At 54.6% G+C, this 86,475-nt stretch carries 68 protein-coding genes, 1 tRNA gene and 1 CRISPR repeat array; of the genes, 42 read left to right on the forward strand and 27 right to left on the reverse strand.

Features of this window, described 5'->3' with window-relative positions:
- Window positions 1-107: 107 nt before the first annotated feature.
- A complete protein-coding gene (locus RBB63_RS18085; protein WP_309386405.1) occupies window positions 108-1,508 on the forward strand; it encodes a metal ABC transporter permease in 1,401 nt (466 codons plus the stop codon).
- Window positions 1,505-2,452, forward strand: a complete 948-nt coding sequence (locus tag RBB63_RS18090; RefSeq protein WP_309386406.1) for a metal ABC transporter permease — start codon at window positions 1,505-1,507, stop codon at window positions 2,450-2,452. Before RBB63_RS18085 ends, RBB63_RS18090 begins: the two co-directional genes overlap by 4 nt.
- A gap of 25 nt (window positions 2,453-2,477) precedes the next feature.
- Here RBB63_RS18090 and RBB63_RS18095 read toward each other — a convergent pair whose 3' ends face one another.
- Complete coding sequence (locus RBB63_RS18095) at window positions 2,478-3,314, reverse strand: hypothetical protein (RefSeq protein WP_309386408.1); 837 nt, start codon at window positions 3,312-3,314, stop codon at window positions 2,478-2,480.
- A gap of 203 nt (window positions 3,315-3,517) precedes the next feature.
- On the opposite strand from RBB63_RS18095, the gene nadD reads away from it, so the two are divergent.
- The 3 genes from nadD to RBB63_RS18110 all read left to right on the forward strand — a co-directional run bounded on the left by nadD (window position 3,518) and on the right by RBB63_RS18110 (window position 4,677).
- Window positions 3,518-4,129, forward strand: a complete 612-nt coding sequence (nadD, locus tag RBB63_RS18100; RefSeq protein ID WP_309386410.1) for a nicotinate-nucleotide adenylyltransferase — start codon at window positions 3,518-3,520, stop codon at window positions 4,127-4,129.
- Window positions 4,116-4,502, forward strand: coding sequence for a ribosome silencing factor (gene rsfS, locus RBB63_RS18105; RefSeq protein ID WP_309386412.1), 387 nt, complete (start codon window positions 4,116-4,118; stop codon window positions 4,500-4,502). The genes nadD and rsfS overlap by 14 nt, the downstream gene beginning before the upstream one ends.
- Before the next feature lie 99 nt (window positions 4,503-4,601).
- Window positions 4,602-4,677 (forward strand) — tRNA-Ala (locus tag RBB63_RS18110).
- Window positions 4,678-4,750: 73 nt separating this feature from the next.
- Here RBB63_RS18110 and RBB63_RS18115 read toward each other — a convergent pair.
- From RBB63_RS18115 to RBB63_RS18160, 10 genes are all read right to left on the reverse strand, one after another.
- Window positions 4,751-6,082, reverse strand: coding sequence for a sulfatase family protein (locus RBB63_RS18115; protein WP_309386413.1), 1,332 nt, complete (start codon window positions 6,080-6,082; stop codon window positions 4,751-4,753).
- A gap of 20 nt (window positions 6,083-6,102) precedes the next feature.
- Window positions 6,103-6,753, reverse strand: a complete 651-nt coding sequence (locus RBB63_RS18120) for a type II secretion system protein (protein WP_309386414.1) — start codon at window positions 6,751-6,753, stop codon at window positions 6,103-6,105.
- A 13-nt stretch (window positions 6,754-6,766) separates the two neighbouring features.
- A complete protein-coding gene (locus RBB63_RS18125; protein ID WP_309386415.1) occupies window positions 6,767-7,309 on the reverse strand; it encodes a hypothetical protein in 543 nt (180 codons plus the stop codon).
- A gap of 1 nt (window position 7,310) precedes the next feature.
- A complete protein-coding gene (locus RBB63_RS18130; RefSeq protein WP_309386416.1) occupies window positions 7,311-8,801 on the reverse strand; it encodes a hypothetical protein in 1,491 nt (496 codons plus the stop codon).
- Between the two features lie 46 nt (window positions 8,802-8,847).
- Window positions 8,848-9,654 (reverse strand): hypothetical protein, encoded by an 807-nt coding sequence (locus RBB63_RS18135; RefSeq protein ID WP_309386418.1) that lies wholly within the window; start codon window positions 9,652-9,654, stop codon window positions 8,848-8,850.
- 43 nt (window positions 9,655-9,697) lie between these two features.
- Window positions 9,698-10,813 (reverse strand): substrate-binding domain-containing protein, encoded by a 1,116-nt coding sequence (locus tag RBB63_RS18140; protein WP_309386419.1) that lies wholly within the window; start codon window positions 10,811-10,813, stop codon window positions 9,698-9,700.
- 283 nt (window positions 10,814-11,096) lie between these two features.
- Window positions 11,097-12,248, reverse strand: coding sequence for a DUF3322 domain-containing protein (locus RBB63_RS18145; protein WP_309386421.1), 1,152 nt, complete (start codon window positions 12,246-12,248; stop codon window positions 11,097-11,099).
- Window positions 12,245-15,592, reverse strand: a complete 3,348-nt coding sequence (locus RBB63_RS18150) for an ATP-binding protein (RefSeq protein ID WP_309386422.1) — start codon at window positions 15,590-15,592, stop codon at window positions 12,245-12,247. Before RBB63_RS18150 ends, RBB63_RS18145 begins: the two co-directional genes overlap by 4 nt.
- The gene (locus RBB63_RS18155; RefSeq protein ID WP_309386423.1) at window positions 15,589-16,332 is read right to left on the reverse strand and encodes a DUF4194 domain-containing protein; all 744 of its coding nucleotides are present in this window, start codon (window positions 16,330-16,332) and stop codon (window positions 15,589-15,591) included. The genes RBB63_RS18150 and RBB63_RS18155 overlap by 4 nt, the downstream gene beginning before the upstream one ends.
- Window positions 16,329-17,837 (reverse strand): DUF3375 domain-containing protein, encoded by a 1,509-nt coding sequence (locus RBB63_RS18160; RefSeq protein ID WP_309386425.1) that lies wholly within the window; start codon window positions 17,835-17,837, stop codon window positions 16,329-16,331. Before RBB63_RS18160 ends, RBB63_RS18155 begins: the two co-directional genes overlap by 4 nt.
- A gap of 297 nt (window positions 17,838-18,134) precedes the next feature.
- Here RBB63_RS18160 and RBB63_RS18165 point away from each other — a divergent pair, with 297 nt between their 5' ends.
- The 7 genes from RBB63_RS18165 (at window position 18,135) to RBB63_RS18195 (ending at window position 28,546) form a co-directional block, all read left to right on the forward strand.
- The gene (locus tag RBB63_RS18165; RefSeq protein WP_309386427.1) at window positions 18,135-19,232 is read left to right on the forward strand and encodes a helix-turn-helix transcriptional regulator; all 1,098 of its coding nucleotides are present in this window, start codon (window positions 18,135-18,137) and stop codon (window positions 19,230-19,232) included.
- Between the two features lie 515 nt (window positions 19,233-19,747).
- Window positions 19,748-20,593: an HU family DNA-binding protein gene (locus RBB63_RS18170; RefSeq protein ID WP_309386429.1), complete on the forward strand. Its 846-nt coding sequence runs from the start codon at window positions 19,748-19,750 to the stop codon at window positions 20,591-20,593.
- Between the two features lie 575 nt (window positions 20,594-21,168).
- On the forward strand, window positions 21,169-24,324 hold the full coding sequence (gene cas9, locus RBB63_RS18175; protein WP_309386430.1) for a type II CRISPR RNA-guided endonuclease Cas9: 3,156 nt from the start codon (window positions 21,169-21,171) through the stop codon (window positions 24,322-24,324).
- Window positions 24,325-24,327: 3 nt separating this feature from the next.
- Window positions 24,328-25,230, forward strand: coding sequence for a type II CRISPR-associated endonuclease Cas1 (gene cas1 / locus RBB63_RS18180; protein WP_309386431.1), 903 nt, complete (start codon window positions 24,328-24,330; stop codon window positions 25,228-25,230).
- Between the two features lie 23 nt (window positions 25,231-25,253).
- Window positions 25,254-25,559, forward strand: coding sequence for a CRISPR-associated endonuclease Cas2 (gene cas2, locus RBB63_RS18185; protein WP_309386432.1), 306 nt, complete (start codon window positions 25,254-25,256; stop codon window positions 25,557-25,559).
- A 47-nt stretch (window positions 25,560-25,606) separates the two neighbouring features.
- A CRISPR array of direct repeats spans window positions 25,607-27,154; the repeat unit is 36 nt; unit sequence ATGGTAATTGATCACTGCCTGCTGTCAATCCGCAGC.
- Window positions 27,155-27,244: 90 nt separating this feature from the next.
- On the forward strand, window positions 27,245-27,898 hold the full coding sequence (locus RBB63_RS18190; protein WP_309386434.1) for a hypothetical protein: 654 nt from the start codon (window positions 27,245-27,247) through the stop codon (window positions 27,896-27,898).
- 15 nt (window positions 27,899-27,913) lie between these two features.
- Window positions 27,914-28,546, forward strand: coding sequence for a hypothetical protein (locus tag RBB63_RS18195; protein WP_309386435.1), 633 nt, complete (start codon window positions 27,914-27,916; stop codon window positions 28,544-28,546).
- Between the two features lie 32 nt (window positions 28,547-28,578).
- Here the strand turns inward: RBB63_RS18195 and RBB63_RS18200 are convergent, their stop codons facing one another.
- The 3 genes from RBB63_RS18200 to RBB63_RS18210 all read right to left on the reverse strand — a co-directional run bounded on the left by RBB63_RS18200 (window position 28,579) and on the right by RBB63_RS18210 (window position 32,058).
- Window positions 28,579-29,577, reverse strand: a complete 999-nt coding sequence (locus tag RBB63_RS18200; RefSeq protein ID WP_309386437.1) for a tetratricopeptide repeat protein — start codon at window positions 29,575-29,577, stop codon at window positions 28,579-28,581.
- A gap of 94 nt (window positions 29,578-29,671) precedes the next feature.
- Window positions 29,672-30,490, reverse strand: coding sequence for a c-type cytochrome domain-containing protein (locus RBB63_RS18205; RefSeq protein WP_309386438.1), 819 nt, complete (start codon window positions 30,488-30,490; stop codon window positions 29,672-29,674).
- A 116-nt stretch (window positions 30,491-30,606) separates the two neighbouring features.
- A complete protein-coding gene (locus RBB63_RS18210) occupies window positions 30,607-32,058 on the reverse strand; it encodes a thioredoxin domain-containing protein (RefSeq protein WP_309386439.1) in 1,452 nt (483 codons plus the stop codon).
- 288 nt (window positions 32,059-32,346) lie between these two features.
- On the opposite strand from RBB63_RS18210, the gene RBB63_RS18215 reads away from it, so the two are divergent.
- The 16 genes from RBB63_RS18215 (at window position 32,347) to RBB63_RS18290 (ending at window position 49,997) form a co-directional block, all read left to right on the forward strand.
- Window positions 32,347-33,264 carry a prepilin-type N-terminal cleavage/methylation domain-containing protein gene (locus RBB63_RS18215; RefSeq protein ID WP_309386441.1) on the forward strand — a complete coding sequence of 306 codons (918 nt, stop codon included), beginning with the start codon at window positions 32,347-32,349 and terminating at the stop codon, window positions 33,262-33,264.
- A gap of 140 nt (window positions 33,265-33,404) precedes the next feature.
- Entirely contained in the window at window positions 33,405-33,722 is a 318-nt protein-coding gene (locus tag RBB63_RS18220) for a hypothetical protein (RefSeq protein WP_309386442.1), read from the forward strand.
- A complete protein-coding gene (locus RBB63_RS18225) occupies window positions 33,710-34,468 on the forward strand; it encodes a prepilin-type N-terminal cleavage/methylation domain-containing protein (RefSeq protein ID WP_309386443.1) in 759 nt (252 codons plus the stop codon). The genes RBB63_RS18220 and RBB63_RS18225 overlap by 13 nt, the downstream gene beginning before the upstream one ends.
- Before the next feature lie 58 nt (window positions 34,469-34,526).
- Entirely contained in the window at window positions 34,527-35,045 is a 519-nt protein-coding gene (locus tag RBB63_RS18230) for a hypothetical protein (protein ID WP_309386444.1), read from the forward strand.
- Window positions 35,042-36,115 (forward strand): prepilin-type N-terminal cleavage/methylation domain-containing protein, encoded by a 1,074-nt coding sequence (locus tag RBB63_RS18235; protein ID WP_309386445.1) that lies wholly within the window; start codon window positions 35,042-35,044, stop codon window positions 36,113-36,115. The genes RBB63_RS18230 and RBB63_RS18235 overlap by 4 nt, the downstream gene beginning before the upstream one ends.
- A gap of 21 nt (window positions 36,116-36,136) precedes the next feature.
- Entirely contained in the window at window positions 36,137-37,852 is a 1,716-nt protein-coding gene (locus tag RBB63_RS18240) for an OmpH family outer membrane protein (protein ID WP_309386446.1), read from the forward strand.
- Window positions 37,842-38,483: a hypothetical protein gene (locus RBB63_RS18245; RefSeq protein ID WP_309386447.1), complete on the forward strand. Its 642-nt coding sequence runs from the start codon at window positions 37,842-37,844 to the stop codon at window positions 38,481-38,483. Before RBB63_RS18240 ends, RBB63_RS18245 begins: the two co-directional genes overlap by 11 nt.
- An 11-nt stretch (window positions 38,484-38,494) precedes the next feature.
- Window positions 38,495-39,589: a type IV pilus twitching motility protein PilT gene (locus tag RBB63_RS18250; protein WP_309386448.1), complete on the forward strand. Its 1,095-nt coding sequence runs from the start codon at window positions 38,495-38,497 to the stop codon at window positions 39,587-39,589.
- The gene (locus RBB63_RS18255) at window positions 39,580-41,229 is read left to right on the forward strand and encodes a GspE/PulE family protein (RefSeq protein WP_309386449.1); all 1,650 of its coding nucleotides are present in this window, start codon (window positions 39,580-39,582) and stop codon (window positions 41,227-41,229) included. The genes RBB63_RS18250 and RBB63_RS18255 overlap by 10 nt, the downstream gene beginning before the upstream one ends.
- A 1-nt stretch (window position 41,230) precedes the next feature.
- Window positions 41,231-42,469: a type II secretion system F family protein gene (locus RBB63_RS18260; RefSeq protein WP_309386451.1), complete on the forward strand. Its 1,239-nt coding sequence runs from the start codon at window positions 41,231-41,233 to the stop codon at window positions 42,467-42,469.
- Window positions 42,470-42,472: 3 nt separating this feature from the next.
- On the forward strand, window positions 42,473-43,003 hold the full coding sequence (locus RBB63_RS18265) for a hypothetical protein (protein ID WP_309386452.1): 531 nt from the start codon (window positions 42,473-42,475) through the stop codon (window positions 43,001-43,003).
- Window positions 43,004-43,007: 4 nt separating this feature from the next.
- On the forward strand, window positions 43,008-44,810 hold the full coding sequence (locus tag RBB63_RS18270; protein ID WP_309386453.1) for a type II secretion system protein GspD: 1,803 nt from the start codon (window positions 43,008-43,010) through the stop codon (window positions 44,808-44,810).
- Between the two features lie 24 nt (window positions 44,811-44,834).
- Entirely contained in the window at window positions 44,835-45,767 is a 933-nt protein-coding gene (locus RBB63_RS18275; RefSeq protein ID WP_309386454.1) for an AAA family ATPase, read from the forward strand.
- Between the two features lie 7 nt (window positions 45,768-45,774).
- Entirely contained in the window at window positions 45,775-46,713 is a 939-nt protein-coding gene (locus tag RBB63_RS18280) for a DUF58 domain-containing protein (protein WP_309386455.1), read from the forward strand.
- Complete coding sequence (locus RBB63_RS18285) at window positions 46,710-48,791, forward strand: transglutaminase TgpA family protein (protein WP_309386456.1); 2,082 nt, start codon at window positions 46,710-46,712, stop codon at window positions 48,789-48,791. Before RBB63_RS18280 ends, RBB63_RS18285 begins: the two co-directional genes overlap by 4 nt.
- Window positions 48,792-48,800: 9 nt before the next feature.
- Window positions 48,801-49,997, forward strand: a complete 1,197-nt coding sequence (locus RBB63_RS18290; RefSeq protein ID WP_309386457.1) for an FTR1 family iron permease — start codon at window positions 48,801-48,803, stop codon at window positions 49,995-49,997.
- A 3-nt stretch (window positions 49,998-50,000) separates the two neighbouring features.
- Here the strand turns inward: RBB63_RS18290 and RBB63_RS18295 are convergent, their stop codons facing one another.
- From RBB63_RS18295 to RBB63_RS18340, 10 genes are all read right to left on the reverse strand, one after another.
- A complete protein-coding gene (locus RBB63_RS18295; RefSeq protein WP_309386459.1) occupies window positions 50,001-51,248 on the reverse strand; it encodes an MFS transporter in 1,248 nt (415 codons plus the stop codon).
- Window positions 51,249-51,344: 96 nt separating this feature from the next.
- On the reverse strand, window positions 51,345-51,722 hold the full coding sequence (locus RBB63_RS18300) for a VOC family protein (RefSeq protein WP_309386460.1): 378 nt from the start codon (window positions 51,720-51,722) through the stop codon (window positions 51,345-51,347).
- Between the two features lie 51 nt (window positions 51,723-51,773).
- Complete coding sequence (locus tag RBB63_RS18305; RefSeq protein ID WP_309386461.1) at window positions 51,774-53,291, reverse strand: di-heme oxidoreductase family protein; 1,518 nt, start codon at window positions 53,289-53,291, stop codon at window positions 51,774-51,776.
- A gap of 168 nt (window positions 53,292-53,459) precedes the next feature.
- Window positions 53,460-54,635: a Rid family hydrolase gene (locus RBB63_RS18310; RefSeq protein WP_309386462.1), complete on the reverse strand. Its 1,176-nt coding sequence runs from the start codon at window positions 54,633-54,635 to the stop codon at window positions 53,460-53,462.
- 16 nt (window positions 54,636-54,651) lie between these two features.
- On the reverse strand, window positions 54,652-56,253 hold the full coding sequence (locus RBB63_RS18315) for a di-heme oxidoredictase family protein (protein WP_309386463.1): 1,602 nt from the start codon (window positions 56,251-56,253) through the stop codon (window positions 54,652-54,654).
- A gap of 27 nt (window positions 56,254-56,280) precedes the next feature.
- Window positions 56,281-57,456, reverse strand: a complete 1,176-nt coding sequence (locus RBB63_RS18320) for an imelysin family protein (protein ID WP_309386464.1) — start codon at window positions 57,454-57,456, stop codon at window positions 56,281-56,283.
- 56 nt (window positions 57,457-57,512) lie between these two features.
- A complete protein-coding gene (locus RBB63_RS18325) occupies window positions 57,513-58,556 on the reverse strand; it encodes an imelysin family protein (RefSeq protein ID WP_309386465.1) in 1,044 nt (347 codons plus the stop codon).
- 230 nt (window positions 58,557-58,786) lie between these two features.
- Window positions 58,787-60,181 (reverse strand): sulfatase, encoded by a 1,395-nt coding sequence (locus RBB63_RS18330; protein WP_309386466.1) that lies wholly within the window; start codon window positions 60,179-60,181, stop codon window positions 58,787-58,789.
- The gene (locus RBB63_RS18335; protein WP_309386467.1) at window positions 60,178-61,692 is read right to left on the reverse strand and encodes a sulfatase family protein; all 1,515 of its coding nucleotides are present in this window, start codon (window positions 61,690-61,692) and stop codon (window positions 60,178-60,180) included. The genes RBB63_RS18330 and RBB63_RS18335 overlap by 4 nt, the downstream gene beginning before the upstream one ends.
- 156 nt (window positions 61,693-61,848) lie before the next feature.
- Entirely contained in the window at window positions 61,849-62,709 is an 861-nt protein-coding gene (locus RBB63_RS18340; protein ID WP_309386468.1) for a hypothetical protein, read from the reverse strand.
- A gap of 205 nt (window positions 62,710-62,914) precedes the next feature.
- On the opposite strand from RBB63_RS18340, the gene RBB63_RS18345 reads away from it, so the two are divergent.
- The 11 genes from RBB63_RS18345 (at window position 62,915) to RBB63_RS18395 (ending at window position 76,325) form a co-directional block, all read left to right on the forward strand.
- Window positions 62,915-63,976: a LacI family DNA-binding transcriptional regulator gene (locus RBB63_RS18345; protein ID WP_309386469.1), complete on the forward strand. Its 1,062-nt coding sequence runs from the start codon at window positions 62,915-62,917 to the stop codon at window positions 63,974-63,976.
- Between the two features lie 126 nt (window positions 63,977-64,102).
- On the forward strand, window positions 64,103-65,560 hold the full coding sequence (locus tag RBB63_RS18350; RefSeq protein WP_309386471.1) for a sulfatase: 1,458 nt from the start codon (window positions 64,103-64,105) through the stop codon (window positions 65,558-65,560).
- Between the two features lie 21 nt (window positions 65,561-65,581).
- Window positions 65,582-67,690 (forward strand): heparinase II/III domain-containing protein, encoded by a 2,109-nt coding sequence (locus RBB63_RS18355; protein ID WP_309386472.1) that lies wholly within the window; start codon window positions 65,582-65,584, stop codon window positions 67,688-67,690.
- 9 nt (window positions 67,691-67,699) lie between these two features.
- Window positions 67,700-68,392, forward strand: a complete 693-nt coding sequence (locus tag RBB63_RS18360) for a type II secretion system protein (RefSeq protein ID WP_309386473.1) — start codon at window positions 67,700-67,702, stop codon at window positions 68,390-68,392.
- A gap of 71 nt (window positions 68,393-68,463) precedes the next feature.
- Window positions 68,464-70,182 carry a sodium:solute symporter family protein gene (locus RBB63_RS18365; protein ID WP_309386474.1) on the forward strand — a complete coding sequence of 573 codons (1,719 nt, stop codon included), beginning with the start codon at window positions 68,464-68,466 and terminating at the stop codon, window positions 70,180-70,182.
- Window positions 70,183-70,221: 39 nt separating this feature from the next.
- Window positions 70,222-71,052, forward strand: coding sequence for a sialate O-acetylesterase (locus RBB63_RS18370; RefSeq protein WP_309386475.1), 831 nt, complete (start codon window positions 70,222-70,224; stop codon window positions 71,050-71,052).
- Between the two features lie 129 nt (window positions 71,053-71,181).
- Window positions 71,182-71,565, forward strand: a complete 384-nt coding sequence (locus tag RBB63_RS18375; protein WP_309386476.1) for a hypothetical protein — start codon at window positions 71,182-71,184, stop codon at window positions 71,563-71,565.
- A 132-nt stretch (window positions 71,566-71,697) separates the two neighbouring features.
- The gene (locus tag RBB63_RS18380; protein ID WP_309386477.1) at window positions 71,698-72,378 is read left to right on the forward strand and encodes a type II secretion system protein; all 681 of its coding nucleotides are present in this window, start codon (window positions 71,698-71,700) and stop codon (window positions 72,376-72,378) included.
- Window positions 72,379-72,381: 3 nt separating this feature from the next.
- On the forward strand, window positions 72,382-73,068 hold the full coding sequence (locus tag RBB63_RS18385) for a hypothetical protein (protein ID WP_309386479.1): 687 nt from the start codon (window positions 72,382-72,384) through the stop codon (window positions 73,066-73,068).
- The gene (locus tag RBB63_RS18390) at window positions 73,065-75,617 is read left to right on the forward strand and encodes a beta-propeller fold lactonase family protein (RefSeq protein ID WP_309386481.1); all 2,553 of its coding nucleotides are present in this window, start codon (window positions 73,065-73,067) and stop codon (window positions 75,615-75,617) included. The genes RBB63_RS18385 and RBB63_RS18390 overlap by 4 nt, the downstream gene beginning before the upstream one ends.
- Before the next feature lie 12 nt (window positions 75,618-75,629).
- A complete protein-coding gene (locus RBB63_RS18395) occupies window positions 75,630-76,325 on the forward strand; it encodes a PEP-CTERM sorting domain-containing protein (RefSeq protein ID WP_309386482.1) in 696 nt (231 codons plus the stop codon).
- Window position 76,326: 1 nt separating this feature from the next.
- Here the strand turns inward: RBB63_RS18395 and RBB63_RS18400 are convergent, their stop codons facing one another.
- Window positions 76,327-78,858 (reverse strand): cytochrome c peroxidase, encoded by a 2,532-nt coding sequence (locus tag RBB63_RS18400; RefSeq protein WP_309386484.1) that lies wholly within the window; start codon window positions 78,856-78,858, stop codon window positions 76,327-76,329.
- 292 nt (window positions 78,859-79,150) lie between these two features.
- Complete coding sequence (locus RBB63_RS18405) at window positions 79,151-80,026, reverse strand: AraC family transcriptional regulator (RefSeq protein ID WP_309386485.1); 876 nt, start codon at window positions 80,024-80,026, stop codon at window positions 79,151-79,153.
- A gap of 88 nt (window positions 80,027-80,114) precedes the next feature.
- Here RBB63_RS18405 and RBB63_RS18410 point away from each other — a divergent pair, with 88 nt between their 5' ends.
- The 3 genes from RBB63_RS18410 (at window position 80,115) to RBB63_RS18420 (ending at window position 82,805) form a co-directional block, all read left to right on the forward strand.
- Entirely contained in the window at window positions 80,115-81,161 is a 1,047-nt protein-coding gene (locus RBB63_RS18410; RefSeq protein ID WP_309386486.1) for a Gfo/Idh/MocA family protein, read from the forward strand.
- A 13-nt stretch (window positions 81,162-81,174) separates the two neighbouring features.
- Window positions 81,175-81,963, forward strand: a complete 789-nt coding sequence (locus RBB63_RS18415) for a ThuA domain-containing protein (RefSeq protein ID WP_309386487.1) — start codon at window positions 81,175-81,177, stop codon at window positions 81,961-81,963.
- A 143-nt stretch (window positions 81,964-82,106) separates the two neighbouring features.
- On the forward strand, window positions 82,107-82,805 hold the full coding sequence (locus tag RBB63_RS18420) for a GntR family transcriptional regulator (protein ID WP_309386488.1): 699 nt from the start codon (window positions 82,107-82,109) through the stop codon (window positions 82,803-82,805).
- Window positions 82,806-82,881: 76 nt separating this feature from the next.
- Here RBB63_RS18420 and RBB63_RS18425 read toward each other — a convergent pair whose 3' ends face one another.
- Window positions 82,882-86,196: a hypothetical protein gene (locus RBB63_RS18425; RefSeq protein ID WP_425503916.1), complete on the reverse strand. Its 3,315-nt coding sequence runs from the start codon at window positions 86,194-86,196 to the stop codon at window positions 82,882-82,884.
- Window positions 86,197-86,475 lie beyond the last annotated feature (279 nt).

Here is an 86,475-nt window from a genome sequence, read left to right on the forward strand (position 1 = left end):
TTGGAAGTTCGCGGCGTTGGCATTTCAATCACGGGCTTCCAGCCCGCTCAATCAAAGCCGCCTTGCGCTGCATCCAACCTCTACCCCACCTGACTCGGCCAATCTAGATGAAAAGTGCTCTAGCCGAACTGAAAGGACTCCACGACACCGGTATTGACTGGCCGTCGCTGGACGTCGTTTGGCGCGTGCTCACGATGCAGGATTACAATACGCGCATCGTCATCCTCAGCACGCTCATCCTCGGCTTGGCCTCCGGGCTAGTCGGTTGTTTTCTCCTGCTGCGCAAACGCTCGCTGATGGGCGACGCGCTTTCGCACGCCTGCCTGCCAGGGATCGGCATCGCGTTTATCATCATGACTGCGCTCGGCATGGAGGGCAAAAGCCTGCCTGGCCTCCTCGCAGGGGCCACGGTGACGGGGGTCCTGGGCGTCGTGCTCGTGCTGATTATCCGCAACACGTCGCGCATCAAGGACGACGCCGCGATGGGCATTATCTTGAGTGTCTTTTTCGGCCTGGGAACGGTCGTGCTGACGATGATCCAAGACGTGCCCGGGGCCAGCGCCGCCGGTCTGGAATCTTTTATCTACGGCAAAACAGCGTCCATGGGGCAACAGGATGCCTGGCTCCTCGGCGGCGTCGCGGCCATCGCGCTGCTCTGCTCCTTGCTCCTGCTCAAGGAGCTGACGCTGCTCTGCTTCGACGAAGGTTTTGGCCGCAGCCAAGGTTGGCCGATCAATGGGCTGGACGTCATTTTGCTGGCGCTGGTGACGCTGGTTACCGTTGTCGGGCTCCAGGCCGTAGGCCTCATTTTGATCATCGCCTTCCTGATCACACCCGCCGCCGCCGCGCGCTTTTGGACCAATGACCTGCGCACCATGCTCATCCTGTCCGCCGTGATTGGCGGCGTAAGCGGCTGGTGTGGCGCGACCTTCAGCGCCTTGCTGCCACGGCTGCCCGCTGGCGCCGTAATCGTCCTTGTCGCGGCGATGATCTTCCTCGTCAGCATGTTCTTTGGCAGCGCGCGGGGAGTCGTCCGTCGCTGGGTTTCCATGTTCCGCCTGAAGCGCAAAATCGGTCGGCAGCACCTGTTGCGCGCAGTTTACGAGATCCAGGAATCGCAGTGCCTGCAGGAGAGCAAAGAGCCGCTCAACGTTGCAATCCCCTTCGAGCAATTGCTCGCGCACCGAACCTGGTCCGCCAACGACCTGCGCAAGCTCATGCGGCAAGCCCAGCACGAGGACCACCTTGACCAGTTTGACGGGCAAAACGTGCGCCTGTCAGAATCCGGATTTGGAGAAGCGACGCGCATTACCCGCAACCACCGACTGTGGGAAATTTTCCTGATTACCCATGCCGACATCGCCGCCAGTCATGTGGACCGCGACGCCGATTCCGTGGAGCACATTTTGAGTCCGGATATGGTTCGTGAGCTGGAGGAAAAGCTCGATCTGCTCGGCATTCCCGAGAGCCCGCACCACATTGCCCAACCGGAAGGAGGCCAGGCATGAACTGGTTCATCGACGACACGTGGATAGTCATCATTGGCGCGCTGACGGCGGTGGCCTGCGCCCTGCCCGGCTGTTTCCTTGTCCTCCGCAGCATGAGCATGATGGGCGACGCGATCAGCCACGCCGTCCTGCCCGGACTGGCCATTGCCTTCCTGGTCACTGGGGCGCGGGCAAGCTTTACCATGTTCCTGGGCGCAGCCGTGGTAGGCGTACTGACGGCGGTGTTCACACAGTGGATCAGCAACCTGGGCAAGGTCGACCGCGGCGCCTCCATGGGCATCGTTTTCACCACGCTTTTCGCCCTCGGCCTAATGCTCATTGTGCAGGCCGCCGACCGGGTGGACCTCGACGCCGGTTGCGTGCTTTACGGCAGCATTGAGCTTGCCCCGTGGGACGTCGCCAAGGAGTTCATGATCGGCGAAACGCTGGTCGAAGTCCCTCGCGCGGCGATAGTGCTGGGCATCGTGACGCTGATCAATCTGGCCGTGGCAGTCTGCTTTTTCAAGGAGCTGCGAATCAGCGCCTTCGACCCCGAGCTTGCGACCACACAGGGCATCAATGCGCAGTTCATGCACTACCTGCTGATGACGCAGGTCGCGGTGACGACGGTGGCGGCGTTTGAAGTGGTCGGCAGCATCATCGTGATCGCCATGCTGGTGACCCCGGCGGCGACCGCGCACCTGCTCACCGACCGCTTATCCTGGATGCTCGTGATCAGCTCGATCATTGGCGTAATCGCTGCCGTGCTCGGGCACGTACTGGCCATCGTGATCCCTCCGCTGATTGGCTTCGAGAGCACCACGACGTCCGGCATGATGGCCGTGACGACCGGCATGCTATTCATCGCCGCCTGGCTCTTTGCACCGCGCTACGGCTGGATCACGCGCCTGCTCACCCGCAAGGAAGTTCAGTCCCCCTTCTCCGGCCCCCTCCCCTCCGACTAAGCAGCGCACTGCTGCAATCGGCGCGCTACTCGAATGCAGCATTGGCTTCAGCCCAGATTATGACCGGGGCGTCGGGCTCAAAATCACTGCCAATCCGAAACGTCCGGTATTCGTAATCTTCGCCTGAGACGCCGTCGTAATCACTCAACGGCGGCATGCCAATGCTTAGCGGCACGCTGATCTCCCCCAAAATCGACGTCAAATCGCCCGACGTGCCGCGCCCGCCATGACCAATCAAACTGAAGTTAAAGTTCACATCCCCAAGACCATTGAAAATGTTGTTGTTAGCCAATGCCTGAGCGTCAATGTGGCCGCTCTGATTAAAGCGACCGGCATTGCTTGAGTCATTAATCGACAAGTCAGCCAAGTTAACTTCATCGCCAAAGAGGCCCGTCGTCCCCATCCGCGAACCCACGGCAACTGCTGCTGATTGAGCGCCGCCAATCCTGATGCCCGCAGTTTCGAAATTGCCAAATAATCCCGGGGCAGCCAAGTCCTCTGCCAAGTAGGTCGGCAGGCCAAAGGCCGTGAGGGTGTCCCAACCCGCCACGATGCCGCGGTCGCCACTGAGCGCATTTTCTTTCCGGATTTTACCCTGAATGGCGAAATCCACCTCCGTCGGCACGTAGAGATGGTGCGGCGAATCGTAAAAAAGTTTAGTGTCTACGGTGATGGAATCTCCACTGGCGGAGCCGCCGTAATCTGCGTTGATTGGCGGGGTGTCGATGACCACATCGTCAGCGGCAAGATCCGCAGTCATGTTGGCGGCGGCAGAGGGATCGATGGTGTCGCGCGCGCCGATAACGGCAGGAGATGCGAGCACAAACCAGCAAGCCCCACATAAGGAGAGGTGACTGTTCATGAATGATAACTAGTGTTGTAGGAATTGGCGTACGCCAACCAGCCCCACGCATGGCGGCGCATGGGATTAGAGATGGCGACTTTGAGCGATAGACCTGATCGGCCCTGAGTCAACTTCAAGTTTGGCCGCTCCACTGCTCTCTGGGTGAATAAACCGATTAAGACATTGTTGCGTTGGTCGTCGTTTTTCCTCTCAGTAGCCGCATGCGCATCGGTCTCTTTGGCGGCAGTTTTGATCCCATCCACCATGGGCACCTGCTGCATGCCCAAGACGCCATGGAGCAAGCAGACCTAGACTTGCTGGCGTTTATTCCCGCAGCTCAAGCGCCACTCAAGTCCTCCGGCGCGCCAGGCGCCAACGCCGAAGATCGCGTAAAAATGATCGAGCTCGCAATCGACAGCCAACCCGGCTTTTCGGTTTTACGTGACGAAATCGACCGTTGCGGCGTCAGCTACACCGTCGACACCGTGCGGCGGCTAAAGGAGCGTTGGCCCAACGATGAGCTGTTTTGGATACTCGGCGCTGACCAAGTGGCGCAGCTCGACCAGTGGCGCGAGATAGACGAACTGCTCAAACTAGCAAAATTTCTCTGCCTGAAACGCCCTGGTTACCAACCAGAGGCGCCCAGCAGCATTCCCGACTCAGCGCTAAAATGGATTAGCGCCCGGCAGTTGGAGCTCAGCTCCAGTGAAATTCGTGAACGGGCCGCCCACGAACGCCCCCTCCGCTTTTTCTTGCCGCGGGGAGTCGTGGATTATATTAACAAGAATCAACTCTATCGAGATTTCAGACAAATATTATATGCCGACCACTGATACGACGACGCAAAAGCCAAGACCAAGCGCCCTGCTCGCGCTCTGCTGTGATGCCTTGGATGACAAGAAAGCCATCGACATGAAGATCCTCGATGTGCGCGGCATCTCCACGGTCACCGACTACCTGGTGCTTGCCACTGGCAACTCGCAACCCCACCTCAAGGCGCTGCGCAGCACCGTCGAGCGCGCGCTCAAGGACGCCAAAGCCCACATCGTGGGCGCCGAAACCGGTGACGACAGCGGCTGGCAGGTCGTGGACGCTTTCGACTTCATGGTGCATCTGTTCACGCCCGAAATGCGCGACAACTACCGCCTGGAGCAGCTTTGGAAGGACGCTAAGACCGTCGAGCTTGCCGAGCTGAAATCCGAGTAACGGCAAACGTTGCCCATACCTGATTTTTTCTCAGCTAAAATCGACACTTTTGCCCTTGACGATTATTCCATGGGCGTCATTTTTATGCGCTTTGCTTAAGGGGCCGTAGCTCAGTTGGAAGAGCGCTTGCATGGCATGCAAGAGGTCGTCGGTTCGATCCCGATCGGCTCCACCAAAAGCTTACTCAATTTCAGTTGTTGAGTAAATGTAGCCATCCCCTTGATCAATTCAGTATTCATTGCTCTCGGTCAATCGATCGGCTCGTAGGGGCCATCAGAAGGCGAAATTGAGGTAATTGAATTAACCAATGCGCATTCGGGCCTAGGGACGAAGCCCTGCAACAAGGGGTCCGATGTCGCGAGCATCCAATCCTCAAGCTTACGAGAAAGCCCCTGCAAAACGGATTCGTATTCTGGATGCGCAGCGCGATTAGTCGATTCCTGAGGGTCTTCTAATAAATCGTAGAGTTCCACTTCGGGCAAGGCCTCCTGCCCCCAACCCGCATCCATCAGGACGCTTTTGGAGGGTGAGTCGTCACAATTAGCCAAAACCCGTCGGCACACATCGAAGCGCCGGATCAGTTTAAATCGCTGAGTCCTAATACAACGCATCGGCTCATAAGCAGCGTGAAAAGTGACTTCCGAAAACAGCTCGTCCCGGATCGCATGCCGACTTCGTTCAAACAAAGGACGCATACTGACACCCTGCAGATGCGGCGGCGGCGCTAAGCCCAGCAAGTCGCAAATAGTCGGATAGACATCCAGATGTGAAACCAGCGCATCAGACACTGTGCCCGAGGCAGGATTGTCAGGGTAGGACAACATCAGCGTCACCCCGATGCCATCATCCTTCAAATTACATTTCATATTTGGGAATGCGATGCCATGGTCGGTAGTGACTATAATTAGACTATTCTGAAAATGCCCTGTTTCTTGTATAGTTTGAAGCACCAGCCCAATACATTCGTCAGCCAAAGAAAGTGAATGCTGATAATCAGCAAAGTCCTTGCGCACTTCTGTAGTATCGGGAAGACATTGAGGCAACTCGATTGCATCAAGTGAGACTGAAGCAGTGTCTGCGGTTTCGAATTTGCGGTGAGGGTAGAACAAGCCAAAGGATAGAAAGAACGGTTGCTCGTGCTCGCGCTTCAAGAAATCGCAAGCTGCAGCCGCCCAATGCCTGTCAGAGTCCGCATTACCTTTTTCTGAAAAATCACGGACGACATACTCATAGGGCATCTGTTCCCAGGCAGAATTAAATTCATGCTGTATACCACATAACGCAGTCACAAACCCGAGTTCCTTTAAGTAAGCTGCCAAATGATACTGAGGGTTGCGCAACTTAAAGCCCCGGTGAGCCAAACCAAGCATACCAGATTCATGCGGCGTAGCACCCGTCAAAAGGCCAGCTCGACTAGGAGAACAAGTCGGCCCGCAACAATAAGCTTGGCGAAACAAGGTGGCATGCTTCGAAAATTGGTCTAAATTCGGTGTCGATAGTTTATGCCCATAGCAGCCGATGTAACGGCCCATATCATGGGTGTGAATATAGATAACATTTTTTATTTTTCGTGATGCCATATAGTATCCAATACCACCGATTAGGGCTCAACAGGCTTCACTCCATCCTGCTCTTTGAAATTACCCCACCGGGGATCGTTTAATTCCATATCATCAATCTCAAGACGTTCGACATGCCCGTCAACAAAAGCAAAATTACGAACGCCTTCTGGATGCATCACAAATGCGGAAGTCATGGTATCTCGCCCTCCAACAGCACCTCCATTAACCAAATAATCCTGCTTAGACCAATGCCATTCGATAAGCATGAAAGTAGTAGTTGGAGAAAGAAACCCCAACTTACTCGCAGCTAGATTCCGGTCATTCGCAGGGATCATGGAAGGAGATGGATAGACATAGCTCCTGGGGCGTTCCGCTGTAGCTGCGTACTCATCAGCGGGACAGGCCAGAACCTCAGGATCATCGATATAACCTGTGTTGACAAGAACCCGTGACCACACCCCATAACCAGGAGTAGAATGCGCTGGAAACTGATAATTGTGATCATTCGAATAAAGCGTCATACTGAGGGCAACCTGCCTCATATTTGCAGCACAGGACACCAGCGTCGCACTGTTGCGGACATTTCCAATAACGGCGATCAAGATTCCGGATAATAATACGACGATCGAAATGGCCGCCAATAACTCGATCAGCGAAAACCCTTTCCGTATAATAATTGATCGCCTCATCACTCAGTTCCCTTCAGTCATTAATGATGATCTCAGAAATAGAAATGGCTCCAGTGCTGGCATACTCTTCAGATGGCGCATTCAAACAAATACGAATCGTTTTGATAGGGTAATGCACTTTCCCATCTTTAGCCCCACCCCAAGATTTGGACTTATCAATGCTACTCAAATCCACACGAAAGGGCTGTGGCACATTGGGCGTGACATAGGGCATTGCGCACTGAAAAGTTTGACCACTACTATCGATAAAACGCACAGCCAGACGCAGCGGTCGGTCCGCTTCTGCCTTAAACCGAAGCTCCTTGTCATCGGGTGAAAGATCGACACGAGAATCAACGGAAACGTATTTTCCGCCTTCCGAAAAATCATAGCTCAACGCCAATCCCCTTTGAGATGAATCAACACTTCCCTCAGCGCCAGGAAACTCAGGCCCTGCATTGAATTTCCATGTGTAATGCGGCGATAGAAGATCCTCAGCTTTCAATGGCGCCCCCAAAGAGACGCAAATTGCGACACACAGACCAAGCCACTTCAAACGAATTAAGTTCTTAAGCATATCAAATTCCTTCTATATTTTTTAAGGTTAAAAGCAACGGGTAGTCGGGGATCGCCATCTGCTCTAAAACATATGCGTCCGTAGATGTTTTCTTGCCCTTTAATGTATAGATCTCACCAGTCCATAGATCGTTTACTTCGATTTCTTGCATTGGCTGATCATAAATAATTTCTACGTCAGCTCTGCGAAAACATTGATCTCCGCCAACACGTTCAGCAGACCAAATAGCAAGAACGGATTCACCATCACCATTGATAAACTGATAGACGGGAATGGAACCCGGGGCCGCTATCCGTGTGCCATCCCAAACGATAGGCCAAGAATCGATACGATTTCCCAACGGATACACGTTTACTTCCGCACTGTTTTTAGTTGTATACTCAGCCATTGCCTGAGCAGTTCTTTTAACAGCGCCAAAGGCTGGCTTTTCCGATAAGTCGTAGCGAATGAGCCCGAAGTGGTGTTGTGCGTTATCAGGATTTACTCCGTCATCCTTGAAAGCATATTGAATGAAAACTTCAACATTTAGCCCCAAGGCCTCAACAATCTTTCGCTGAAGGTATTTTCCCTGAGCTTCCTCCGTAAATCCTGCATGAATGGTTTTACGATCCAACCCTGAATATGTCGTGAAGCCAGTCTCCGTAATCCAAATTTCCTCAGGCCCTCCGTTGCTCTCGATACTTTTACGATAGAGATCAACTACCGAGCGAAAAGTCCCTTGCTCATCGGCAACAGCAATGCCATCACGCCGCAATATTCCTTCGCCCGCCGCATAGAGCACCTGCTCCGGAATAACGCGCCGGCTGTAAGGGTGATCCGCCAGACCATCCACTTTATCACTGATCCCCAGCATCAGCATTCGATGATTAGCTGGCGCCTCTGCGCCCAAACCAACGATTTTCAATTTGGGTGCAACATTCTCAACTTCCTCAGCTGCTTGATTTAATAATTCCACATAAGCCTTAATCCAACCCGTCGTGGCGCTCTCGGGGTCATTTCCATTCCAAGTCCCACCGAAGGTCTTGCCCATCCCTTTGAAGTTAAACGGCTCATTCATTACTTCCAACGCCTCGATCTTTCCGCTCAATTCCACAGCAAGCCAAGCAGCCGCTTTGGCATATGCTTCAGGATCATAAGGATTTTCGTAGATGCGATTTCCTCGCGTATTGAAGAGTAACAACACTTTTAGACCGTGTGCATTGGCCGCCTCAATCCATTCAATATCTTTCTCGGGGATCTGATATACCCCCTGCTCTTTCTCAAACTCTTCCCACTTAATTTCGTCGCGTATCCAGGAAAGCCCAGAATCCGCCATCAGAGGCATAACAGTTTCAACTACCCAACCTTTAGATGCCTGATGAAAATGGGCACAGGAGCCAAGCCGAGGATGGCGAATAACTGGCTCCACCGGCTCATTGGCGCAAACCACGCCAATAGACAGCCACACCAGAAGTGCCATAAAAGAAGACAAAAATGCTTTGCGACGAGACATAAATACGTTTCGCTAAGAGAGGAAGTGATGAAATGGGCCGTAAAAGCTAGCGCGTTTTCCGTGCCCGCATAACGACGAGAAGCACAGCACCAATTCCTAACAGCAAGGCATAGGTCGAGAGTTCCGGAATGGCGGAGTAGCCGTAGATCTCAACCTCAGTAATTTTACCGCCTCGATTATCCGCTGAAGTCGGATCCAGATCAGCATAAGTCGAATAAACTCCCGCTCTAATATTCAAGTATTGAGCAGTCACATCCGTATCACTGAAGGCAATTGTCCCCGTGCTATTCGCCGTAGCTTTGGCCGGATCTCCATACAGGATGAGGTCGGTATCACTGGTCGGCATCGAAGAAGACGTGTATACAGATGTCGGATAATTATTTGATCCAGTTGCCCAGCGGTAAGTAGATGCATCATTGTAATGAATGATTACTTCAGTAATGACGTAGGCATCACCCAAATCAAAAAGAATGTCATAATAGCCAAAGCCATTGTCACCATTAACGCCACCGGCAAGCTCGGTAACACCTTGAAAACCCGCAACATACTCGGCACTTGGATCCGTAATATTGTTTGATAGTTCTCCGGTCTCAAAAGAGATAGAGCTGGCATTACTCGTTGAAAAGCTCTGGTTCCAAGTCAAAGAACCATCTTTCGAACCCGAGTAGCTCGCGGGATAAAATGCAACAGTAAACTCGTCGAGCGCCGCCCCTTCCTGGCCACGAGCAAAGTAGGTATAACTTCCATCTGTATTGCCATAAACAAGATTGCTCGGGGTTTGAGCTACAAGGCCAACGACACTGAAAAGCGTCACAGTTATCGTTAAGAACAGGTGTTTTAGGGTATGTTTCATTTCTTATATTTATAGGGGTGATAGTTAATGCGTTTCAAAAACCTTAGGGTTTTGACGATCTCCGAGCTGGGCCAGTGCTTTCGCGAATCACTAAACTAGGCTGAATCACGGCTTGCCCGGAGTCGGCCCTGGGGAGGTCGTCCCATAATTTCTCTAGAGCTCTCAATGCCACTGCCTTCCAATCAACCTTCAAAGCCGTCAAAGAAGGGTATAAATACTCGGATCCAGAAATATCAGCAAAAGAGAAGACAGAGAACGCCTCTGGCACTTGCAGTTTATGCTTTGCCGCGAAGCGCAGGACCGCCCAGGCGCCGATGCCGGAAATCGGCACGACCACTGTCGGTCTCGGCGTCATTTTCATGACTTCGTCCATCGCATCGTAGGCAGCCTTTGTAGAGTCCGACCACAGCCGACTACCACAGGACAAGAATCGACAAGCAGATGATAAACCACGCTTTTCCACTTCGTCGCGCAAAGCCTTCAGCCGGACTTTAATGGTGCCCAAAGTATCCGGTTCATTTATGATAAAGACAATGCGCTCGTGCCCCAAGCCAGTCAAATAGTCTAATGCAATACGCACCCCAGCCGTGATATCAACACCAACACTTTTGCCCATGAATTCGGATGGGAACGAGAAAGTCGATACTGTCTTAAAGTGACGCTGTCCAAGCTCATCAGACAAAATCTCCGCCGCTTCCAGAGACTGTCCCCATAGAACCATGCGCTCAAGATTAGGATCCGCATTCAACGACCGCGCCATGCTTCGAATCGATTCACCCTCACGGATGTAATGCATACGCAAATCACAATCGAACTCTTCACAAGCCTCAGCGAATGCATTAATTTGCTGCATGAAAATCGGAGAGCGCCAATAGGGCGCGACCAACCCAACTAAACGTGTCACCGGAAACTTCTGCACGAAAGTACCCTGACCAACCCGACGGCGTAAGACCCGCCGATTGACCAGTTCATGCATTGCCCGGCGTACTGTCGGCTGGGAAACTTTCAGCAAATTGATCAGCTCCCGCTCCGTAAAGAATCGCTCGTCATGCTCGAAATGAGAATCAATCACGCCCTTCAGCCACAACTCCACCTGCTCGTACAGGGGAACCTCCAAAGTCGAAACTTGAATGAACGGGGTATCAATTGCTTTTGCCATATTGCTTATAAGCAAAATGCTTACAAGCAATCCAAGGTCAAGCGAAAATTTGCGATTAGAGTTAGCATAAAGTTGCCAGGTCCAGCACTTGCCTACCCAACACCTGATGATTGATCTAACACAACGCACCTGGCCTCTATGCCACAGCCACTCTATCCTATCGGGAAAATGGCATTTAGAATTCAGCAGAATACATACTCCAACAACAAGCGCCCCATGCAGGCTATCCGCACTCAACAACCCGTTCCAACCCGATCGGCTCCCCCCAGTTCAATAATGCTGGTTAAAGCTCAAACTGAATCCACGCGTATAGCGCATCCGCCACGATTTCGACAGTGAGAAACTCCTGTTCCAGGCGGCCACTCGCACAGGTCGATAAATATTCAAAGAGCGCGGCCTCACGATCCGTCAGCGTGTGCGCATCTGGCAACCGTGCTTTGACCGACTCTTGAACGGCTCGATCCGCATACTGATCAAACACCGCGCGAGTCATCAACAGCGCTTCAATATGGGCCTGATGGCCACGGGCTAGACTGAGCATCGCAAGGCCCCAGGTGTCCAAGTCGCCCCAGTAAGCAATAGACTTATCCGAAAAAGCTGACGCGGACAACCAGCTCAAGCTCAAACCCGCCCCGAGTATTGCCAGTGTATTGGGCAACTTCGGCAGCAGGTAGAGACAGCGTTCATTCTCCACGATCAAGATCCGTTTCCCCGGCAGCGTTTCGCACTGAGCCAGTTCCGATGCACGCACCCGCAATTGCTCAAAAGGCAATAGACTGCCGTCGAGATCCGCCAACAGCAACCATTGCTCCCCTTCCGGCATCGCGCCAAGAAAAGACTCCAAGCCCATCCGCCCTACTTCGCCTTCAAAGCGAACATCCAACAACGCAATCAACAGCGCGCGATTACGCTCAAAAAACTTAGTGTCGTTGCCAGCGGCAGACAGCGTCCTGAGCGGTGCGCCATTGGCGCAACCGGGAGTCAGTTTATCGGCGATAGCAGCCGAGAGCACTGCATCTTCCAGCGCCTTCTCCCGCCAAAAGGAACGCTGACGAATCCATAAACGATGATAGCGCGCATTCGTTTCGGCGCACAGTTTTTTCAGCGCGGCATACTCTTTGGAAACTCCTTCAGCGTCAGCAGCCGCCACCCATTCCGAAGGGCTTTTCAAACGCCAAGCCCGCGGAATATCCACCGTCTCCGCCGCGTCACGATAACGCTCACTGCGCCACTCGACTTCTCCCACCGACACCTTTGTCCACACTTGAATGTGTTCGCGAACCGAGTCCAGTTCATCGCGTATCTCCGACGCCGTCGGCCGGCCAATGGACAGCTCCACCGGCCACGCTTCGCGCTGAGTCAAACGCTGCTCACGCAGGTCCGCGTTTTCCCATTGCCGGGCCAACTTCGCGGCGAGTTCTTCAGGCGATTTCACGGCGCGGCAGGTTCGTTGTTCAACGTCGGCTCATCACCATTGCGGTGCTCAACGCGCGATTCCAACTCCCGCCAACTGATCGACGCCAGCGTCGCCCGTGCATCTTTACGATGGACGTAAACCACCGACCGTGTGTGCTGACGCAAAAGACGCATCTCTTTATTCGGTGTCACAAAAATCGGATGCAGCTTAAACTCCCGCAGCGCGTTGACAATGCGGTTCGCCACCGCGCGCGAGCTTTTCGAGAAAGCTTCATCCAGCACAATCGTGCTGTGCAGCGGGAACCGTCCCCCTTCCGGACTCAACGCATAACACAACGAGGCCGTCAAAATGTAGCTCGCGATGATTTCTTTTTCGCCACCAGAGCCACCCTGCGAGCCCTTAAAGCGCTCCACAACGGCGTCGGTTTCACGATCGATTTCCAAGCCGTGAAACTCCAGCCGGAAGCGTGGATCGAGCAAAGCCCGTGCGCCGACTGTGTGCTTCTTGTCCACGGCATCCCGGAGCAACTGAACGATGTGCTGCAAGGCCTTGAAATGCCCTTCATGATCATCCTGGCGCAGCGCCGCTGCACGCAGTTGCTTGTGCGCACGCTCAAACCCACGAAGATTATCGTGCACCACATTCTGCGTAGTCAGTCGCAGGTAACGCCCTTGTTTGAAATCCACGCTTTCCAAACTTTCATTCAAATCGTCAATGCGTTCCTTGATTCGCGTAACCTCTTCATTCACCGCCGCCAGCAGTTGAGTGACCCCTTGGTCCGAGGACTTTGTCAGGTATTTCAGGAAACGCTTGCGCTTGTCGGGCAATGCCTCATCGGTGAGCACACGCAAACGCTCCAAGTAGGCCGGAATGTCCGCCAGCTCGGTTCCCGCTTCAGCCAAGGCGCCGGTATCCTGTAGCTTGGCGTGTTCCATCGCCCGGACCAAATTAGTTTGCCGATTGGTTTGGTTGTCCTGCCCCTGTTGAATCGCTTTCGCCAGTTCGGCGGCACGCCGACGCTCTTCCTCCGCGAGGCCCTCAGCTTTCAACTGCGCATCAACCGTCAAGTGCTCTTCGGCAAAACGCTGATCTTCAAAAGACAGTCCATCGCCCGCACTTTTATTGCAGGCTTCGATGCGTTGCTGCGCACTTTTCAGCAAGCCTTCAGCCGTCACCGCAGCGCCAAGACACGCCTTGGCTTTTGCCTCCAGTTTTTCCTTTCTCTTTTTCGCTGCTTCGTAAACTTGCAGCGCCTTGCCAGCGTCGGACTCCGGGTCGGTCAGCTCCTGGAGCTTACTTTCGTTGCGTAGAATCTCCGCCTCCTGCGACGGATAATCGATCGCTTCAAAATCCAACTTGCGCAAGCCCTCCACCAGGCGCGTTTGTTCCTCCAAACGCCCATGATGCGCACGCGCGGCTTGGAACGCCTTAGCTGCTGCGTCATGTTTCGCGCTAGCTTCTTCCAGTTGTTTGGTTAAGTCGGCTAGCCGGTCGCGATTACTGAAGCCCGTGCACCAATCCTGCTCTAACCGCCGCTGATCTTTCTTCTCAAACAACCCTCGCTTGCCGGACATCAGCCCTTCCCTCGTAAGCCCATGCGGAGTCTGCCCCAGCGCATCCGTTGAATCGACGCAGTGCAAATCATACGAGGCCAGAAATCCCTTCATCGCCTCACGCAGGGGATGCTGCTTAAACTCAAGCTTGCGCAAATAGCCATCGGCAAAAAAATCCGCATTCGGCGCCTGCTCCGGGTCCGCTTCCAACAGGCGAATATGCAGCCCATGCTGATGCGCATTCACCCAACGTAGCGCCGCCCGCAAGCAAGCTTTCGGCACGAGTAAACGCAGCCGATTGCCACCCAGCGCACGCTCGATCGCGCCGCGCCAGGATTGCTCGCTTTCCAAGACTTGCACCAATTCGCCCACAAAGGGCAAGGCTTCCGGGCTCAGCTCCAGCTCACTTGCCAACAAATCACGAATGCGCTGAAAGGCGCCAGGAATATTCGAAGTCGGCCGATCCTTGGCGGTGTTGTACTCCGCTCTCAGATCCTTGGCGTCGGCTTCGATCTGGGATACCGCCGCCCCGCGCCGATATGCCAATTCGCCCGCCGTTTCCTTATCCTGCATCAAGCGTTCCAACACCGCTTCGGCTCGCCGCTGGGTCTCGGCAAATGTCTCTGCATCAATCTCAAGCGGCAACTCAAACAGCCGGCAAGTCGCTTGATACTCTGACGCCTGATCCCGGCGCCGCGCCGCTTCCTTCCGGTTGGCCTCAATCAATTTGCGCAGAGATTCCACATCTCCGCCACCGGCATGGACGTATTTTTCGTAAAGTGTTTCGACTTCGCTGCCAGCGTGTCTCACCTGCTCTTCGGCTTCGCGCAAAGCCTTTTCCCGCGCACGAAAATCCGCCTCCAGCTCCACTGCGCGCGTTTGCCACCGTCGCTTGCCCTCCAGCGCAAACCACACGGGCAGCAAGCTCGCTAGCCGACGCTTGCGCTCCAGTTCAATACGATGCTGCTCGTAGGCGTCGAACTGCTTTTCCACCGGCCAAAGCGATTGCTGCTGACGCTGAGCGGTCTCCAACTCTGCGTGGATTTCGGCAAGGTTATCGAACTCACTCGCAACCTCCGCCGCGCGGTCAAACTGCGCATGGTCATCCAACACCAGGTTCCGAAAAATGTCGTCAATGCTGTTGAGCTGCTTCAGCCCCGCCGCACGGTTTAACAGGGCAAACGCGTTGTCGGCCACCTCGAAGAAGCTCCGCACCCGGGCAAGGTAAGCGCGTTTGCCCCCTGTGGACGCGTCGAAGATTTGCGCTTCGTTATCATCGCGCAGTTGCTGCTTGAGCAGACGCAACCCACCCTGACTGTGAATCGCCAACCACTGCTCCAGCGAATGGCGCGGGTCTCGCGAAAAGATCCAGGCGCGCTTTAAATCACTGGGCGAAAAGCTCCCCCCATCGATCCACATAATCGCCCCCAGCCGCAGCTCGTCCTGCCCGTCGCTGTAGGTCGCACAAATCCCGGTAGTTGTCTTGCCCTTGCGCGAAATGTGCGCCGAGTCTCCGCTGTCGTTCCCCGAGCCCACGACGCCGCGCACGTAGGAGATCAGGCTGCGGTCGCTTTCGTGGCCGCCAGTCGAAGCCAGGTTGTATTTGGGCTGCTCGGCGATCAACGTCACGAAACCATCGACCAGCGTCGTCTTGCCACTCCCGGTCATCCCGATAATCGCCGTGCCTTGCGCATCAATGTCCGCCGCGTGCATTCCCGAAAACGGCCCCCAGTTAAACACCTCCAAGCGCTGCAATTGGAACGCCGCACGCTCCAAGTTAAACAACATATCTTCACCGCTCGATCTCATGCGCCCTCCTCGGTTTCGGATTCCTCACCAGTGTCAGCGCGCTTTGCTTTCTCCGCCAGATCACGGAAATGAGCCAGCAGGATTGCCAAGTGTTCGGGGTTCGCCAGGTGCACAATGATCGGTCGTATCGTCACCTGATTTTCTTTATCGGGCTCGCTCACCACCCCGTGCGCCGCGAGCTGAGTGATGACGCGGCGCAAGCGCTCGGCGTCGGATTTGTCACTGCCCGAGTCCCCCAGGTACACATCGAACTGCGCCTGCAACTCTTCCAGGTCGATGCGCGCATCCGAGGCGCCGATGCCATGCGTCTGCTCGTAAGCGACAAAGTTTTGCCGCAGGATCGCCACCAACAGGGATTGATCAGTCGTCAGTCGTTGACGCCGTACGAGTGGATGTTGCCACGGATCATCGCGATCGGCTTCCTCAACCGTCGGCACGGCCAGAAACGCAATCCCGCGCACGTCATCCAACTCCATCACCAGGTCGAACGGTTCCAGAATGCGCTGAAGCTCAGTTGGATTCTGCCGCAGTTCGCGGTAGATATTCGGCTTCGCGGCCTGCTCCACCAAACCATATTTCAGCAGTTCCTGAGCGGCGACCTTGATCGGTCCGCTCGTGCCCGGCGCCGCGGCTTCCTCAGTCGTGGACTCAGTTGCGCCCGGCGATTCATCCTCAGCAAGGGGAGCCGAATCATCCGCCTCTGGCGGCGTCCGCAATTGTTCGTCAAAGTAGTCACTCATGCCAAATGCTCCGGGTCAATGGTTGCCACTGCGTCAGGATCAAGCGCAATCACCGGCGCCACGAAGGCCGACTCCACATTTGCTTTGTCCCGCAAAGTAAACGCCTCCGAATCCGGCCCGACCACACACTCCGCCTCCCGCGCCAGAGACAACCAATAGATCAGCGTCTCCACATCATACTCCGGCGGTAACGCCTGGGCCAATTCCCCGAGTCGGTGCGCATGCCCGCTTTCACGCAGGCGCTCAAGTGTTTTCCCATATAGCGCCAGCGTGTCCAGCTCGTCGTCACACGCGATGAAGTCCGCCTCCAGATCGTTCAGGCTCCCTTGTTGCTGTTCCAGGTTCAGCGCATCCTCCTGTGCTTCCGCAATGTCCTTGTAGCAGAGGCGCCCAGGCAGCGGCAGGCTTGGCAGAGACGGCGCCACTGGAGGCAGCGGCGAAGGCGTCCGCCGGATCGATTGCTGCCGCCAGTCTATGTCCAAAGCGGTTTCCTGAATTTGCTGTAGCAATTGGCCGACCCGGTGATTCTCCGCCGCCAAGCCCGACTTGATAAAGCCCTTCACGTCCCGCTCTCCCTGTGAACGCGCACGCAAGACGCTCTCCGACTCAGTGATCAGCCGCGACACCAACAGCCGCAAGTCCTGCGCTTGTCGGCGATCCAGCGCCTGCGCGGACGCCTCGTTGCCCAGGATTTCCCGCAAGCGCGCGCGCATCACCTCCAAATCTGTCCCGTGCTGAACCTGCCGGTAGAAGCCGTCAAACACACGTCCCTCCGGCGTTTCCAGCAGGGCGTCATCGGTAGACAACAGCTTCTGCACCACTTCGCCACGATTCTGTTCATCGCCAATGATCGCCTGCCGCAACGCGCGATCCGCTTCGCGATACGAATCGCCCACGCGCTGGAAGTCTGCCCGCAAGCTCATTGCCAAACTATAGAGTTCGCGAATCTCCTCAGTCGCCCGATCGCCGTCGAGCACTTCAAACTCGCCCTCCTCCACGCGCGCCAATTCAGCTTCCAGCGCGGCAATCTTACCCCGAATAAAAGCCGCGCGGCTTTCGCGATCGGGGTTCAAGTTCGCTTGCAAGGTTTCAATTTTCTGCTGGACCGTGGCCAGGCGCGAAGCCGTTGTCGTCATCACCCGCCCCGTGATGCTTTCCAAAAAACCAAAGGCCGCCTGCAAGGAGTCCGTAGCCAGAATGGCGCCGCCACGCTCCACGAGCAAACCGCGCTTGATCCACTCCCGCAGCTCCTTGCGGGCCAACGCACGAAAGTCGGCGGTGTCGATTTCAAACGCCGGGTCGTTCGCATGCGTCGCGAGGATCCGGGCGAGTTGCTCACGCGCGTCTTCCTGCGGAATTTCCGCCACGCCGCGCTCAAACAACGGCTTCAAGCTGGCAAGCATCAACGGACCACGCCGCGCCGACAACAACAGCCACGCGGCATTGTTCTGGCGCGCCAAAATCAAGCTGTGGGCAAGCACCGGGTCCAACTCCATATCGTCCATACAAAGCATCCGTTTTCGGTTTATAAAGATATATCGAAAATCTATCTTAACACCAGGGGTCGGACATACAGGGACTATCCCTCCTAATAAAAAACGAACCATGTCCTCGTGGTAGGTCCAATGCCGTTTCAACCACGAAGCGCACGAAGCAACGATTCAGGGCTTCCCTGCTTTCTGTTCAAATGCGCTTCCCGTTCTTCCCGATCTTCCTGTTAAAAAGCATTCCCAGCACAAATCCTTCAATTTAGCATTGTTCCCTTAGGTTTCATCGGAAATCATCGCCCCGTGACCACTGCGATGCCCACCACTCGACCACCGCTGGAACGTGTCATCCGCATTCACGAACAGTTGGCTCGTGGCGCATATCCCAATTGCCGCTCACTCGCAGAATTAATCGAGACGTCGGTTAAAACCATTGGCCGCGACATCGATTTCATGCGCGACCGCCTGAGCCTCCCCATCGAATACGACGCCGCCCGCCACGGGTATTATTATAGCCAGCCGGTCGAGCAATTTCCATTGCTGAGTGTTTCCGAAGGCGAACTGCTCGCGCTGTTCGTTGCCCGCCAGGCCTTGCCGCAGCTCAAGGGCACGCCGTTCGCCGCGTCGTTGGAAGCCGCCATCCATAAACTCAGTTGCCAGATCACCGCACAAACCGACGTCTCGCTTGGCAACCTGCAACAATGCCTCAGCGTCCGTGTGACCGGTGTCAGCTCCACCGACATCGCCGCCTTCCAATCCATTTCGCAGGCGACGCTACAATCGCGCGAACTGACCTTCGACTACCTCAAGCTCAACGCCACTCAGCCCGAGCGCCGCCGCGTGCAGCCGCTCCATTTGGCCAGCGTCAACCAGGGGTGGTATCTCTTCGCGCACGACCTCGGGCGCGGTGAGCTGCGCACCTTCGTGTTGAACCGTATTCAAGGGAAGCCCAAGACGGGCAAACGCTTTCGCCGCCCAAAGGATTTCTCCATTTCCAAGTTGCTCGCCGACAGCTTTGGCATCTTCCACGGAACCGGCAACCACCAGATCCATCTGCGCTTCGATGCCTTTGCCGCGCGCATCGTCCGCGAACGCCAATGGCACGAATCCCAAATCCTGCAAGACCGCGAAGACGGCTCTCTCGAACTCCGCTTGCAGCTCGACTCGCTGGAGGAAGTTGAGCGATGGATTCTCTCCTGGGGCGACCACGTCGAAGTCCTCGCGCCCAAGAAACTCGCAGACAAGATTCGCCGCACCGCGCTCGCCATCGCCCGCGGCAAGAGCGACCAGCCATCTGCGGAACCAACGTGGCTCAACGAGCTCCATGCCGACGCCAATGCCGCCGCCCGTGACGACCTCAGCGCCCTCCTTCACCCCGAGCACCCCGGCCAGCTCCGCCTGGATTTCGCGTGATTCGCTGACAGACGCGATATTTTCGCACAAAGGTGTAAAGCTCGCCAAGACCAGCAAGACGAAGGGGATTTTCTCACAGAGACGCAGAGCACACGGAGACTTCTGCAACGAAGGTTGGTTAAATATATTTCTTTTCGAGTGTCCCGTCAGCGAAGTTCGTTTCATTATTTCATCTGCTGGGAAGGTGGAGCCTGGTGTCCCCACCAGGCTTTTCTGCCTCACCGCAAGCAGGATGGAACAGCCTGGTAGGGACAACGGGCTCCATCATTTTTGTGCAAAGAACTAAGCTAACGGCACTCTTATTGCTGCTCACTAAGCGCCACGCTGGTCTCTGTATCGCTGCGCTCCGCGCCTCCGTGAGAAACAAAGATCATCTCGCTGGCTCCCCGCTCTTCGCGATCTTCCTGTTAAATAACATTGCCTCACGGTATCCGTGAAAATCCGCGTTCATCCGCGGCTAAAAAATCCTCCACCCTACCCCACACATGTCCGACCCCCGGTGTTATACTACAGCCATGCTTCACTATTACCTGGTTCCCTTTGCCGCCGCCCAAGCTCATCAACCCAACGCCACCGCCTACATCGCGCGCCCCGTTCGCAACGCCACGGTGGATGAGCACGCGCTCGCTCAACGCATCGCCCAGCGTTGCACCTTGACCGAAACCGACGTCCTCACTGCGCTCAACGCCCTGCGCGAAGAAACCCTCCGCGCCCTGGCCAACGGCGACCGCGTCAACCTCAATGGCATGGTCGAGTTTTATCCGAAGCTGCGCGGAACCTTCGCCCGCTACGACGAGCCCCGCGACCCGAGTCGGCACACGCTCATTGGCGGGGCTCGCCCCGCTCAAGCCTTCACCGATGCGTTGTCGCAGCGTGCGCAATCCTGGAAACGGGTGGATAACCCGCACGCCGCACCTGCGCTCCACCGCGTTACCGACGAATCGACGCAAGCCATCAATGCAACCCTGACGCCCGGTGAGTTCGTCAACCTCTCGGGCGACCGCCTGAAGTTCAACCCGACTCACCCCGACGAAGGCGTGTTCCTCATCGCGATCAAGTCACCTGCTTCAATTCCCAATACCGTGAGCAAGGTCCCGGCCGTTGCCGCTCCGGCTCCTGAACACCATTCATCCGACCACCGCCCCACCGACAACCGCGCCTCCGAAATTCGCCTGTCCAAGGTCTGTGGCATTCGCCCCAAGGAAATCTTCGCCATCGTCCCCACCGACTTGCCAGCGGGCGCCTACCACCTCGAAGTGCGCACCCGCACCCGCCGCGCCCAACGACTTGCCGTGGGACGTTTGGACCATCTCCTCACCGTCGCCCCGCGCGCCACCGAAGTCAGCGACACCGCCGCCTAACGGCAACCGGGAGCCGTCGACTCCCCGCCTCGCCTAAGCCGACTCCCGCCCCCTGCATCGCCGACTCCCTCACCGGGTGTCGGCGATTCCTTTGCCCATGCACGGCCATGACATGGCCGCTGTCACGGTTAAACACCGGCGCTGCTTCGGTTAGGCATCGCCCGAGCGATGGCGTTTTCTGTGGGCAAACAAACGACAGCGTTTAAATCGCTCCACCACCAAAAGGCACAAAGGAGCGCAAAAAGGTAGATGCCTCGATCGTTCATGACTTGTGTTCCTTGCGCCTTTTTACGGCCGTCTCCCTTGCATCAACCATCCCAACCACAGCGCCCGAAACTTTTGCTCAGAAGGACTCAGCCTCCCCCCTCAAATGTCCGCCCCTCCATGCTAATATAGCAGCCAATCAATACCTACCAGCCGCCACTTCACGCTACTCGATTCATAAAAAAAGCGGGGTGCTCCGTAGAGCATTGCCCGCCAAATCTGATTGTTGCTGCGAAAAGAACAACAAGCAGTGATCAATTACCAAAGCAATTAATCTTGATCAGCTACATATTGTCAATAACAATTTTGAAATGAGCAAGATTGGTTATATTCTGGGCTTGGATATCGGCGTTGCTTCCATTGGCTGGGGAGCTGTTTCTGTGGAAGAAAAATGGGTCGAGTGTGGATCACGCATTTTCCCAGCAGGCCTGGATAATTTTGACACCGGCAAGGAAGTTCACCCGAATATTTCCCGGCGTATGGCGCGTAGCGCCCGCCGCAGCCGCCATCGTAAATGTAAGCGTAAGCAGATCGTATTTGAGGCCTTGCAGACACTTGGCTGGGCGCCGGAAACAGGAGACACTAACAGCCTCCGAGCGTGGCAGGCGCTCAATGTTTACGAACTTCGCAGTCGAGGACTTATCGAGCAGCTCTCACTGCCCAAGCTTGGCCGCATAGTCTATCACCTCAACCAGCGCCGGGGCTTCCTCTCGCTCCGAAAAACTGAGGAAGCAGGTGATAAAGAAGCACAGGGCATGCTCGCGGAAATGTCCGAACTTCAGGAGGCGATCGACGCTTCCGGCTACCAAACAGTCGGAAACTATCTTTACCACCTGTATCGTGAACATGCGAATGCCGTCCGCTTGCGCAAGCGCCATGTGCGCCGCCAGATGCTCCACCACGAATTTACCATGATCTGGGAGCAGCAGCGCCAGTATTACCCGGATATCCTGACGGATGCGCTACGCTATGGCAGCATCGGCAAACGACCGGAACCATACAAGGTCACAAAACCCAAGCCCCGCATGCCTGGAGTAAGCCTGCTTGAGCAATTCGGCCTGGAGAACCTGACCTTCTTTCAACGCAGTGTCTTTTGGAAAAAGGAAAGCATTGGACGTTGCGAACTGGAACCCGAAGAGTACCGCGCCCCGGCAGCCGACAGACGCTTTCAGGAATTCCGCATTCTACAAGAAGTCAACAACCTTCGCCTCAGCGATACCTCCAATCCACTGGAACCGGTAGAACGTAAACTCACTGAGGAAGAACGCCAGGCCGCCATCGCTCACTTAAACAGCAGCAAGGACGGCAAGTTCGACAATCTGAAGAAGAAAATCGCCAAGGTTCCCGGCTTCCCCAATCCCCCCTTTGCCCACTTCAACCTCGAAGCGGGGGGACGCGGTAAAATCGCGTATCACCAGACCGACGACAAACTCTCGGGAAAGAAGGCTTACGGGAAAGACTGGCGAAAACTGGACCACTCCACCCGTAATCAAATTGTTGAGGCGATGACCAGCGCCGCCACCGACGACGAGATGGCCAAAGCATTGCAAGACATTGGCTGTCTGGACGCCGAAACAATCGAGCGCCTGTTGCACATCAGCTTGCCATCGGGTTACGGTCACCTCAGCGTCAAGGCGCTGGAAAATCTGCTGCCCCACATGCGTCAGGGCATGCTCTATATGGCAAACCATGCCGAGGACTCCGCCATGCACGCTGCCGGATACTTACGCAGGGACCAGCAAGCCAATACTGCCCTGAACGAACTGCCAGCGATGCAGGCGGCAACGTTTGAGGACATTGAGACAGCGGCCAGGCATGCCGCTGAAAAGCTGGACAACGTGACTAGCCCAATCGTCCGCCGCGCACTTGTCGAGCTGCGCAAAGTCGTCAACGCGCTAATCAAAAAGCATGGCAGGCCCACCCAAATTCATATCGAAATGGCCCGCTCGCTCAAGATGGGCCCCCAGCAGCGCAAAGAGCACAATAAGCGGAACCGCGATCTAGAGAGGCTACGCGACGAAGCCAGGGATGCACTCACCAAGCTGGGCGTAAAGCCGACCCGGGACGCCATCGATCTTTACCGTATCTGGCAGGAGCAAAACGAAGAATGTATTTACAGCGGGAAGCACATCGGCATCCATCAGTTACTGAATGCCGAGGTGGATATCGACCACATCTACCCCTATTCACGCAGTCTGGACGACTCCTACATGAACAAGGTCATCTGCCTACAAGGCATGAATCGTGACAAAGGCAATCGCACTCCCTACGAATGGCTCGCTGCCTCCAATCCCAATGCCTACGAGCAATTGGTGCAACGCGCCGAACGGCTCCCCTTCCCCAAACGCAAACGCATCTTCTCCAAGGAAATACCAGAGGGCTTTGCCAATCGTGACTTGAACGAAACGGCTTGGATGGCGCGCGCCGCTCGCGCCTACCTCACTTGTCTGTTTGAAAATCCGGCGGACGTGGTCGCCATCAAAGGCATCCACACATCCATCCTGCGTGACCAGTGGCAACTGCACGGCCTGCTGCGCACGGATGAGGTGAACCTGAAGAATCGCGAAGACTATCGCCACCACGCGCTGGATGCTGTCGTCATCGCCTTGTGCAATCCGGCAACGGTCCAGAAACTGGCGCGCACGGAAACGCAGTTCACCCCCAACTGGGAAGCGCCAGCCAAAGGTCAACGCCGCTTCCATGTCCACATGAAGGCGCCACAAATCGAAGAGCCTTGGGAAAATTTCCGAGGCGATGTCGCAGCAGCCCTCAACAGGATTTGGGTTTCGCACCGACCACAGCGCAAAGTGTCCGGTCCGCTGCATGAAGAGACCTACTATGGCATGGCTGACCAAGGAACCTTAGTGATCCGAAAAGAACTGAGTTCCCTCAAGCCCAAGCAAATCGACAAAATACGCGACGTAACAATTCGCGAGATCGTGGCGCGCCATGTGGCCCATGGCGGCTCAATGGAAGATGAGATTTACATGCCTTCCGGCACCCCGATACGCAAGGTTCGCTTACTGGTAAGCAACGAATCGGCGGTTACTATTCGTGAGGGTAAGTCCGGTAAAACCGTGGTCATTCCAGGGAGCACACACCATGTGGCGATCTACGCATTGCCCAACGGGAAACACCACTTCGAAGCGGTTTCGATGTTGGAGGCCAGCAATCGTCTCAAAGCTAAGCAACCGGTGTATCTGGATCATTCGACGGCCATTACTCCCGGCGCCAAATTACTCATGCACTTGTGCAAAGGCGACAGCATCTTGGTAACCGATGGTGATGAAGAGCGCCTTTACACGTACAATACGATGGCCAGCACCAGCGGGCAGATGTGGTTCAAGGATCATCGCGACGCCAGCAAAGGAACAGGCCCCTCCTGCAGGCCCGGCTCTTTCGCGAAAAACTTCCCGAATGCCCGCAAAGTCGTGGTGTTGCCACATGGAGAAATTCGCAACGCTTAAAGCATGGTCAAACACACCTTGGAGTTTACGGAACGATGCACCCACCTGAACCTCAGACATGGGCAACTGGTGGTCTGTCTGCGGGATGAGGAGCGCACCTTTGCCTGTGAGGATATCGGTGTGGTCGTCTTGCAGGAAGCCGCGACGTCAGTATCTACAGCCGCGCTGAATGCATTACTGGAATCCGGGGCCGCAGTCGTCATCTGCAACAAGCGTTTTCTGCCTACCGGCATGCTCCTGCCACTCGCCACCCACACGGAGCTGGTGCCCCGCATGCAGGCTCAACTTCGGGCAGACCGTCCAGCCCTCAAACAAGCCTGGCGGCAGACTGTGATCGCCAAAATCAAGGCGCAAGCTGCCCTACTGGATAACCCGCAACGCAAACGTCTTGAGGAAATGCAGCAGCGCGTGCGCTCGGGCGACTCGGACAACTACGAAGCACAGGCCGCCTGCGTCTACTGGCCAAGCTATTTTCCCCAACAATACCACCAGGGCGATAAGCGCGACGCCGAGGGCGAGACCCTCTTCAACGCCTGTCTCAATTATGGCTACAGCATCATTCGGGCCGCGGTTGCGCGGGCGATTGTCACGGCAGGCATGGTTCCCGCCTTAGGGATGGAACATCATCGGCGCAATAATCCATACTGCTTGGCCGATGACCTGATGGAGCCACTGCGGCCTCTCGTTGACCAACAGGTAAAGACTATACTTGCAACTGAGTGTGATACGAATGCCACACTGAAGCGCCATCACCGCAATCAACTACTCAAACTGCTCACCAGCCCCTACCGGATGAACGGACGAACCGGCCCATTACTCGCAGTCCTTCCAGAATATATAAACGGCTACTTTCGCTTCATCACCAAGGAGGCCAAAACCATCAACTTCCCCATTCGGAGCACGTAATGTGGATATCGGGATATCGCTGCATGTGGATAGTCGTTCTCTTTGATCTACCAGTTACGACTGAGAAGACGCGCAAGGCTTACGCACGGTTCCGCAAGTCTCTCGTAGAAGATGGGTTCGGCATGATGCAGTATTCGGTTTATTATCGCCATTGCCCCAGTCGGGAAAACATGGCGGTCCATCTTCAGCGCATCCGGAAACTGGTCCCTCCCGACGGTGAAGTGCGCATCCTTCAATTTACTGATAAACAGTTCTCTATGATGGAAGTTTATCGCGGAAAACGCTACCAACCATCCGAAGAACCCCCTGCTCAACTAGAAATGTTTTAACCAAAAGCCGCCTAACCTGCTTGTTTATAGTAGGTTAGGCGGCAGATATGGTAATTGATCACTGCCTACTGTCAATCCGCAGCCTCATCTTCGTAGTCCTTAACGTCATACCAATGGTAATTGATCACTGCCTACTGTCAATCCGCAGCATACTCAAGACTGTAGCCCTGACCGCTGTTATGGTAATTGATCACTGCCTACTGTCAATCCGCAGCACACGATTCGAGGTGTCGCTTGATGGTCAGATGGTAATTGATCACTGCCTACTGTCAATCCGCAGCCGTTACCGTCGCCTTTGTCTGGTGACCTTTATGGTAATTGATCACTGCCTACTGTCAATCCGCAGCAGCAACCTGAATACATTCGAAGCAGCGCCCATGGTAATTGATCACTGCCTGCTGTCAATCCGCAGCTGGATGGATCTCGTATGCGATTTGCAGACCATGGTAATTGATCACTGCCTGCTGTCAATCCGCAGCAATCGACGCCATGGAAAGAAGCAAAAGCTCATGGTAATTGATCACTGCCTGCTGTCAATCCGCAGCCTGAATCAGCAGGGGCGCGGTGTCGGTGTTATGGTAATTGATCACTGCCTGCTGTCAATCCGCAGCACTGCGAGAACCATAGCCGATGGACATTAATGGTAATTGATCACTGCCTGCTGTCAATCCGCAGCATGGGCACAACCGGGCAATTCGGCAGGCCAATGGTAATTGATCACTGCCTGCTGTCAATCCGCAGCAGTGGCAGCGATGTGCAAGTGCAGCGCAGTATGGTAATTGATCACTGCCTGCTGTCAATCCGCAGCTGCGGCTGCGTGGGATAGGCATCGGATTGGATGGTAATTGATCACTGCCTGCTGTCAATCCGCAGCTGGCTCCGGCTCGTGCCCGCGCCCGCATAGATGGTAATTGATCACTGCCTGCTGTCAATCCGCAGCTCTTGTGGTTCGCGTAACCGGTTGTCCATTATGGTAATTGATCACTGCCTGCTGTCAATCCGCAGCTACGCTACCGACGATGACGACGATATCGTATGGTAATTGATCACTGCCTGCTGTCAATCCGCAGCCACCAGAGCGAGCTGGCCAAGGGCCAGCGAATGGTAATTGATCACTGCCTGCTGTCAATCCGCAGCCATATACGCTTCGAGGATTGCTTCATTGCATGGTAATTGATCACTGCCTGCTGTCAATCCGCAGCGAAATCCGGAACGCATTGAGCGCCGACAATATGGTAATTGATCACTGCCTGCTGTCAATCCGCAGCAAAGCGTCGACCGCAGTCTGCGCGGTTTTATGGTAATTGATCACTGCCTGCTGTCAATCCGCAGCTAAAGTCCCAGGGCTTTCGCCTCCGACTGACATGGTAATTGATCAGTGCCTGCTGTCAATCCGCAGCTGAGCGCAATTTTGAATGATTTGGGGCGTGCATGGTAATTGATCACTGCCTGCTGTCAATCCGCAGCTTAGACGAGGTTGTGACTGATGAATGGGATGGTATTGATCACTGCCTGCTGTCAATCCGCAGCTTGACCCCTGAGCAGGAACGCTCCGTCGCATGGTAATTGATCACTGCCTGCTGTCAATCCGCAGCTGCTTATTGGGCGAAGAGAGCTGAAGAATTCTCAGAAACCTACACAATTCCACACTTCCCACAGCGACTATTTTCCTCAAAATTGCGAGCATGATTGAAATCACTTATTCAGATAAACTGAAGCCGCTGCTAAAGCTTGGCGCACCAACGCGAGGGCCCCAATGGTTGGACTATGCGAAGCAGTTTGGGCTGACGACTGCAGACGAAGCCGAGCTGCTGCGGATGGCGCAGGATAAGGACTTGAATCAGCTCAAATCAAAAAACCGGGCGGTCTTTGCGCCACTGCATGCTATCCGAGCATTGAAGCAAGTTGGCACCGAGGCGATCGTTACGCCATTGATCCAAATATTGGAAGCATATGAGGATGACGACTGGGTTTCGGTCGATATTCCGCGCACCTTAGCAAAGCTCGGAAAATCAGTGATTCCAGAGATTGAACAATACCTGCGAAACGTTTCCAATAGCGAATCCGCCCGCTTTTCATTAGCGAGTTTTTACACCGCGTGTGACGAGCAGCACCCTCACCTGCGCTCCACGCTGACTAATAGCGCACATTCGCTGATCTCCGACTTTGACCGTTTTGAGCCAGAATTTAATGCATTCATCATCTGTGAATTAATGCGCCTCCATGCCATTTCCTCCCTACCCGCCATTCGCCTAGCTTGCTTGAGCAAGCAAGTCGAAGAGATAATTTGCGGTGACTATGCAGACATCAAGGCCCATATCGAAAGCGCAGAGATATAGCTCATTCAATTTGCCATGCCCGACAACGAGAACCAACTACCCGAGCACGACGACGACCCGCGCATAGAGCAGGCGCTCCGCCTAGGAGAATTGCGGGCGCAGGTTGATGCCGCGACCGATGGCGAGTTCATCGAAGTCATTGGGGAGGATGTGTCGATGGATGCGCAGGAGCAGTTTTGGCAGCATGTGCTCGCGTATGAGTCAGCGCCGGAGGGCACCTTGTTCGTGCAATTGAAGGAACGCTGCGGCTTGCGCCCCACCAAGCCGACGGAGCTCGAATCTGACGCCGCCGTGCATGAGGCGCTGTGGGAACTGATCCGCGCACTGGCAGAGCTGCGGGTGTTTTTATATGACACCAACCACCTGAGCGACCGCGATCTCTATCAGTTGCTTTATGACGAAACGCTACCCGAGGAACGGACCATCATGCCACCGGAGTCGGGCTGGAATTGCCGCATTGGCATCAGCGAATACCCAACCCCCGAATTCCCCGAGCCCAGCGACACCTATCTGGCTTACTTCGCAAAAGATGAAGAACGACAACGGTGGCTCGACGATTTTCCCGAAACACCGTTGCCACCCAAGCGAATGCCGATCTGCCACCGCGACCACTTGCTGCCCATTCCGCCGGAAGAACAGACCAACTAGAGCACAGCGTTAGCCAGGACCGTATTGATCGATTAACTGCTTTTGCCGCGAACGCGCTTGAGCCAACTGACAGCCTCTTGGTTGCCCAACCAGAGCGCTTGCGTGTGTTGGGCAAGGATTTCCGCCTCTTGCAGGCTGCCCGGTGAATACATGCCAGGCATCTCATCCGGCAACTGGTAGGCGCCTGTGAAAAACTCCGCGCAGTGGGGGTTGTTTTTCAGCGCTTTCTTGAGGGCGGCATCAGCCTTCTTGCCCGCACCATGACGCAGGAAGAGCTCCAAGGCGTTTCCATAGAGCCAGGCCGCCATGTCCTGCGGGTAGCGGTCGAGTAAGGCGCGCGCCGCGTCCAGGTCCTCCACCATCAGGTAGGCGGCGCCCAGAGAATCGCGCACTCCCTGGTTGTCATTGGGATTCAGCTCCAACATTTCCTCCCAAGTATCAATGGCTGCCGACAGATTGCCTTCAGTGAAATAAAATTCCCCCAACGCAGCCAAGCCGCGCATGAAGGGACGCGTCTCCATGAACCCCCAGAACTCACCGCGAAAGTCATCAAAGTCATCTCCAATAATGACACGACCTGCGTTGATGGCGCGCATCACATAGCACTCGTATTCCGCAGCCGAGAGATCCAGCGAGTGCGCCAGAATCAGCCAAGCGTCAGCACATTCCGGGTGCGTATCAAGCGCCTCACGCGCCAGCTTGATGCGCTTCTTTAGAGTTGGCGCATCCTGGGCGTCGTAAACCAGCTCATTGGCGTCGTAAAGCCGGTCTTCATCGTCGATGCCGCCAGGCATAGCGCTCCAATCGATAGCGCCCAAAGCTTCGGGGCCACCCGCCAAATCAACTGCGTCCATCAGTTCGCTCAAGGCGGATTTCATCTCCGCCAATGCAGCGTGGTCGCCACCCAATTTTTCGAGCATCATCTGCTCCATCGGATTCACGACACTCTGGGCAGTCTTGGCGGATTTCTTAGCCGCTTTCTTCGTGGCTTTTTTGGCCTGCTTGCGTGGTTGGCTGGATTTCTTCGGCATGCACTCAACAAGGCAAATACGGCCCTGCAATGCAATGACAAGTACGCAGCAAAAAGCAGCCACGGCAATTATATAGGCGTTAACCTGATACTATTTACTCTTTTCCATCATCGTGCGCTGCGCGTAGGGCGCCGCCCAGCAGCCAACGCTGTATAACTGCCACTTCTTCGGTAGTTAATTGAGGTTTGTCCTTAGGCGGCATGTGATCACTGTCGGACATCGGCAGAAGGACGCTGGTCAAGATGGTGCTGGCATCGGGATCGCCCGGGACAATGCAAGGGCCAGACTCCCCTCCCCGCAAAAGCGCCTCATAGCTATCCATGATCAATCCACCTTTGAAGTAAGCTCGCTTGTGGCATGAGTTGCATTTCGCCGCAAAGAGGGCGGCAATCGTCGGCTCATAATAAACCGGACTGCCGACAGACGGGATCTCGATCACGGTCACCGCATTTGAATTGGCCAACCATGGCAAATGCTCGGTTAGATAGTCTTCGCCGTGCGTAATGGAGCCGCCCTGATGGCCGGTCCAAACCAGCAGCCCACAAGCAACGACCAATGTTACGCGATAAAACCAGGACCAAACTTTTTGCAAGTGGTAGGCAGGCAGGCAACGCAGGGTCAGCGCAAAGACCGTTAAGGCCGCAGTCGCGATGCCCCAGCGCAAATGACTGCTAATCAGCGGCCCGGCGGACGCTTCGCTATCGGCCAACAGAATACCGAAGACGGTGGACGCCACGGTGACCAAGGCGGCAAACAGCATGGCCAATCCAGTGGGATAGTTCAGCTTCCCACGGCTGAGGACAGTCACCAGCTCCATTAGGAGAACCAGGAATAAGATCCCAATGGGCAGGTGGATAATTGCCGGATGCAGACGCCCGAGAAAGAACGCCCACTCCACAGACGTATCTTTCAACAGTAGCAGAATCAGTGGACTGCAGGCGACCAGCGGAAGTAAAAGGAAGAGCTTGGAACGCCGACCATGATTAGCGTTTCCGCAGCTTCCTGACACTATCCCTTGGCGGTCCACATTCAATCCCCAGATGATGACTCAATGCCATGCGCTCTATCCGCCTCGGCCAAGGCCTGGTCAATGAGTTCGGTAAACTCGTCAATCGACGGAGCGCCGCTGCGCATTTTTCCGTTAATGATGAATGTTGGCGTAGCGCTGATGCCTGCTGCACGCGCTTCATCGATATCCTGCTCCAGAGCAGCAACCTGAGCCGGATCAGCGACGAAACGCCGTAGTTGCTCCCCATCCATGCCCAAAGATTCTGCCAAAGCGACGGCTTGCTCGAAGTCTAGCTGCTCAGCGGAAAATAGCTTGTCCTGAAACGCCCAAAACTGCCCCTGAATTTCCGCAAAGCGTGCGGCGAGGGCCAGCTCTCTAGCGCCTGGATGACGCTTAAGCGGGTAGTCCTTGAAGACCCAGCGTATTTGGCCCGCGTATTTATTTTTAATTGCCTGAACATTGCCGTGCGACTTTCGGCAGGACGGGCACAGGTAATCGGAGAGCTCCACGACCGTCACCGGAGCATCCGTTGGGCCAATACTCGGCGCGTCGTCAATGCGCACCTGAGTCGACGGCAAGGGCGGCGGCTTCAAATAGATTTCCACCGGGTATCTTTCGCGCAGCACCTTAAAATAGTCGAGAACCAGTGGCGCAGTGTCCCGCTCATGCAGCGCCTCGCGGATATGCGCCTTCACCTCGTCCTCAGTTCCGGCCCAATCGCCCAGACTGCGATAAAGTCCAGTTTCGTAATAATGATCCACGACATGAGGCGCAAGCGGCGGGATTTTACTACGTATCTGTTGAAGCAAAGCATCGACGGAAATACCGCGTTTCTCGGCATCCACCTCAAGCAAACGGTCGTTGATTCGATTCTGCAGCAGCGCGTTCTTGAGCTCGTAGATTTTCTGCTCTTGGCGGTGCAAAGGCGCGCTCAAAGGACGCTCAATATCCTCGGCCCAGATGGCATTTCCATCCACCAAAGCGAGAATATCAGTCTCATTAGTTAACTTTTCCGACCGTCCGTCGGTAATCAAAAACCCCGCCAAAGTGAACGTCATCAGGCTAACGGCCGCAGTTTCCCAAAGTCGATTTCTGTCGAATTCCAGCAGCCAAATGAAGCACACCACGAGGAAATTCAGGGCGCAGAAAACGCAGATAAATTCGTTTTCGACCATGATGCGTAAGAGGGCTAATTCAAAACCCAACCCAGCAACCGCCCCCCAGAACACCCAGCCGCGACGGTGTAGACAAAGCATCCCCATGACGCCATAGTACAACATGCCCCAGGGAGCAAGCGGCAGGCCGAAAAGCCTGTATTGATGCGTGTTGTGGCAGCCATCACCCAGCATCCCACAGAACTCGGCGATAGCGGGAATCTTTGCTTCCAACGCAGATAGTGAGGCCACGACGATGCCTACCAGGATCAAGGCGATGATAAACGGCTGGCGCTTCTGGAGACTTGGTAATTCCACGGTTTAAAAAGTATTGGCGGTCAGTTGTCAGACTCGGTTCGCGTTGGCACAGAGATTTATTCCAGTGCGGCCGCTATTCAATTTGGTTAACCATAGCACCACAATACTTAATATATGATTAATAAATCATTAGCATGACTAATCCACAGGATGAGCTTCTAGAAAATGAAACTCAATATCAAATAAGCCATTGACGCATCTTCTTGAGACTGGTTTTCATGACAAAAGTCCATCACCGCTCCACTACGTTGGTAATGGATTCGACTGAAAATCATTAAAATTAAAACCATGAAGGTAAAATCACTCAATACTCGCAAGCACGCAGCAGGTTTCACCCTGCTCGAACTGCTGGTTGTCGTAGCCATCCTCGCTGCGGTCGCTGGCACGGCTTCTATCGCCTTGAAAGACACGGATGCCCGCGCATCCGCCGCAGCCCACGTCGCGATGATGGACGAACTGAATAAGGGAGTTCACACTTATCGTGTGCTTACACGAAATTCCTTTCCAAACCAATTCGACTCCCTCATGGAGTTGGGAACAGACACCACTGACGCCGTTCGCGCAGGCTCTACTGCTACAAGTGGCGACGAGCTGCTCGGGTGGGATGCAGGCGACGCAGACGCCGCCTTCGCACTAAACGCCGATGCAGTCGGTGTGTTGGGTGATGCCGGCATTACTGACTTAATGTATATTGATACTGCAGGTGATCCTGCCGATGACGGCGATTGCTCTGATGTTAATGATCTTATTGCTTCGCGTGGCAACGCAGTGGTTTCGAATAACATCTTCATGACCCCTGACGCCAACGGCTGCGGCAGTATCGAAGCTTTAGTCGATGGTTCAGTCGTAACGGTATGGACAGGTGGCAATGAGCGCCTGACTGGTCAGGAAGACCCAGCTGGTGACGGCTCTGCATACAATGCTGACGGCAATCCAGTTTACCTGATGGTAGGTGTTGGTCCGTCGAGCACTCTGTTCAACACAGGCGAACTCGGTGGCATGACAACTGTGCCCGTCTATCGTCATGTTGGACCGACTCAATATGGTCGCTTCATTGCAATCTTCGAAATCGGCACTTGGGATTCCGCCGAAGCCGATGGCTACGAGGTCATCGACCAAATCGAGTTCATCACTGTCGTCGACGGCGCACTCGACACCAAGGAAGAAGAACTTGGCGAGTGGGACGGCACCCGCAACACCATCTAATCTTATCAGCCTGAGTAGACCGGCGTGGGGGCAACCCCGCCCGGTCGCTTCCAGGAGCTGACAGGCTCGAACCACGACAGGCAATGTCCTCAACGGGTTCGGGCCTTAGTCGGCTTTAGCCCCCTCAACTTCTTCGATTCATGAGAAACAAATACGCGAAAATATCATTAACGATAAATGGCTTATTAGTGATTTCATTGTTAAGCCTCGCTGGTTGCAGTCGCCCGAATGTCGATGAAATGAAATCGGGCTTGGTCAAAACCGGCATGCCTGCGGATCAAGCGGATTGCTTCGCCAATGAAATGAAAAAATCCGTCGACGCGGATCCCTACAACTACATGGCGGCGCTGATGAACGCCGGGGCCGACGAAAAAACTGCAATCAACAAAGCGCGGCGAAAATACGGCGCTGAATTTAAAGCGCCCTTGGAGAAAGCGAGAGATATATGCACCGAGTAAACCAACACAACAGCCGCGAAGCATTGGCCCCTCGCGGCTTTACGCTGCTTGAGCTCCTCGTCGTGGTGTCCGTTCTGGCGGCAGTGGCGTTCATTGCAACGGGCGCCTATCGCGGCATCAGCGAGGACAGTAGCGACCGCCTCGTCCGCGTGGAGATGCTGGAAATCGCTAAGGCAATCCAACAGTTCAAACATGACACTGGTTACTATCCCAAGACGGGCCCCTTCGCACTGTCAACTGACGGCGGCTCGGTCGTCATCGACAATTTGCCTGCGCACGCTGGCAGTAACGATACGGAAAAAACAAGATGGTTCTACTCACCCGCTAACTTCGAACAACTCATGACAACGGTTAGTCCATTGGACAGCTCCGGACACCAGTTAGCAACTTGGAACCCCGAAACCGGCCGTGGTTGGCGTGGCCCATACCTGACTGGTTACGGCGAGGGCTACGTGGACATTCGCGACGATATCAACGACGATCCCGACACTGCAGCAGGTGATGCATTGGGCGATCCCTTACTCGGTACTACGATCACGAACGTCGACGGTATTGCCGACCCTTTTGAACACAGCGTGACAGCCAACAATTTACTGGGCTGGAGCAGCACCGTCGATGGTGACGAACTCGCTAAATGGGGCCGCCCTTACTTGGTCTTTGGCCTAAACGGCCAGCCGTTTCTCATCAGTATGGGCCTCGATGGTGAATATGACACGGAGGACGACGTGCGCCTCGACATCAACTAATTGGATTTGAAAAATGAACCCGTACTTATATCGAACTACTTTTTCTGCATCACAGCGAATGCCTTTGACAGCCTTACTTATCTGGTTTGGAATCCTGGCTGGCGGCTGTGGAGAAGAAGCCCCTAAGGGTGTTCCTGAAGCCATTCACCAAGAACAAGCCCAGGCGCTCACTGCAGATTTCATTCGTATTGAATTAGATGACTTAATTGCCGACGCCATTGCCGAAGTCGAAAGTTTTAACGGGCAAAAGACGATCAAGGCTGCTGTCCCGGTTCGCTTCACGGCCAGGAAAAAACGCGACCCCGAGGAAAAAGAAATGTCCTACGTCTACACGGCGTTGGAGGTCGCGGGCGTGACTCCTCTGCCCGACATTCAACACCGCATGTTTGTCGAATCTGACAACGGCGAAATCATCCCCGTCTATGTGGAAAAAAGCGCGGCGGAAAAGCTGACCGCTGACTTGCCTGACGAGGCATCTGCCGAATTTATCGGTTACCACATTTACAATTACGACAAAGGCCCAGCGATCCTGGTCGTTGATTTCCTGCCTGCAATGAGCAAGGAGGACGCGCAATGACGCAGCGCGCAATCCAGATATATCGCACAAGAGGTTTCACTTTGCTGGAGCTACTGCTGGTCGTGGTGATTCTGGCTTCTGTCGCATGGATGCTGACCAGCACTGTCGACGACAACATCAGCCAAGTCCGCTACGAAGACACACGCAATCGACTCGATGCAATCCGTACTGCAGTCCTTGGCCCCAACAGCCCGGCAACGTGGGAGCGTGGCATCCAAAGCGGGTATGTCGTAGATAATGGAGTTTTGCCGGTAAACATTGACGCCTTGGTGGCGCTACCAACTGACTACGATGAGTACGGTGCGGTCGAACCTATTTATGATCAAGGAGGCGCAAACGAATACGATTTTTCCGGCGCGACCAGTAGCGTCAATTATCAACTGTTCAAAGGCCACCGGCAAGGCTACTTACCGGCCTCATCTTCGGGATACTTTCGGGATGGCTGGGGAACAGACCGTAGCGAAGATGGCGCGGATCTGACCGACTGCCCCAGTGCTACGACCTTCAGCCTCGCGGCTGACTTGGGCAACGATATTGATTCGGAAAACCATGGCTGGTGTGTTAGTCGTGTCGACTCTGGTATCAGTAGAGACGGATGGTATGTCGACAGTTATGGAATGGACGGAGGCATGGGTGAGTTAACCGGCCATGACTACGAAACCGACATGCTCATGGGCCAGCCGATCCTGAATACTGATTGGCAAATCGATATCTCGGGCGCGAGTGTGCGGATTGAGAATATGACTGGTGACATGTCATTTAGCAGCAATCATAATTTCTCTGCTGCGCTTCTAGTTTACACTAATGACGACAGTGGTGACGGGCCTACCTGGGAGACCGTGCCGTCATCATCCGTCTCACTCGGAGCATTGGCTAACGGCGCTGACTTCGTCGTCAACTTTCCAGCATCCACCAGAATCCCTGTAGGCGAACACCTTTTAATTCTTTTGGCCGACGATGATGCCGAACTCAACTCGATAACCGAATGGACTGCAGAGGATCTCGTGGCCAAGCGAGTTAAATTCTTTTCACGCGGGGGCGTACCCGAACTCGTTCTCGAAATTCGTTAGAGCACCTACTCCTGTATCGCGATGAAACAACAAGACAGAACAAGTAACCCCGGCAGCAAGGACGCTTTCAAACTAAGCGTTCCGCGCAGCATGCTTGTTTTTGAAACAACCGGCTTTCGACTGTTTGGCATGGTGGCGTCCCGCGATCTAAAAGGTTCGCTGAAGACTAGCGCCATCACGCAAAGCGACGCAGTGGATTTCACCAGTGCAGTAGGCGAAGTCTTGGCCAAATTGCGCGAAAGCTACGGCAAGCGCCTGCCGAAGAAAGCCGTGCTCATCACGCCATCGGCGGCAAGCGACTTTCTCCATCTACCGGTAGACCCCAGGCGTCCCCGTCCTCCAGCACAAATGAAGGAATTGGCGCGCTGGGACATTGAGGAAATTCACGTCCAGCAAAATGACATTTGGTCCATCGGCGCATTGCTGCAAGGCCGTGGCCACGTAAGCGCAGAAGAGCGGCTAGAGCTGGAACTCAGCGTGACGGCTGGCGCTCAACGTAGCCCCGCAACCAATGCCTACCGCGATCTGGTCGGGCGCGCACAAATGGAAGAATGCCTGACCATGCAGGAGCCGCTGATCGGGCTGGATGACGAGTTGGCGATTGGTTGCTATGGCCAATCCAGCACCGAAGAAGATGGACGCTATCCGTGGCATTGCGCGGGCATTAGCGATGGCCTACGCAGCCAGTGGGTCCAGGCGTTTAAGAAACACGGCGTTTTCTGCAGTTGGATTTACCCTCAGTTGGGCGCCGCGTTACCGATGGTTGACTGGCGGCGCACCGACGGCGCCTTCATTGAAGTGCGCCAGGAGCAGTTTGCCATTTTTCAACTGAAGAGCGGTTACGTGGAAAACATCTCTGTTCAGCCATGCCCACATGGCCATGCCGATGTGAAATCCATTGCATCCATCGCGGCGAGACTACTTCCTCAAGGAACGCCACTTGTAGCAATCAACGCTTCGGCGGAGCTACAGACCCAGTTGCGGGAAGCCTTGCAGGCCGTTCTCAGCAACGTCGAAGTGCGAGACGTACGTCCTCCCACTGTTGAGCTGAACGGCTTGCCCTTAGCTAGCTCCATGCATGGCGTAACCCGGCATGCGTTAAAGCTTTGCGATGCAAAGTATTTGCCCCGTATCCAGGCACAACCTCCACAACCACCGATCTGGAAATCACGCGAGTTCTGGCCATGGGTCATCATTGCCGTGTTGCTCATTTCCATTGTTAGCTTGGAAACAAGCATGCGTGTGAAGACGGACCAGAATGAACTCAACCTGGACTTATTGGATATCGAGTATGAACAGCGCATGCAGATCCGACAAGAGGCGCTTAAAACTCAATCGGAAATTAAACAACTGGAGGAAACCCTGGCGTCCAAGGAAAATGAAATTCAGGAGAAGCAACGACGCATGGTGTTGCTGGATCAAGTGATCTTGCGTCGGCAGGAAATGACGCCGGGTATACTGGAGGCAATTGTCCAGTCGATTCCCCGAGACGTCGTAGTGGACGTATTAGAGGAGAATGACGAACGAAGCGGGTTCTATCTGGAAGGCTGGGCGCGACGTGACGCCGAGGGGCAACTTTTTGGAAATCTGCTCAATCAGAAGCTCGGACCTTGGAACTACAAAGTGGCGGATGTCCGTTTGTCCCGAGGCCTCAGTCGTAGCGGAGAAGATGGCTACGTGCTCAAAGTCCGCGTTATGCAAACCAAGCTCAGCGAGGAGGTCAGCGATGTTCAGTAAATGGAAAAAGATGTCGCGCGGCGACCGCCTACGCACACAGCTGTTGATAGGCTTTGGCTTACTTGCCTTATACGCGCCGGTTTATCTGAAAACCAGCAAGCAACTGTTTGAGTCCGAGAAAATGCTGAGTCGACGTGAAGATCGCATCGAAAAACGCACCGGCTTGGAAGGCATCGAATCCACGGGACCAACCATTCGCACGATTGAAAAACGCATTGCTGAAGCCGACGCCAAGTTGCAGGCAGTAAACCAACAGTATGCTGAAGTCAGCGCAGGCTTTGCCTCACTCGAATCCACCGAAGAGCAGCATAAACTCATGTTGGAAGTCTCCACTCTCGCTGAACGCACTGGCGTGAGGGTTATATCGGTTGCCCGTGAAGGCTCGGTCATCCGAGGCGGTGATGGCGGACAAATTCCCGTTGACCGCGAACTTGGACGTCCGGTGATTGAGGTCACAGCCCGCGCACAATTTTATTCGCTTCTTAATTTTTTAAATCAACTCGACGCGCTGACTTACCACGTCGCCGTGGTGAACCTGAAGCTCTATTCAAGGAATCCGAACAAGCAGTCGAAATCAACCGCCGCCGAAACTGAGGGGGCCCTCTTTATTCAGTTGGAACTCGCCCTGTAACCATGACACCGATGACATCGAACGACCAATTGGAGCAACTGCTGAATCTTTGCATTCAACAGGGGGCTTCCGATGTCCACCTTTCATCCGGGCGCCCCGCCAGCTTTCGGACTCAGGGGAACCTGCAGCCCCATAGCGAAAAGTCCATCAGCGCGGAGTTGATCACCAAGATGTCGACCGACATTATGACGCCGCGTCAGAGGGAAGCTTTCCACTCAAAACAGACGATCGATATCGGCTACTCGACTGCTACAGGAGAACGTTTTCGGATCAATTGCTATTTTGAAATGGGGCAGCCCACCATGGCGATTCGGCACTTGGACCAAAGTGTGCTTTCGTTGAAAGAACTGGGTTTGCCGCAGCAGCTAAAAGACTTGGCGGAATTAACATCCGGGCTTGTGCTCGTTACCGGGGTCACTGGCAGTGGCAAGTCCACCACCTTGGCGGTGTTGATCGACGAAATTAATCGCACGCGTCACAGCCATATCCTCACGGTCGAAGACCCAGTAGAGTTCGTCCACCAGAATCAGAAGAGCCTGATCCATCATCGGGAAGTGGGCACCGATGTTCCGAGTTTTGCTGAAGCGGTGCGCGCGGGCTTACGACAAGATCCGGATGTCATTTTGGTCGGCGAGCTACGAGACCGCGAAACGATGCAAACGGCGATCATTGCCGCCGAAACCGGGCACTTGGTTTTTTCGACGCTGCATACCGGTTCCGCGGTAGGGGCGGTCGAGCGGTTCATCGGCGCATTTTCCGGACATGAACAAGCGGCGGTGAGGCATCGCTTCTCCATGGTGTTACGAGCAGTAATCGCGCAACAATTGATCCCGGACATCAGTGGCAAGGGGCGTCTGCCGGCAGTAGAAATCCTCAAGGCGACACCTGCCGTGGCGCACATGATCCGCTCATCGAAAACAGAGCAGTTGTATGCACTGATGGAATCTGGATCCGAGGATGGCATGTGGACAGTGGATCAAGCTTTAACGCGCCTACTGAAAGAGCAAAAAATCACCATAGAAGTCGCCATGCGGCACTGCAACAACTTGGATAGTTTTCAAGGGATGCTTGCCTCTAACGGAAGGGGAGCAGTGTCATGGCAGTAAATGACGCAACCTTGATCGACGCTGGCGTTCGCGTGGGCTTACTCAACTCTGAGGATGTTCAACAACTACGCCTCCAAGCTAAGCGCGAACGCCTGGGTTTGGTAGAAGCCGCGACTCGGGCGGGGCGTTTTCCTGAAGCCGCGCTTTACCGCGCTTTGGCGGATGTACGCCGGATGCGCTACCTGAAACCAGAAGAATTGCAGGCTGACCAGGAAGTGCTCGGCATGGCGCCACGCAAAATTTGGCAGGGTCGGCTGGTGCTTCCTTTGCGAGACAAAGCTGGTGAGCGTATATTAGCCATCGCCGACCCGGATGACCGCTTAAGTGTGGAACGCGCTGAACGCGCCACCGGCTTAACGTTTGAGACGGCACTGGTTGATCCCGATACGCTGCGAAAAGCCATAGCATCTCAATTGGGGCTAGTCGGCAACGGAGGCGCACTCGCATCCCCCTCTCTGGATGCGGTGTCGGAGCGCGACCCAGTCAGGCTGATGGACGACGTGATGAAAGAGGCCTATTTGCGGCGCGCCTCGGACATTCACCTAGAGCCGCAGGAAGCCGGCATGCGCATTCGCCTGCGCGTCGATGGACACCTGCAAGATTACCCGGCAGTGCTGTCTGCCTCCGATGAAGAAGCCCTCGTCAATCGGGTAAAAGTGCTCGCCAATCTCGACATTGCTGAACAACGCATGGCGCAAGATGGCGCGATGAAATACACCGTCATGAACTGGGGCATTCCCGAGTCGGACATCCGCGTAGCGACGATTCCTACGCGTTGGGGAGAGCGCTGCACCTTACGTATCCTCGGTGAAGACACTGGCCAGTTCAGCTTAGGCGACTTGGGCATGTCTACCGCGATGCGCCAACGTTTCGGGCGCGCGATTACTTTACCCCATGGAATGATTCTGGTGACCGGTCCGACTGGCAGCGGTAAGTCCACCACGCTTTACGCGGCTATTCGCGAGCTCGCAATACATGAGCTCAATGTACTCACGGTGGAGGACCCGGTCGAGCAGACTCTGGCAGGCATCACGCAAGTTCAGGTGAGCAACAAAGTTGGCTTTGCCCAGGCGCTGCGTTCATTCCTGCGCCATGACCCGGATGTGATTCTAGTCGGGGAAATTCGTGACCGGGAGACAGCGGACATCGCGTTGCGCGCGGCAATGACGGGACACCTCGTGATGTCAACGCTGCACACCAATGACTCCGTGGGCGCCGTCACCCGACTAGTAGACATCGGCGCGCAACGTTTCCTAATTGGTTCGACCTTGATTGGAGTTCTGGCGCAACGCCTGGGACGTCGTTTGTGCAAACATTGTCGAGTAAAGCGCCCTGCCCTCTCTGAAGAATTAAAATTACTCGGTCTTCCTGAAGGCGAGTCATTGGAAATTTATGAGCCTGGTGGCTGCTCATTCTGTATGGGGACAGGCTTTGTGGGACGCATAGGATTCTTCGAGGGACTTTGGGTCGACGAAGACCTGCGTACGGCAATCGCCGAAGGCGCCAACGAACGAGCGATTCGCCAACAGGCCAAGGAGTTTAAAACCCTTTGGTCGGACTGCTGCGAAAAAGTGATTCAAGGCGACGTGGCGCTCTCCGAAATCATGCACTTCAAGCCGGGGGGGGCGGCGCAGTTATAGTATGGCGCAATTTCAATACAAAGCCTTGGATGCCCAAGGGAAACCAGCTAACGGTCGGATCGAAGCCGATAACGAAAAAGACGCAGTGCTGCGCCTGCGGCAACAATCTATTTTTGTGCTCGAAATCAGGGAGTCCGCAGGTGATCCCCAAACGCATGGAAGCACGATCAGTAAGCTGCTTGGCGGCTTAGCCCCTCAGCGGTGGCTTCCCGTCATGACGGGGGATTTGGTGATTTTCTTTCGGCAACTTTCCCTGATGCTGCGTGCGGGCTACACCGTATTGCAGGCGCTCAAAGCGGCCAAAACCATGCAGTCCAAGGCCCGGCTAATACGCGCCATTGATCAGATGAGCGAGCGGATTCAATCTGGCTCCAGCCTATCCGCCAGTATGGCGGTGGACAAGCGACTGTTCTCGCCGCTTGTGGTGAATCTGATCGCAATCGGTGAACGAAGCGGGAATCTCGACGCGATACTCATTCGCCTCGCGGAGAACCTCGAACGAACTAAGGAATTGAAGCGCCAACTCCTCAGTGCGCTATTCTACCCGATGATCGTGTTGATGACCTCACTCGCCGTAGTGACCGGCCTCGTCATTTGGGTCATCCCTCGCTTTGCCACCTTTCTGGAAGTGCGTAATGTTTCGCTGCCAAACTCAACACAACTACTCCTGGATATTGGTGACTGGACTTTGCACTACGGCAGGGTGCTGGGACCGTTCATTGGCATCGTTATCTTTCTGATTTTTGCGGCCTACACCTTTGAAGCAGGCAAACAGGTCATCGATCGAATATTCCTAAGATTACCCTTAGTCGGCACAGCGATTCAATACAGCGCCATGGCGCAAGCCGGTTGGAGCCTGTCCCTGCTCCTGCGCAGTGGCCTGCCTGCCCTGGAATCACTACGCATCAATGGCCAAGCTGCAGGCAACTTGGCAATCCGCGAGAGCTTCGTGAAAGCCGCTGACGAATTACTTGTAGGCCGTGCACTGTCGCGCTCTTTCGAGCAGCCACATTTCCCGCTGATGATGCGGCACATGGCGGCTGTTGGTGAAAAAAGCGGCGAGCTCGACGTGGTCATGGAAGACCTGGGGCAGTATTACCAGAATGAGTTAGCGGCCAAGGTAAAGCTGATGTCCGCCATGATTGAACCGGTGTTAATCCTGATTGTCGGTGGCCTCGTCGGCTTTGTGTATTTTTCAATGTTTCAGGCGGTTATGTCCGTCTCCAAAGGAGGAATGTAAGTTATGCATGATTTGATAACCCAAACCTGCGTCACGCGACGTTTGCCAATCGCGTTGCTGATGCTGTCATGCCAGTTGGCCATGGTTCAAATACACGCTGATGTGACGCCAACGACTGGCGATACATCTGCTGCCGAAAGTCATCCGACTACGGAGGAAACGGCTAAACCAACGCCAACGAAGCCACAGCCGATGCGAGACCCTTTCCAGTCTTCGTACCAGCATATTGGTGATCCGATCTACCCGGTCGTATCTTCATCCGATAACGAATCAAACTTTGGCGAGCTCGAGTTGAAGGGCATTTTTATCATGGAGGGCTATCCGCCCAGCGCAATTGTGCAAGCGGGTGGAAAGGATGGCGTGCGCGACATCGTTCGCGTTGGAGACTTAATCCCGTTGCCACTCAAAGCGGCGGCAAAAAGCCGCAACGTAAAAGTCTCCGATCAACGCTACTTGCTCGTGGTGGATATCCAGCCCAACAGCATCATCGTGGCGCCCAAAACGCGCCCGGAAGAACACATTACCATCCGATAGCATCATGCGAATTTCCAAATCTTTGTTTTTAGCTGTAGTGGCGCTAGCGCTTGCTGGGGGCAAGGCCCAGGCAGAAGACCCCCGCCTCAATCAGCGCATCGAGTGCCTGAGTTTACGCGCGGAATCTCTAGGTGAAGCAGTCCGCTTAATCAGCACAGTCTCAGGGCTGCCAGTCGTTTGTACGCCGCAAGCCTCGGGCACAGAGGTATCCTGCTACTTCACCGGCGTCTCGTTGCAAGTTGGCTTGCAGGCGATGTGCCGCGCGCATGACCTCTGGCTCAATGTTTCGCCGGAAGGTGTGTTGATCATATCCACGCTCCAACAGCACTTGGCGTCGCAGACCTTTTATTCTGCGGATTACGTCGAAACCGTAACGGTTAAATATCCCTCCGTTTACGATGTTGGGGACACCCTCAAAGGGCTCTTCCGAGATCGCATCGTTTGGCAACGTCCGAACGAAAGAGATTATGATCCCATGGAACGTTTAGAGAGCGCCATGGATCGCATGGACCTACTTGCCGAGCGCAGCCAGTTCAGTGTACAAAGCGATGGTTCCGGCTCGGGCTCAAACAATAATAGCAGCTATAACTCTAACAGCTCCAACAGTCGCAACAATTCCCGGAACAATTCATCGCGCTCTTCCAACTATGGTTCGAATAGCGGATCGAACTATAATTCTGGCAATGATCGGCAACAGATCGAATCGATCATTCAGCGACAAGAAGTCATCGACACACAAATGCGCGAGCGGTTATCCGAAGGGTATATCAACGACGCAGCGCCGATTGCCTTGGTGTATTTATCAGCATTGCCAGAAATCAACACGCTGCTGATTCGCTCCAGTGATCGCGACGCGGTTCAAGCAGTCAAAGCCGCGATAGAGTCAATGGATAAGCCACGTGGCCAAGTCTTGCTCAAGGTTACGGTTCTGGCGGTAACACTGGATGATAGCATGGAAACCGGCGTTGAATGGCTGATCGAAGAAGGCGGGTTCAACACTGGCTTTGCCGACGGAGCAATCCAATCCATTTCTCAGAATCTGGCGACTTACACCACCGGTGCGCCCGTCTTTGCCTTCGTGTCGAACGACATAAAACTCCGTGCGAAACTAGAAGCAAAGAACGATAATGTACGGCAGTTGGCAAACCCGACACTGTTGGTTGCTGATAATGAAGCCGCCAATGTGTTCGTTGGGAAGAACGCCCAGTTTCTGGACCAAGTGGAGCCGGGCCAAACCACAATATCACAGGGAGTAGAGAGCACAACCGAACCAACGCCAACATTGGTTGAGCGCAACATTGGACTTTCGTTGCTGATTACTCCACGCGTACACGCCGACCGTACAATCACGCTACGTATTCTGCAGGAACGCTCTGAAATCGATCCGAACCTGCGCACCATTAATTACGGGACCTCAAGCAATGGGACAGACTTGAATCTAACCGTACAGGACGTCGACCAGCAAACGGTTACCAGCACTTTGGTGGCGAACGATAAGTCACTCGTGATTCTCGGCGGCCTTGTGAAGGAAGAAACTGTCTTGAATGAAACTGGGGTGCCTGTGCTCAAGGACATCCCGTTACTCGGTATGCTCTTCAGTGATAAAACCGAACAAGTTAACCATGAGGAACTGATCGTTCTGATTCAGCCTCACGTGTTAGCAATTCCCGGCGAGGAACATATCGCTTCCGGTGTTGTGTTGGAAGAACTGGGCGTGGACCTGACTTCGCCCATCGAGCGATTCAATCAGAAAAACGAAGAACAGCCGGTCGGGCGTTTTCTCGAACGCCACATGCAGAAGGAATAATCATTAGTAGGGGAGAGAACCAAAATGGAAGCCGTCGAATTACCAAAGCAAGTAACAATCGAGCCTCTACTTAAGCGGCTCAACGAAATCGTTCTGGACAAAGAACAGCAAGTGAAGCTTTCGCTCGCCTGCCTGCTAGCACGGGGACACTTGCTCATCGAAGACCTGCCGGGCATGGGCAAAACCGTCCTTGCCCACGCCTTGGGCGGCGCACTTGGGCTCCAGTATCAACGCGTGCAATTCACCAGTGATTTATTGCCCGGCGATATCATTGGCTGTTCAATCTACGACCGTAACAAGGGTGAGTTCGTTTACAATGAGGGACCGGTATTTTCTCAGCTGTTACTTGCAGACGAGATCAATCGCGCCACGCCGAAATGCCAAAGCGCGCTGCTGGAGGCCATGGAAGAACGGCAAGTCAGTGTGGAAGGAACGCCCCGTAATTTGCCCGAACCGTTCTTTGTCATCGCGACCCAAAATCCATCCGAGCAGATTGGCACGTTCCCGCTGCCCGAGTCCCAGCTTGATCGTTTTCTGATGTGCATCTCGATGGGCTATCCCAACCGCGAAGCGGAGATCGCGCTGTTTCGAGGAGAAGACCGCCGTCGCATGCTGGACGATTTAAAACCGGTGCTGGAACCCTTTACGTTGGTCAGCCTCCAACAGCAGGTCGAGCAGGTTACGCTGAGCGACGCCGTCCTCGATTACCTGCAGCGCATTTTAGAATTCACCCGCAGCTCCGACCTCTTCGTCCATGGTCTTTCCTCGCGTGCGGGCTTGGGATTGCTTCGCGCATCGCAGGCATGGGCGCTATTGCATGGCGAGGACAAGCTACTCCCAGGCGACATACAAGTCGTGCTGCCTTGGGTGGTCGGCCATCGACTGGCGCCAGTGGCCGGTCGCATGTCCGCCGAACGCATTGGCGACGAAATTCTCTCAAAGGTAAACGTGGAGTAACCAAGCCATGGCCGCCGGAGCAAAAAGTTTGCTGAGCCTGAAGCTGCCCTTGAGCAGATCAACAGCAGCCGCGGGCAAACTACGTTTGCAACTGACTGCTGCGGGCTGGAGTTTCCTTGGACTCATTCTTTGCCTGTTTTTGATGTCCATCAATTTCAGCAACAATCTCATTTTCGCGATGAGCTTTTTGCTGGTGGGCATTGCTTTGGTCGGCGCCCGATTTACCTGGACTAATTTGCGTGGGCTCACGCTGGCGGACTGGCGATGCGAGCCAGTCTTCGCCGGGCAAACCGCAGCCTATCGACTCGGCGTGGAAAACCGTACGCGGAGCTTTCGCTATGGATTTCAGGCAGTGGCAAATGGAGTCGGCAAAGAGCAACACTTACCGCCTCAGGCTCAGGAAGAACTTTTGTTCGAACGACCAACGGAGCAACGTGGCGTTATCGCGGCAGAGCATGCGATGCTCAGCAGTTGTTATCCGTTGGGAATCTTTCGAGCGAAACTGACAACGGATGATTTGCCGGAATGCCTCGTCTACCCCAAGCCCATGGGCGCACAGCCAATCAACGACCGGCCCAAAGGACAGCAAGCACACTTACGCGCAGAGTCCGGCTCTTTCACCGACATGCGCCGTTATGCTCCCGGTGACCCGCTGTCGCACATTCACTGGAAAGCCATGGCGCGTTTTGACGAGCTCTACACCAAGCAATTTGACGGCGCTCAAGGCCAGCCTGCGCTGTGGCTTCGCTGGGACGATGTCCAAGCCTCCGGAGTGGAGGCCAAGCTATCGCAACTTTGCCGCTGGGTGTTGGATGCGCATGCTCAAGGTCGCGAATATGGCCTGGAGTTGCCCGGCTTAATCATTGAACCCGGCAACGAAGACCCACATCAACGCGAGTGTCTGCGCGCGCTGGCCCTTTATAGTGGGAAGGAGGCAAGCGAGTGAAGCAGTATCAAAGCTGGGTGTTGTTAACACTGGCTCTCGCCGCATTGCCAAGTTTGTTGACGCTGCCAATCTGGGTCGCTGCCGTGGCTACAACCGGCGTGGTGCTGCATTACATCAGGCCGCTGCGACGAAGCTGGTATGGCAAAGCAGTGGGCGCTGCTCTACTCGGTTCGACGGTGCTGGGCATTTGGTTCAGCTTCACCGGATTCTTCAGCGGTCAGGCGGTGCTCAGCTTTTTTATCTCCGTGGTGTTTTTAAAGTGGGCAGAGTCACGCAGCCGTCGCGATTACTTACTGCTGATTTTTGCGGCGGTCATCCTCGCCTGTATTGGGGCGCTCTATTGGGAAAACCTGTGGAGCCTCCTACACATGCTGGTGGTTATCTTCGCATTGACCGTCAGCCTCGTGGCAATTCATGGCGATCCGTCAATTCTCAGTCGGCTGTTTGCGCTACGATTTGCCGGTCAGTTGGTGGTGCTGGCATTGCCCATCATGCTGCTGCTCTTTCTGACGTTTCCACGAATACCGGGACCACTCTGGGATATTGGCCTGGCTTTCGGATTGCCAGTGAAAGCGCTGATGGATCGCGGCGATGGCGACTACGGCAAAGAAACTACGCTCGCGCCCGGCGCCACGAGTGACGCCAGCAAGGATGATCAAAATGTTCTCGTGGCTGAGTTTAAGGGCGCTGTACCGTTTAAAAGTCGTCTGTATTGGCGCGGTCCAGTGTTCTACGATTTTGACGGCGAAAACTGGAACTTGCCCGATGGCTGGGATAATCGAAACCGTCTCCTACGCCATGCAATTCGTTCCAAGGAGGACCTCGACCGAGAGCTGCGCTGGAGCGATAACCCGGTGCGCTACACCATCCGCGTGATGCCCAACGGTGGCCGCTGGCTTTACGGGCTGGATGTCCCGGCGGCGCCAGCGCCCGAGGCGTTTATCTCGGAAGATTTCCAGCTCCTGAGCATTCGCACCATTGATGATCAGGAGCCCAAGTTCCCGATGCTGGCGTATCTAGATTACCACATCGGCTCCGAACTGACGGATGAGCAACGCGCCAGAGCGTTGGCTTGGCCCGGGGAAACAAACCCCCGACTGCGCCAGCTCGGCGCCGAACTGGCGGCGAAGTATGCAGATTCCGAAGAGCTGGTTGTGCAGATTTTCAGCTTGCTCCGCGCCAGTGACTATCAATTTGACGCCGGGCATCTACTAGAACCGGGACCCGATTTGCTGGATCGTTATTTCTTCGATGAAAAGCGTGGGGGCGCCGAATACCTTGCTGGCAGCTTCGTCATGCTGCTGCGCGCTTCCGGCGTCCCGGCCCGGCTGGTCAGCGGCTATCGCGGCGGGACCATCATTGCGCTGACGAACTTTGTCATCGTGAAACGTTCGGATGCGCACGTCTGGGCGGAAGTCTGGCACGAAGGCAAAGGCTGGTTGCGGGCCGATCCGAAAGACATTGTGCTGCCGCCGGACAAGAAGCCAACCGAGGATAAGCAAGAGCAACCAGCAGAAGTCGCTGAGGTGAAAATCGAAACGCCTGAAGGCTTCGACGCCCCGCAGCCAGAGCAGTCAACCACCACGCCCAAGCCTGTTGCCGTCGCCAAAGAACAAGCTGCGCCGCCTTGGGAACTACCGGATTTTGCCTCCCTACTCGGCGGCTTGCAAAAATGGGTGATCCAATACGACCCGGATCGTCAGATGGACATATTGCAAGGCGTCGGCCTCGAAGGAGGCAACTGGATGGACTTGCTAATCGGCGGCGCGCTCGGCATGGCTGGACTACTCAGCCTCTATCTCTTGATTGCTTGGCTGCGAGGACGCCCACGCCAGGAGCCTGTCACGAAGGCGTGGGGGCAATTCTGCGACCGCCTGCAAAAGCTCGGACTGACCAAGACTCCACAAGAATGCCCGCGCAGTTTCCAACGACGAGCTTGCCAGGAGAAACCCGAACTAGCCGACGCGCTCAACGATATCATCGGGCGCTACATCGACATTCGCTACGGCAGCGAGCACTCACCTGAAGCCATCAGTAACTTCAAACGACAAGTCGAGCGCTTCGTCGCGATGTCCTGAACTTTGATTATGAAAACAATCGCCACATTATTCATCACGATCCTGCTAGCGCCTTTGGCTTTATGCGCGGAGCAAGGGCTGACCGAGAATTACGGGCCAGTCGTTGCGGCGATTGTCGAACGCGGTGATGCTGCAATGGCGGTATATTCCCCGGCAACCGCGACCGCGACTGGTAACGAGTTTTCCCGCCTCTACTTTGATGTATTCGAAGGCAGCGGCATGGAGTTCACGCTGAACCTGAAGAGTTCTAACGCGATGTTAAAAATCGAGTCCGGTTTCAGCCTGATCATCAGCCAATGCATGCGCAGCGAGCCCAAGGAAAGCATTGAAGCAACCTGGAAGCAGATGAAGGTCGACATGGACTATGCGGTTCAGCACTACTCCAGTGGCGAAGAAGCGCCGAGCTTCTGGGGGCGCGTCGTTCAGTCGTTCCTCATCCTGTTCCGTGAAGGCATTGAAGCAATGCTCGTCGTGGCTGCGCTGGTGGCCTATCTACGGCGCTCCGGCTACTCCGACAAGGTGAAGGTTATCTGGTGGAGCTGCGGGCTGGCGCTGATTGCGAGCGTTGCTGCAGCGTGGCTGCTAACTTCCGTGATCCAGGCGAGCGGCGCGAACCAGGAAGTCATCGAAGGCGTCACCATGCTGATCGCCGCGTTGGTGCTGGTCTATGTCAGCTACTGGTTGACGGCCAAACGGGACGCTGACCGCTGGCAGGCCTTCGTAAAGAAAAGTATGGATCAGGCCATCAGCGGCGGCAGTATGTTTGCGCTTGGATTGGTGGCTTTTCTCGCGGTGTTTCGCGAAGGCGCCGAGACCATCCTGTTCTATCAGGCGCTGATGGCTGGCTCAGGAGAGCAGAACAATTCGGTGTGGATCGGAATGGCGATTGCCGCAGTCGGCTTGGTCGCAGTTTATTTCGTTGTCCGCGTTGCATCCATCAAGCTGCCAATCAGTCTGTTTTTTGGCTCAACGGCGGTGCTTCTGTTTGCGATGGCGTTTGTCTTTACCGGACAGGGAATTCTGGAGCTACAAGTAGGCAGCCTGGTGCAGACCACGCGGCTCGATGGCTGGCCGATGGTCAGTTGGCTGGGCATCTTCCCGACCAGGGAAACCATGATCGGCCAAGCCCTCATTCTCGCCGCGATTCCCGCAGGCTGGCTTTGGCTCAAGTGGTCAGAAAAACAACAGGCGGTTGTGGCCCAGTAAGGATCAGGCTAGCGACTCCGGTTTCACATCACTGCCTCTCGCGAGCAGTAACCCCCAGAGGCAGACAATGATTCCCAGAACGGCAATCGGTAACAATGCGATGTTCTGATTTTCCAATAGATCAATCACATAGCCAAGCGCAGGCGCGGTAATCGCAACGAATAGTGACCGGGTTTGCGACTCCGTGCTCAGGATAGTGGCGAGCACCTGCTCATCCTGCCCATCCGCAATGCGGCTAACCAGAATCGGACGCCAAATGTTTTGCAACACCGTCAATATGAGAAAACCGGCAATGCCCACATTGAAATAGCCCGTCAGCACCCCCACCCCGATGAATAGATAGGCGAGTAAGTCCAACCCCCAGAGAAAGTTTGACGCCCGTGACTCTCCGCCCAGCCGCTCAAGGACCAACCCGGAGCACCGCGACGCCAAGCTCGATATCAGGAAAATAATTGCGTAAACCACTCCAATGTAAACCGCCACGCGCTGGATATCGTTTAAAGCAGAGAGCAAGGCAAGCCCCAGCGCCGCCTGCAAAATCAACGGTTGAACATAATCCTTGGTCGATTTGTAGGCTCCTTCAAAAAGCATGCCCTCCATCAATAATCCGCGCAGTCGTCGGCTACGGGCGCAGTTCAGCAAGCCAGTGCGCAATGTTTGGTAAACTTGCGCATACTTCTGCCCAATTGCGTTTTCACTTCGCTTTGGCTGATCATTCGGGTAGCCGAGGAAATTGTAAATGTTGAGCAAGATCGGTAAGCAACTCAGCCAAAACAGCCACACGTAGGCTTCGGTGATAAAGACGATAATTGCCGCCACCACCGCGCAGAGTGCGCTGCCCAGCTTTGACCAACTCCGAGTAACTCCATAGACCTGCGTCTTCTCTTGCTCCCGCCCCTGCTCTTTCAACCAGGAGAAGATAACGGACTTATGCGTGCCACTACGGAAGGCCTCGCCAATCGCATAAAACAACATGCCCACCAGATAGAACGGCAGACTGCCTGCGACCGCAAACAGGATGAACGACACGCAGTAGGCGACATGCGAGAAGATCAGCGAATTCCGCCGCCCCATACTGTCTGCAATGGCGCCGGTCGGGATTTCAAACAGATTGACCAGAAGCGCCTTTGCCCCAAACAGAATCCCGATTTGAAAAAAGTCCAACCCTTGCGCCAGCAAGGCTAGATAGAAAAACGGCTCGAAGTACTGTTGGTTTTTGAAAAAGCCATATAGACAAAATCGAGTGAGCATTGAATGAAGCTTAAAGCGATTTTCAAAGGAAGTGAACAGCCCGTTACCGTTCTTTAAAAGTGTCTTTCAGAACTTTCGTTGTGTATCGAGCCCATTTCAGAGTTCGCCGCGCAGTTGGAAGATGTTGCCTTCGCAATCCCAGGCATCGCATACCCAGCGGCCTCCGAAAGTCCAATCCTTCGGCGCATGCAAGCCCCCACCATACGCTTTTACTTGAGCGCTGATGTCCGCTAAACTTGTGGAGATGAAAAACGCGGGCTTGATTGCGGTCGCATCCCGGGGGGATGGGATTCCTTCGCTGTTTACGCCCAAAGAACGCGCTGTCTCCGTTTCAAGGATGACGAGTTCGAAGTCATCGTCTTCCAGTAGCGCATACCCGCGATCATGCTCCTTCAATTCGAGGCCAAACACCTCTCCATAAAAACGCATTAACTTATCGAGTTGTGCAGAGTAGATGACCAAACCGCTTTTCATGACCTTGGGTTATGGATTTCATTACTGTTTACCGCGAGCACATTCCACGCCTTACAAGGTCCGCAAGAACGCTAAGACTGCTTCGCGATCACCTTTGCTCAAGTGCTTGAATGACTCCTTCGCAGTGCGCGCTTCACCATCGTGCCAAAGAATGGCTTCTTCCAAATTACGGGCGCGGCCATCGTGGAGAAAATCCGTGTGGCCGTTGACGCGTTCTGTCATGCCGATGCCCCACAGCGGCGGGGTCCGCCATTCCGAACCCGTCGCGTCATAGGTCGGTCGATGATCGGCGAGCCCCTCACCCATGTCGTGAAGCAGCAAGTCGGTGTAGGGATGAATCTTTTGATTGCGAAGACGCCATTGACGGTGGTCGTTGCCGGTCGTCCAGGTTTGCTTGTGGCAAGCCACGCAATTCATTTCCACGAATAGCTTTTCACCGCGTTGCGCCTTGGGGTGGTCAACAGGATCGCGAGCCGGCACGGCCAGAAACTCGAGGTAGGTCACCACTTCGTTGAGCTCCTTCTCCATAATCTCGAAGGCGTCGCCAACCGTTCCATGAAGCGCATCACGGCAGGCATCCTGCTCGTCACCACAAGATTGATCCGGAAAGAGCGAGCTGCTGATGCCAATGTCATTCACGGCGGCGTCTGCTGCTTGTTGTCGCAGGTTTGGCGTCTCCGCCTTCCAGCCATATTTACCCACGGCCATTTCTTTGGCTTCAATATCCCAAACCCAGTTCACTTTGCCTGAGATGCCATCGTTGTTCGCATCATTCGGGTCCGCATAGGCAATGATTTCAGCCGGGGTGATCGCGTCGAGCAAGCCCATGCCAATCATGCTGGGGGCGATGCGCGGCGAGATCATTGCTTCATCGCCAAGTGGACCGTAGTTGGTTTCGGTCAGGTCGTAGATGGGCTTACGCAGCGTGTATGCGGTTCCGTCCGGATACATCCCCGGAAGCTCTTCGTAGCGCATGGCGATTTTCACTTCCGGCTGGTGCCCCTCATTGGCGTTATCCGCAAGCTGCCCACCGTAAACCGGGTGATGCTTGGGGCCGCCATGTCTCCCCTTACCCGGGACACTCACGCGCAACAGAAAGCCTTCGAACCCGCGCTCATTAGACGGCGCTGCCGAACGCCCATCGGCAACATGGCAAGCCTCGCAAGACTTGGCGTTGTAGAGCGGGCCAAGCCCATCGGCGTAATGACCATCGTTGAAAGACTTGGCTTCGGAGAAAGGTCGCTCAAAAACGCCGTCGCCGCCATCGAACTGTGCCGACAATTTCCAATGCAAATTGTAAGGCTCCTGCTCAAAGGAGATATTCCCAAACTTAAAATGCGTGAGGTCGCCTCCAGTCAGAGAATCCGGATGCTTGCCATCAAGAATCGCCAGGCTTTCCCAGTCATCGCCATAACCCGTCTTGGCTTTCCAAAAGCTGTGGTAAACCGTGACCACGAACACGCTCAAGCTAACGATCATCGCCAGGTACATCGCAACGCGCACGAAGCCGTTTCGCTTACGAAAAACAGATAGCTGCGGCGTAGATACTGGCTGACTGGAAGCTTTCATCGACGGGCGGGCGGCCAAGGCATATCAATACAAAGAGCCAGCGTAGGCACGCCCATTACTGCGACTCAATCGCATAAGCAGACGATTGAGCATATACACCCCGAGCTAATGCTCCGGATTACCGCAGCTACTCAGCGAGTCACGTATGTAAGCAATGTCTGGCGCTTTCTAGAAGTAGGCGTAGGAGCTATTTTCGACTGCCTTGATTCCCATACACTCGATTTCCACCAACCAACCGGGACGACAGACCGGGGCCAGCACGTAAACCTTGGGAATCACCGGATAATGCTCATCCAAATAATCCTGAACCACGCCCGAATCAGAAATGTCGCGCAGGTAAACGATCAGGTGCGCGACATCACACATGGTAAAGTCCGCATCCGCCAACAAGGCCTCGATGTTGACCATGGCGCGCGCTGTTTGTTTTGCTACGTCATTGACGTGCAAAATCTCGCCCTTGTTGTTGATACTCGCCGTTCCGGAGATCAGCACGTGTCGGCGGTCACCGTAATCCACGCTCACACCGCGCTCAAACGTAACGCCATATTCGTGAGTTGGATTGAGGTTATCCGGGGCGGTCAGAAAACGAATTTGCCCATCGCGGAGCCCACGAACCGAATAGGCGTCGAGCAGCACATTCGTCTTAGCGCAGGCGTTGCGTCCCTCGATGCCAGTGCTGGCGATGTAATGCGTATCGGGCGTCATACCGAGTCCGGTAAACATGTCTTTGCGGGCCTCGACGACGCCTTGGTAATGGTAGTCGATGTCCTTCACGTAAAACCATGTGCGGATGCAATCATCCTTCATCGAAAACCCATTGCTCTCCAACAGCTGATTGTAATCGCGAAGGATCTTGTCCGTCTGCCCCGCAGAATCAACCACGCCATTGCAGGAACAACGATGCGTGCTCCAAAGGTGTTCATAGCCGCCACGACGGATGATTAAATCCGAATCCGAAAGAATGTCCGGCGGCGTCTGATCACGCTGGCCATCGTGGATGATGTAGGACCACGCAATCACCTTGTGCGCCGAAAGCGGCGGCTGCTGAATGATCGACAAGGCGAAGCGATTTTTGCTGTCCCGCACCAGCTCACGAATGGTTTCCAAAGCCTGGTATTGGTTGGCGTAATCACTGACAAAAAAGCGACAGAAGACTACCGCCTCACGCGGAATTCCTTCGCCGTCCAGAAACGCGTTTTGCGCATCGATGATGTGCTGTACCTGCTGGCTAAAGCTGCCGCCCACAGCTGGCTTCACGACCAAGTGAATTTCTTCCGCTCCGTTTTGCGCAAAGCGGGATGTCTCCAAGTGCGAGCCTTTTATCTGATAATTTGCGTAATCCATGCTCCTTGTCCCCCCCCTAAATTGCTTTCAAGAAAGCGATGACAGCCTCGCGGTCTTCCTTGCTGAGATTGCGATAAGCCTCACGCGCAGAGAGCCCCTCGCCGTAGTGCCAAAGTATCGCTTCCTCAAAATTGCGCGCTCGTAAATCGTGCCACATGTCGGTGTGGTCCACTGCAGTTTTCATCAAGCCGCGCGCCCATAACGGCGGCGTGCGAAAATGCTCTTCGATGCCGTGGTTCATGGCTTTGACTCCGTGATTCAGCGCCCAGCGGTCATCCATCAGGGCGTCGTCAATGGGCTCGATTTCCGCAAGCGCAGGCACGGTGTAGGTCTTGCATTTGACGGGTTCGGCTTGGTGGCAAGCGCGGCAATTGGCCTTGCCCATATCGTGCATTAACAGGTCCGTGTATGGCCAAATCTTTTGATTCGCGTAGCCCGGTATGGTATCTGATTTCCCCGTCGTCCAATTCGGCTTATGGCAAGCGATGCAATTCGCCGCATGAAAAATCTGTTTGCCGCGCTGCACTTGTGGGTCGTTGAGATTGCGAGCAGCGGGAACCGCCAGACCGGTAAACCAAACCTTGAGATTTTCCAAATCATCCTCACCGAGCTCCACCGGTTGCTTGGCGGTGAGCTGGCTGATGTCGTGCCCTAGCTCGGCTTGCTTCTCGATCCACTCTTGCGAAGCAAACAGCTTATCGCGATCCGAGCGCGTAATATTTGGAACGTTCCAGATGCCATTGAAACCGGGGCCATTCTGCAAGGTCGCGCGGCGGCTGTGCCAAGTAAATTTGCCCAAGTGCTGCTGGCCATCGAAAGGCTCGGTGACCCACGGCCCATGCTTTCCTTTGACCATACCAGGCGCTGCTTGTTGTCGCTCATACTCGGCAATGATGTCTGCATCAGGAATGGCGTCCAGCAGACCCGTGCCATAAAGACCAATGGTTCCCTCGATGCTGACTTGATAGTCTTCCGGCAGTGGCAACAACGGGTCAATGATGTCGACCTCCGGGTAAATGAGCGTGCCCTCGTAGAGTGTGCCTTCATTGTAAGGCGCGCCATCCGGAAACTTGTTGCCATACTCGTCAACGAAGTCGCGCCATTGAATATCGAGCCCCTTGGCAAGCGGTTCGTAAGGCGGCGTAGCCTTCGTTTGTAGCATGAATAAGTAGCCGTTGATCAGCTTGCCTTTGGAGTCGTGGACAAAGGCCGTATAGCTATTGCCAAACTGCTCCGTGAATTTATCCACGCGGCGCCCACGACCATAGTTCGGATGGCAGTTGCGGCAGGAGTTGTTGATGTAAATTGGCCCCAGCCCGCCAAAGGGCGCGCTTGGATCGACAACAAAGTCAGCTTCAAAAATGGCTTCCCCCTCGGCAAATTGTTCGGCGAGTTTGGGATTCGCGTCAACCGCTGGCGCAGGCATTTCCAAGCATCGTGAAGTCGTGTTAAACACCGTGCCCTGCTTACCGCCAGTATAATACTCTTCTGAAATTCCTGGGGGCGTAGCCGTAATACTAGGATGTGCGCTCATCTCGTAGCTCAAACTAACAACGCCCACCGCCCCGATGCACCAGATCCAGAAAATGTTTTTCAAGCAATGTCCTTGGTCAGTCATGAGGAAGTCTCGTTGGGCAGTTTAGTATTATTGGACATAGGCGGCATATGGTTCGACCGCCGGATCGAGAATGACCCAGGGAATCGCCAAGCTGATGCGCGCGGTGAGTTTTTCCAGCTCGGCCTCAGCAATGCGCACGTCCAAAGCATATTCCGCTTCGCTTTTTGCTTGGGTGGCTTTCAGCGACTCGATGCGATAGGCCGTGTGGGCAAAGGATATTTTGATGAGTCGATCGAGCACTGGTTCATGTGCGGCAACCAGCTCTGAAATGGAATGTGCGCGCGAACCTTCAACACCACCGAGATAGGCGTTTTCCGCGCTTTGAAGTTGATTCAACATGTCGGCATGCGGGTCCAGGCTGTCCCAATATGCCATGGCTTCCAGACTAGTCGCCTCCGGATACTCACCGATCTGTGGCGCGAGGTCTTCAAATACCCCAATGATGTCCTGAAAAACCTCCTGTAGAGAAATCGACGTCGATGCATAACGACTACCTGCCGTGCCCGGATAACGCAGCTCATCGGCATAGGCGACGCGGGCTGCAATACCTGCATTTTCCAAGACAGCGCGTTTACGCACTGAGAGGTTTTCCGTGCCACGCCAAGCTGCCTCGAAATCAAGCGTGTCTTGGAACAACGCTTCAGCAACCGCGCTTAGATACATCAACTCTGCTCGTGAAAAATCACTGACGTCACGCAGCGCCCCATCGCGATATAGCAGATATTGCAACGCATAAAACCCCCGTAACCCAGCAAACTCCTGCTCGCGCAAATAGCGGCCATCCAGTTGACGCTCGCCGCGTTCCACCCTGGTGATCAGCTCCTCGGCGAGAATTTTCTCGAAGGGCCAGGTTGCGATCCGCTTATGAAAATCATACTGCGTGGCGGGACCGAACTGACAAGCTGCAGTCGCATTCCAGGATGCGTGTGCTTGACGCCAGGCCGTTGCGGTTACGTCCAGATTCACCTGCGTAGGCCGAGACGCCAAATTGCCCGCAGCAATGCAGAGCTGCTCTGTGTCGGTGGACAATTGTTCGAGCGATTTCAGAACCGCGTTATCGACATAATCGGCTATGGCGACCTTGGCGTTATGCGCACGGAAGTATTGCTGGACTCTGGGATTTCGGTAGGCCAAGGCAGCAGCCAAAGCTGCAAATAAGGCAGCGGTTAACAAACAGATGAGACTGATGGTTTTAAGTTTCATATCCTCTCATTCAGGGTGTCGCTGGTTCATCGTAAATTGCCCGTAGGAAGAGCTGCTTATGGATTCCCTCCACTGGCGAAAGTGGGCTGCTTACCGGTGTAAACATCGAGCTCGAGTACGAGAGAGCCCTCGATCAGTTGCTTCTGAAGCTTGTTCAGTTGACCATACAAATCCTTCAGCGTTGTAGGATCTTTCTTCAATTGCTGATCAATCGGAGTTGAGCTTTGCTGCAGCTTGGCGAGAGCATTCTGGATTTTGTTCAACTGTTTGCGAATAGCTGTCGCCAACGCGGGATCACATTTTTCCACCAACCCATCCTGCGTCGCGACGAGGTTGAGCAAGCTGTCGCTCCTGTTGCCGAGCAGCGCCAACTGAACACCGTCGATGGCAGCCTGCATACCAACAATTGTCGACTCGCTACGCCACGCAGGCAGATTTTCCGGCGTTGCTGCACCTTTAAAAAAAGCACTGGGCAACCCAATTTGATCCAGTAAAAGATGCTCCGTCACGTTGAGCAGCCTCACATAAATTATGCTGAGCGCATCCGAAGTTGTCAGGAACGGCTCACCATCACCAGCCGCGATAAACTCTGCCGCAAAGCCATCGCTCCACAGTTGCTGAGCTTCGGTTGCACAATGATCGATTTCCGCCGAAATGGCTAAGAGGTGGGCGCATCGACCAGGCGTAGTCGCCGCCGACACATTATCCGGAGCAAAAAGCAAGTACTCCAAAGCCGCAAAACCACGTTGCTCAGCTTGAGTAAGCAAGTGATCCAACCCCTGTGATTCCACAGCTGCATCCAGCACAACATCGTTCACCGCCCAACGATTGATCTTCCGATCCAATATCGCGACTGGTCCAAAGCGAAAGACCGCCGCCCGGTTCCAAGCAAGATAAGCTTGCTTCCATTCCTCGCGCGCTTCACGTAAAGTTGATTCCGTGGGGTTGGCACATAGTCGCACAACGCCCCCATGTAACTGAGACGCGCAATCAGCAGCCTGTGTCAACATTGGCTCAATGGCGTCGGCGGCCAATGTCGCTAAAACACGCGATTCAGTGGTCTGTGCTTGGCTAAAACTACTAATGAAGGCCGCAAGCATGCCAAGAACCATGCAGAAGTAATGCTTATACAATCCCTCGCCCATACATTAGATGAGCTTACAAAGACGAGATCGTGACTCAATTACAGACTCTGCGGCCGGCTATTTTATTAATTCTGGACGAATCTTATTTTAGAATAGCTAATCACCACAGCCACCTCCTCAAACCTGGCTTCAGCGCCAAAGCTCAGGGGAGCCCTTGAGGCAACTGACAAGCTATTATAAGGGCTCTATTGGGCGCGCTTGTAGTCTTCTTCGCGGAGCGCGTTGGGGGCGTCGTGCTTAGGGAGCCACTGGGATAAATCAGCAATAACCGAAGCGAATTGCGGATCTTGCGCCAAGTTCGTCCATTCATTTGCGTCACTGCGATGATCATAGAGCTCTTCACCGCCATCTTGATAACGAATGTAACGCCAATCTTCCGAACGGACCGCGTGGTTGCCCATGAAATTTGTGGTCACAGCCGGGTAAGGCCATTCCAGATTGGGTGATTCCAACAGCGGCGCCAAACTTCGTCCTTCGACCGGTGGCACGTTCTGCAAGTTGCACAACTCCGCCAGCGTAGGATATAGATCCTGTAAGCTTACGGTACGCGTGCTGACCGTGCCTGGTTTCGTCACACCAGGTACGCGAAAGACAAGCAGCACACGGGTGCTTTCTTCCCACAACGTGTATTTGCTGAAGCGCAGTTTTTCGCCGAGATGAAACCCATGATCACTCCATAGCACAACGATAGTGTTATCGGCATAGGGGCTGGTTTGCAAAGCATCCAAAACACGACCAACCTGCTCGTCTGTAAATGAAATGCAAGCACGGTAAGCCTTCAAGATGCGGTCCATGCCGCCATCGAGCGCTTTCACTTTGTTGTAGCCAGGGCCGGAGAACTTTTGGGCAGTCGTAACGCCCGAGGCCGGGAGATCGTCCCAATCCTTTTCGTTTATCTGCGGGTGGACGATCTCGTCATCGGGATACAATTCAAAAAAGCGGGGCGGGCAAAAAAAAGGCAAGTGTGGACGGATAAACCCAACCGCTAAAAAGAACGGCGTCTGCTGCGGCTGGGATAAAAATTCAACGGCAGCCGTCGCGCAATTGTAGTCGCCAAAGGCATTGTCTGGAGCGTCAACCGGCCCCCAATCGTATTGTCCTTTTACCGGGAATTCTGGATCGACCGGCTCCTTGGGCCAAATGCCATGACCAAAGCTTTGGTAGCTGTCCCACGAGGCTTTGTCACCGTTATAACGGTTGTGATAGATTTTACCGAGGCCCGTGGAGCGATAGCCGTTTTGTCGAAAAAGCTGTGGCAGCGTAACGACATCCGGCATGTTTTTTCGCCACGGTTGGTCATTCAAATAAATACCGGTTGTGGACGCGCTAAAGCCCGTTAAGATCGCTGCGCGCGATGGATTGCACGCTGGCGAAGCGCAATAAGCCCGCGTGAAGAGCTCGCCGCTGGCCGCCAGTTTATCCATATTGGGGGTAAGCGCCGCCTCATCGTCTTCCAGCGGTCCCACCCAATCGTTCATATCATCTACCGCCATGAAAAGCACATTGGGCGGGTTCGGCGAAGTCGCACAAACAAAGCAAGCGCCTGTCAGCAGGAGAGATAACCAAGCAAGGCCTTTCATCGCGGATCTTTCTGCGGAGTTTTCGAAGCTGAATTCGCGCCCAACGGCATCGGATAGGTGCGCACGAAATCGCCACTGCCAAATTCCTCGCTCTGCCAAAGGGTATTGGAGGTATCGACTACCTTGTCGTGATGACCAGCGAAAATCATGGGCAGTGCTAGTTGCGTCATGGCTTGCTCGCACTCCAATGCGATGTGAGCACACTCGGGATCATGTATGCGATTCTGCTGCTCGAGTGGATCGTCATCAAGGTTGAAGAGCGTGAACTCTCCAGTGCTATATTTGGCGTATTTCCACGATCCTTTGAGATACATGCTAGCGTTTGACAGCCAACCAAGCACAGAGTCGCGCTCTGGGAGATCGGGACGCCCCTCCCCTAAATATGGCAACATAGGCAGCGGGATGCTTTCGGTGAATTCGGGCAACTCAGCCCCTGCATAAGTAAGCATGGTGGCGGTTACATCCGTTAGCGTCACCAGTTGATCGCACATTTGGCGCACGGGGGCCGATGGATCGCGTACGAGCATCGGAATATGGCAACTGCCCTCGTAGTATGTGCCCTTGCCGGCCATGTCGTGGTCGCCCACATAATCGCCGTGGTCACTGGTGAAAATGATAACGGTGTTGTCCAGTCGCCCAGTTCGTTCGAGCGCCGCGATAATGTCTCCCACCTCGCGGTCAATCTGCTGGATAAGGCCTGCGTAGTGTTGTCGCACTTTACGTTTATGCTCATCGGTCCAATCGCGATGATCGACGCCATTCCACGGGAAGAGATTGCCTTCATGGTTCGCCTTTTTAACTAATGGGCAATCTTCAGGAACGCTTGGCGCCGGATCAGGAATCTTCGCCGGATCGATGTCCGCAATAAATTCTTCGTTCGGATCATAGGGACAATGAGGGCCAGTGAAACCAACCATCATGGCGAAAGGCTTTTCCTTCTCACGCTGATAAATATAGTCGACGGCTTCGGCCCCGACAAAGTGATCCCAAGAATCTTCCCAAGGGTTGCGGCTGATAATCGCGCCTTTGTTTTCCAGGTAGCCTTCGTGATCGAAGCCCGTGTATTTGCGCGAACCTTTACCACAAAGATACTGGTAATAGTCGTCCTGTATGTAAGGCCAGCGCTTGTCCTCGGTGACGGAGCGATGCTGGTAGCCCATGCTTTCATTCCACGGATAAAAGTGCATCTTGCCGACGCCAGCAGTGTGGTAGCCCAATTCATTTAACCGCTCTGGCCAAGTGCGGATGCCTTGCTCTGCGTAGTCCGGCCGAATCCATTGCCCATTCGTAAGCACGCCTGTAGTCAGCCCGTGCATGCTGGTAATCAAGGCCGCGCGTGCGGGCACGCATAATGGATGTTGTGAATAAGCGCGCGTATAGCAGGTGCTTTCGCTGGCCAGTCGGTCGATATTGGGGGTTTGGAGAAAATCAGCTCCGGCATAGCCTAAAAAGTCCCAGCGGAGCTGATCCGCCATCATGAAGACTATGTTTGGTCGATCGTTCGTGTTCATTGAAAATTGGCGTTAAATGGATACAACAGGCCCGCCGTCAACGACCCTGCGTTAACGAAAAGCATCGGCTCGAAATAAAGGGAAACGGGAATGGCGCCACCGAAACAGCTGTTACGGTGACGCCAATTTATTCAAACCCGGACCCCCTGCCCGGGATTAAGAAGAGCGGCGACGTAAAAAGATGCAGAACAACAAAGCGACGGCAGCAGCATAAGCGGCTGATTCAGCAGGTTCTGGAACGGCGGTAAACGTTTCCAGATTATCGATCATGAATTCGGCGCCAGTGGGAGTGGAGAATGAAGTGAAACCAAAGCGGCCTAAGGGCAGATCCGTATCAAAGGCAACCGATGTCCCAAACAAATCGCCATCGATATAGACGTCGAAACTTTTGGAAGCCAGTGAAATAGAGCCACTGCCGTCCAAGGCGTCATAGCTGTAGGAAGAATCTCCGCCGTTGGCCACGATCGACATAGAATGACTGCCAGTCGGGTCAGTCAGATCGATGCCGCCACCAGACCAGCTCACCCGGCCATTATAATGCAGATTAATAGTGACTGCACGGTTGGTGTCACTGCCGGTCGCCGAGTTGTTTGGGTTATTGATGGAGACATTGCCAAACCCAGCTGAGTTCAAAGAATCAACAGCGACGAAACTGAAATCGAAATCGACGCGCGCGACTTCGTAAGTCTCATCGGTGGCGCTAAAGTTAATGCCATTGCGAGAGACACCGCTATCGCCATCGAAATAATAGAGCGCATTGCCCGTGCCTGCACTATTGGCGGGAAGAGTGACACCAGTGCCAGTGACGCCGCCAGTTTCGTCAGTGACGAGTTGGTTGCTCGTTGTTTTGGAAGCGCCGTTGCTGTTTTGCCAAGTGATGCCCTGAGTGTTCGTTCCTGGCTGATCGCCAAAATCGTATTCATCGAAGTTATCGGACACCAAGGGCGCCCATTGGGCTTGGCAGAGGGTTGCCAGTGATAGCGTGGAGAGGCTGAGGTACAATGCTTTGTTATTCATAACGAGTCTTATAGGTGTTGATTTGAGGGGTTGGGTTTGAATGCGTATCGTTCGATACAGATATGAGCATGGCGCGAATGGCAGGTATGTCCATGCGCTTGGGAATGCATACATATGGATTGCGATTGATTCACTTGTGTTTTTCTTCAAATATCTGCGATGAAACAGGAGGCATCCTGACAACTACCTCACTTACTTTCTTAAAATGCAGCCCCACGTTACCCAAAAAGACATCGCCGAAGCCACCGGACTGAACCAATCAACCATTAGCCTAGCTTTACGTGGCGATCCCCGCGTAAACGAAGAAACGCGGGAGAAGATATTAAAAATATCGCGCGACCTCGGCTATCGTAAAGATCCCATGCTGACAGCCTTGGCGTCTTACCGCGACAACATGCGGCAAACAAATTACCGCGGCACACTGGCTTGGTTGTGCGACCCAGTAGTTTACAATTTAGACTATTATGAAGATTCGGTTTGGAATCTCTACAGAGAAGGCGCCCTAGAACAGGCCACACAGCATGGCTACAACCTGGAAGTTTTCGAAGTCGATACCGACTCAATCACACAGCAACGGCTATCCAACATTCTTTACCATCGCGGGATCGAGGGTGTTGTCCTGCCGCCGCTGTTACACGCTGGGCCAGCGCTAAAGCTCGACTGGGAGCGATTTGCGGTCGTCACTTTTGGTTGGTCGGTTACGGAACCGCGATTTCATTCCGTGAGTCCCAATCATTATCAGAACAGCATTGAGATCGTCAACAATCTGCATACGCTCGGCTACCGTCGCATCGCAGTGGTTCTAATGGTGAGCGAGAAAGAATCAACCAAGCTGAACTTTCGCCTATCGGGCCATGGCGTTGAGATGAAAACGGTGAGTTCTGGCCTCCAAAAGCAAATTCCCACACTGTACCTGGAAGCGCAGAATGAGAAATCTATGCGCGCATTGCATACCTGGTATCGCAAACATCAGCCGGACGCACTGGCCATAATGAAAGAAGGCGCTAACTTCATACTGGATAGCCTGAAGGAGATCGACGTGCAGGCGCCCCGTGATGTCGGCGTAGCCACATTCTTTTACCAAAGGCAGATGAAGGATCTCGCGGGCATCAATGAAAATTCACGCGACATCGGAAAGGCGGCGGTTGACATCCTCGTAGGCACCATCCGGCGCAGAGAATTTGGCGTCCCAAACATAAGACGCATGCTGCAGATCGAAGGCGTTTGGCAACCAGCCAAGTCTGTGCGTGAGCAAAGCATTGCTTAATTTCTGTCATAAATACCGAAATTCCATAAGTATGGAATCCCAGCTTGGTTGAGCTTTCTCCGGCGAATGTATTAACTCGTCTATAGATTCGAGTTACTTCCCCAGCATCTCTGAAACACTATACCCATGTTGCCCAGAAAACTTTCACTCATTGCATTCATCGCATGCCTTACCGCACCAACGCTGTTCGGTAAAAATGTGATCTTTGTTTTAGTCGACGATCTCAGCCCACGTTTGGGCTGCTACGGAGGCCAGGTCGTTTCGCCAAACCTGGATAAACTCGCTGAGGAGAGCTGCCTGTTTCAACACGCCTATGCCCAGGCCACGATTTGCACCCCATCCAGAGCAAGCATCATGACGGGGATGCGCCCCGATGAAGTCGGTTCTCGTGACAACAATTACCGCAAGTCACGGTTTCGGAATTTCCATCCCGATGTGAAAACCTTGCCGCAATACCTACAGGACTTCGGCTACACTTCGATTGGTCTGGGGAAAACCTACGGACCCAGCGATAAGGCCTCATGGTCGCGCGATGACCTCGGCGAAGCTGGCGCAGTGGATCAATACGCCTTGCCAGAAAACAAGGCCATCCTCGAAGCAAATATGAAGGACCCCAGCAAGCGGGGTTGGGTTAATCGTGGCCCGATCACGGAAGCCGCAAACGTGCCAGACAACGCCTACCCTGATGGTCGCGTGACTGAGCGCGCCGTCGAAATTCTACACGAACTCAAGGACCAGCCATTCTTCTTGTATGTCGGCTACCAGCGTCCGCATCGTCCGTTTACGGCGCCGCAAAAGTATTTTGATCTCTATGCTGGCGACACGCTTTCATTTCCTGAACCGTCAGGATATCCGAAGGGTGCGCCGAAACTTGCGCTGAAAAGCCATCGCACCGCTGCGCTCCAACCCGGAGATAAAAACTACGAACGCGATTATGGGCAGATGATCGGTCACTATGCCGCGGCGTCTTACACCGATGCGCTCTTCGGGCAATTGATGGCTACGCTGGATGAGCTTAACCTCAAAGAAGAGACGCTGGTCATCTTCGCTGCAGATCACGGCTTCCACATCGGCGAAAACGGTCAGTGGGATAAATCAACGCTCTTTGAAACCGCCTGCGCTGTGCCGCTGATCATCCATGTGCCGGGAGATAAAAAGCAACCACTGGTAATCAAACAACCAGTCGAGCTACTAGACATCTATCCAACCGTGCTCGACTTCCTCGGATTGAAATACCCACCTCAACTCGCGGGCAAAAGCCTGCTGCCACTCATGGAAGGCAAGCAGACCGAAACAGCGGGTGAAGCCTATACCGAAGTCTTGCGCAGCGCCGGTGGAAAGAACGCCGCCATGAACTGGGACGGCAGCATCGAAGGCCGAAGTCTGCGCATGGGCGACTACCGTATGACGCGTTGGTGGGACGCCCACACGGGTGAAGTATTGGGCTTGGAACTTTATGATTTCTCCTTGCCCGAGCCCGAAAATCAGAACCTCGCAAATGATCCAGACTACACCAATGTTCAACATAATTTATTATCAAAAATCAATGAGCATTGGCCTCTACCTGCTACGTCAGAACTCTAGCAAATTGACTCCGTTACCCTTATGCCTTTCTTAAAACCAGTTTTTGCATTAGCCATTACTGCTCTGCTCTGCCAAGGCTGCAATGAACAAACCTCTACGCAGCAAACCACGCAGAAGGAGACGCCACAGAAGACGACGATCGCACAAGAACAAGCAGCCGTTGCTTTGACGATTGAGCAAATGGAAATGCCGGAGGCCTTACCAGCACTGGGTGATGAAACTCCATCAAAACCAACCAGCTCAACGCAAAAGTTCCCACCAGCGCCAGTTCCCAGCAAACAGGAGATCGAACGCATTGCCGCCCTGGTGACGCCGCAGCCCGTTGGCGTCGGCGCGCCAGCAAGTGACCGCTCGGTATGGGATGCATTTGCCGCCCAACCCGAAGCCCGCGAGTTGATAGCCAAAGCGAATGCTGCGCTCCAATCCCAGACGCCTGAGCTCACACAGGAGCTTTGGGAGCTTTTCGATAAGACGGGAGACCGTCGCAAATATCAGGATGCTTCATCCGCTCGTTATAACCGACTGGTCGACATGGCGCTCGGGGAAGCTTTGGAATACAAAGGTCGCTTTCTACCGGAGATTGAAAACTCGATTCGCACTATCTTGGATCAAGGCGCCTGGAGCGTACCCGCCCATGGCAAGGATCTCAGCGTTTTTCACGGTGAACGCAGAGTTGTCGATCTAGCATCTTCGCAATTAGCATGGGCATTGGCGACAGTTGACTATTGGCTGGCCGATGAATTACCCGCTGAGCTGCGCGCCGAAATCAAAGCGCAAGTGCAGGAGCGTGTGCTCAGCCCATACCTGCAAGCGGTTCGCGAAAGAAAACCGATCTGGTGGATGAGTAAGCCCAACAACTGGACTGCGGTATGCTGCGGCGCCGTGACTGGAGCTGCATTGACGCTGGAAAACGACCCCATAGTACGCGCGGAATTCATCGCGGATGCGGAAGTGTTCATGGGCCGCTACATTGAAAGTTTTTCAAGCGATGGAATCAGCGAAGAAGGCGTCGGCTACTGGGCATATGGATTTTCCCACTTCCTCTACGCCAGTGAATCCATCCGCCGCACCACACAAGGCGCCATCGATTTGCTCGCCAATGAGAAAGTCATGAGCGTGAGCCAGTCGCCACGCACATTGGAAATTGAAAACGGCGTATATGGCGCCTTCGGCGATCAGTCGGTGAATGGAAAGCCAGACTGGCGCTTGGTCGAATTTGCAGCAATGCGTTACGGTATGCCCGGGGTGGATGCCGGACAGTTTGGACGCATCAATACAGGCGCTCGCCATCCGCTGGGCCCCCTCCCCTACTCCTTGATTCTCCGAAGCTTTGGTGAGGACGCCCCACCTGTCAGTGGCATGGATATCGATGCAGATACTGCCGGTGATTTCGCACTGCGTAGTTGGTTTCCGGCAAGTGAGCTTTTTATATGCCGTCCGGGTAAAGTAAATGGGCCTGCAATGAGCGTTGCGATTCGCAGCGGCAACAATGGCGAATCACATAACCACAATGACATCGGCAGCTACGTGGTCACCTATCAAGGAAAGCCGGTGCTCGTCGATCCAGGCATGGAACGCTACACTGCCTCATCATTCAGCCCTCACCGTTACGATGTTAGTTTGAATAATTCCTTTGGACACGCGGTGCCGCTCGTAGCCAATCGCATGCAAAAGAGTGGAGCGGAAGCCAAGGGAGAGATTGCCGACACGTTTAATGCGGAGCAAGAAGATCGCATCCAGTTGGACATGACGGAAGCTTACCGCGCGCCTGACTTGGAGAAACTCACACGCACTTTGACTTATGAACGTCCCGGTAAAGCCCAAGCGGGTTCGATCTCAATTGCCGATGCTGTTTCGTTTACAAACCCACAGGCATTTTCCACGGCCATCGTCACCCGAGGCAGCTATGAACTACTGGACTCCGGCGTCATTCGCGTGACCGAGAAAGGCGCGAGTTTATACGTATCCATCGAAACCGAAGGAAAAGCCTATACCCTGGCCGAAAGCCCGGTAACCGGGTTCTCCAACCCAGATAAAGCGCTGGCGAAACGCCTGGGCATTTACCTAACCGAACCTGTTGGCGAAGCAACGATCACCATCAACATCTCCCCAGAACAACCTCAAGCGTAAGTTACCGTTATGAATACCCCCAAGCATTCCAATACTCCTGATCGTCTCCACGATCTGACTCAATCGAGATGTGGATTTACACTCATCGAGCTCCTGGCGGTTGTCGCCATCATTGGCATCTTGGGAAGCATTATCTACGCTGTTGGAAATCGCGCCTACATCAGCTCACAGAAAGCAGTATCCATGTCAGGACTGAGAGATGTTGGCATGGCTATGGCAATGTACACTCAGGAAAACGACGGCTACTTGCCAGGGCCATTGTATGGAGGGCAGTCCGCGCGCTATGCCCAGGATGATCGCATGCTGGGCTATCACTTATGGTCCTACTTGGAGCTGCCTGAGCCCTCGAATAGCCGACAGCCATTTCCCCCTTTAACCTGCCCCTTGTTCGATGACTTAACCGATGATGCCGCCCCCGCATACTTCATGCAGCAGACCGTAGCGATGCCAGCAGGCAATCGAAACCCTTGGGGCTATCGTCGTGCTGACCAAACCGAAGACGAGGGATCGAAGCCACAGTTAATCAACCTGATCCAAATGGCGAATAATGAAAATACCTGGGCCATGCGCGCCGCAGACGCAGGCTCGAATAATTCCCCTCAAGCGGGTTGGGCTGACAAGCTTTTGCCCGAGCCGCTGTATAGCGGCGAGCGCCTGCACCTCTACTACGACTGGCACGTAGAATTCGTGCCAGTAGATTAATCCTCAAAGAAATCCTGATTCCACGGGCGCATGGCAAATGCGTCTGCCGGGCATCGCTGTCTCATCTAATCATGACTCTCGAATACTGTACGCTTGGCGTGTATCTAATCATCCTGATGGTGGTCGGTTCGCTCTTTTCCAAGATGAACAAGAACCTCAGCGACTTTGCGCGCGGCGGCGCTCAAGGAACCTGGTGGATGGTGGGAACGAGTATGTTCATGGGTGGCATCAGCGCCTTCACATTTACCGGCAATGCCTCAGCAGCCTACACGGCCGGACCAACTTTTCTGGTCATCTATTTGGCCAACTGCGTCGGCCTGGCCTTGTGCATTTTTCTAGGCCCCTGGTTTCGGCAGACACGCGCAACGACTTGGGCCGATGTTTTACGCGAACGCTTTCACGTTAGCGTGGAGCAGTTCAGCGTCTGCTTTTCGCTGATCATTCAGCCAATCAGTTCCGCAACACAGCTCTATGCCCTGTCGATATTCATTTCGGCGATCATGGGGTTGCCGACTCCCTGGGTGATCGTGGTGCTCGGTTTCATCGTAGTCTTTTATTCCACAACCGGAGGACGCTGGGCTGTTATGGCAACTGACTTCGTGCAAGGCTTGGTTCTGTTCGCGCTGACGGTGCTGATGTTTTTCCTCGCCATGCAAAAGATCGGCGGCATCGAAGCATTCTTCTCTTACTTTCAGGATCCCCGCTTCGCCGAGGACTTTAAATTCGTCAAAGACCCTGGGCAATTTCCGGACGATAAGTTTACCTGGAAATGGATTTTCGTGGTCTTTATTTTGCAGCTTCAAGGCTACATCAACCTGGGAACTGCGGGCAAGTTCCTGTCAGTTAAAGATAGCCGCCATGCGCGCTGGGCAGCTGCCTGGGCCTGCGGACTAATGGCGATTGGCACCATCATTTGGTTTGTGCCGCCAATGGTGGCGCGCTTCCTTTTTGAGTCCGAAGTCATGGCCATGAATATGAAAGAGCCAGCGACTGCCAGCTACGCGGTTATTTCGGCGCAGTTGTTGCCCAACGGATTACTCGGGCTGATGCTGGCCGCGATGCTGGCCGCGACCATGAGCAGCATGGACACCGGGCTCAACGGCACGACGGGCGTCATCGTCAATAACATCATCCCGCGCATTCGCGGACGCCAAGGAAAGCCGGATTTGAGCGATCGCGTCAACCTGCTGCTCTGCCGCACCTTCACCGTCTTGCTCGGCATCTACATCATCATGGTCAGCTTACTGTTGGCCTTTCAAAAAGAGCTGGCTCTGTTTGACGCCTATCTGATGATCGCTGCAGTAGTCGGCCTACCGCTGAGCATGCCTATCTTCTTGGGCTTGTGGATTAAGCGACTCCATTGGCGGTCCTACTTCATCATCATCGGCGCATCGCTGCTGCCCTCGCTTTACTTTGTGGTGCGCAGCTCGCTGTGGGATGAAAACTGGCCCATTCAAGACCGACTAGTGTGGATCTACGGCTTCAGCCTCATCGGCGTGCTCTTCTCGCTACCACTCTGGAAAGGCGCCACCGAGGCCTATAAAGCGCAGGTCGCTAAGTTCTACGAGAAGATGCACAAGCCAGTGGATTTCGCGACCGAAATCGGGGAATCTCGCGACAATGCCCAATACAAAATCCTAGGTTGGACGGCCTTAACCATTGGCTGCATGATCCTGCTCTACTTGTTCGTCCCCAATACGTTTGCGGCGCGCATACAGATACTCGCCTTAGCTACGTTGATCATCACCATTGGAGCTGGCTTAATTAGAGTTGGCAGACGTTTCAGATAGCTGCAAAGTTCGTCGCTTCAAACTCGAGCCACACGAAGAATGCAGCACGTTTCGAAATCGATCATTAAACTGTTCACGCTAGTCGTAAGTCTATCCTTGGTGGGCGCAGCGTACTCACACGCAGGAGACGAATTCGCAAAACTGCCGGACAAGGAGCATTTCCACCTCTATCTGTTAGCTGGCCAATCGAACATGGCGGGACGTGGCTTCGTCGACGAAGAAGCAAACATCCCTCACCCGCGCGTGCTCATGCTGGACCAGGAAGGCAATTGGCTTCCTGCGGTAGACCCAGTGCATTACGATAAGAAATCGGCCGGTGTCGGCCCGGGCAGAACGTTTGCCGATGTTCTCGCGGCGGAAGATGAGTCCATCGTCATCGGACTGATCCCAACTGCCTGCGGTGGCTCCTCGATCACGAAATGGGTTCCCGGAGGATACCACGATCAGACAAAAAGTTATCCATACGACGATGCCATTGCCCGAACGCATACGGCAATGGAACAAGGGGTATTGAAAGGCGTCCTCTGGCATCAAGGCGAGTCGGACAGCAAGGAACCGAACGCAAGCGAGTATCAGCAAAGGCTGACGGAACTTCTGGAGCGTTTTCGAACTGAATTTAATGAACCCAATTTGCTCATCGTCATCGGCCAACTTGGGCAATTCCCCGAACGGCACTGGAACCAGAGCCGGATCAAAGTCGATCAAGCCCAGCGCACTGTGGCCGATACATTGCCCAACGTGGTGTTTGTGCCCAGCGACGGCCTGACGAGTAATCCAGACCTAATTCACTTCAATGCTGAATCCCAACGAGAATTCGGACGACGCTACGCCGAAGCCTATCTAGCGCTGAAACAGCAGAGCTCTGATTGAATTCCCTGACACATCCTACCACCTTCAAACTGGCTCCCCTGCTTATTGCATTAAAGATTGTGGCTGTTTAGATAAGCTTAACTGTGAAATGGATTGACCTGCGAGCGCATCATAAGTGTGTTCAAAGCTGTGCAGAAATTCCGCCTGGTAATTGTCATTCTGGGATTGGTGGCCGTGTTCGCCGCCAACGGATTGCACTTGCCTATTATCCAAGGCGCAGCCTGGGTGAAAATGTATCAGGGCTACAGCGAGGTAATGCCCTCCTACCAGGCCTTGGAGTACACCATGAAGAGTGAGAACATGTGCGGCGTTTGCTCATGGGTGCAGGATCACAATCCCGCCAGCGAGAAGGACGACCTCAATTCGTCTGACACGGCACAAACACAACCGCTCATCTGGCTGTTCATGGCGACGATACAAATCATCGCGCCCGAACAGCGAACTTATTTCCATTTGTTTGACGGAGTAACGGCGGACCAACTGCCTGCCTCCGCCCCAATCCTACCCCCATAAGTCCGAGCACTGCGACTATACTGTGTCCGCGCGTACGCTGTGTTCTGGCGTCCGTGCGGTTTCTGCTGAAGGCGCATTCGCTGCGCTTTAGCGCTGTGCCTGTAACGAGCATTGCTCACGACTTATTTGGAAATGGATATCCACAAGCGGGGTTTCACCCTCGTAGAATTACTCACGACGATTGCGATCATCGCGATTCTAGGCGCAATCCTGATCAGCGCCGTTGGCGAGGTGCGTGAGCGCGCCAAAGCAACGGAGTGCATGACCAATCTCCGCAGCATAGGCCAGGGAGCTCATTTGTATGCGGTGGACCACAACAGTGCACTGCCGACGAATGAACATTCCGGCGGACTAGCTGCTTCCTGGATGTGGCAGTTACTCGACTACATAAACCCTGAGATACCGAACAACCAGCGCACCCGCGCCTTCAGCCACTATTTTCGTTCCCCCTTGGACGAAAATGAGGAGCGGCTCTGGAGCTACGCCTTAAATGATTTCCTCGCGCCCAGCAGCGAAGCCAACGGAGCTTACTCCGTGGCCACCCGACTGTCACAGGTTGAGCGACCCGAATCCACGCTGATGGCGACGGTATGCACCGTAGACTATTCCGACTCAGACCATTTCCATTTCACATCGATCAGCGATGGCGCCAGCAGCGCATTCTCGCAACAAGTCGCGACCCAACTACACAACGGCGAAGGGCATTACCTGTTTGCCGACGGCCACGTGGATTCACTTGCGTGGGATGAAGTCGCCCAACGCCTCGAACCGCTACATCCCTTTGTCGCGCCCAGACCAGCAAACAACCTTTAAATCATGACCAAACTTTCTCAATTTCTCATTACCGCTACGTGCTTAACCGTTGCGACTTCCGCCATCGCCCAGCACACGCACATCAACGCTGGCGCTTATGACGAAGCCGACCGCAGCTACATCGAAATCGGCGATCCGCTGATCGCTTACAACGCGCCGGACGAGATCGAGTTCGACTACAATGACGGCGCCAGCACTGCAGGCGAAGACGGCTTCTTCTACGAAAGCGACTTCACCTTCGCCGCTTACGACAGCTATTATTACAACCCGTCGACGCAGATCGGCGGCGCAGTCGAAGGCTCCTCCATCTACATTGAGTTCTGGGGCATCGCAAGCGGACCCGAAGGCGGCGCCTTTGCTTTTTACGAAGCTGGCGCAACCGACCCGACGTTTCTCTCGACGGTCGAAGATGGGCAGGGCTATGTCGGGATATTCAACCTCAGTGACCCAGCTTTAGCGCCGAACGCTTTTGGGCACATCCATGGCCGGGTATACGCGATCACCAAGCCTGGCACATACGAGACTTATTGGAAGCTGGTCGACGAGAATGGCAACCAAACAGACAGCAGCGTTTTCACCCTCACCTTCACCGCAGTCCCCGAACCGGCGCATTTCGCGATGCTCGCCGCCGTTGGCATGCTTGCGCTCATGGTGATGCGTGAACGGCGCCGCTCGTCCATGAGACGATGAAACTCCCCACATTCACGTTGTTGCTCGCACTCGCGTTAAGCGAGGCGGCGGGTGACTACGTGCATTACGAGGCGCGGCAAACGCGGCCAATTGTGCTGTCACCGGATGGCCAAACGATACTGGCGCTGAACTCGCCAGATGCGCGACTGTCAGTGTTCAATGTTGGCAATGCCGACAACCCGGCGCCGGTGTTGATCCGTGAGATACCCGTGGGCTTGGAACCCGTGGCCCTCGCCGCGCGCAACGACGACGAGGTGTGGGTGGTCAACGAGTTGTCGGACAGCATCTCAGTCGTGTCGCTCAACCGCCGCGCAGTCATCGCCACTCTGCCCGCTCCCGATGAACCCGCAGACATCCTCATCGCTGGCGACAGGGCCTACGTAACCTGTGCGCGCAGCAACGAGCTCGCCGTCTTCGATGTCACCACGCGCAAGTTACTCACCCGCATACCGCTCGAAGGATTGCTGCCGCGCGCATTAGCGATCAGCCCCGATGGCGCCCAGCTCTACGCCGCCTTTTTTCACTCGGGCAACAACACTACAACACTCAACTTTCGCGATGCGCCCGCACAACCCGCGCCGGACAACCCCGAATTGCCAACGGCTCCCAAGACGGCCCTCATCGTTACCGACACTGACTCTCGCATCAGCTACGACGTCATCGATCACGACATCGCGGTGATCGATACCGAAAGGTTGGAAGTCGTCGACTATATTGGCGGCGTTGGCACGAATCTTTTCTCGCTGGCTACGCTATCCGATGGCAGCCTGTGGGCCGGGCACACCGAAGCGCGTAATTTGATCCGCTTCGAACCGGCGCTCAACGGCGTCTTTGCAAGCAGTCGAATCGGCGTCATCAACGGGGACGACCTGACGCTGATCGCGCTGAACCCATTCGACGACCAACCGTTTGCCACCGCTGCTGAAAAGGCTCAGGCGCTCGCGCAACCATTGGCGTTTGCAGTTGATGAAAACACAGTGTGGCTGGCCGCCTACGGCAGTGATCGTGTCGCGGAATTATCCAACGATGGCGAAGTTCTGCGCATCATCGACCTGCGCGCAAACGCGTCGGTCGATTCCTCTCAGATGCGCGGCCCACGCGGTTTGGCGCTGGGTCCGCATAACCGCCTTTTTGTGCTGAATAAATTGAGCAACACCGTAAGTGTCATTGACCGCGCAACGGGCGCCGTCGTCGCTGAAACACCGGCCGGTAGTTACGACCCGACGCCCGACATCGTGCGACGCGGCCGCAGTTTTTTCAACGACGCGCGCCTCTCTGGCAACGGCACAGTCTCCTGCGCCAGTTGCCATCTGGACGCCGACCGCGACGGCATTGCCTGGGATCTCGGCGATCCGGGAGGCGAGCTCGAATACGTCATCGGTTACGATTTATCCATCGATGAAACCGAGCCGGTCATCCGCACGATGCACCCCATGAAAGGGCCAATGGTCACGCAATCCCTGCGCGGCTTGAAGGGGCAGGCGCCGTTCCACTGGCGCGGCGACCGACCAGCAATTCAGGACTTCAATCCGTCCTTCGAAAACCTACAAGCTGGCGAGCAACTGAACTCTGAAGACATCGACGCCGTCGCCGCATACCTCGAGTCCATTGCGCATCATCCAAACCCGAACCTGCAACTGGACCGCAGCTTGCCCGAGACGCTGAACGGCGCCGATCCACTGCGCGGCCAAGAGCTGTTCATTCACCCCAACAACCTGTGCTCCGCCTGCCACACCCTGCCCGAAAGCACGAACCATAATCTGGATTTGTTCACGAGCGTCTTGTCCACGCAGCCGGTTAAAAACGCCTCCTTGCGACTCGCCTATCAGAAGAACTTTTACACACCGCAAAGCGGGCAAACCTTGAGCGGCTTTGGCTATGGTCACGATGGGGCCGGACCGGGCCTACCCAGTGGCCACGAATACGATATCGACATTCTCGACATCATCGAAAATGGCGAAGCAGATGTATCCGCGTTCGTGCTGTCGATTGACACTGGCACGGCGCCGACGGTCGGCTACACTCTAACACTCTCCGGAGACGCCACACCTTCGCCGGACGAACTTGAAGCAATCGAGCTGCTGGAGTCCCGAGATGCCGTAGGCGACTGTGAACTGGTCGTTCGCGGCGTGTGGCAAGGCCGCATGACATCCTGGCGATTCGATGCTGAACAGGAGCTTTATCTCCCCGATTCCAGCAGACAAACTCCGATCAACCGGAGTGAACTGATCAACCAACTCAACACCGATGATAGCCTAACATTCTTAGGCGCGCCAATCGGCCAAGGTGACCGCTTGGGCGGCGACCGCAATCAAGACGGCATACTGGATCAAGACGAGCCAAAGCCCGATCTCGAGATGTGCAACATGCATGGCCAGAGCTTAGCCAGTTGGCCCAACAACGCCCTCGGCTGGCGCCTCGAAACCACTCCGTCACTCAGGGACGAGTGGAGCATTGTCACCGATAGCATTGAGCAAATTTCCGAAAATCAACAAGGCATTCACGCCACCCAACCGCGACAATTTTTCCGATTAACCCGCACTTGGTAAATTACAAATATAATGAATAAAACATACTGCACACTAGGCTCACTGATGCTCTCAGCCATCGCGGCTGAGGCGACCTTGAGCATCACCACCTACGACACCACGCACTTGCCCTACCAGCGCGAGGTCACGATCAGTGCTGGCGAAGACACCGCCAATGCTGGCCCTGGCAATGAAAGCATGGACTTCAATGTCGGCGGCTGGAGCTGGGAAGACTTGAGGACTACCGCGAACCCTAATCGCGGTTGGGGGCATACCTCCGATTGGATTCTGCTCGACCTGACGGAAGACGCCTACGTGACCTTTTACCAAACGCTGGATGCCAGTGATTTGGGCGCAGAAAATATTGCCCCGGGCTTCACCGTCTACAGCGGCGAGAAGACCACTGGCGATTTCTCGGCCGGTCATAGCTACAATAACAACGGCAAAGAAATGTCCCTCAACGATGCATGGGACCCAACCGACGAATTGAGCTACTTCACCTCCTATTTCTCAACGCTGGCCGAAGACATTTCCTGGTCCGTCTACATGCCGGCCGGACTTTACACGATCGCCATTGGCAACCGAGCAGACTCCGATCTGGCGCCGACCGCAGTCGACTACAACTTCCGCATTGTCACGACAGCCGTCCCCGAGCCCACGACATATGCGTTGATCGGCGGCCTGCTCTCACTGCTCTTCGTCGCGGTGCGCCGTCGCCGGATGCAATAGCCTACCAGGTGCGGCGCAATCGGTAGAACATGGCGGCCCCCGAACGTTCATCCGTTTGCGAAGTGGTGTCCCCGTCCGTTTCCTGAGGAGACAGGACGGGAAGCCACGCGCCGCTCAAGCCAGGATTATATTCCCAAAACCAATCATTCGACAGCGCCGGTTTATCCAGTTGGACGACGGCGCCAGCTTCTGTCACTTGGAGTTGCCCAATCGGCGCATCCGCCTCGCCATCGGCAACGGCGTCTTCATCCCGGTCCAAACTAAATCGGGCGCCCTGCCCCGGCGGCACGCCGAGAAACGTCAGGTAGTCGCCCGGCTCGCGACCCGCCAACAGCTCTGTCCGCGAAAGTAACTGCGCACCGACATCCGACTGATAGTTGTCCGCCGTCGGATCGTAAAGAAAACCTCGCGGCTTACCGCCCCAAGCGCCGCGCACGATTAGATCGCAATCCCCCACGCCGGACCGAGCCTCAAGCAACGCAATATCGCTTAGCGCTTCTGTATCCAAATTTCCGGAGTCCACTACCCGCTGATAGCCAACCGTCGGCGCCGTGCCGGTATCGAATGAAAGCACGTAAGCCGTCATGTCTGGGAAGTCCTCTTCCGTAAGGACATCAAGCACATACGGGTGCCCGCGCGGCATCGAGAATCGGCTGCCATCATGCCCCAGGCCGTAGCCGCTGACCGTCGTCTCATCTTCGGGCGTAAAATCCTGCTTCTGGTAAACCGCCCGCAACGTCGGGTTTTTCATAAACTGCCGCAGACCCACCAGACTGGGAATGTCGAGGTTGTTGTCCGTGCCCGTCGGCAAAATGTGGCATACAATGCAGTGGTTGTCGTGCGGCAGATAAAGCTCCTCGCCGCGCACGGCATTGCCACCGTTGAGTTCGGTTTTCAGCGAGCGGTCGAGGTTCTGATTCGGATTCGGGTGCAAGCCAATCGATTCAATGTAAGCCGCGAGCGCATCGATGGCTTCATCTGAAATTTCTTCGCCTGCCATGAGCTTTTCGTAGTTGCTGTTGAAGCTCTGCAAAGTCGGTTTGTCCCCGCGCCAATGGAAGGGCGCCTGCCCCTTGATGCCGCGCAATGTCTGCGTCATCATCGGCCCCTTCATGGGGTGCAGCGAGCGCTCGTACAGCGTCGGATCGTGCAGGGATAAATCGGCCCCCAGCACGGTGACCATCTCGCCATTGGGGTCACCGAGATCCCAGGCCAACCCGTCGCGGTCGGCGTCGATGTGGCAAGTCGCGCAAGAAACAGTGCCATTTCCAGAAAGACGCGCATCGAAAAGAAACCCACGCCCGGCGGCAATGGTTTCGGGCAAAGGGTCATGGCTGCCAGCCGGCGTTTCGCCGAGAATAGCGCCCGTAGTTGCGTCCACCGAAATGATGCTGCCCGACAGCTTGTTGTAGACGAAAATGCGTCCCGTCGTGCTCTGGTAGACAAGGCCCCGCGGCCCCCGCATGTGGGCGGAGTCCTCGCCCACTGGCCGCAAGTCGACAATGGTCTCGACCTCCCCGTCGTAGCTTAGGCGCGCCAGGCGATCCGACCCGAAAGCGGCTACCCATAGCCCAGTTGAAAGCGCCAACATCGCGTCGGGTTGGGCGAGTGACGTCGCCAAGTCTTCGTCCGTCGCGACAGGTCCATCCATCCAGGGATTCAGGTCAAATACGTCGGCCTCGCCATTGGCGCGATTAATCCGCGTCACGCGGTTTTGCGCAAAAATGCCGTTCACCGCCGACTCGAATCGAATCAGGTTATGCGCCTCGGTATTGCTCGCCCAAAGATCACCGAATGGGTCGAGCGCAAGGTTGAAAATATTGGCGCCGACGCCTTCAAAATAGTCATCGACCGTCAGCGTTTCGATGTCGATAACGGCAATGTCGTGGTCCAGCACATCGTAGCCAATACGCGCATCGGTGTCCGCCACCAGTAGCCCAACTTTGGGCGGGGTCGGCAGCTCAGTGTTCGTGGGGTCCGGTTGAGTGGGAGCGTCGCCTTCGGGCAAGATCGTCGTGTTGTTTCCGGAAAAAAGAAACGCAGCATAAACTTGGCCATTCAGTTCATCAGCCAACAAAGCTCGTGGCATGACGCCCTCCAATTCAATCTGCGTCAACTCAACATGAGTCGTCGCATCAAGCACGCGAATCAAGCTATCGCGAGAGCAAGAAACGAACGCCTTCCCCCCGGCAAAGACGACGTCCGCCGGCTCGTCTGGCGTGTAGATCGAAGCAACGGTGGACCGAGCCGAAAGGGACACAATGGAAATGCTGTCCGACAACTCATTGACCACCCACACCTCGTCGTTGTTACGCACCGCGATGGAAACCGGCTCCAGCCCAACAGGAATTTCTGCGATCAGAATCGGTGTCGGGTTTGCTTGGTTTTCCACGTTGAACACCGACATACGCGCATCCGTGCTGTTGAGCGCCAGGAGATGCCGCCCGTCCGGCGTTAGCGCCAATGGCCTTGTATGTCGCGCTTCATAATGCACATACTCCGCCCTCCCGCAATGGACTGAAAATGTGAACATGAGGACGAGTATTCTGCGAAGTAAACCTAGCATCTGAAACAAAGGCCAATTAGATGCCAAACGCTCTCCTTTGAACAGGATTTATTCACCGAAACGAACGTGCATTTGCTGGCTGAAAATTAGTTTGAGCGACATGCCGATTTTCTATTCCCGTCACTTTTATTTAAGCTCCTCCACAGCGGCGATGTCGGCGACATCAGCATCAAGGGCCGCTATAACGGCGAGTTCGCCGAAGCCATACAAAGCCATGGAGGCAAGATCGGCGTCGCCTATCAATGGTGACGTCGAGGCCCTACGTGATGCCGTTCCGGTACTTTTTCGGCGTTTGCCCGCACTCTTGGCGGAAAGCACGGATGAAGTAGTTCAGCGAATTAAAGCCACAAGCCCAGGCGACTTCGGATACTTGCAGATCCCGCTGCGCGAGTAATCGCTTGGCCAGAGCCATGCGTTCCCGCCGGAGATAAGTCTGCGCCGAGATCCCCATGACCGACCGAAAACAGCGCGAAAGGTGATCCGCCGTGCAACCAGCGTCGGAAGCCAGCGACGCAACCGTGAGCGCCGAGTCAGCCAAGTAGGCGTCAATCGTCGCCTTCGCTTTGCCAACTAAAGCCGAAGCTTGATCCACGTACTGCGCACTGTGTTGTGACTGCCGTAAGGCATCTTCAAGCAAGCCAAGCAGCGCATAGAGCAAAGCGCTGCGGACGTCTTCCCGCTCGACAGTGACGGCGTCTTCCATGAGGCGGCTAATTTTTTCGCGATTCCCGGTGCTCAGCTTAAAGACCTGCGTAACGTAGGGCTTACCACCTTCCAAACGCACGCCTGAAACAATGACCGAGATCCCATGAGAATACTGGCATATGACCATGCCCCGGAAAGCTCCACTTGCGCTGGAGTATCCCTTCTCACTGTGCGGCACCGCCGCTGGCATCAACGCCATTTCCCCCGGCAACACAGAAAATTTCTCGTGCGGACAGGTAAAATCCCAACGCCCTTCATTCACTAAAAACAACTCTGAGTGATCGTGAAAATGCGACAGTGGCAGATTTTTGCGCAACCCCAGCCGCTTCGCCACACGCACTGGACGCCCCTCCATCAGCCGACGCTGAAATTGCTCAATCGGCTGAATAAAATCGGTTTCCACCGCGATGGAGGGGGGCTCTTGAAGCATGGCTATTGCGTCGGATTCGTGCTATTTTTGACGGCTTAGTGATCTCCTTTTCATTTGCCGTATCGGCTATTAAGTCAATCCTATTGGCATGATCAAAGTTGCTATCGTTGGAACCGGAGGCATGGCCAATAACCATGCCGTGAAGCTATCCCTATCCGCAAAATCAGAAGTCGTCGCCTGCTGTGACATCTCGCCCGAGCGCGTGGCGGAGTTCAGCAAGAAACACAATATCCCGGAGGCTTACACTGAGCTTTCAGAAATGCTGGAAAAATGCGACTTCGACGCCGTGTCGATTGTCACCCCGGATCCCTTTCACGCCCCTATTGCCTTGCAAGCGCTCGCCGCAGGCAAGCACGTGCTCAGCGAAAAACCGTTGGCGACAAGCGTCGAAGACGCCGAAAAAATGACTGCCGCCGCTAAGGAAGCGGGCGTCATCAACATGGTGAATTTCTCCTACCGCGACAGCTCGGCGATCCAGCGCGCCGCAGAGATGATTCAAGCGGGCGAACTAGGTCGGATTTTTCACGTTGAGGCCCACTACCTGCAAAGTTGGCTGACCTCCCAAGACTGGGGCGACTGGATGACATCGCCCAAGTGGCTCTGGCGCTGCTCCACCGAACACGGCAGCAATGGCGTGCTTGGCGACGTCGGCGTCCACATCCTGGACTTTGCCACGTTCCCGGTAGGCGACGCCGAAAGCATGCAATGCCGCTTGCACACCTTCGACAAAGCGCCGGGCAACCAGATCGGTGAATACAAACTCGACGCCAATGACAGCGCCATGATGATCGTCTCGTTCAAAGGCGGCGCCATGGGCTCAGTCACCACCACGCGCATGGCCACCGGGCACCGCAATACCGTTGCGATCACCATTCATGGTGAAAAAGGCGCGCTCCGCATCGACCTCGATAAGTCTTACCACATGATCGAAACCTGCCGCATCGGCGCCGACGGCAAAACTGAACCATGGGAAAGCCACTACTGCCCACCCACCCCAAACATCTACGAGCGTTTCATTGCCAGCATCGAAACCGGCGTTCAGGATCAACCTGATTTCGCCCGTGGCCTCGCTGTCCAAAAGATGCTCGCCGCCGCCACGGAATCTGACCGCACCAACCAACCCGTCACCCTTTAACCCCCGCATCATTATGCCAATTCGCGTTACTATCTGGAACGAATTCGTTCACGAAAACACCAATAAAGTCGTTCAGGGCATCTACCCAAACGGCATTCACGGCGCCATCGCTGAGGGGCTCGAGAAGCTGCTCGGTTCGCAAGTCCAGATCACCACAGCGACCCTTGATCAGCCTGAGCACGGCCTCCCCCAGGACGTCGTCGACAACACCGACGTCCTGCTCTGGTGGGGCCACTGCGCCCACGGAAAAGTCAGTGACGAGATCGTCGATCGCGTGCAAAAGCGTGTGCTCGCGGGCATGGGCCTGATCGTCCTCCACAGCGGCCATTTCTCCAAGATCTTCAAGCGCCTACTCGGCACCTCCTGCGCCCTCAAGTGGCGTGAAGCTGGCGAGCGCGAACGCCTGTGGGTCACCTCCCCCGGCCACGCAATCGTCAAGGGCCTCGGCGAGTGCATCGAGCTGCCGGAAACGGAAATGTATGGCGAGCCGTTTGGCATCCCCACCCCGGACGAACAGATTTTCATTTCGTGGTTCGAAGGCGGCGAAGTCTTTCGCTCCGGCTGCACCTGGCGTCGCGGCAATGGCAAAATCTTCTACTTCCGCCCCGGCCATGAAACTTACCCGATCTACCACAACGACCAAGTTCGCCAAGTCATTGCGAACGCCGTTGAGTGGGCTAAGCCGGAAGGCAATTGGACTGGCGCGATGACCGCCCCCAATGTCCCCGTCGACAAGGCGCCCGAGAAAATCACCGCCAAGGGCGGCAGCCTCCACGAAGCAGGTCAGGAGGGCTTCAAGTAAACCAGACGGTTAGCCTATTTCAGTAGCGCCCGGGTTACCAAGCTCGGGCGTTTTCATTGGTCTGTCATGTGACAAATGAGAGAAGTTGTTCGGGGAGAGAATTTTGCGTTGCGATCCAAATCGTATACAATATTAGTGGTTTAATGCCTTTGCAAACCCGGAGCAAAAAACCCCGCAGCAGCCGTAGTGAAGATGTTTACAAAGTCCTCGAAAAGAGGATTCTCGCTTGGGAATACCCACCCGGGCACCGCCTGAAGGAAGACGAGCTCTGCAAAGAATTCAACGTGAGCCGCATTCCCGTGCGGGAAGCGCTCAGCCGCTTGAGCCAGATTCACTTGGTTGAGCGTAAGCCCAACGTCGGCTGCACGGTGAAGCGCTGGAGCGTCAACGAGATCAACGACCTCTACGAGCTGCGGATCGCGCTGGAAAGCTACGTCTCAGAAAGCCTCGCCAACAATCCACCGTCCGAGGAAGTTTTTGCCGAACAAATCGCCGCATGGCGTCAGCATTTGGAAGCCTCCAAATGCGAAGGATTCCCGAAGAAAAGCTGGTTTACGGCCGACGAGGCCTTCCACGAAAGCCTCGTGATCGCGCTCGGGAACCAGCAGATCCTCACCATGCTGCGCGACATTAATTCCCGCCTGCGGTTCCTGCGCGTCAAAGACATCACCAACGCCCAAGTCCTCGCCGACAGTAGTAAGCAGCACCTCGCGATCATGGACGCCATCCTGGCCGGCAACGCTGAGTTGGCAGTCGCCACCGTCCGCTCGAACATACGCATGGGCAAAGACAACGTCAAAGCCGCCCTACAGGACGTCCTCCTCCGGGCATTCGAGGTGTAGGTGAGCACGACTCCAATGGACTTGTCGTGATGCCGCACCGAGCAAAGCGATTAGAGATAACATGAGGTTACCTAAGTCAGCGCTCGTTTAATTCCAGTCGGACAAAGGCAGGCTTCGAAAAACTGGTCAGGTCTACATCGAGCATCATTGGGCCCGTTGAGTCCGATCGGAATTGGTCCACTTCGTCCCAGCGGACTAGATCATCGGAAACCAGTACGGTATAGCGGCGCGTCTTAATCAAATTTGCCAGGATGTGAAGTGTTTCTCCGGAAAATCCATCAACTTCCATCGTAAGTGGCGTCGAGTTGTAGACATTGGGATCAGTCTCCAATAATTGCTCCAATTTATTGGAAAGCTGATCGCCGTCAGGATCGGCCATAGGATCTGCATTTGATGGCTCACCACTAAAGTAGTGTATTGCGAACTCCATGTATTGCGTATCGCCGATGGCGCTTGCTGCGCTGGGTAGGATTCCAATCTCCGTGGTGAGAAACGTCTGTGGCTCGCCATCTTGACTGTTGGGAAAGTCGACCTCAAAGGCAGTCGCCAACAAGTTTGTCAGTTGATCGGCAAAGGCGAGAATGTGGAGAACCTGCGGTCCGCTGTTGACATTATATATCCGCCACACGCCGTTTTGATTCGTGATGGCGTATGAGTCATATTCGCGCTCGAATGCGCCACTCTCATTGTTATCAAAATAAATCGTAACTCCTTGAACGCCATTTTCGTTTTCGTCATACAGTCCGTTCTGGTTTTCATCGTTGAACACCAAACCTTGAATCGTATTAAGCCGTTCCAGTTCAAAATCAATCTCCTGGCTGTGGGTGAGATCATCGAGGGCAATGGTAGACCTGCGACCGACCGAAACGCGGTAGCCTAAAGGAACAATCACACTGATGTTGCCCGTTCCCTCGGGTATGCCCGAAATCCCGTAACCACCATCAGCCCGAGTGATCGTAGTTGGGTCAATACCCGGATCAAATGCAAGGTTATCGTTGGCATCTGCATAAATGCGGAATCCTGACAGCGGCTCTCCGGTATTTACATCGGTGAGCGTGCCATAAACTTGGGGGCGGATGACATAAGGACCGATTAGCTCGGAGTATTTTACTGATTGCCGACCATTGAGCAGCCGAGCGTAGAGGTAAAATTCTTCGGCTACGTTACCTGTGGGGTTGTAGGCATTCCAGGTAATCTGACTGGTAGCAGAGTCCAGATCATCCGGATTCGTGTACTCTATATCGGAAATAATTTTATAGCCATTGCGACCGTTGGCGTCGGTATCCAAATGTAGGGAGATTACCGTGTCCTCAGCGAATTCTTGCGGAGAGTAACTTTCGATATCGAGGGTAATCAGATCGTTATAATCAAAGGACGTCGCGGTTGAAGCCAGATGCGTTCTCAGATACGCGGTATTTTGGGCAAGAACCGCTGCTTGAGCTTGGGCAACAGTGGCGGCGATTTTTGAGTCCTTGCGCCCCATTCCAAAAAGGACATGGGGCTCCTCTATGTGAATTTTTCCGTCATATAGCCTGAGATATTCGAGGGAGAGCTTCACTTCGCCTGCGGCGATGGCCGCCTGGAGTTCAACGCTGCCAGAGAGGGCGCTGAAAAATAAGCCTTCAGTGCTGAGGCGCACGCCATTCGTATTCTCCAGTATGCTGAACTCGTCATCATAGGATGTCGTAAATGCCTTTGCATTGGCATCGTAAGTAAGTTGGTAGAGGCTAAGCTCTTGTTCCACCACTTCGCCTCCTTTGGACGTGACATGGCCGGTGGCGGTGACCACTATTTCCGGCACGGGCGACGTTCCCCAAACGCCATCGTTCACATCAGGGTCGTAGCTCCAGCGAAAATTGGCCACCATCGACTTCACGCCTTCAGGTGCAGTGACATGATAGGTCTTTTTGATGCTATCGGACCCATCAAGCGCTTCAGTGGTCTCGTTTTCAATGTTAGAAATCTCTGAACCTGAAATGAATGAAAAAGACCCATCGTCGAAAGTGTACTGGATACCTGCTTCCTCATCGTGAACTAGCAAATCGATGTCTACCCATCCCGCTGCAAAGCTTTTAGACGAATCCAAGTTGTCAATCAGTAGGGCTGCATCAATGGAACCGAGATCCGATCCCCCTATCAGCTTGATATCATCTGGAACACGTACTTCGGCTTGAGCCATCAGGGCGACTTCATCTTTGTTGAACACCAAGTCTTCAGAGATTTTTATTCCGTAATCAGTGGGCAAGCTGACACCACCAGCCAGCGAATAGTCTTCCTTCGTCCAGTCGAAATTAATTTCCGCGTTTCCGGTGAAAATGAGCGACTTCCAATCATCATGACTGTCTTCGTATGCTCCAAAATAGACCGCGTCAGTGAGTCGCAACTCATTGTGATTGATATAAGCTTCACCGCCAACATAAGCGAGTGTCACGGTGACGCCGTCAATTTCTATTTGTCCACCGAACTCGAGCCCAATGCCACCTTTGAAGAAAAATTCACTGGGCTGGTTTAGGTTTTGCAGTTCGATATTGACGTCCACAATGCTGACGCCTGTCTCCGGAATTTCAAATCCATCGGTTGTGCCCTCCGCTTGAAAATCGAGGAATATACTATGAATTTGCCCATTTTGTTCCACTACTTTGCCTGCGACCTCCAGACCGAGCTCAGGGATGTAGACATCGAGATCAATATCCACGTCAACTTCGTTGTTAACCCGGGAAAAGGAGACTTGGAGCTCTCGCATACTCACGAAACCGAGCGATAAATGGTCGATAGCAATTTCAAACTCCTCAACTTGCCAGGAGTTGTTTTCCACGATAATCCCCTGTTGCGCCGCAGTTCCCAGAGAAACAGTAGCTTGCCATAGGCTGTCGAGTGACACCTCGCCGCTTAGGGAATAGTAGTCATCTTCTGCTCGATATTGTAAGGTCAGTGGGTCGCTCGATGGCGAACGTAGAGTAAAGCCGCCTAAGGAAATATCTGTAGCGACACCGATATTAACTTCGTCCACCGTACCATTTTTGATCAAGAGGCCCGGTTCGCTCTCATTGCCAAGGAGGGCATCCAAGCTGTCGCCATCTATCTCAAGATCGATTTCGCCGTATATAGAAAAATCGTCGCTGGCTTCACGATAATTAAAGGTCACGCCGCTTTCCCCCGCCGACATGTCGAGTTCATAAAGTGTAAAGTCGCCTTCGATTCGGGATTCCAATTTGAGAATTTCGTAGTCGCCGCCAGAGTCTCGAACCTCCAAGCCATTGGGCGGAACCGTAGCGACGATTTCCTCAGTTTCGAATGATGCTTTCAGTGACCCACTGCCAACATAGACCGAGTCCTCGCCTTCCTTTATGGTGAAATTGAGCCCTTCGGCGCTGAATGTCATTCCCGCCACAGAGAAATCCTCAGTTGGAGGAGCAGCTTCAACTACACCAAACAGCCCTATCAACCCAAAGAAAACACAGTGCAAAATGATCCTACCCCTCATTAGGCTATAAGCCTTATCAATTCAGGCATAATTGTAAAGAAACATTATGTGACAAATCAGCAGCGATAGGATTTACCACATTGATTGGCTGGCTGTTGTCTTGGATATGCTAGTGTTCCGTTAGCTTAGTTCTTGGCAAAACCATACTATGCATCATTCTACGTTCATGGCACGACCAGGACGCCC

This window comes from Cerasicoccus frondis, assembly GCA_031296915.1.
GTDB classification, from domain to species: domain Bacteria; phylum Verrucomicrobiota; class Verrucomicrobiia; order Opitutales; family Cerasicoccaceae; genus Cerasicoccus; species Cerasicoccus frondis.

What these genes read in the sequence shown, in the direction of transcription:
- RBB63_RS18345 (WP_309386469.1), top strand. Translation starts at nt 62,915, where the DNA reads ATGCAGCCCCACGTTACCCAAAAAGACATCGCCGAAGCCACCGGACTG.
- RBB63_RS18290 (WP_309386457.1), top strand. Translation starts at nt 48,801, where the DNA reads ATGAAAACAATCGCCACATTATTCATCACGATCCTGCTAGCGCCTTTG.
- RBB63_RS18390 (WP_309386481.1), top strand. Translation starts at nt 73,065, where the DNA reads ATGAAACTCCCCACATTCACGTTGTTGCTCGCACTCGCGTTAAGCGAG.
- RBB63_RS18355 (WP_309386472.1), top strand. Translation starts at nt 65,582, where the DNA reads ATGCCTTTCTTAAAACCAGTTTTTGCATTAGCCATTACTGCTCTGCTC.
- RBB63_RS18320 (WP_309386464.1), bottom strand. Translation starts at nt 57,456, where the DNA reads ATGAAACTTAAAACCATCAGTCTCATCTGTTTGTTAACCGCTGCCTTA.
- RBB63_RS18245 (WP_309386447.1), top strand. Translation starts at nt 37,842, where the DNA reads ATGTTCAGTAAATGGAAAAAGATGTCGCGCGGCGACCGCCTACGCACA.
- RBB63_RS18225 (WP_309386443.1), top strand. Translation starts at nt 33,710, where the DNA reads ATGCACCGAGTAAACCAACACAACAGCCGCGAAGCATTGGCCCCTCGC.
- cas2 (WP_309386432.1), top strand. Translation starts at nt 25,254, where the DNA reads ATGTGGATAGTCGTTCTCTTTGATCTACCAGTTACGACTGAGAAGACG.
- RBB63_RS18360 (WP_309386473.1), top strand. Translation starts at nt 67,700, where the DNA reads ATGAATACCCCCAAGCATTCCAATACTCCTGATCGTCTCCACGATCTG.
- RBB63_RS18280 (WP_309386455.1), top strand. Translation starts at nt 45,775, where the DNA reads ATGGCCGCCGGAGCAAAAAGTTTGCTGAGCCTGAAGCTGCCCTTGAGC.
- cas1 (WP_309386431.1), top strand. Translation starts at nt 24,328, where the DNA reads ATGGTCAAACACACCTTGGAGTTTACGGAACGATGCACCCACCTGAAC.
- RBB63_RS18235 (WP_309386445.1), top strand. Translation starts at nt 35,042, where the DNA reads ATGACGCAGCGCGCAATCCAGATATATCGCACAAGAGGTTTCACTTTG.
- RBB63_RS18305 (WP_309386461.1), bottom strand. Translation starts at nt 53,291, where the DNA reads ATGAAAGCTTCCAGTCAGCCAGTATCTACGCCGCAGCTATCTGTTTTT.
- RBB63_RS18400 (WP_309386484.1), bottom strand. Translation starts at nt 78,858, where the DNA reads ATGTTCACATTTTCAGTCCATTGCGGGAGGGCGGAGTATGTGCATTAT.
- RBB63_RS18140 (WP_309386419.1), bottom strand. Translation starts at nt 10,813, where the DNA reads ATGGCAAAAGCAATTGATACCCCGTTCATTCAAGTTTCGACTTTGGAG.
- RBB63_RS18190 (WP_309386434.1), top strand. Translation starts at nt 27,245, where the DNA reads ATGATTGAAATCACTTATTCAGATAAACTGAAGCCGCTGCTAAAGCTT.
- RBB63_RS18335 (WP_309386467.1), bottom strand. Translation starts at nt 61,692, where the DNA reads ATGAACACGAACGATCGACCAAACATAGTCTTCATGATGGCGGATCAG.
- RBB63_RS18365 (WP_309386474.1), top strand. Translation starts at nt 68,464, where the DNA reads ATGACTCTCGAATACTGTACGCTTGGCGTGTATCTAATCATCCTGATG.
- RBB63_RS18090 (WP_309386406.1), top strand. Translation starts at nt 1,505, where the DNA reads ATGAACTGGTTCATCGACGACACGTGGATAGTCATCATTGGCGCGCTG.
- RBB63_RS18325 (WP_309386465.1), bottom strand. Translation starts at nt 58,556, where the DNA reads ATGCTTGCGGCCTTCATTAGTAGTTTTAGCCAAGCACAGACCACTGAA.
- RBB63_RS18420 (WP_309386488.1), top strand. Translation starts at nt 82,107, where the DNA reads ATGCCTTTGCAAACCCGGAGCAAAAAACCCCGCAGCAGCCGTAGTGAA.
- RBB63_RS18395 (WP_309386482.1), top strand. Translation starts at nt 75,630, where the DNA reads ATGAATAAAACATACTGCACACTAGGCTCACTGATGCTCTCAGCCATC.
- RBB63_RS18130 (WP_309386416.1), bottom strand. Translation starts at nt 8,801, where the DNA reads ATGTCTCGTCGCAAAGCATTTTTGTCTTCTTTTATGGCACTTCTGGTG.
- RBB63_RS18275 (WP_309386454.1), top strand. Translation starts at nt 44,835, where the DNA reads ATGGAAGCCGTCGAATTACCAAAGCAAGTAACAATCGAGCCTCTACTT.
- RBB63_RS18350 (WP_309386471.1), top strand. Translation starts at nt 64,103, where the DNA reads ATGTTGCCCAGAAAACTTTCACTCATTGCATTCATCGCATGCCTTACC.
- nadD (WP_309386410.1), top strand. Translation starts at nt 3,518, where the DNA reads ATGCGCATCGGTCTCTTTGGCGGCAGTTTTGATCCCATCCACCATGGG.
- RBB63_RS18265 (WP_309386452.1), top strand. Translation starts at nt 42,473, where the DNA reads ATGCATGATTTGATAACCCAAACCTGCGTCACGCGACGTTTGCCAATC.
- RBB63_RS18085 (WP_309386405.1), top strand. Translation starts at nt 108, where the DNA reads ATGAAAAGTGCTCTAGCCGAACTGAAAGGACTCCACGACACCGGTATT.
- RBB63_RS18410 (WP_309386486.1), top strand. Translation starts at nt 80,115, where the DNA reads ATGATCAAAGTTGCTATCGTTGGAACCGGAGGCATGGCCAATAACCAT.
- RBB63_RS18315 (WP_309386463.1), bottom strand. Translation starts at nt 56,253, where the DNA reads ATGACTGACCAAGGACATTGCTTGAAAAACATTTTCTGGATCTGGTGC.
- RBB63_RS18405 (WP_309386485.1), bottom strand. Translation starts at nt 80,026, where the DNA reads ATGCTTCAAGAGCCCCCCTCCATCGCGGTGGAAACCGATTTTATTCAG.
- RBB63_RS18250 (WP_309386448.1), top strand. Translation starts at nt 38,495, where the DNA reads ATGACATCGAACGACCAATTGGAGCAACTGCTGAATCTTTGCATTCAA.
- RBB63_RS18150 (WP_309386422.1), bottom strand. Translation starts at nt 15,592, where the DNA reads ATGAGATCGAGCGGTGAAGATATGTTGTTTAACTTGGAGCGTGCGGCG.
- RBB63_RS18330 (WP_309386466.1), bottom strand. Translation starts at nt 60,181, where the DNA reads ATGAAAGGCCTTGCTTGGTTATCTCTCCTGCTGACAGGCGCTTGCTTT.
- RBB63_RS18385 (WP_309386479.1), top strand. Translation starts at nt 72,382, where the DNA reads ATGACCAAACTTTCTCAATTTCTCATTACCGCTACGTGCTTAACCGTT.
- RBB63_RS18095 (WP_309386408.1), bottom strand. Translation starts at nt 3,314, where the DNA reads ATGAACAGTCACCTCTCCTTATGTGGGGCTTGCTGGTTTGTGCTCGCA.
- RBB63_RS18120 (WP_309386414.1), bottom strand. Translation starts at nt 6,753, where the DNA reads ATGAGGCGATCAATTATTATACGGAAAGGGTTTTCGCTGATCGAGTTA.
- RBB63_RS18170 (WP_309386429.1), top strand. Translation starts at nt 19,748, where the DNA reads ATGCTTCACTATTACCTGGTTCCCTTTGCCGCCGCCCAAGCTCATCAA.
- RBB63_RS18155 (WP_309386423.1), bottom strand. Translation starts at nt 16,332, where the DNA reads ATGAGTGACTACTTTGACGAACAATTGCGGACGCCGCCAGAGGCGGAT.
- RBB63_RS18135 (WP_309386418.1), bottom strand. Translation starts at nt 9,654, where the DNA reads ATGAAACATACCCTAAAACACCTGTTCTTAACGATAACTGTGACGCTT.
- RBB63_RS18340 (WP_309386468.1), bottom strand. Translation starts at nt 62,709, where the DNA reads ATGAATAACAAAGCATTGTACCTCAGCCTCTCCACGCTATCACTGGCA.
- RBB63_RS18200 (WP_309386437.1), bottom strand. Translation starts at nt 29,577, where the DNA reads ATGCCGAAGAAATCCAGCCAACCACGCAAGCAGGCCAAAAAAGCCACG.
- RBB63_RS18230 (WP_309386444.1), top strand. Translation starts at nt 34,527, where the DNA reads ATGCCTTTGACAGCCTTACTTATCTGGTTTGGAATCCTGGCTGGCGGC.
- RBB63_RS18160 (WP_309386425.1), bottom strand. Translation starts at nt 17,837, where the DNA reads ATGGACGATATGGAGTTGGACCCGGTGCTTGCCCACAGCTTGATTTTG.
- RBB63_RS18260 (WP_309386451.1), top strand. Translation starts at nt 41,231, where the DNA reads ATGGCGCAATTTCAATACAAAGCCTTGGATGCCCAAGGGAAACCAGCT.
- RBB63_RS18215 (WP_309386441.1), top strand. Translation starts at nt 32,347, where the DNA reads ATGAAGGTAAAATCACTCAATACTCGCAAGCACGCAGCAGGTTTCACC.
- rsfS (WP_309386412.1), top strand. Translation starts at nt 4,116, where the DNA reads ATGCCGACCACTGATACGACGACGCAAAAGCCAAGACCAAGCGCCCTG.
- RBB63_RS18115 (WP_309386413.1), bottom strand. Translation starts at nt 6,082, where the DNA reads ATGGCATCACGAAAAATAAAAAATGTTATCTATATTCACACCCATGAT.
- RBB63_RS18380 (WP_309386477.1), top strand. Translation starts at nt 71,698, where the DNA reads ATGGATATCCACAAGCGGGGTTTCACCCTCGTAGAATTACTCACGACG.
- RBB63_RS18220 (WP_309386442.1), top strand. Translation starts at nt 33,405, where the DNA reads ATGAGAAACAAATACGCGAAAATATCATTAACGATAAATGGCTTATTA.
- RBB63_RS18300 (WP_309386460.1), bottom strand. Translation starts at nt 51,722, where the DNA reads ATGAAAAGCGGTTTGGTCATCTACTCTGCACAACTCGATAAGTTAATG.
- RBB63_RS18370 (WP_309386475.1), top strand. Translation starts at nt 70,222, where the DNA reads ATGCAGCACGTTTCGAAATCGATCATTAAACTGTTCACGCTAGTCGTA.
- RBB63_RS18295 (WP_309386459.1), bottom strand. Translation starts at nt 51,248, where the DNA reads ATGCTCACTCGATTTTGTCTATATGGCTTTTTCAAAAACCAACAGTAC.
- RBB63_RS18195 (WP_309386435.1), top strand. Translation starts at nt 27,914, where the DNA reads ATGCCCGACAACGAGAACCAACTACCCGAGCACGACGACGACCCGCGC.
- RBB63_RS18310 (WP_309386462.1), bottom strand. Translation starts at nt 54,635, where the DNA reads ATGGATTACGCAAATTATCAGATAAAAGGCTCGCACTTGGAGACATCC.
- cas9 (WP_309386430.1), top strand. Translation starts at nt 21,169, where the DNA reads ATGAGCAAGATTGGTTATATTCTGGGCTTGGATATCGGCGTTGCTTCC.
- RBB63_RS18165 (WP_309386427.1), top strand. Translation starts at nt 18,135, where the DNA reads ATGCCCACCACTCGACCACCGCTGGAACGTGTCATCCGCATTCACGAA.
- RBB63_RS18125 (WP_309386415.1), bottom strand. Translation starts at nt 7,309, where the DNA reads ATGCTTAAGAACTTAATTCGTTTGAAGTGGCTTGGTCTGTGTGTCGCA.
- RBB63_RS18415 (WP_309386487.1), top strand. Translation starts at nt 81,175, where the DNA reads ATGCCAATTCGCGTTACTATCTGGAACGAATTCGTTCACGAAAACACC.
- RBB63_RS18270 (WP_309386453.1), top strand. Translation starts at nt 43,008, where the DNA reads ATGCGAATTTCCAAATCTTTGTTTTTAGCTGTAGTGGCGCTAGCGCTT.
- RBB63_RS18255 (WP_309386449.1), top strand. Translation starts at nt 39,580, where the DNA reads ATGGCAGTAAATGACGCAACCTTGATCGACGCTGGCGTTCGCGTGGGC.
- RBB63_RS18240 (WP_309386446.1), top strand. Translation starts at nt 36,137, where the DNA reads ATGAAACAACAAGACAGAACAAGTAACCCCGGCAGCAAGGACGCTTTC.